A 115,343-nucleotide genomic window follows, 5' to 3' on the forward strand; every position below is an offset into this window, starting at 1 on the left:
CGATATTTTTAAGAAAAATAGAAATGCCAATGCAAGTTCGAAATGGATCCGACAAGGCTTGGTTGTTTTTCAGTTTGCGTTGACCATTATTCTGATTACAGGAATGCTCATCACTTCGAGGCAAGTCAATTTGATTCAAAACCAAAACCTCGGTTTTGATCGTCATAATGTGCTGATGTTTTCTTTTCAAGGAGACTCCACACGTACTTTTTCCGGCTTAAAAGAAAGGGCGCTACAATTGCCGGGAGTTGAAGCAATGACGATTTCCACAAATCCCCCTATCGGTTTTTCTAACGGATTTACCAATGTAGAATGGCCAGGCAAATCTGAAACGGACCCGACCGTATTCACTACCATGGCGGTAGGATCTGATTTTGTCAAAACCTGGGGAACCGAAATGCTTCAGGGCACTGATTTTTCCGATAAAAGCATCGCCGATAACTCAGGTTACATCATCAACGAAACCGCCCTCAAGGTCATGGGACTTGAAAATCCGATTGGAAAACCGATTACTTTTTGGGATGGTGAAGCCCCTATAATCGGGGTGATGAAAGACTTCCCCATAAATACGGTCAAAACAGCGATACCTCCATTGATCATAAGAAACGGCGAGGCCGAGAATTTTGGATTCGTTCTCGCAAGAATCAGTCCTGAAAACGTAGTGCAAACCGTAGAAGCCCTAGAAGAGATCCATGCCACAATACTTCCTGAAATACCATTTGATTATGGATTTTCAGATATGCGATATGATAGCATGTACCGAGGCGAAACCATATTTTTTACACTCTCACAGTACTTTTCCCTAGTAGCGATTTTCATTTCCTGTTTGGGCCTTTTTGGCCTGGTCATATTTTCGGCCCAGCAGCGAGTCAAAGAAATCGGAATACGAAAAGTACTGGGAGCTTCAACAAGTAAGATTACCGGTCTTTTGGTAAAGGACTTTTTACAGTTGGTGGTCTTGGGCATAGCTATTGGCTGTCCCGTAGCTTGGTATTTTATGGATCAATGGCTCACCAACTACGAATATCGAATTGACATGCCGTGGTGGGCCTTTGGGGTCGCAGGGGTATTGGTCATTGCGATAGCGTTACTAACGGTCAGTTTTAAATCGATCAGTGCCGCCATGACGAACCCTGTGGAAAGTTTGCGTTCGGAATGAAAGGCTCCTGCCTAAAACTGATCCTACCGGATTTTTAATCGGAATATATTCCCTTGAAATAATCGCCCTTAAGATAGTTTGATGGCTTTGGCGAAAAGTCTCCTACAACCGTGAACTACTTGGCAATTCGGTTAGGACTTTGGATGCAGCGGAATCCACGGTAATTTTAGGTGGACAGCATAGACAATCGGTTTTTCCATTCAAAAGTGCATTTTCATTCCTTCGTGCGTGGCATTAAATCCTAAATTTTTATAAAACTCGATCGCTTTCGGTCTTTTTTTATCAGTTGTTAGTTGCAGTACATGTGCATTCCGTTCTTTAGCCCTACCAATTGCCCATTCAAACATTGTTTTTCCGATTCCAAGTCCTCTTTTGTCTTTTCTGATTCTAACGGCTTCTATTTGAGCTCTAATTCCACCACGATACGTCAGGTATTGGATAAAGGACAATTGTAAAGTCCCAATGATTTCTGCACTCTCATTTTCGACCACAATCAGTTCTTGATTGGGGTCAGCGTCTATGTTTTCAAAAGCGGTAAGATATTCGGTCGGTAATGGAATTTGAAAATCTTCTCTGGTTTTTCCAAGTTCATCATCCGCAATCATTTCCACGATTTTTGAAACGTCTTTTTTTGTGGCCTTTCTAAATATCATTTTTTTAGATTCAATTTTTTTAGCTTCATGCCAATGATTTCCACCTAGGAAATCCAAAAGCAATGTACTTTAAGCTTGGTCAGTAACTGCGTTTATCTGAATATTAAACTCTTTTTTTAATATACACGCTTCTTCTTTTTTACTATTGATGGTCAATTCAGTTTTAGCTCCGTTTTCCTTGACGATATATTTGGAGTTAAAGATGGTTTTCCTGCCATTTTCAATCGGCAATGTAACGATTATGTTTTTTACAAAATAAGAAGCAGGGGCGTATTGTTTGAAAGCACATTGTGCTGAAAAGTCCTCAATTGCCTTTCTCTTCGTTTTGAACAGGTACTTCTTTTCATATTCAACACCATTTTTCGACATCGTTAGCAGGAAGGACCCTTTTTCCCAACGCTCAATTTTAAAATAATTTCTCCCATCAAATTGTTCCGCTGCGGTGTCGATATCAAGCGGTTTAGTGAACAGATCCCCAAATCCAACATCTGCCAACCAGTTTTTTTTGCCGAGTTTGATAATGAGTGCCATATGGTCAAATTCAGGTCCGACTTCTTCACCGTCGAATATCCTGGCTGAAATTAGCGTAACATCAAACCCTAAATCGAGCAGCAAACGGGAAAACAGGTAATTTAGCTCATAACAAAAACCACCTCTTACGTTTTCTACTATCTTTTTGAATAGATGTTTCTTTTCAAGTCTAATTTCTATCTTATTTTGAATATCCAAATTTTCAAATGGGATACTTAAAACGTGGTATTCGTGAAGGGTATGAAGAGTTTCTAAATCGACAGATGCACGTTGCGGAAAATTAATTCGATTTAGATATCCAGTGGTATTCAAAACGGCCTTGAGTTTAGTCATACGTAAAACATAGCAATGCAAAGTGGGTTATCCCCATAGTTGATTTTAAAATAAACTGCCGTGTTCATTACTTCCACCAGCCTTTTCTTTTCCTGATATATATTATTTGCCCAGTATGATAGGCGTTATGCGCGGCCATGTTCAAAACGTCTGAAGCCCATTCAGCCAATTGCTTTTCGTTGGCTTGTTCGGTTATTCTTTCTAATTCCGTTTGAACGCTGTCCAATTTGCTGACGGCACTATCCCATTCCTTTTCTGTATAGACCTTAAAAGTGCTGTCGTTATCCGTTTCGAAACCTGAAAAATCCTCTCCTTTAAAAGCTCTTAGTTGCATTTCATTCCAAAAAGTAAGATGAGAAACAAGCTCTCCGATGGAGTGGTTGTCCGTACTGTCTTTCCAATTTGATTGTTCGGCCGTGATACCATTAATAGCAGTTTTCACCGGAACGAACCAATTTTGATCGCTATACGAGTAGTCCAATTGTTCCGCCAAGACGGTCTTCAATTCGGAATTGTTCTTTTTTTCTGAACAGCTTAAAACTAGGAGCCCCAAAGTGACTATGGTTAAAATTGCTTTCATCGTTTTTGAGATATGTTTTGTACTTGGTTGTTAGCAGTGTCGTTTATGTGCTGTTGGCAGGCAGATTTTGTAACTATGTATGGCTGCAATTCTAAAATATTTTTATTTGTAGCCTACCCCGTTCGTTTTAGGACAATGCTAAATTCAATCTGGTTTTCTTCCCAAGTGCTCCGTCAATAATTTCCATTTGTCATCTTCTTTTACTAAAACAGAGGTCCCAATTCCATTTCCGGATACAGACTTACCTTCTATAATTCCAGTCCAATTAAAATCGAATAAATAGACCGCATAGTTTTTATCCTTTACGAGCCATTTAATATTTTCAACAGCATACTTTTCATTCTTGATTAAAGAAAAATTTTTCTCAAATGCCTTTTGAACATTTTCTTTTCCAATGTGTATCGTTCCGTTAGAAAAGGTAACACATACGTTTCGGGAAACTAAGGGCTCAACCACTTTCCAATCCTGAGTTCCTAAAGCTGTTTCATATGATTTAATAAATTCTTCTGGATTTACCATTGCACTAATTATAGGTAACGGTCTCTTATAGCCATAAGTTACGGTTTGAATTCGTGTTTATTTTCGGTTTAGCACTCACTTTAGTAATTCCGAGTAGAGTCCAACCGGTGCTGAGCGCAGTCGAAGCATAGTCGAAATACCATCATTCAATTACTTCATTTGGTACAAACTTGTGAATGGAAATTGAATTCAAACCCTTGTCAAAAACCCCCTGAATTTCTTGATTAGACTCTATTTCGAATGTGAGCTCCTGCATTTTCTCAAATGGGGTTCAACATACGCCCCTTGATTATATAATCTCTACTTCACGTCTGTGTGGAACTAATTTAACACTTATTCCAATAAGATAATACCTTGGTGAGGGGCCTTTGTAGCTATTTTAGGTCTCGAGAATGCATCAAGTACAACGATAATATGTAAAAAGGGTCCTATAGGTCAGTCCACGAAATAAACTCTTTGAATTCGTCCTCCCATTGACTTTCCATGCCATTGGCGTTCTTTTTTTGATAGCTATGATCACAACCCATACATAGGTTAAAGCTGAGGTTGTTCTTCCTCTTTTGTAGAAATTGTACTGGTAAAAGATAAGCCGTTTCTATAGGCGTGCTCTCGTCAAGCGTAGCAAACAAAGTGTAAATGGGAATATCGATTTTTAATAGGTTGTTTAGCGGCGCCTCCTCGTACGAAGACCATCTTTTATTGGTAAAGCCCCAATTATCCATTTCCGTCGAATTGGGGTTGGTAATAATACTCTGATACCAACCCAGTAAGCCCATAATATTTTCATGGGCGGTGGAGTCGTTTTGTTGCCCCTTAAGTGCAGCGATACGTTCAAATAGGGCAAATTCATAAAAATTATTCAATACATTCCCTGACCAAAACCCCAAATGGGTAATGTGTTCGTTTTTTAGAGCGAGGCTTGAGGCGATTTGTGCGCCCTCTGAATGTCCGTACACGACCACTTTTTTAGGCGAGACCATATGATTTTCTAAAATGTCATCAATCGATGCATCTATTTGGGCCACCCTGTATTCGCGATAATTTTTGTCATGGTACTTCTTGGGAACCGTAAAACCCTCTTTTTGAAAAATGCCGGAAAGTCCCGGTTTTGCAACAATGGCATAGGCGTAGGTCGAGTCTAACAAGCGGTAATCGCTGTTGAATGTTTTGGTGGGGGTTAATTCGCCATTGCTACGCTGATTGAAGAAAATGGGAAAGGGATCGGTACCCTGAATAAATACCACAAGTTTATCGGGCTTTGTGGTATAGGCTTTTAAATAATAAACGACAGTGTCGTTTTCAGAAATGATCCGTTGCTCGGTAAGACCATATTTCTCAAGAGCGGTTGCAATGTTGCTGGTCTGCGATTTCTGCGCGTTGAGGGCAAGAACCGTAAAAAACAGAAAAAAATACTTCAATCTAGGATACATGTGGGTCTTTGGTTAACTACTGATTACTTTTTTTTCTAAACTTCAATTTAAAATAAGGTCAATCTTTTTCCTTTCCTAATTTTAAAACGCACAACTCGTGCGTTTCTATAGATTCGGTCGTTTTAAACGGGGTAAAAAGATACTTTTGATGAATGTATAAAAGTTTGTATGGGAAGTTATGATTTTATGGATGTGTTACTACTACTCGGAATAGCCCAAGGCTTTTTTCTCAGTATAACCCTCCCAATAGTGCATCAAAAAAATATTGCGGCCAACAAAGTATTGGCGCTTCAATTGCTTTTAGCCTGTCTTGTGTTGCTGACGCGAATGGTCGTGTATAAGACGGATCAGCTCTGGATTGCGCAAAGATTTGCTCTTCTAGAGACCTTGGTCTTTGTGTTTGGCCCCTTAGGGTATATCTATCTTAAACGCTTGTTGCAAAAAGACCAAGAGAAATTCACGCTGTCTTGGGTTCATTGTATACCAGCGCTTTTGTATTTGTCGTATTTGATTTTTGTGAATACCTTCTCAAGCCAAGAATTTGGTCAGCGTTTAGCTACTGGATATTTTGGAAAGGTGTTCTTGATTACAGAACTGTCCGCTTTACTGTTCAATCTCTACTATTGGTATTTAAACGTACGGTTCTTTTTGCAGGTATTACGAAAAGAAAAAGAACAGCTTTCGTTTTCCCAGACCACTATTTCTTTTGTTCAGGTGATGCTGATCGTTACAGGTGTTATCCTTTTGGGATGGATTGTAAGTTTTTGCAGTACCTATATATTCCGAACCACCTTACCCATCGTCAATTATGATATGGTATGGATAGCGATTCCTATCCTGATTTATATTGTGGGGTACTTTGCGTTAAAACAACCCGTTATTTTTAGGATAGTCGTTTCCGAGGATTCCACTAAATCTGCCATAAAATCAAGAATGGATGATCGAAGTATTCAGGACTTACAACGCGGCTTGGCGCAGCTCATGAAAAAAAATGAGGTATACCTAGACAACGAACTCACCTTGGTGGAGCTGGCCAAACAACTGAATACCTCTACCAATAAACTGTCTTGGTTGTTGAACACCGTATACAAATCCAATTTTTACAACTTCATCAATGAGCACCGAGTGAAGGCCTTTTTAGCTAAAATCGAACAAGACGAACATAAGGCCAAAACGTTGTTGTCCTTATCCATGGAGGTGGGCTTTAACTCCAAATCCACATTCAATAAGGCCTTTAAGGCCCTCTTGAACGAAACCCCGAGTAGCTATATCAAAAGAGTGGCGAGCTAATATTCTGTACAAGGCTATACAGACGGTCGATTTTCAAAACAATCCACAGTAAGATTGTGTTTTAATCGTAAAAACAATCCTATGAAAATCAAGAAAATCAAAAAAAGAACCCATATGATGTATGTGCTAGTTGCAATAGGTTTCTTCATGCAATCTTCGTGTTCCGATGATCCGGAACCCACACCGGTAATCGAGCCGGAAACACCGGGAGTTGAAATGCCCGATGCCCCTGTAAAGGTGACAACATTAGTGCAAAACTTCCAAGCGTCCGATGGGCTATCGGTAGATGATGAGGGTTCGATCTATGCCAGTGATTATGGTGACTTTATGGGTACAGAAGTGTTAAAGGTCAATCCGAATACAGCAGCGATCGAGGTGGCGGTAAATAATCTTAGTGCACCTACGGGAAACACTATAGATGCCTCAGGAACTATTTTTGTCGTCAATAATGTACGGAGAGTTCGTGAAGGTTCTGATGAATTGCAGGGCGACGTGCTCAGAGTATTGGATGACGGTACGCGTACCGTTATTGCAACCTTGCCAGGCTTTCCTGCTGGAATTACACTAGACGAAGATGGCAATGCTTATGTGTCAAATTTTTTCTTTCCAGGGGTACATAAAATAACTCCAGATGGGGAAGTAACCGTTTTTGCACAAGATAACCGCTTGTTTGGAGGTGTGGGTATTGACTTTGATGACTCGGGTAATTTGTTTGTTGGTAATTTCAGCACGGGTGCCATCCTTAAAATAAGCCCCGATAGCACAATTGAAATACTGGCGACCATTCCCACGGTACGAGAAGGTGTGGTGATAGGGTACCTTACGTATTTCGATGCAACCATTTATGCTACGGCGCCAGGCGAACATGTGATCTATAGCGTTTCTATGTCTGGGGAAGTCAAAATTCTGGCGGGAACGGGAGATAAGGAGTCTAAGGATGGACCTCTTTTGGACGCGTCCTTCAATACGCCTAACGGAATTACGGCGGATCCTAACAAAAAAGTGCTCTATGTTACCGCAGGTGGCGATAATGATGGCGGGGCGCTTCGCGTCATAAGTTTAGACTAAAAGGCTCAAGGAAGTTGGACTTCCAACCTTGCAAATATTCCTTGGTTACCACCAAGTGTCATATGGTTTTTGCAAATCATCAATGACTATGGGTTCCCCGATATTGGGAGTAATCAAGGGTATGCGCAATGCTTCCGCTTTTTTGGATACCCGTTCAATAGGGTCTGTCCACGAGTGTAGCGCCAATTGAAAGGCGCCCCAATGAATCGGCATCAGGGTAGTGGCCTGCACATCGATTCCTGCTTGGGCGGTTTCCTCTGGAAACATATGAATGTCGGGCCACAATTTATCATATTGTCCGCACTCCATCATGGCAACGTTAAAAGGCCCATAGGTTTCCCCGATTTGCTCGAAATGCGACCCATAACCACTATCACCACTGAAGAACAGGCTTGAACTATCGGATTTTATCACCCAAGAGGCCCACAAAGTGCTTTGGCCATTGTTCAGTTTGCGCCCTGAAAAGTGTTGTGCGGGAGTACAGGCAAATTGTATGTTCTTAAATGTAGTTTCCTGCCACCAATCCATTTCGGTGATTTTAATGCTTTCTATTCCCCACGCTTCCAAATGAACACCGACACCTAGGGGAACAAAGTAGGCATCAACTTTGGTTTTGAGTTGTTCAATGGATTCATAGTCCAAATGATCATAGTGGTCATGTGATATCACTACGGCATCGATCTTTGGCAGTTGTTCAATGGTCAGTGGCAATTCTTTATAAAAACGTTCGCTCCCTAGCCAAGGATGAGGCGCACATACGCTACCGAACATCGGATCGATAAGAATGTTTTTTCCATCCACTTGCAAGAGGAAAGCGGAATGTCCGAACCAAATTAATCGCGTGGCCTTGCCATAGTTGGCGACAGCGGTAGCATCCATTTTCAAAACGGTTAGGTCTTTCTCAGGTCTGCCGTTTTCAACCTTTTCAAAGAAAAATTTTCTGGCTATGGAAAGCGTTTCGGAAAAACTTGCATCTTTTGGAACGTCTTTCGCATTTACGAAGCCGTCGTCCTCAAATTGTTTGGAAGATCGGTAGCGCTCCTTTCGTTCATCGGAAACATCACCTCCAAAACTGGGATAGAAGTTCACAAACGCAAAATAGGATAGGGTCAATACAACGAGGAGGAAGATCGTTGATAAGAGCAGGTACGTTCCTATTTTTTTAAGTTTTTTCAAGGGATTTTGAAATTTAGAATAAGTATGATGAACTAGGTTGATATAAAAGCCGCCGGCAAACGAATACCATCGGGGCGTCCTCTTCAAAGAAACATTGATGCAGGAACAAAGTGACCGGGAATTATCGTAGGGTTAAAAATTCAAATAACCCCGCCATAGTTTATTGCGTGGAAAGCAGCCAGGCTTCACGCGATTGGGTGCGTTTGATGGAACGAAGCGCATTTAAGGCTTCATCAGTATCAGTGTAACTGTCGTAGGTGACCATGTGAAGTCCATGAGGGTTGGTACCGATATAGGTGGAATGATACCCTCTTCGCTTCAACTGTCTCATTTTCTTTTCAGCATTCTTTTTGAAACGAAAGGCGCCTGCGACAATATGATGCACGCGACCGCTTTCTTTTTTCGGAGTCGAAAGTACGTCCAAGGACAGTGTAGGCAACTCCATAGGAGCAGTATCGAAAAAAGTCGCCTCTTGAATGCGCTTGGATACCGCGTCTTGAACTTGTTCCGTCGCCAATTGTTGTTGATTCACCTTTTCCTTATAAAAACGGAAAGCCGTTAAACCGGTAGAAACGGCCAATAAGAAAATGGCTGCATACTTCAAGTAAGGTCTGAACGAAGAAGCGGCTCTTTTCTCCGGAGTAAAGACAAAAGGTATTTTCTCTTCCAAGGTTTCTACCTCTTCTTTCAGTACTTCTCGTGTAACCGGACTCGAAACTACGGAAGATAGACCGAATGATGAGGTCAAATAATTGGTCTTGCCATAGGGCTGAAACTGCAATTTGTGATGCGCGTTGGACCATAACTCACCGATGGTGGCCAATTCGAGTTTATTTCCAGCTTCAAGGCGGGTTTTCCAGGTTTTAACGGTCTGTGAAACCTGTGCCAAAGCCTCCTCATACGTGATGTTTTCGGCTTCGGAAACGTAAGAGACCAAAAGCCCGTCATTGGACCGTACTTGGGCATTAAAGGAAATCTCTTTGGTGGGGGGATAGAAGGTATTTGACCCCTGTGCCAATACTGCGGATTTGTGTTGCGCCAAGAACGCACCGAGTTCCGGTACCATGACACAATTGTAACGATATAACAATTCCGAGATATAGTGTTCTAAAACCATATACCGCAAATATGCTAAAAAATACGAGGGTTCAAAACCGCTTGCATAACTTTTTATTAACATTATATTTTGCGTATTTTGTGGATAACTATGACCGATATACAACTGTCTGAAGACGAATTCATTGCTGTGCTGAGGCTGCAGCATATTCCCAATATCGGTGATGTCTCCGCTAAAAAATTGATTCGCCATTGTGGTAGCCCATCGGCTATTTTTTCCGACAAAAAAGAACAGCTGCTCAAAATCGATGGTATCGGCAGCTATACCCTAAATGGACTTCATGATTCCCGATACTTGAGGGCTGCTGAACTGGAATATGAGTATTTGCAGCGTGAGGGAATCGAATATTGGTATTTTCAAGAGGCCAACTACCCAAAGTATCTCAAACATTGTATCGATAGCCCTATGGTACTGTTCAAAAAAGGGAATATCCGATTGGATGGGAGAAAGATCATCAGCGTAGTGGGAACGAGAAATATCACTAGCTACGGTGCGGGCTTTTGCGAACGGTTTATTGCTGATATTGCTCCACTTGATCCGATCATCGTAAGTGGTTTTGCCTATGGGGTCGATATTACCATTCAAAAGGCCGCGATAAAACATGGTCTTCAGACTATCGGTTGTTTGGCACACGGGTTAAATCAAATTTATCCGAAAGTTCACGCAAAGTATGTGGCCGATGTAGAGCGGAACGGGGGTTTTCTTACCGAGTTTTGGAGCACGAGTAATCCCGATCGTGAGAATTTTTTAAAACGAAACCGCATCATTGCGGGTATGGCCGAGGCTACGGTGGTGGTCGAGTCAGCGCAAAAGGGCGGTAGTTTGGTGACCGCGGATATCGCCCATAGTTATCATAGGGATGTATTTGCCGTGCCGGGTAGGGCAGACGATACCTATAGTCTCGGGTGCAATAACCTGATTAAACAACAAAAGGCCCACATGCTTACCTCGGCAGCCGATTTGGTGTACTTATTGGGTTGGGATGTGGAAGAAAAGAAAGTGGAACCGATTCAAAAACAGCTTTTTGTCGAACTAGACGATACCGAGAAATCGATTTATAGGTACTTGCAGCAGCAGGGCAAGCAGTTACTAGATAGTATCGCCCTGGAATGTAAAATACCGGTTTTTAAAGTCTCTTCAACCTTGCTGAACATGGAAATGAAAGGAATTGTTCGGCCGTTGCCAGGGAAGCTTTTTGAGGCTATATAGTACGCAAGGCTTATCTGCTATTTTACCTCAAAGACTGTCGTAGCACTAATAGGTCTCCCGTCGGTAGTAATCCCTTCTACTTTTATCACATACGACCCGCGTTTGTCACCCGTATAAAAAGTGATTCCCGAATCATTAGATGACAAAGCATTGTCAATCTTTACTTCTGGCTGCCAATGTAACGTACCCCGGGTATCTCTTTTGCTATGGTCAGGTCTTGGCTCCGAGTAATCCAAAATCGGAAAATCTTGAACGGAAGAAAACCCACTTACTTCAAAACTCTTGATATTGGGTAGCGTAATCGGCGCTCTTTTTTCGGGAAGGTTTAAACTGCCTTTGGTATATACCGCAACCACGCCATTTGCAGAGTTGTTGATATATGCTCCTGCGTTGGCAGGGTACAATATATCAATGAATTCAATTTCCGAGGTGTTCATCGAAACTATGATATCCATATCTGCTTCAACTCCGTCGACCACGAATAGGGGGTTGCCCCTGAAATCCCGGCGTAATCGAAGTTCTTCGTTTGGAAATATTCCATAAGTCCTTGCGCCTAACCTGTTTAATAGGTCTACCACCCGCATCGCCTCACTACCTAATATAGAGTCAGGAAACATCCTCCGAGTAGGAGTTTTATAGAGGGGGCTCAATTTCTTAAACGCCAAATCGATGCTATCTTTACGGGTCTTTTTCTTTTCAGTGACAGTAGCTTCATCCAATTCAATAGTGTCGCTTTCGGGCTCAAAATTAAAGTTTTTTTGCAATGAGGTATACGATAACGGTTTCGAAGAAGTATGGGTTTGTAGCGTTACCGTATGTCTGTTCAGCTTTTTCGGATCGATTGCTTTAAAGGCGGAATCTTGCTCCAAAACCACTTCCATTTTATAAGACTTGCCATTTCTTCTTTTTTCGATACTTTCCACGTCGATGATGGCCTTCAAGGTATCGGTAAAAACATACGGGCCAAAACTGAAACCACCAAGGGAATCGGTTGTTTGCTCTTCTTGATACGGCCCTCCTTTCAATCCCAGTAAGTTTAGCTTGACCAGTGCTCTTTTTGGAAATGCTTTTTTAGTCCTGAAATCGATGGCTTTGCCCTTAATAAAGATTCCTTCTTCAGGATTATATTTGGGTTCCGATTCTTGGTTACCGTTAACGAGTTCGTCCCATCGAATACTTCTTGAGTCATTGGCCATCATCAATACATCCAATAAATAGTCTTTTCCAAATGAGTTATCCTTGAAAAAAATCTCAGGATTCGATATCGATGATTGAACATCTGAATTTAAAAGTAGCCAACTAGCTATGGAAGCATTCGAATAAGTCGGAAGTAATCGTTCAGCGGAAGTAACCGCCAATGATACTGATCCATCCAATAAACCACCTTCATGGTCCTTAAGCTCTAAATTGACCTGTACTTTTTGACGGGGACCATAGGCAGAAGAATCAGTTTGAACGGCAATGGCGAGAGCATTCTCTTTGTTGTCAATAAAAACCGACCGAGCACATACAGCTTGACCCTTTGCATTGAACAATGTGAATTGGGCTACCCCATCTGGGAGACTGTCGGTCAAAAATCGCAAGCGATAGGAATTGTTGTGCTGCTTTTTTAACTCCTCTTGCTTATAAATAATGTTTCCTCTTAAATGCGCAATAATGTAAGCACCTTCTAACCCTTCCTGCATATTGCTGGCAACATCTATAGTCAGGGCGTTTCGCTTCTTCTTGATATTAAGGACGTATCCCTTTTCAACCCCTTCGGGCAGTACGACTCTGGAGCTGTCAGGTAGCACTAAAAAGTACTCTTTAACTGCTTTTGGAAGTATCCTAAATTTACCTATGCCAAATTTATGGGTTTCAATGAAGGAAACGATAGTACCTTCATCATCAACAACTTTCCCAGCTGTTTCGACCCCGTTACCATGAGCATCTACGATTACAATGCCAATGTCATTTTCAAGACCGTTTACCATACGGCCTCCTTGCAAAAAGAATTGAATTTTAACAGGACTTTGATAAGGTCGATCTGGAACAGTACTTAAAGGGTTCCTGTTGGGTAAGTCAACGGTCTGAGCCGCCTTGCTATTGTTATCTAAGAGAACGATCTGTTTTTCAAAAATGGCAGGATCGGTTTGATTGAACATATAGTTGGTGAACGCCTGAAGCTTGAATAAACCCGGTTTAATTGAGGTATTTAATGGGATGGAAACACCAGTGCCAATCTGGTCTACATAGATTCTTTTTTGAATGACTACTTCGTTGCTTGCATCAAGCAGCGTTACATAAACAACACGACTTTTTGTTGATTTACCATGAGAGTTGCCGTTAAGCAGGTATAATTTCAACCAAATGGTCTCATTGGTATAGTAAATTTCCTTGTCCGTATGCAGATATGTTTTTTCAAAAGGTGTTTTGGTAACCAGATTTTCTAGAACCGTACTAGCAGTGCTCACGTCATTATATTCCTGACTGAAACCATGAGATAGGTAAAAGGCGAAGAAATAAAGTAGTAGTATCCTGAAATGGGTGAAATTAGCTTGCACACCTTTAAGATAAGTAAAAAACGCCTAAAATTCTATTGTTTTAAGGAGGCAAATGAATTCAAGCGCCTATACATTAAGAACTATAAAGTTGCTTGAAGCGATTTAAGATATGTTTGTAGAGCCTCCAGAAATCCCCTAAGGTTTAGTTTGCACTTTTTTAGTCAACTTCAGATATTCATTCGTCTTAAAAAGAAATCGAAACAATCCGGGCCCATCTCCACTGCTTAGAATAATTTTAGGATGTGAAGTAGCATCAACATCCAACTCCGGCCTATTTGAAGTACACCAATCGATTTTCGCTTGAATGAGCTGTTTCCCTGAAGAGATATCTAAAGTGATGTGCTCGCCATTCTTGATGTTACAAACCAAGGCCCCGTCTAGCTCAATTTTGATCTTTCTGGCTCGGTTCTCAAATTCGGAAGTCCTTTGAATCGAAAGTTTTGGCATTTTTTGGGAGATTTAAGTTGTAAAAGGCATTTGGAAGACTTTGCGATGACGACTGCAGATGGAATGCGGCGAATAAGCACCAGCAAAACCATTCTTTACTGCTATTGGCGGCCCCAATACAGCTACAAAACAGGGGTAAAGACTGAAAGCCTGGTCTTTGCTAACCAACCATGCGGTCTGTTCTGGCACCTTTTATCGATAACGCTCGTCAAATACGGCACTTCATCGAGTTAAAATAATCGAAAATCGATATAGTTCAAAACCACAGCCCTTTTTCACGCCTTAAAACCAACCACTTGGTCGGTTGTACCAAAAAGCATTACTTCCGATGTAATCGCGCTATTTTGACTATTTTCGCACAAAATTAGTTTAGATGAACAAGACATTTTGGATTATCATAGCGACGGTATTGACCAGTGCGTTAAGCCTTGCGCAAAAGAAGAAAGAATTACTCACCGAGGTCGCACAATTAAAGGCCAAGGCTGCCGAAATACAACTAAAGCTTGACGAAGCTCAAGCGGCAAAAGAAGTAAATTTAGATAATGAACTGCAAAAATTCAGCTACGCCTTCGGACTGACCATTGGGAATAACCTAAAAATGATCGGGTATGACTCCTTAGCCTATCAAACGATTGCCGTCGCGCTGGAAGATGTGATGAAAGGCACCGAAAAAATGGAGCAGCAAACGGCACAGGAGCACGTTCGAACCGCAATACAGCAATTGGAAGAAGAAGAGGGTAAGCGTAAGAGTGAGGAAGGAGTGGCGTTTTTGACCGAAAATGCAAAAAGGGAAGGAATTCAGACGACTGAGAGTGGTTTACAATATGAAGTTATTACGGAAGGCACGGGGCCGGTTCCAGTGGCAACCAACAAAGTAAAGGTGCATTATACCGGAATGTTGATCGATGGTACTGTTTTCGATAGTTCAGTGGAACGTGGAGAACCCATAGTTTTTGGTGTGACCGGGGTTATCAAGGGATGGCAGGAAGCCTTGCAATTGATGCCTGTGGGTTCAAAATGGAAGGTATACATTCCGCAGGAATTGGGCTACGGTCCCAGAGGTGCTGGTGGAGGTACGATACCGCCCTATGCTGCCTTGGTCTTTGATGTGGAGCTTTTGGCTATTGAAGAATAAGGGGTCAGTACCCCACTTTGGTGCGTACCCGCTCCAAAACATCATCTGCTGTTTTCTTGGCCTTTTCGGCACCGAGCGCTAGGGCATCGTCTACCTCATTGAGGTGGCTCATGTAATAGTCGAACTTTTCACGGATATCCCCGAATTTATCGAGTACCAATTCATATAGGGCCTGTTTGGCATGTCCGTATCCATAGTTTCCGCCCTGATAATTCGCTCGCATAACTTCCGTTTGTTTTGCAGAGGCCAATATCCGGTAGAGCGCAAAGGTCGTATCGGCATCCGGATTCTTGGGGTCTTCCATAGGAGTGCTATCTGAAACGATTCCCATAAGTTGCTTCCGCAGTTTTTTATCGGTTTGAAATAGATTGATCAAATTGCCTTTGCTCTTGCTCATCTTCTCTCCATCCGTTCCGGGAATGTACATGGTCGACTCTTGTACCTTGGCTTCTGGCAATACAAAGGTCTCGCCTAGTTGGGCATGAAAACGAGAGGCCACATCACGTGTCATTTCAAGGTGTTGCAGCTGATCTTTCCCCACGGGAACGATATGTGCATCATAGAGTAAAATATCCGCGGCCATCAGCATTGGGTAGGTAAAGAGCCCTGCATTGACATCGTCCAAGCGATCTGCCTTGTCTTTAAACGAATGGGCAAGGGTTAAACGTTGATAGGGGAAAAAGCAGCTCAGATACCACGCAAGTTCGGTTACTTGGGGCACATCGCTTTGACGGTAAAAAACCGTTTTGTCGATATCGAGACCACAGGCCAACCAAGTTGCGGCCGTGGCGTAGGTATTGTTGCGCAATTCAGCTCCGTTTTTTATTTGTGTTAGCGAATGCATATCCGCGATAAAAAGAAATGATTCATTTTCCGGGTTTTCGGCCATTTCGATTGCTGGAAGAATTGCCCCCAGAATGTTCCCCAAATGAGGTGTTCCAGTACTCTGAATACCTGTTAAAATTCTCGCCATTGGTTTCGTTTCAAAGAAGCACAAAGGTAAAAGAAAACGCAATAAACAGCCCTAATTTGCTATTTTTGATTCCATGCTTCGTTTTTTAAGAAATATAGGCCATGTCCTATACCGTATTTGGTTCTATATTTTGGTTGCGATACCGATTTTCATTTTTTTTCCTTTGTTGTTGCTGGCAACATTATCTGAGAAGTGGTATCCTCAATTCTTCTGGTTGGCCCGTAATCTTTGGGCCGTTCCGATCCTATACGGCATGGGTTGTCCGCCACGCATTACCTATGAGCAAAAAATGGAAAAAGGCAAGAGCTATATGCTCGTGGCGAACCATACCAGTATGCTTGATATCATGTTGATGCTGCGCGTGAGCAAGAACCCCTTTGTGTTTGTGGGGAAAAAAGAATTGGTCAAAATACCGGTATTCGGTTTTTTTTATAAACGCGTTTGTATTTTGGTCGATCGAGAAAGTACAAAAAGCCGAACGGGAGTCTACCGAAGGGCGCAACGCAGATTGAACCAGGGCTTGAGCATCTGTATTTTCCCCGAAGGCGGTGTTCCCGATGAAGAGGTGCTTTTAGATGAGTTTAAAGACGGAGCATTTAAAATGGCCATTGCCCATCAAATACCAGTGGTGCCTATGACCTTTTACGACGGCAAGCAGCGCTTTTCCTTTACGTTCCTGAGCGGTGGACCTGGTCGGCTCAGGGCCAGAGTACATCGGTTCTTTGAAACGGGAATCCTGGGCGAGGAAGATAAATCTACCTTGCGGGAGGAAATAAGGATCTTGATCTTGAATGAACTTCAACAAAAATAAGGTCACACTAAAAACGCCCTACAGGAAGACCCGTAGGGCGCAATTATGGTCATATAAGAATGACCAACCTAACCAACTTCTTTTTCATAGGGATTATTAAAATCTAAAGCTTACGCCGCTGTATACCCCAACGGTAAACGGTTGAAAGGTACCCTCGGTACGTGAAAAGGTGTTCAGTTGATACTTAAAGACCGGTTCAACGTTCAATTGTACTTTCGGACTGAACTTATAATTTACCCCGATACCCAAATTGGTGCTGAAATTAACACTGTTCACATTATTAGCCTCACCCATTTGAGTGGTCAGCTCCCCAGCACTAAGTGAAATGGAATTGTCGACCAAGAACAGGGAGCTCACCCCCCCGATCAGATTAACACCGAATCTTTTATCCAATAGAGCGTATTCCAATTCAACAGGCACTTCAAGGTAGCCGAATTGTTGGGTCATCGCCCCATTTTGCGATAATCCTTGGCCTGAAAAATCCTGTGCAACAGATACAAGGTTGTCCATCGTATTCAAACTGGCCTCAGGGGCACTACTGGCCACAACAATATTTTTAGCGGTAGCCGAATAGTTTACGTTTGTGATCTGCCCTATGGCAGAGCTCTCCAAAGAAGACGAAAATTCGACATCGTCGGTGCTATATCCGAAATCGACCCGATGTACTCCGGATCTGATTTTCAATTTATCGCTGATTTCATACGCAACGGACAACCCATAACTCAGATTCAGATCTCCTGACTTGCTATTCGGAACAAAAATGGAATGAACGGGAGAACCTTCCCCCATCGCATCAAAATAGACGGGTGCCACGCTTGGCCCGGCCGACCATTTACCGCCCTTATTTTCCGCAATGGCCTCTTTTTCTTCCTCTTGCTTGGCGATTTCGTCAAATATGGATTTTTTAGTTGTCTCATCTTCCGAAGTATCGGAAGAATCCTCTTGTGTGTCGACTTGCGCAACTGCAGTCCCTTTTTGTTGGTCCAAATTCTTACCAATCAATCCCTTGTCGCTATCCTCTTCCGTCGGCAACCCTGTTGAAGTCTGCAAATTGCCTGTTGCTGAATTCGAATCCGCTGCCGCTACTTGCTCGGTTTTCGAGACTATGGCCTCACTTTCCATCGCGGGGTTCTTCACATCGCGGTAGCTGTCCTGCTGGGTTTCCGTCGTCTTACCGTTTGCCAGCTGTGTGCTTTTCGAAGGAGCTGTAAATTTTAAGGTACCCGACTCGGCGTCATTCGCATCAGTATCTTTTTCAAGACCACTAGTTGATTCGGAGGATGAATCCCCTTCCTTTTTCAATGATTCTTGCATATTGATGTCCGTAACTTCCGTATCGGAAGCTTTAAGACTCTCCTCTACCCCGTTTTTATCGATAGTCGTATTGGTTTTGGTATCGGGAATCTTTTTATTCGTGACTGCCGGAACGGTTACATTTTCGGATGTCGAAGGATTGATGACGTAAATAACAAGGGCCAAAACCGCGGCGACACCGCCTAATTTCCACCATAGGGGAATAACCCTTTTCGATTTTTTCTTTTTATCAAGGGAGGCCTTGATCGCGTGCCAGACTTTTTCATCCGGCACATCGGAGAAATCCGAGAATTTCTCTTGAAATATTTTGTCTAAGTTCTTTTTGCCCATCTCAACGGTATTAGGTCTTAATTTTGATGTTTTTTCAGCGGTACTACTCTTCTTTGGTAAAGAAAATCAGTAGTCCGATGACGGATTTATTTTGTTCGCGCTCAATGCGTTCTTTTAGAATCATTCTAGCGCGCGCTAAATTTGATTTTGATGTGCCTTGCGAGGTGCCAAGCTGCGCACTTATTTCTTTATGTGTATACCCATCGAGCACATACATATTAAAGGTCAGCCGATATTTATTGGGCAGTTCTTGAATGTATTTCAAAAGCGTATGCAACCCAATATCGGCATATAAAGGTTCTACCTCGGTTTCTTCTTCTACGTTTTCTGAAACGACATTCAGATGCTCGCTTTTTCTATACTTCTGCATGACGGTATTGACCGTTATACGTTTCATCCATCCTTCAAAAGAGCCCTCAGACCGGTATTGACCGATTTTATCGAAAATGGTCATAAAACTATCGTGCAGGTTATCTTCGGCTTCCGTTTTATTTCGGGAGTATTTCAGACATATACCGAACAGTATATTTGAATACTTACGATAGAGTCCCTCCTGCGCCCTTCTGTCGCCTTTTTTACACTGCTTTACGAGTTCTTCTAAACTCAAATTATTGGTTAGATTAAATGGTTGTTCTTAGTTTACCGGTACGACCACTTCAAAATACTCTTGCGCTCCATCTGCCCCTTCTCCTTGCCAAAAACGAAACGTATACGGTTGATCGTACAGACATTTAAAATTAAATGTCGCTTGGGTCTCCGTTATGGCGGTCGTACACCCTTCTTGATCGGTACGAACAGTTCCGAAAACCACCACGTTTCTTATGGTGGTGTCCGCGTCTGCAACCTCAAATCCGCTAAAAGAGGTACAGCCGTCGGGCAAGATGTACGTTACGGTAATCTGATAGGTTTGATTTAGCTCAAAAGATTCCGGTACTTCCGCTTCCGTAATTTGAAGTGCCTTAAAATGAAAATTGGGTCCGTCATCATTCAAGGAACAAGAAAAAATGAAGAGCACAAAACTCACGGCAAAACATATGCGCATAAACCTTTTCATAGGCAGCTCTATTTATAGGTAAGATGTGAAAGCCCCACAAAGGTTGCGTCACCAAAGGGAATGTGATGTGATGTAGGTCTGCTGTCGGTTTATTTCACCGCATTGATGGCCTCACGTATTTTGGCATCCAACTCTTCAAAAAGCTCGGGATTATCATGTAAAAGTCCTTTAACCCCATCACGTCCTTGACCTAATTTGGTATCCCCATAACTAAACCAGGATCCACTTTTCTTAATAATCTCATATTCCACGCCCAAATCGATAATTTCACCAACTTGTGAAATTCCTTCTCCGTACATGATATCGAATTCGGTGGTCCGAAAAGGAGGGGCCACCTTGTTTTTAACGACTTTAACACGGGTTTTGTTTCCTTGAACGGCGCCGTCCGAATTTTTTATTTGGGTTGATCGGCGTATATCCAAGCGAACAGAAGCATAAAATTTAAGGGCGTTACCACCAGTGGTAGTTTCCGGATTTCCAAACATCACTCCGATTTTTTCCCGAAGTTGATTGATGAAAACCACGGTACAGTTCGTTTTGCTTATCGAACCGGTCAATTTTCGAAGCGCTTGGGACATCAATCGAGCGTGTAACCCCATTTTTGAATCTCCCATTTCCCCTTCGATCTCGCTTTTTGGGGTTAATGCTGCTACTGAATCTATAATGACGATATCAATAGCCCCGGAACGTATAAGATTGTCGGCAATTTCCAACGCCTGCTCCCCATTATCGGGTTGCGAGATGATCAAATTATCAATATCCACACCCAAGTTTTCCGCATAAAAACGATCAAAGGCATGTTCAGCGTCGATAAAAGCCGCAATTCCGCCCTGTTTTTGTGCTTCGGCTATGGCATGTAGGGTCAAAGTGGTCTTACCCGAAGACTCGGGACCATAAATTTCGATGACCCTTCCTCTAGGATATCCGCCCACGCCTAAGGCAATATCAAGACCCAGTGAGCCGGATGGGATCACCTCAACTTCTTCCACAACACTATCGCCCATCTTCATCACGGCGCCTTTGCCGTAGGTTTTATCCAATTTGTCAAGTGTAAGTTTTAAGGCTTTTAATTTTGCGTCTTTTTCCGAGCTCATTCGTTCTTTATTTAGGCCCGCTAAATTACCATTTCTTTTCTTTTGTTACAATGTCGACGCAACCTTTTTAAAATGTCTGCATCTTCATTTCGTACGCGACTAATTAACTCAAAATATTTTCTGTTATTTACTCATAGCAGGCAACGGTGGTCATCTCCTTTTTGGTGTTTCTCAAAAGATGCTATGAAGAAGAAAAAAAATGGAATGACCGTAAAGAGTCTTGATTTTCAAGACTCTTTTTTTTGTCCCTTTCCGAGCCATCCTGCAAAAATTAGTACTTTTGCATTCGACATTTTTATAACCTTCCTGCGACGAAGCGGGCTTAAACTATTGGTATAGCATGCAACTGTACAATACCTTAAGCGCAAAGGAAAGAGCTGCCCTTATTAAAGAGGCGGGCCAAGAACGGCTCACTATTTCTTTCTACAAATATGCGCACATCGGAAATCCTTCGATTTTCAGAAATCATCTTTTTATCCATTGGAATGAACTAGAGGTACTTGGCCGAATTTATGTGGCCCATGAGGGTATTAATGCCCAACTTTCGGTTCCTGCCGAAAATTTTGAGGCGTTTAAAAAACACTTGGACAGCATTTCCTTTTTGGAACATGTTCGACTGAATATCGCTATTGAGCAAGACAATCTTTCTTTTCTTAAATTGAAAGTCAAAGTGCGCACTAAAATCGTCGCCGATGGGTTGAACGACGCTACTTTTGATGTCACCGACAAAGGTATTCACGTAGATGCCGAGACCTTTAATGAATTGATAGAAGACCCAGAAACCATATTGGTCGATATGCGAAATCACTATGAAAGCGAGATCGGTCATTTTAAGAATGCAGTAACTCCGGATGTCGATACCTTTCGCGATTCGCTGGATATCATAGAACAAGACCTTAAAAATCATAAGGAAGATAAGAAACTTGTGATGTACTGCACTGGGGGCATTCGCTGTGAAAAGGCCAGTGCGTATTACAAGCACAAAGGATTCAAACAGGTCTATCAACTCGAAGGGGGTATCATTGAATATGCCCGACAAGTAGAACAAAAAAAGCTGGAGAACAAATTCAGGGGAAAGAACTTCGTTTTTGACCATAGAAGGGGCGAACGTATTTCGGAAGATATCATCGCACAGTGCCATCAGTGTGGAAAACCCTGCGACACCCATGAGAATTGTGCCAATGAGGCCTGTCATTTGCTGTTTATCCAGTGCGAGGATTGTGCTAAAAAAATGGACAATTGCTGTTCTACGGAATGTCAGGAAGTGCACAACTTGCCTTGGGAAGAACAAAAGCGATTGCGAAAGGGAAAAGTGGTCAGCAACAAGATTTTTAAGAAAGGGAGGTCCGTAGTATTGAAGTACAAGAAATGATTGCCTATTCTGCTATGGACGTTCAGCATTCTTTGGTAATAAAGGCGATTAAAGAATCCGAATAACGCAACTTAGACCCAAGTCGCTTTTCTCTAGTTTAAAGTTTGGTTCCAGTTTACGCGCAATTATAGTATCTTTACTCTTAAGTTTAGTATGAACCTTTTTTGGCCAAAACTATTTTGTCCCTGTACTGTTTCAGACGGGTTTGGTCAAACCAAGATATAAAATATGGGTTGTAGCAGTTGTTCGACCGGTAAGGACGGACAGCCTCGCGGATGCAAGAACAACGGCACTTGTGGTACCGATGGCTGTAATAAATTAACAGTTTTCGACTGGCTTTCGAATATGTCTCTACCAAATGGCGAAAAACCATTTGCGTTTGTTGAGGTGAGATTCAAGAACAGTCGAAAGGAATTCTTCAAAAATACCGATAACCTATCCCTCTCCATTGGCGATGTGGTGGCCACTCAGGCGCAGTCGGGTCATGACGTGGGCATGGTAACCCTTTGTGGCGAATTGGTCAAGGTGCAAATGAAGCGCAAGAAAGTAGACTTCAAAGACCCTGAACTTCCGAAAGTATATCGAAAAGCAGCTCAAAAAGACATCGATATCTGGCAAAAGTGCCGTGATCGTGAAGAGGAAATCAAGAAGCGCGCCCGTGAGATTGCCATTATCCTGAAACTACAGATGAAAATTTCGGATGTAGAGTTTCAAGGCGATGGTTCAAAAGCCACATTTTACTACACCGCAGAGGAACGAGTCGATTTTCGGCAGCTCATCAAAGATATGGCCAAGGCCTTCGGCATCCGAATCGAGATGCGCCAAATCGGCTACCGCCAAGAAGCGCAACGTTTGGGCGGTATCGGTTCATGTGGTAGGGAGTTATGCTGTTCTACATGGTTGACCGATTTTCGTTCGGTAAGCACCTCAGCAGCGCGGTACCAACAATTATCACTTAACCCTCAAAAGTTGGCAGGCCAATGCGGCAAACTGAAATGCTGCCTGAATTATGAACTCGATGTGTATCTAGATGCGCTAAAGGACTTTCCCTCGCAGGATACCAAATTGCATACCGAAAAGGGACTGGCCTTCTGTCAAAAGAGCGATATTTTCAAAGGAAAATTCTGGTTTTCATACAAAGAAGACCCGGCAAATTGGCATGTGCTGTCAAAAGATCAAGTGCAAGAGATACTGGAGAAAAACAAAAAGAAAGAAAAAGTCGCCAGCCTTGAGGAATATGCGTTAGAGAACGTGGTCGAATTGGAAGAGCGGGTGGTTTTTGAAAATGTGGTAGGGCAAGATAGCCTGACCCGTTTCGACAAACCCAAACGAAAAACTAGAAGCCGTAATCGCAATCGAAAAAAGAAAGCTACTGGCGGGGGCAACCAAGGAAACAACAACAGACAGGGGGGCAATTCGAATAAACGAAATTCGAGCGGAGGAGGCAACGCTAACAGCTCCAATAAAAATAGAAACCGCAACAATAACAAAAATCGCAACCGAAACAAAAGCCGTGCGAAGAATGGGTAGGTTTATAGGCGCCATAGTAATCATGGCCGTTTTGATTTCCTGTAACTCGAATATGGTCAAATCAGAATATCGAGCTACTGACAGGGGACTTTGGAACAAAGATGACGTTCTCGAATTTACGTTCTCCGAAGTCGATACCGTGCAACCTCATGATGTCTTTATCAATGTGAGAAATGACGAGACATTTCCCTACAACAATCTTTTTTTGATAGCCGAACTCAATTTTCCTGATGGGAATACCGTTACAGATACATTAGAGTATGAAATGGCTCTGCCAGATGGCACTTGGCTAGGAAAAGGGTACGGCAGTCTAAAGGAAAATAAACTGTGGTATAAAGAAAACATCGTTTTCCCCGATTCAGGCGTATATACCTTACGCGTATCCCATGCCATGCGAAAAAATGGAAATGTAAATGGCATCATAAATTTGGAAGGGATTACGGACGTGGGATTCGAAATAGTTAAAAAGTAATACGCAAGCATATGGCAAAGGCCGTAAAGAAAAGTACCTCCTCAAAAGGTAAAAAGGGAAAACCTTCTTTTTCGAAGTTTATCAAATGGTTCTGGATTTTATTCGGCGCGGCCGTATTCACCGGAGCACTTGTGTTTTTATCTGCCGCATGGGGATGGTTGGGTGAAATGCCCACCTTTGAACGCTTAGAGAATCCACAAACAAATTTAGCCACCGAAGTGCTTTCCGCTGATGGCGAAACCTTGGGCAAATTCTATTTGGATGACAACCGAACCCCGGTTCCTTTTTCAGAATTACCTGAAAATATAGTAAATGCTCTAGTTGCAACTGAAGACGCTCGATATTTTGAACATTCCGGCATTGATGCGCGCGGAACGCTCAGAGCTTTTGTCTTTCTTGGAACAAGAGGAGGGGCCAGTACCATATCACAACAGCTGTCCAAATTACTATTTACCAAAAGGGCCTCCAACAACCTTCCTGCCCGAATCATTCAAAAGGTAAAAGAATGGGTCATCGCCACGCGTTTGGAACGTCAATATACCAAACAGGAAATCATAGCCATGTATTTGAATGAGTATGACTTCGGGTATGCTGCCGACGGGATCCGTTCAGCTTCAAGAATTTATTTCGGAAAAGAGCCCAAACAGTTAAAAGTCGAAGAATCGGCAATGCTGGTAGGCATGCTAAAGAATTCATCGCTCTATAATCCTATCCGAAGAGAAGAGCTCGTATTGAATAGAAGAAATACGGTCTTAGGTCAAATGGCCAAGTACAATTACGTTACGGAGAAAGAGAAAGATTCCCTTCAAGCTTTGAAAATGGATGTGAATTTTAGCCCTGAAAACCATAGAGAGGGCATTGCAACCTATTTCAGAATGTACCTGCAACGTTTTATGAACGGTTGGATCGCCAAAAACCCAAAACCTGCATTGGAAGGGGAGCGCGATAAATACAGCTTGTACTTGGATGGTTTGAAAATCTACACCACAATCGATTCGCGAATGCAGGCCAATGCTGAAGAAGCCGTGAATATGCACATGAAGAAGTTACAGGCAGAGTTTTTTCACCAAAACACTCCTGATCGCAATAAAACAGCTCCCTTTATTGATTTGGAAAAAAGCGAAATCGATTTGATCATGGAGCGCGCCATGAAAATCTCACCGCGATGGAGGGCCATGAAAGACGACGGCAAATCGGAGGAGGAAATTCGCAAATCATTCGATGTAAAGACGGAAATGACCGTTTTTGATTGGAAAAGTGAAACCAAGGAAAAAGATACCATCATGACCCCGATGGATTCCATTCGCTACTACAAGACCTTTTTAAGAACCGCCATGATGTCCATGGAACCGCAAACAGGCCATGTGAAAGCATGGGTCGGAGGCATCAATTACAAACATTTTCAATATGACAATGTCATTCAAGGGGCACGACAGGCCGGTTCGACCTTTAAACCTTTCGTGTACGCCGCCGCGATCGATCAATTGCGATTATCGCCATGTGACACCTTGCCCGACACGCAATACTGTATCGAAGCGAATAAACATGGCAACCTTGAACCGTGGTGCCCGAAAAACTCCGAAGGAAGGTATTCAGGAAACAGTTATACCTTAAAGAACGCCTTGGCGAATTCAAAGAATACGATCACGGCGCAACTAATAGATAGGGTGGGTCCAAAATCAGTTGTGTCTATTGCCAAAAATGCTGGAATATCACGTGATATACTTGAAGTTCCCTCGATAGCATTGGGTACCATTGACATGAATGTATATGAAATGGTTGGCGCCTATGGTATGTTCGCCAATCAAGGAGTTTACGTTAAGCCCGTTATGGTGACGCGTATTGAAGATAAAAACGGTACGGTGTTATATGAATATGTACCCGAGACTAGAGATGTGTTGAGTAAAGATGTCTCTTATGCCATGGTCGACCTCATGAAAGGGGTTACCGAAGGAGGATCCGGTACGCGTTTGCGACATAGTTCCCAAAAAAATACCACGGTATATGAAGAAATTATGACCGGCTATCCATACGGCTTTACCAACCCAATTGCCGGTAAGACCGGCACGACACAGAATAATAGTGATGGCTGGTTTATGGGGATGGTACCCAATCTGGTCACTGGTGTTTGGGTGGGTGGCGAAGAAAGAGCTACTCACTTTAGAAGTATCAGATATGGCCAAGGTGCCTCTATGGCATTACCGATTTGGGGACTATACATGAAAAAGAATTATGAAAATGAGCAATTGGGCATTTCTACGGAGGATTTCATCAAACCGGAAAACATATCTATTAATGTAGATTGTACAAAACTATTGGAAGATGCTAAAAAGAACGTAGATGTTGAGGATGATTTAGATGATTTGGATTTCTAATCCGTCCTTAAACTTTACTTGAAAAGAAATAAGCATAGCATTAAAAAACGGGTCGCCTTTCGATTAAAAGGCGACCCGTTTTCGTTTTAAAATATGTAAATTGTACGGTAGTTAAGCGAGTGAAATACCCGAGAAGATATGATTCGAAAAGTAGTGAATAATGTAAAGGAAGCCCTTGCTGGAGTAGAAGATGGCATGACCTTCATGTTGGGCGGATTTGGCCTATGCGGTATCCCTGAAAATGCCATTGCAGAGTTGGTCGATATGGGCGTAGAAGAGATTACCTGCATTTCAAACAATGCCGGGGTCGATGATTTCGGGTTGGGGCTATTATTGCAAAAAAAGCAGATCAAAAAAATGATTTCTTCTTATGTGGGAGAGAATGATGAATTCGAACGGCAGATGTTAAGTGGTGAATTAGAGGTCGAATTGACGCCACAAGGTACGCTGGCCGAAAAGTGTAGGGCCGCTCAAGCGGGCTTTCCAGCCTTTTACACCCCAGCAGGTTACGGAACCGAAGTAGCCGAAGGAAAGGAAACACGCGAATTCAATGGGAAAATGTACGTTTTGGAGACCGCCTATAAGGCCGATTTTGCTTTTGTGAAGGCCTGGAAGGGAGACGAAGCAGGTAATCTCATATTCAAGGGCACTGCCCGTAATTTCAACCCGTGTATGTGTGGAGCGGCCAAAATCACGGTTGCTGAAGTAGAGGAGTTGGTCCCAGCTGGGCAACTGGACCCCAATGTAATACATGTGCCGGGAATCTTCGTAAAACGGATTTTTCAAGGAAAGAACTATGAAAAGCGTATTGAACAGCGAACGGTACGGGAGAAGAGCTAATTGATTTGAAGAATTGATAATGATTCAATTTGGCAATGATTCAATGTGAAAATGTGTTAATGTTCTAATTTGGGAATACATTAATTTGAAGATGAGAAACGATAAGAAAAACTTGATTGTTGATCTGACTTTTGATTTTTTTCGATTAAAATCATAAAATTCTCTGAATCGATTAGGGATATGAATCGGTATGAAATGGCCTCTCAAATTTTTAGAAGTGGCACATCTATCGGAGCTAATATTAGAGAGGCTCAAAATGCCGAAAGCAGGGCCGATGTCATTCATAAATTCAAGATTTCGGCCAAAGAGGCGGACGAATTGGAATATTGGTTGAGGTTATGCGAGGCTTCGATTTTTTATCCGAATCTTGATCCGGAATTATTTAAAGACTTAAAATCGATTATCCTGATTATTTCCAAAATAATCGGAACGAGCAAAAAAGGTTAATTGTGAAATTGACAAATTACTAAATTTTCAAACCCTCGGAATGTTAGATAAAAACGGAATAGCAAAGCGAATTGCAAAGGAAGTCCAAGACGGGTATTATGTGAATCTAGGGATAGGCATTCCGACCTTGGTCGCGAATTTTGTGCAAGAAGATATTAGCGTGGAGTTCCAAAGTGAAAATGGGGTATTGGGCATGGGGCCTTTTCCGTTTGAAGGGGAAGAAGATGCCGATATTATCAATGCGGGCAAACAAACGATAACGACCCTGCCAGGAGCTTCTTTTTTTGACTCGGCGACCAGCTTTGGTATGATCCGAGGCCAACATGTAGATCTCACGATTTTAGGAGCGATGGAAGTATCCGAGACCGGTGATATTGCCAACTGGAAGATTCCCGGTAAAATGGTCAAAGGAATGGGAGGGGCCATGGATTTAGTCGCTTCGGCCGAGAACATTATAGTCGCTATGATGCATACCAATCGTGCAGGGGCGTCAAAGCTTTTGAAAAAATGTTCGCTTCCATTAACTGGGGTGAGTTGCGTAAAAAAAATAGTGACAAATCTAGCCGTGCTAGAGGTTGTGCCCGAGGGTTTCCTACTTTTGGAGCGCGCTCCAGGGGTAAGTATCGATGAGATTCAAGGGGCCACTGAAGGCACATTGGTTATCGAAGGCGATGTTCCAGAAATGAAAATCGAGTAATACATCGCGCAGTTCATCGAAAAATTTAGGTCTTCATATTTTTCACAACATTTTAAGATCACTTCACAACAATAGTTTCGTCATCGTCACGTTAGATACTACATTTACATTGTAAATAACCGAACAGAATTTCATCGTTTACCTCAAACCGAATCTTGCCTGACGAAAGAACGGCTTAATTTAAAACCTACGAACTATGGAAGCCCAGATGAACCAAGCACCTACTAGAGATGAAGTACAGGTCTACAAAAACGACTACTTCAGTGGTATGATACTATTAATGAAAAGACTATTTATGCTATAAATTTTTACACAAAAGAAATTTAAGAAAAGAGCAGCTCCCCCAAAGGCTGCTCTTTTTCTTTTCTTATTTTTAGGGCAGCTATCCTATTCCAATGTCTGTTAGGTTTCAAAAATGCAGTCCCACTGATCTTGATCAATTGATCGATATATCTAGAACGACCTTTGTCGATGCTTTCGAAAAGGACAATGCCCCTGATGATTTCAAGGCTTATATCGACAAGACTTTTACCAAGGCAAATATCCAAGAACAATTGGTGCATTCTGATTCCACATTCTATTTTGCATTCAAAGACGAAATTTTAGTAGGGTATTTCAAATTGAACGAGAATACCGCCCAGACCGACGTAAAATTATCCGAATCCGTTGAACTCGAACGTATTTATGTGGTCAAGGAGTTTCAGGGGAATCAAATCGGGAAAGAGATGTTGCACGAAGCCTTAAGGCTGGCCGAAAAAGCGCAAAAGACATTCCTGTGGTTAGGGGTATGGCAAAAAAATACCAGGGCAGTCCGTTTTTACGAGAAACATGGCTTTGTCAAGTTTGGAACCCACCCGTATTATATCGGTGACGATAAACAGACCGATTGGTTAATGCGCTATGATTTGATTAACTTTCGCGAAGACTAATTCCAATGAAAATGAAACAGCTACTATGTACGCTACTCCTAGTAGGAGGGCTTCAATTGACGAACGCGCAAGCGACCTACTATTTCCCAGAACGAAATGTGGACTGGCAAGAAAAACAGCCAAAGGACGTTAGAATCGATTCCGAACGGTTGGAAGAAGCCGTTGCCTTTGCTGAAGCAAATGAATATTCAGGTTCTCGTGATTTGCGGATCGCTATTTTAAAAGGATTTGAACGGGAACCCTATCATCAAATTCTAGGGCCGACCAAAAAACGTGGAGGACCGGCCGGAATGATTTTAAAAAATGGCTATCTCGTTGCCAAATGGGGAGACACCAAACGGGTCGATATGACCTTCAGTGTTACCAAGAGTTTTTTATCTACGATGGCGGGCCTAGCGGAGGATCAGGGCCTTATTGACGATACCAAAGATAAAGTGGTCGATTATATTTGGGACGGCACCTTTGATGGCGAGCACAATTCCAAGATTACCTGGGAACATTTATTACAACAAAACTCGGCATGGTCAGGTGAGCTATGGGGAGGTAAAGACTGGGCGGACAGACCTCCCAAAGCGGGTGGCGTTGATGATTGGAAGTTTGAAGACCCCAAGGAACCTGGTACTGTGATGGAATACAATGATGTGCGCGTTAACGTACTCGCCTACTCCCTGACCCATGTATGGCGCAAACCGATGCCACTAGTGCTCAAGGAGAATATTATGGATAAGATTGGAGCATCGACCACATGGCGTTGGCATGGGTATAAACACGCATGGACGGAAATTGATGGACTTCAGATGAAGTCGGTGACCGGGGGAGGGCACTCTGGGGCAGGTATTTTCATAAGCGCCGAGGATATGGCGCGTTTCGGACTCTTATTCTTAAACAACGGCAAGTGGAAAGAAGAACAGCTTATCAGTAAAAATTGGATTCAGAAGGCTGTGGCACCATCTAAACCCAATGCGAACTACGGCTATATGTGGTGGCTGAACAAAAAAGGCGCCCGCCACTGGGAAGGCCTTTCAGAAAACATGTATTATGCGGCTGGTTTTGGTGGTAATTTTATCGTCATCGATAAAGAACATGATGTTGTGGTCGTCACCCGTTGGTTAGAGCCTAGTAAAATAGGGGAGTTCATGACGAAATTAAGTGCGGCATTGAACTAAAGTCCGCACAAGATATCGGTAGCCTTTTCCAAGGTTTCCCTTTTCTTGGCAAAACAAAAACGGAGTACTTTGTCGTCTCGATGATTCACATTGAAAGATGATATGGCAATACTTGCCAATTTGTAATCGACGATCAGACGCTTTGACAAAGCTTCATCACCTTCTTCGGTGATAGCGGTGTAATCTACTAATTGAAAATAGGTGCCTTCAGAAGGGGTGAACTTAAATCTTGAACCCTGCAATCTATTTAGAAAGAAATCACGCTTTTCTTGATAAAATCGGTTCAGACTAAGATAGTGCTCCTCGTTTTGAAGATATTTTGCCAAAGCCCTTTGAACGGGATGGTCCACACAGAAAACAGCAAATTGATGAACCTGTCTAAACTCATGCATGAGATTCGCTGGCGCCGCGCAATACCCTAGTTTCCAACCCGTGACATGAAACGTCTTGCCGAAGGAGGCGCAAATAAAACTACGTGAAGCCAAATCATCGAAGCGCGAGGAGCTCTGATGTTCCGCCCCATCAAAGATAATATGCTCGTAGACCTCATCACTGACCAAAATAATATTGGTTGGTCTGAGTATCTCCTGCAATTGAAGCATCTCTTCTTTTGTAAAAATGCGACCACTAGGGTTATGAGGGGTATTGATGATGACCATTCTGGTCTTGTTTGTGATTTTAGATTTAAACGCTTCCCAATCTACTTTATAATTTTCTGGATTTAGCTGGTAGTAAACAGGTACTCCACCATTAAGCGCAATGGCAGGTTCATAACAATCATAGGCAGGTTTGATAACGATCACTTCATCACCTGGATGAACAAAAGCTGTTACGGCCGTATAAATGGCCTGCGTAGCACCCACAGTTATGGTAATTTCCTTTTCTGGATCATAGTGGTGACTGTGCAGGTTGGCTATTTTTTCAGCAATTATTTCTCGAAGACCATAATAACCTTGCATTGCTGCATATTGATTATGGCCTGATTGCATGGCTTCCGTTACAAGGTTCATCAACTGGGAATCCGCTTCAAAATTTGGAAAGCCTTGAGATAGATCGATTGCATTGTGTTTTCTCGCGAGATTACCAACAGTAGTAAAAATTGAAGTTTCTACGTTGGGCAGTTTAGAAACCATTTCCTTAGTAAGTGCCATTTTCCTAGTATATGACCCAAAATTAAGGAATTACACTTGCTACTTCGGGAGAAACTTATTTAAATACTGTTTATCGCCTTCGGATTGAAGTTGGCGAGCCAACGAATTGTCAAAAGCAATTCGAACCAACTCAAGAATGGCCTTTGAGTTGGAGTGTGTCAAACTGTTGGTTCGATAAACGACATCGCGAATGGTCGAAAAGCTTACTGCGGTAGTGGCAGCAATATTCGCAAAGTCATTTTTGCTGGAGTTTCTTCTTAAAGTGATCGATAGTTTTTCGCTTATGGGCTTTCCATAGTCTTCTTCTTTGAACATTGGCTGAGTGATATTTATAGTTAAGGCTTAGAATTACATCGTTTGGTTGCATATTTTGCTATATTTGTCTGTAAACGAATTACAAATAGTGCAATTAAATTTCGTATACCACAAAATGTGTAAGATTATTACACAATAATACAACTTTATGCTTATATTAAAGCAATTAAGAAGAAAAAAAAGTATCACCCAGTCGCAGTTGGCTGAAACCATTGGGGTAAGCCTGCGTACGATTCAAATTTATGAGAAGGAGAATGCCAACATCCCTAGAAAGCGATTGGATAGAATAGCCGCGTATTTTGAGTTGCGGATTGATGAATTATATGCTCGTGAGGTCAACGAATCGGATGTCATATACGAAAAGGAGGATGCTAATTTGAAGAAGACACATACGATACAGAAGCTGGAACCGGGCAAGTACTTGTTGTCCGCCCCTTTGATCATGGGCAAAGGACAACTTGACTTCATGAAGCGCATAGACGATAAAACATATTTGAGCAATTTACCGCGTATGGGTTTTATGGTGGAGCAAGTCGCTGTGGGCAACTATCTTGCATTTGAGGTGACCAATAATGCTATGGATAACGGATTGGGAAATGCCCTACCTCAGAAAAGTATTGTTCTCGGAAAACTAATAAGCCAGAAACAAGTAGTCAAACAGATCGGGAGGGAGAACTCTTATTGGGTTCTTGTCTATGGCAATTCAATAATGTGCAAAGAAATTACGCACTATGACAAGGCTAGTAAAGCGATTCGATGTCACAGTTTAAACAATTCACCAGAGTATTCCGATTTTGAAGTGCCCATTGCGGATGTGGTAGCGTTTTATAAAATTATAAAGAAGCAGGTAGATTAATCAACCTGTTGCTCGAGGTGGGCGATGACTTTTCCTAAGCAGGTTTCAAGTTCTTTTTTTACTTCGTTCTCCCAAAAACGGAATACGGTATACCCCAAATCACTCAAACCTTGATTGACCTCTTTATCGCGCTGCATATTGCGTTCTATCTTAGCAATCCAGAAATCGCGGTTGGTCCTGATTTTTGGTTTTCTTTCCTGCCATTTGTGTCCGTGCCAATACTCGCCATCAATAAAAATAGCCGTTTTGTACTTCTTTAAGAGGATGTCGGGCCTTCCGATAAGCTTTTTGTAATCGACTCGGTAACGATACCCTTGGGCATAGAGTGCTTTTCTAAAGGCGAGTTCTGGCTTGGTATTCTTGCCCCGGATCCTGCTCATGATCTTCGAGCGCTTAGGCGTGGTATAAAATCCTGAGGCTTCATTGAAACGAGGAACTTTAATACGCTCTTCTGAATACTTCTTTGACATGTATAAATGTATGAAAAGCAGGCATAAAAGAACGGGCCTATACGTTTAACAAATCTTGCTACATTTTTGTTCCCATGGTTTTCAGCCATAGATTCTTCTATTTTTATGGTGCCAATGATTTCGTATGAAAACTAAAAATGAACAACAGTTGTTATATATCAACCGCATCAATAAGGTTGTAGACTACATTGATGATCACTTGAATAAAGACCTCTCATTAGATAAATTAGCTGAAATCGCCTGTTTTTCGACGTTTCATTTTCATCGTGTTTTTTCCGCTTTGCTAGACGAGACGCCTAATAATTATATCACACGAAGGAGGATAGAAAAAATTGCCGGGCGGTTGCTTTTTCTAAGGAAGGATGAATCATTGACCAACCTGGCATTGGATAGCGGTTTTAATAGCATTCACTCCTTTTCAAGGGCCTTTCGTAGGTTTTATGGAATGAGCGCATCTGAATTTAAAAAGAGAGGGCAAAAAGAGTTTAGCAAGATTGGTAAAACTGAAAGCAAGAATGGAGCAAACAATGTTTCGTTCGAGAAATACTTTTACAGCATGGATAATTTAAAAAAATGGTTAAAAATGAAAACAACTGTAGAAGTAAAAGAAATGCCCGAACTAAAAATGGTACAGGTAAGACATCAGGGCTCCTATAAGGAAATAGGGAAAGCTTTTGAGGTTTTGATGAAATGGGCGGGCCCAAGAGGATTGCTTAATTTTCCAAAAACTAAAATGGCCGGTGTGTATTATGATAGTCCACGGGTAACGGACGAATCGAAAATGCAGTCGAGTGCCTGTATTACAATAGAGTACGATGTGGAAGTCTCCGGACAGATCTCAAAAATTACGATTCCGTCAGGAAAATTCGCTGTGGGGAGATTTGAACTCAAGGTAGATGAATTTGAAAAAGCGTGGAATAGTATGTCGCTCTGGGTGCCCGAAAACAATTTCGAGATTCGCGATGGGCATTTTCATGAGATTTACCACAATGATGCAGAACAACATCCGGAAAGGAAGTGGGTTGTAGATATCTGTATTCCTGTGGAGTGAAAAATAAACCCGCAAATTCAACTCGATTGAATTTGCGGGTTCTTTACAAACTCGTTACAGCACTATCCTTTTACACTGGCGCTGTAATATTCTCGATTCATACGTGCGATGTTCTCCAATGAGATGCCTTTAGGACATTCGACTTCACATGCGCCTGTATTCGTGCAGTTTCCAAAACCTTCGAGATCCATCTGTCGTATCATATTTTGAACACGATCCGTAGCCTCTACCTGCCCCTGGGGGAGCAATGCAAATTGCGACACTTTAGCTGAGGTAAAGAGCATCGCACTTGCATTTTTACAAGCAGCGACACACGCTCCACAACCGATACAAGTGGCCGCATTGAACGAAGCATCAGCGTTTTCTTTCTCGATGGGTATGGCATTGGCATCGACCGGTCGCCCTGAGGTATTTACCGAAATGTATCCGCCGGCCTGTTGAATTCGATCGAATGAAGAACGGTCAACGATAAGGTCTTTGATTACCGGAAAAGCCTTGGCGCGCCATGGTTCGATAGTGATGGTGTCACCATCATTAAAACTGCGCATATGCAATTGGCAAACGGTAATTAGTCGGTCTGGGCCGTGCGCTCTACCATTGATCATTAGAGAACAGGTACCGCAAATTCCTTCGCGACAATCGTGATCGAACTCTACAGGTTCTTCACCCTTGTCAACCAATTTTTCATTTAGAACGTCGAGCATTTCCAAAAAGGACATATCCTCTTCGACGCCGCTAAGGTTATAATCGACCATTTTTCCCTTGGACTTCGAATCTTTCTGTCGCCAGATTTTTAAAAATATTTTCATAGCTATTTTTATTTATAAGACCTTGTCTTTACTTCGATGTTTTCGTACGTCAGTTCTTCTTTATGTAACTTGGCATCTTTTGGTTCACCGGCATACTCCCACGCGGCTACATACTTGAAATTTTCGTCATCCCTTAGTGCCTCACCCTCGGGAGTTTGATATTCTTCCCTGAAGTGCCCACCGCAAGACTCGTCTCTGTTAAGAGCATCTTTGGCGAAAAGTTCTCCTAATTCCAAGAAATCGGCAACTCTACCAGCCTTTTCAAGTTCTTGGTTCTTGGAGTCTGGGTCACCGGTCACTTTTACATTTTCCCAGAAATCGGCACGTAAGGCGGCGATATCTTCGATAGCGGATTTTAGATCTGCGGCGTTACGGGACATCCCGCACTTGTTCCACATGATTTTACCCAGTTTTTTGTGATAGTAGTCTACGGAGTGCTGTCCTTTGGCCGACATCAATTTGTGAATGCGGTCACGAACATTTTGTTCGGCAGCATCGAATTCGGGTGAATCCGTAGGAATGGCTCCTGTACGGATATCATCAGAAAGGTAGTCTCCTATCGTATAAGGCAGCACAAAATACCCATCTGCCAGTCCTTGCATTAAAGCGGAAGCCCCCAATCGGTTGGCGCCGTGGTCACTGAAATTGGCTTCTCCGGCAGCGTAGCATCCCGGTATGGTCGTCTGAAGATTGTAATCTACCCACAGGCCTCCCATGGTATAGTGTACCGCAGGATAGATCATCATGGGTGTCTCATATGGATTCTGATCTACGATTTTCTCATACATCTGAAACAAGTTTCCGTATTTGGCTTCGACCACTTCTTTTCCTAAGGTGCGTAGCGTATTCTTATCCGGGTCTTTGATTCCTGAGGTATATGCTTTTTCTTTTCCGTAGCGCATAATCGCCGACTCAAAATCAAGGTATACCGCTTCTCCGGTTTTGTTGACCCCGAAACCGGCATCACAGCGCTCTTTTGCAGCTCTAGAGGCCACATCCCGTGGCACCAAATTACCAAAGGCAGGATACCGTCTTTCCAGGTAATAATCACGGTCTTCTTCCTTTAATTGTGTCGGTTTTAGTTTACCTTCCCGTATGGCCTGTGCATCTTCCAAACGTTTGGGTACCCAGATACGCCCATCGTTTCGTAACGATTCGGACATTAAGGTCAATTTGGATTGGTGATCTCCTGAAACAGGTATACAGGTCGGGTGTATTTGTGTAAAGCACGGATTGGCAAAGAAAGCCCCTCGCTTATGTGCTTTCCATGCGGCCATAACATTGGCGCCCATACAGTAAGTGGATAAAAAGAAAAGGTTGCCGTATCCACCTGTGGCAAGTACTACGGCATGGGCCGAGTGTCGTTCGATTTCGCCGGTAACCAAATTACGGGCGATGATTCCTCTAGCTTTTCCATCGACCAATACGATGTCAAGCATTTCATGCCGGGTGTACGATTTGATTTTCCCTCTTTGAATCTGCCGATTCATCGCGGCATAGGCACCTAATAATAATTGTTGTCCAGTTTGTCCTTTGGCATAAAAGGTTCGGGAGACCAAAACACCTCCGAAAGAACGGTTATCTAAAAGACCTCCGTATTCACGTGCAAAAGGAACCCCTTGCGCTACACATTGGTCAATGATGTTCGTCGAAACCTCTGCCAAGCGATATACGTTTCCTTCTCGTGAGCGATAATCACCACCCTTTACCGTATCGTAGAAGAGTCGGTATACACTATCACCATCTCCTTGATAGTTTTTCGCTGCATTCACACCGCCTTGTGCGGCAATAGAGTGCGCCCGTCGTGGGGAGTCTTGATAACAAAACGTTTTGACGTTATACCCTAACTCTGCCATGGTCGCGGCAGCAGAACCTCCTGCCAAACCGGTGCCCACTACGATAACATCGATGTTTCGTTTGTTTGCCGGATTAACCAAGTCAATATGATTTTTATGATTAGTCCATTTATCGGCCAACGGCCCTGCAGGAACTTTTGAATCCAATATGCCCATACTTACTGTGTTATTGGGTTAAGATGATGATATATAGCGATGAGTATAAACCCTAAAGGGATGGCGATCGCATATATCTTCGTAAATGTTTTAATGCCTTCTGAATACCTATTGTTCACTCCCATAGTTTGAAAAGAGGAGGCGAATCCGTGCAGTAGGTGCAACGCCAATAACACAAAGGAAATGATGTACAACACCGTTCTCCAGATAGGTTCGAATTTGTGAACGGTCTCTTCGTGGTAGCGTGTTGCATCCTCGGGATTGCCTTCAAGGTACTTATACGCCATTTCCGGAAACCAGAAATCGTAGAAATGCAATGCTAAAAATGCCAAGACAACGGCACCGCTGATCAACATGTTTCTCGAAATCCAAGAAGCATTGGCGCTCCCCTTGTAACTTGCATAGCGCACACTACCTCTTGCGGCACGATTTTGTAGTTCTAAAACAAAGCCCATTACAAAGTGAACAATAACCCCTGCGATTAAAATAGGCTGCAACAGGTATTGCACTAGCGGGTTGTATCCCATAAAATGTGACCATGAATTGAAGGTGTCCGGCGCGATTACCGAGGTAACATTTATTACAAAATGTTGTCCGAGAAAGAAAACCAAGAAAAGACCCGATAACGCCATTACGACTTTTCGAGCCAGTGAAGATTTTATTAATGCACTCATTAGTTGATGATTTAGCCTTACAAAAATACTGTAGGGATGAGTTATTAACAAACTTTCAAGGTCTTTAGTATGTTATTTGGAAGCATTTTAATCTATTCATGAATTACGTTCAATAATAAGTCTTGGAATACGGGATATCGGGAATTATAATTAAACAAAAAGCCCCAAGTATATTCATATATACTATAGGATTCGGGGGTGTTACAAAGTTTTGCGCTCAAATATGAAATTGAGGTGATTTCAATGGCGTCTTACTTGGGAAAGGGCTTTACGAGACGTATGTCACTAATGCGTGTGCCAACTCAAAGAAAGTTGTTCGTGCGCTTGCCTGCCTGTTCAATCAACGGGCATCGAGTTGGTGAATTTGATTTCCTTGGAATGCCTTAGGAGCTTTCTTTGTTGACTGACGGTTTTTTCAGGACTTGTTTACCTTAATGACAAGCCTACAAACATATCAATTAAATTTCCAGACATCGTTTAGTTTGGTATTTGTAGCAACTTCACCTCCTGCGATCAGTAGCATATAATCGGAATTGGAAACCAGGGTAGGCGAAAAACGTGCGCCGTAACCGGCATCGATGGTTTCTCTTATCCAAGTTGCACCATCGCTACTATACCAGAAATCGGTGTATTTTATGTCTTCCATTGCCGTCTCCTTAAAGCCCCCGGTAAGCCAGATTTTATCATTAAAAATGGCACAATTAAAAAAGACACGTTTAGAGAAGCTGTTGGTGCCTTGTTGGGTCTGAGTCCAATTATAACCATCGGTAGAAGACCAGACATCCGCAGTTTCTTCATTTGTCATGGCCAAAGCACCGCCCAACACGAACATCTTTTCATTAAATACTATTGCTTTAAAACCATACTTCGCCGAATAGGGCGCAGCGTTGGTTTCTAGCACCCAATCCACACCATTGGTCGAACTCCAGATTTCTTCGGTGCTGCCGGTGGTCACATCAAAAAAGTTCTCCAGACCGCCCAAGGCATAGAGTTTATCATTGTATGCCAAAAGTTCAACCTGGGCTCTTGGACTAAAATCGGCATTGGCTGTTTCTTCCATCCAGTCTATACCATTGGCGGAACTCCATACATCGTTCAAAAGACTACCGTTGGTGAAGCCACCTAAAACAAAGATTCGGTCATTGAAAACGGTAACCCCAAATTGTGCTCGGCCACTGAACCCAGGATCTTCGGTTTCCAAAACCCATTCTTCCCCATCACTGCTCGACCATACGTCATTATTCAGGTCTTCGATATTGGCAGCACCGCCGATGACCCAAAATTTATCTTTAAAGAATACGCTGCCATGGCCTTCGCGAACATCAAAGGCAGTATTGGTTCTAAGCGCCTCTTCGCTGAAATTTAAAGGGCGCGTAAAAAAACGAAAGGTATCACTTTCAATAGTACCGCCTTGGTTGTCGCGTGCAACTACTTTCCATGTAAACCGACTGTCTAGAGATAGTGGGTCAACAATGCTAAAGGTGGTCTCGGAAAGTCCTTGTGCTAGGATAACGGTAGGTTCTGGAACTGTTGATTCCAGATTTGGGATGAGAACATTTTGAGCGCCTCCTTGAATTTCCAAATAAAGATCGTACACCACAGTATCGCCGTCGATATCGGTTGCCGCCTCCCAGGTCAAAGTAGGGGTCAATGAAACCGCTTCCGCATCATTTTCAACAGTTAGCAATGCGAATGCATTAGGCGCGGTATTTGTTCTTACCTCGGCGTCGTTATCCTTTTTACAACTCGTTAAAAGAAAGACCAACAAGAGTAGTTGAATTGTAATCCTCATTTTTTCGTTTTTAGTTAGGGCCATAAGGCGAGGAGACTCAATCGTTGTGTGCATTTTTAATCCCATTCAAAGCGGAATACACCTGTACGTTCCTCGATTTCTTGATTTTCATTGACCGCAGACCCATAATCGCCCGTAAATTTTGGGAGATACGCGGAGTTGGCCAAATATCCCCGCATATAGGTGGTTTCTCCTCCTGAGAGATTGGTGATAAAATCAACCAATATACTGCCCCCCTCGATTGTAGTCCAATTGCCCGCTGCCGAAAAGGCCGGATTGCTGTAGCGCTCCATGGCGACAGTGCCATCTTCGTTTAACCAAAGGGCGTAGTCTACTGGGATTGCCGAATAATCTATTTCTTCCACATCAGGATCGACCATTTCAAAACCACCACTGAAAAAAGCTTTGATCAAAGAGTTGGTCAATAGAATTTCCACCGTTTCCGTAGTTTCTCCGCTTTCTGCGGTAATGGTAAAATCATAAGAGCCCAGCGGAAGGTTTTTGCCCCAGGAAATTTGACCGGTAAGGCTGTCGAAGACAATATGATCTCGTCGCAATATTTCCGTGGAAGAGGTAATGGAATAGAAACCTACATCTCCATTCCATTGTATAATATTCGGTGCGATACCCCCCGCTGTCCTGAAGGTCGCATTGATTTCTGATTCGGGGTAAGACAATTGAATTTTACGAACCGGCTCAGGAGCTGCTGAATCTTTACTGCAACTGATAAAGAGATATAAAAGAGCTAGGCAGAGGATATTTTTCATAACCGGTTTATTTTAGTACGTAGGTTACTTTCACATCATAGTAAAATTCGCCAGGGGGTCTGTTGTAATACAAAGCAACAGCATACGGTTTGTCGAGGACGCCTCCATTTTCTTCTATAGCCAAAATGGCACCTACCTGTCTTTTTGCGGTCTTGGCAAGTAGGGTCGCCTGACCCAGGGCTTTGTCGAGCGCCATTTTGGTAATTTTCGCTGCTTCTTGAGGGTCGATTTCAATAGAGGAACGCATATCCAACCGATTCATAGTGGGTATTTGAAGGTTTAGAAATCGCTTCATATCTTCCACTGATTTGGTCTCATATTGGTAAATAATACCCTCCTTGTTGTAGCCCATGGTTTCAAAGCCAAAATCGCTCGGGTATTCCTTTACATCGGCCCACGACAATCCGATATCGGTTACACTTTTTTTAAAGTGTTCTACCATCTGCTCTAAGCTCAGTACATTCTTATCATAAGAAGAGAACGCAGTGCTCAAAGAAATATCGGCTTTGAATGTTGGGTCAGGGTCAATATAGATGACCCTTGCACTTACGGTTATGGTATTCGCTTGTTCTTGTGCTTTTGCATTGAAGGCCACAAGCATAACAAATACGATAAATAGTTTCATTTGTGATTTCATGTTTTCCAGTTTTAGTACATTCAGATTTAGCAGGTTCGTGCTCTTCTAATTTCCAAAAGACCATACATCAGAATAATACCCACTGGTATAAATTCCGGTTTTAGTAGGGTTAGAGATGAGAGGATACCCAGCAAGGGCCCAAAAACGTTTGTTAAATACGACCGATGTGTGTTCGGCTCGGCTTCTGAAATCGTTGCTTGTCTTTACCTTTTTCCAAGTAATACCGTCTTTACTACGCCAGATATCGTTTAAGAACTTCGCGTTACCCGCGTAACCTGCAATCACCCACATATATCCATTATAAGTAACGGCGGTATGGCTCGATCTCGGGGTAAAGTCGGCGTTTGGAGTAGCTAATATCCAGCTGCTACCGTCTTCGGTATACCAAACATCGTTTTTAAAATCACCCCCCAATTCATCTTTCACATAGCCTCCAATTACCCAAAGCTTATGGTCATAGACCAGAGCAGTATGGTCGGCACGTTTACCAAAGGGAGCGTTTTGTAAAAATGAAGTCCAATTACTGCCGTCACCACTTGCCCAAACATCGGCTTTGAAGTCTTGGTTGCCAGTCAGTGAACCCGCTCCGCCTATGACCCACATGCGTCCGTTGAAGGTGGTTAAGGTGTGTCTGCTTCTTGGTGGAAATGCAGCTTCTGTTGTGGCCGCCTCCCAAGTTTGGCCATCTTTTGAAGACCAAACATCGCTGAAGATCTCAAAATCCAATAGCGTACCGTTTCTGCCACCTGTCACCCACATTTTGCCGTCATGTGCGGTTATGGCATGATCGGATCTTGAGGAAAACGCCGCGTTCGGATTGACCAATTTCCATTCTTGCCCATCCTTCGATTGCCACACGTCGTTAGGATTTGGTCCGATGATATCCCCGGCGATCACCCACATTTTTTCGTCATGTACTACAGAGGCATGGAAAGCCCTGCCATCGAAGGGGGCTTCTTTTTCAATTAATTCGGCTTTTATCGATAGTGGTTTTGTTATAAGTCCACCCAAATTATTGGGCTCCAAAGACGCACTATCATCGGCTAGTTCTTCTTTCCCACATGCGAATATGAGCAAAAGGGCACTTAGGCGAACAAGTTTATTCGTTGTTGTCATTTGTATGGAATTTTAAGTTGTATACAAGAGGAAATTAAGCGGGTGTTATTTCAGGTGATTTCCCCCAACTGGATATTTCACCATATTATTGGGGGAAGTACTAACCATATACTTAGTCTTCGATTTCGAAGTGTGCGGTAATTTCTTCGTAAGTCATTTTTTGATAGTCTATCGAAGATTTTCCACTAGTTGAAACTGCTCCTGGAATGAGTACATAGCGGTATTGCTCCAAGAAAGTACCATCACCTGCATTCTCTCCTTCTTCATTGGCTGCTACCGTAATCCGAATTTCACCGCCTTGAGCCCTGAAGTAATACGATTGCTGACGTGCGGTTCCAAAAACTATCGGTAGCTGATATACTAAATTACCACCACCACCAATCACCACTCTACGTGCATACACCAAAATGGTTCCAAAATTCAATAGGTCACTGTCGATTTGTGGGGCGTCAATCGTAAATGAGCTAGAGGTAGTGATGATATTGTTGCTGAATTCGGTATTTACCCAATCTGAATAAATGACATTGGCTGTACCAGGTTCACCTTGCTCTCCTTGTGCACCGTCTGCACCATCCGCTCCATCTGCGCCGTCGGCCCCGGCAAGTCCCGCTGACCCTTGTTCTCCCTGTGGTCCTGCTGGTCCAACAGGACCTTGGTCTCCGTCCTTTGAACAAGACGCCATAAATAACATTGCTGCCAATATGCAGCACATCATCGTTGTAGTTTTCTTTGTTTTCATCATTTTATATATTTATTTAAACAGTATGGAACAAACCTAATATGCAATCGCACTAGGGGAGTCCCGGAATTTTAAGATTGAAAAAATCAGGACACTGTGCAGAGACTGTTCTTATACTGAACAGGGGTCAGGCCCGTATGCTTTTTAAAAGCGGAGTAAAAGGCTGATTTTGAGTTGAACCCGGCTTCCAAGCCGACGGAGACAACGGTATAATGCGCAAAGGCTTCTGAGCCCAAATTCCTTTTGACATCGGCGATGCGGTACTCGTTGACAAAGTCGATAAAACTTATCTGAAGTAGGCTGTTGACCATGCTCGATAAATAGCAGGACGAAATTCCCAAGGCCTCTGCAACTGTCGTAAGGCTCAAATACGGATTACGATACAATTTTTTGGACCGCATCAATTCTTCCAGTTTTTTGAAGTATTGATTTGCTCTGGCAAAAGGCTTTTTTGACTTTGTAGTATGCAATTCTTTGATGCGCTGGGCGCAGAGGGCAGCAATGATATTCAATAGGCAAAGATGTTTTTCGGTAAAAAAATCCTCTTCGGGATGCTCTGAATCGATTATTCCGAAAAGTCGATCATTGACAAGAATCGGAACGCATAGTTCTGAAAGTCGCGGGGCATCATCAACTATATATCTAGGGTCTCTAGTAGTATTTTTAATGATTTCGGCCTTTCCAGAAGCGGCTACACTACCCACAATGCCCTCTCCAAGATCAAGCCGGATCCGATTGTATATGAACTCATCAGAAGGATTTTTAGTGCCATAAGCAGCCCGTTGCACCAGCTCATGCTTTTCATGGTCGTAACTATAAATGACACAATCGATTAGACCTAGCCTGTGAATGACATTTTTGGTAATGTCCCACAGCACTTCATCAATAGATTCCTTTGTGCGCAGCGAGGTTGAAAAAAAGCTGATGGCCCTTATCTCCTCAAGTGTACTTAAGGTGTTACTTTCTTGCATAATTCCATAGTTTTAAATTTTAAGACCGATCGGCGATACCGTTTCGGTTAAACATGGATTTAAGCTAGTTTTTGATTTCAAGGGTAATGAGAGCCCGAGGGGATCCTTAGCCCGAAATGGTCGAAGACAAATGTATTGTGGGGCGAGTGAAGGTAGCCGGACTATGGTTCCAGATACTTGGATTATAAGACAATCAAGAATTATTTTTCTTGGAGTATTGTTGTAAACAGCAACGGTAAGAAATGCTTAAAATGCTGACTTATATGTTTTTACGTGTCTCACTTGGCGGATAGCCAAATGTTTTTGAAAATTGTCTCGAAAAATAGGCAGGATCTTCAAAGCCTACTTCGTATGCCACTTCAGAAATATTCATTTCAGTGCTTTTTAACAACTGCTTTGCCCGTTGCAATTTCACTTTCTGAATGAACAGACTGGACGACAAATTGGTCAAGGCCTTGAGCTTTCGGTGCAAATGACTTCTGCTAATGCCCAAAGCGCGACAGATCTCTAGAATTCCGAATTGTGAATTATCGATATTTTCCTCGATCAGCTTCCTAACCTTGAGAACGAATTCGTTCGGCTCATTAAGAGTCGAGTTGGCATTATTTTCCCAATACTCCTGATTTTGATATTTTTTGCGAAGCACCTCACGTTGTTCGAGAAGGTTTACTATCTGAAGTAGCAATTCCCTTTCATCAAATGGTTTTTCCAAATAGGCGTCGGCTCCAAGTTTTAACCCTTCTAATTTCGATGCGGTATCTGATTTGGCCGTCAACATAATTACGGGAATATGATCGGTGATGCGGTTTGACTTTATAGTTTGACATACCTCAAAACCATTTTTAATGGGCATCATGAGATCGGTAATCACCAAATCTGGAACCGTTTCGATAACGGTTGATAAACCACTTTCCCCGTTGTGGTCAAAACTCAACCGATAGTCTTGCTTTAAGATCAACTCCAAATACGAGCAAATGTCCAGGTTATCCTCGATAATATGGATGATCGGATATTCGTCTGCTGCCCTACCGAAATAAGTAGGCGAATCGTTGGTATGTACATCAATAGTTTCGGTACCCGTCTCAAAAGGGATTTCTTTCGTGGCTTTATGTTCAATGGGTAAGGACACTTTGAAGTTGGTGCCCTTTCCCAAGGCACTTTTTACCACGATCGTACCCTTCATGAGTTCAACCAACTCCTTGGTAAAAGACAACCCGATGCCGGTACCTTCGGTATGCCCCTTGACTTGATGGTAACGTTCGAAAATGCGCGGTAGTTCTTCCTCAGGAATACCGATACCATTGTCCTTGACATCAAAACAGCAATGGTCACCCTGACGGGTTACTTGAAAATAGATATCCCCTTTGACCGGCGTATTTTTTATGGCATTTGAAATGAGGTTCGAGAAGATGTGCTTTATCTTTTGTGCATCGAAATCCATCTTGAGTATTTCCGCATCACTTAAAAAGTGCAGTCTTATTTCTTTGGCACTTGCTAAAGATTCAAAAGAATTCACCAGGTATTTCAGGAAAACAATGATATCTCCATGTGCCATTTCAATATGTAATTTGCCTACTTCAAGTTTTGAAAGGTCTAAGAGCTGGTTCACCAGATCATTGAGCTCGTTACTACTTCTCATTATGGTCTTCACTGATTTGTCCATTTCCTTCCCCCCATTTTTCCTAAGGGTTTTGGCCATACCTGAGATGAGGGTTAATGGGGTTTTGAGTTCATGCGCTACATTGTTGAAAAAATTGGTTTTAAAGGTATTGAGTTCTTGAAGTCTTATTTTTTCCGCTCGTTCCAATTTGCCCTTAAGCACATAGTGATGAACCGCTAGCAAAATAGCAGCGAATACCAAAAAATAGACCAAATAGGCCCAATTGGTTCGCCACCATGGAGGCTTCACAATGAATTTCAATCGGATAGTATTGGCAGTAAATTCCAAATCGGGATTGGTTGCGGCTACCTGTAGTTCGTAAGCTCCGACCGGAAGACTATTGAATGTAATCGAACGCTCACTACCATTATCTTGCCAGGTATTGTTCAGGTTGGCAACCCTGTACCGATACTTGGTTTTTTCGGCTAGGTGATAGTTCAGGGTGGTATAATTGACAAGGAATGAGTTGTTGTCGTAGTCCAAGGTGATTTCCTTGTTTTCGGTATCGAATAGATTTGTCCGTTTATTGGTCGAGGGTATTGACGGTTGTACTGAAGTAAAGAAAAAATCGACCTTCGGAGGTGAGAAGGTGTCAAAAAGAACAGGGTCTATTTCTTGAATACCATTGTCGCTCCCAAAAAAGAGAATACCTTCAGTATTTTTGTATGCCGAAGAGAGCAGAAAGTTATTGCTTATCAATCCATCTTCTTTCCCTAAAAAATTGAAGTCCCCCGTTTTTTTATTGAATTGAAAAATTCCGTTACCTACAGTACTTCCCCAAATATTCCCATAATCATCCTCGAGGATGGCCATAATTTTTTCGTCTTTTAACCCATCTTTTTTAAGGTATCTTTTTACGTCGAAAGTATTCGGATCTATTGCATTCAAGCCCGCATCGGTGCCGACCCAAATGGTTCCGTCGGAAGCTTCGAGCAATGAGGTGGCCAAACGATTTGAAAGACTGTTTGCATTACCCACTTCATGATTGATATTTTCGAACACCGGAGTTCCTCCAGAGGGCACCTCATGCGGATTTTTCAATACATAGATTCCAGACCTCAAAGTACATAGCCATAAACGCCCCCTTGAATCGAACATTAGATCGATGCGGGGCGAATTATGCAGGGTTGGGGTATTGTCTGTACTGAACGTTTCGAAGGTCTGGGAGCTCTTATGATATCGAATCAGGTTCTCATTGGCGATCATCCACAAATTGTCTGTTTGGTCTTCTCCTATAGACCATGCTCCTTTGAAATAGGAGGTCGAGATCGTTTTAAAGCGAAATGAAGCGGTATCTATTTCAAAAAGGCCTACGCCTATAGCATATAAGGCACCGGAGCGAGTCTTGTGCATTCCATAGACCTTAGGTGAAAGTATTTTTTCGATTTGCTTTTTTTCATCCATACGGAAAAGACCTTCGTCAGCGGCAACCAAAAGATGGTTGTTAACTTCATGAAAGGCCCTAATATCATGTAGCTTAACATCATACACGAGTTTTTTATTAGATGGGAATCGGGTCATAAAACTTGATATGAACGCTAGGCCTTTGTTGGTGCCGATCCACATATTTTTATGTATGTCTTCATAGAAGCTCAAGGCTTGAATGCCGGGAATATCCTTTTCAAAAAAGGTCTGATATGGATAAAACGCAACTGCATTTCGACTTTTGTTTACGATTGAAATGCCTTTTTGCCCTCCAATCCAAATACGATGTTCCGAATCTTCCATAATCGCATTATCGGCAAAAAGAAGTGAAACCAATGGGCTGATTTTGAATTGTGTCGATGGAATATAAGAGCCATTTGAAAATTGCAGGACGACGATCTCACTTGAATAAAGCCCGAAAAGTTGGTCTTCTGAATCGATGAAAATATGCTGTATGGTACTATCCGAATTTTCAAAGACTTTTTTGACCTCTAGTGTATTCGTGTCATAGGTATAGATGACAGAATTGGAAAGAAAGAAAACAGTACCATTTGAATTTTGTCGTATATCTTTAATCGTGCCCTCAAATAACTGATCAAAGGCATCACCCTTTGCCCTTTCCTTAAAAAGTCCACTTTTAGTGGCGATATATAGACCTCCCTTTGTTGAGTGGAGTAATTTGTTTATCGATGTTATCGTATCTTTTTGATGAACAATGGATTTGTGATTGAATTCGTCTTTCATGGAATCATATACATCAAGACCTCCATAATCAACACCAAACCAAAGTTCATTTTTTGATTTTTTGACAATCCGTTTTACCCAATTGGCTATCGGACTATTGCTATTTTCAGGATCATGGGTGAAACTCTTGAAGGCGTATCCGTCAAAACGATTTACACCGTATTGTGTGGCAAGCCAAAGATAACCTTGATCATCTTGGGCAATATCCGAAATCCAATTGTTCGAAAGGCCATTACTGGTATCCCAGACCTTTGCTTTGTGCTGTCCTTTTAGGGTGCCCAAAGAAAGCGTAAAAAATAAAACAAAAATGGGGGTAGTGAAACGCATGGCTGCTTCGCGTCTTTTTTGTTTAATGACGGTGATTTGTCCTACCTGTATCCAGATGATGAGGTGATATGACATTTAAAGGTAAGTATATCTTCACTTAGACTAGGTCATCTTTGTATAAATTGCGATATTCAGGGTATCAAATGACACTAATCAACTTTAAATGAATATCGGGCTCCTTTCCGTGAGTATGAATGTCTATTCCACCAAAAGGATAGTGGAGGAAGCAGAAAATTTAGGCCATTATATTGAACAGATCGACCACACCAAATGTGTGGTAAAGCTGGGAAAAGGGAAACCTCAGATTTTTTATCATGGTGATAACATTACCAATGAGTTCGACGCGGTAATTCCGCGAATAGGCTCAAAGGTTACGCGACACGGTGCTGCTATTGTAAAGCAGTTTGAGATGAACGGTATCTTTAGCACAGCACGTTCACTAAGCATCACACGCGCTAGAAATAAAGTTCGGACCCTACAGATTATGTCACGAAAAGGCATCCCGATTCCCGAAACCTTGTTCGCAATCAACCCCGATAATATCAAAGAGCAAATAGAGATCTTAGGCGGTGCCCCGGTTATCATAAAGCTTCAGGAAGGCACACAAGGTTTAGGTGTCATTTTAGCCGAAACAAAAAAGTCGGCAAAGTCGATTATCGATACTTTTTACAAGATGGACACGAGTATTTTGATCCAGGAATACATTGAGGAATCCAATGGGGAAGACATCCGTATTTTTGTGGTCGGTAATAAAATTGTGGCCAGTATGAAACGAACCAGTGAGGTAGGCGAGTTTCGGTCTAATGTGCATCGAGGGGGAGGTACAGAAGTAATTAAACCTAGTGCCAAAGAGCAGTTTATTGCTCTCAATGCTACCAAATATCTGGGACTTGGGGTCGCTGGAGTAGATTTGATACGTTCGAAAAAGGGACCGTTGTTGATCGAGGTGAATGCCTCTCCAGGATTGCGGGGAATCGAGGGTGCTACTGGAGTAAACATCGCAAAAGAAATTATACTATTTGTTGAACGAAATGGACGTCGTAGAAGAAAATAAGGAAATCGTTATCGGAGGAGATACCGTTGCGCCGGGTGAAGATAAACTCTTGAGCATCAGTATTGATCGGTTACCGACCGGAACATTGATCGACATTCCTGTTTATGTGTTCAACGCCAAAAAACCGGGTCCGACCATTTTGGTTCAAGCCGGTTTACATGGCGATGAAATCAATGGTATCGAAATTGTACGGCGTATGATTGCCGAAAAACGGTTTCGTGTCAAAAAAGGGGCGATTATAGCCGTGCCTATTCTTAATATTTTCGGTTTTATCCATTTTTCCCGTGATGTGCCCGACGGTAAAGATGTGAACCGAAGTTTTCCCGGAACCAAAAATGGCTCCATGGCCAGCAGAATCGCCTACCATTATGTCACTGAAATTATGCACCAGATCGATTATGGTATCGATTTACATACCGGTGGAGGCCAGCGACACAATTTTCCACAGATACGCTATACCCAAGAAGATTCAAAAAGTGCCAAGCTAGCGGCACTGTTCAATGCGCCTATTTCTTTTTCTTCCAAGTTGATTCGGGGCTCTTTCAGAAATGCGGCGTTCAAGATGAACAAGCCCACCGTGGTTTTTGAAGCTGGTGAGAGTATGCGCTTTGATGACTATTGTATTATGGAAGGTATGCAGGGCATTTTGAACATACTCAAGCACTTTGAAATGATAACCAAAATCGAGCCCAAATATGTCGAGCGAAACGGAACCATTCATCTAGAGGGTAGGCGCTGGCTACGAGCCCCTACCGCAGGGATGTTCATTCCGGAAGTCACCAACGGCAGTGAAATCACAAAGGGGCAAGAAATGGGAATGATTACTGATACCTACGCCAAGCGGGTCAAGCGAATAAAAGCCCCATTCGATGGGTATGTCTTTTGTATCAACCATCAAGCAGTAGTCAATCAAGGAGAGGCCCTTTTTCATGTGGGACACCAGAGACCGAACTGAAGTATACCCCTCTAATTTTTAGTTCTGGTGAACAGAAGCTCACCGGTATGATTCCCATCACAGTCATTGCCGGTAAAATCGATTTTGATCGTATAAGGATCTTTTGAGGTTATCGAGCCGGTTCCGGTAAAACTACCAGTACAATTAACGATTTGGTCGTTAAAATTGAATGAACTGATGGCATCACCTTCTAAATTCATGGTTATGGTACCATCGTTGCCCTCATCTTTACAACATGACGTAAAGGTCGAAGTGGCAAAAAACTCGGCGCGCAGCCTAGTTTTATCCGAGCTCGCAAATGAAATTTTAGCGGAAATGGGAAAGTCCGTAAAAACTGCATCGGTGTCCGTAGTAGAATTCCAGAGACCTTGGTAATCTCCCTCTAAGGTAACTTCTTCCTCTTCTTTTTGTTCGACTTCCGGTTCATCGTCATTGGAACTGCAGGAAAATAGCATAAAAAATAACGCTATCACCGATAAAGTAACTATCACTTTCTTATTCATACATCAATTCTTTTAGAGATTTCATTCAGACCTAAAACTATCCGTTTCCACAATCCGATGAGATGCAATTGAAGTGTAAAGCGCTTATTTTGAAGTGAACGCCCTGTTTTTTGAAGCGAATGGTATTTTACCCACCTGCAGTAGCAGTCTAGAGTAGCGCGCCACTTTTATTTTGTATACATTGTAGGGCCATGAGATTAACTTCAATCATTGTAGATGATGAACCATTGGCGAGAAAACTAATAGCCAATCTACTGGAAACCATTTCCGAAATTGAAATTGTAGGCCAATACGGAACGGGTAAGGAAGCTCTATTGGCCATAAACAGGCAGATGCCAGACATGTTGTTTGTAGACATTCAGCTAAAGGATATGACGGGCTTTGACATTTTGCAACGGCTAAAAATCAAGATGCCCTTGGTGATTTTCGTCACAGCCTTCGATTCTTACGCTATCGAGGCCTTCAATATCTTCGCCTTTGATTATTTACTCAAACCTATTGTTGAAAAACGATTTTATCAATCGGTCTATAGGGCAGTTGAGACGTTCAGGTCACAAAATAGTCAAGATTTCGACGGTAAAATGTCCAAGTTGCTCAGCCATATACAAGAGGGTCAAATTGAAAAAGTTGAAGGCGCTCCCTCAAGGATTCCCATTCCGTCGGGAAACAAGACCGTGTTTGTAAAGCCGGCGGACATTAGTTATATACTGGCCTCGAACTATTATATAGAAGTCTATACTAAAGAAAACAAACACCTGTTGCGAACTTCGATGTACAGTATTATGAACGAGCTAGATTCAAATCTGTTTATTCGTATTCACCGTTCGAGCATCATTAATATTGGCGCGGTCGAAGAACTTCTTAATTCAGGTTTTGGTGAAATAGATGTCAAAATGCATGACGGTAAAAAATTAAGAGTTAGCAGGGGATACCGCCAGGAATTTTTGTTGAAAATGGGATTGAAGAAATGAAAAAGCGTATCGACAGAAAATTGTTTTTAATTTTATTGGGCTATGTTGGCGCATACCATGTGGTATATATTTTCCGACGTATCATTTTGAAGGCTATGGATCGACCGGAATATGCCGAGGTCAGTTGGTGGCGGGTTACTTTTGAGCCTGTTCTAGCGAACTTCCTGATTGTACCGCCGGTCATTGTTCTAATCCTGATTGTAACCAAAAAGATGATCGACAGTAAGCTGAAATGGGCCTATGTATTTCTGATTCATTTCGGACTTTCCTTTATCTATTCATTCATCATCACCGCCTTTGGGTATATCTATGAGTATTTTTTCCTGGGCACAATTTTCTTTGGCGGAACGTTTAAAGAGTTCATTGTGCGCACTATGTTCGGCTCCAATCTGAACTTTTTGGGCTATGTGGGGTTTGTCACGATTATATATTCTTACTACTACATCCAACGGGTGGGGAAAACAGAACTGCAGAAAGTGCAGTTGACCCAACAGCTGCAAAACGTTAAAATGCAGGCTTTGAAATCGCAGCTGAATCCGCATTTTTTGTTCAATACCCTAAACAGTATTTCCTCCCTTATCAAGGAGGATATAGACAGGGCCCAACAGATGTTAGGTAATCTAGGGGATCTTCTACGGGAAATTTTACTGGTCAAAGACGAAAATCTGATTCCAGTGGATAAAGAGATGGTCATATTGAACAAATACCTTGACATCATGAAAACACGTTTCTCTGAAGATTTATCCGTGAAGATCGAAGTCGAGGAAGATGTTGAAAATGTATTGATTCCTAGTATGTTGATTCAACCCATCATGGAGAATTCCATAAAATATGGGTATTCTTATGATTCAACCTACTTAGAAGTTGAGTTGCGAATTTTCAAAATCAATGAAAAAGTCTGTCTGGAAATTCGAAATAACGGACCACAAATTTCTGAAAACAATGGAAAGAATGGTTTGGGTATCGCTAACATTAAAGAGCGGCTGAAGACACTCTTCGATGATGATTTTAGTTTCTCTTTTTCCAATTTAGAAGATGGTCAAGGGGTAAAAACCACGATTGTACTTCCTTCCGTTCTTTCGAATTAGATTGCCGTAGTAATCCTCAGGAGCGCTATTGAATATGGGGTACGCTTAGGGTGTATTCTGCCCCAAAAAAGGCTCGTTTCAGCATTGGAAACATTTGAGAATCAGCTGCGGTAGGGGTTGATAACGAAGAGTTTACCCATGCACTTTATCGATGAAATTTACGCTATGCCGAAAAAAGATATCCTTTTGTCGATAGGTAATGCATAAATCTCGAATTTGTCCTTCAAACCAAACCAAACTAAATGAAAAGAAAACTACCCAACCTAAATTACAGAAAACTCCTGTTTGCCTTTTTGAGCCTCATACTGCTAGGAGCAGTGCCTTATTTTGCAGGATCGGGGCTTGACAATCCTGAGCCGTTGGGAAAATACCTGAACAATAACTTTCCTGCTACGGTTTCCATTTCTCAGGGATTACCCTATGTGCCTATATATCCGAATCTGACGTTCGATTCTCCATTGACTTTCAATGAACTTCCGAATGCACAACGGATTCTAGTGGGGCAGCGCGATGGTAAGATCTACTGGTTCAATAAAACACCAGACGTAGCTCAAAAAAATATGCTCATTGATCTCAGCAATAAAGTTGGTGTGGTCTGGGACGGTGGGTTTTTAGGATTGGCCTTACATCCTGAATTTGATACCGGCGCGGGTAAGGATTACTTCTATACCTTCTATACTACCAAAGATGTCAATGGGAACAATTTCCCAAACCGTTACACGACCCAGAATTGTACAAGTGAGGAGTACTGGGGTAATTTCTTGATTTTATCAAGATATACTATGAACCCGAATACGATGCAGGTATCCCCTAGTTCGGAGCAGATTTTGCTCAAATTGAGAATGTATGGCACCACGCATCGAGGAGGCGGCTTGCTATTTGGAGATGATGGCTTTCTGTATCTTACCACTGGCGACCAGACAGCCTTTAGAAAGTCGCAGGATATTCAAAACAATTTGGATGGTGGGGTACTTCGATTAGATGTTGATAAGGACCCCCTTAAGAGTCATCCTCCGGTTAAAAATATGCCTAATGATCATGGGTTCTTCGATGAAATTACTGGAAATGGCTACTGGATCCCGAATGATAATCCCTTTCTAAGTCCAAGTGGTCAAAACTTCGAGGAGTATTATAGCATGGGGCATCGGAACCCACACCGAATGACCAAAGATCGGGCCACCGGCGACCTCTATATTGGAGAAGTAGGCTTGGGTCGTCATGAGGAAATCAATGTGGTAAAGAAAGGCGGCAATTTTGGTTGGCCGGTATACGAAGGGCGCTATAAAGGCAATCTTTGCGGAAATACGCTGTACAATAATATGGCCCACGAAGAGCCCTTGGTGGCTTTCCCAAGATCAGTGGCCAATGCCATTATGGGCGGGTACGTCTATCGTGGTTCGGAAATACCCGAATTGCAAGGGCGATATATCTGCGCGGATTATGGAAACGGTGAAGAAATATTCTCGGTAGATATCAATACCGGAAGTTACGAACAGCTCGGTAGTTTTTCATCGACGAATATTATATCCTTTGGAGAAGATAAACAGGGTGAAATGTATATTCTAAAGCAAGGTGTTTCTACCTTGTATAAGTTGGTGACGCGGATGACGTTCGATGAAACCCTTCCCCAAGCCCTTTCACAAACCGGAGCATTTACCAATTTGAACAACCTGACACCGACCAATGGTTTAATACCATATGATTTGGTTGAATCATTCTGGTCTGATGGGGCAGCGAAAAAAAGATGGATTGGTATCCCTAATGATGGAACCCATAACACCCCAGAGGAACAAATCGACTATTCTGAAAACGGAAATTGGAATCTTCCGGTGGGGTCTGTTTTAATCAAGCATTTCGAGATGCCGCTCGATGAGAATAACCCTTCGATTACCAAACGCCTCGAAACCCGATTTTCGGTGAAGGCCGCCGATGGTAATTTCTATTTTGCGACCTATAAATGGAACAACGCACAAACCGATGCCGTGCTACTGACGAGTGGGCTTGATGAATCTTTGACCATTACAAGGGCAGACGGCACAACTGATGTTCAAAACTGGCGATACCCAAGCAGGAACGAGTGTATAACCTGCCATAATTCCAGTACAGGCGGAACAATCGGTACGCGAACGCGCTATTTGAACAAAGACCTGACCTATCCCGCAACCGGTAGAACCGCGAATCAACTGGTGACCTTAAGCCACTTAGGTATTTTGAACCAAACGATTACAGACGCGGATACACCATCATTGTTGACCTATAAATCCGCAAACGACCCCAATGCGACGATGGATGAAAAGGCGCGGTCGTATATGGACTTAAATTGTGCCTATTGTCATCAGGCCGGTTCTGATGTTCGTGCTGATTTTGACCTTAGAATGAGTCTTGATCTTGCCCAAACCAACTTGTTGGATGCAGATATTTTCAATTCGCTGGGTATTCCTGGGGAGAGAATTATTGCCGAAGGAGAACCGGACAAATCGATCCTTTATATACGGGCCAACAGTGCGAATTCAAACTTCTCCATGCCTCCACTAGCCAAAGATCGGGTCGATGAAGAAGGGGTTGCCCTTATAGAAGCTTGGATTACACAACTTGGTACAGTACCGGTGACCAATGTATCGGCATCCCCTACGGAAGTTAGTCTAGAGATTGGCGAGACCGTTTTACCAACGGCCACCATAATACCGGCAGATGCTACTGACCAAGGGGTCAGTTGGCTTTCCGATGATTCGAGTATCGCTTCGGTTGATCCGGATTCGGGCTTAATAACGGCAATAAATGAAGGAACTACGAGCGTTACCGTAACTACTGATGATGGAGGTTATACGGCCAGTGTCTCTGTTACTGTGAACACGCCCGTCGTAGAAATCGCCGTCTACAACGTGCTCGTTTCACCGAAAACGGTTGATTTGGAAGTAGGCGAAACCGTTCAGCTCATAGGGGCTGTTGAACCTTTGGATGCGACCAATCAAAATGTGAGTTGGATATCAAATGACCCGACGATTGCTACTATCGATTCAAATGGGCTGGTGACCGCAATAGGCGCTGGCGTCATTGATGTTACGGTATCCGCCGAGGATGGAGGCTATTCCGCTAGTACTATCATAACGGTTACTGGAGGAACACCACCGGATGTAGCGGTATACAACATTTTAGTAGCTCCAACCACTGTAAGTTTGGAAGCAGGGGAGACCGTGCAACTTACCGCAACTACCGAACCGGCAAATGCGACCAACCAAAATGTAAGTTGGATATCTAACAACCCGGCGATTGCGACCATAGATTCAAATGGACTCGTTACTGCTGTAGGGGAGGGCGTTATCGACGTGACGGTTTCTGCTGAGGATGGTGGATATTCCGCCAGTTCCTTGATAACCGTAACGGGCGGAACACCACCACCCGTGTCCGTCTATAATATTTTGGTGGCACCCAACGAAGTGACCCTAGGTCTTGGCGAAACCTTTCAATTAAACGCTTCTACCGAACCCTCGAACGCCACGAATCAATCCGTGACCTGGTTTTCGAACAATCCGGCCATTGCATCCGTTGACACCTCAGGTCTGGTTACTGCAACGGGATTGGGTGAAATCGATGTTACGGCGGTCGCGGATGACGGGGGCTATACAGCCAGTGCTATTATTAATGTAGTGGCATCATCTCAAAGTAGCGCTGTCAATGTATTTCCGATTCCGGCTTCTGGAAGGGTGAATGTTGACCTCGCCGAATATGAAGGTCAGGAAGTGGAGATTAAGTTGTACAATCAGAATAACAGCTTACTTGAGACCTTTCGTATTGACCAAGACCATCAAGATATCAATGAACTGATACTGGATACGTATCCATCGGGGTACTATTATCTCTTGTTTCAGACCAGTGATAGCTGGTCGACACGTCCGATAATTATCAACTAAGAATAGGGCCCTGATATCATCAGGGCTTTTTTTATGTTTCGTAAACGTTTAAATAGGCTTAAGGGTGGTATCTAGTGTTTCATGCCCTAGATGAACGGTACGTCCACTTTAGTACGAAACAGACCGAGTAGTCTAATGGGTTGTATTTCCTGCAGATTAGGGCCTAAGAACAGTAATTGAACGAAAGTATTCGACTCGAAATCGAGAGGAGTCGCTTTCTTTGTGCAGGCTGCAGCATACAGAACCGACCACTTGGTCGGTACCCGTAGTTCACCGATTCCGCTGCATCGACGGATTGGTTTTCTAGAAACAAGACTCCAATTGACACGGTTATTCCATATCCTTCAATTGAATGGAAAGCGCTTTGGTAGAAAGCTGCACTTCGATAAGGCTGAGAACCAATGAAACCATCAATGACAAAAGACTGATACCAAATATTAGATTCGCCCAAGAGGCAAACTCAAAATAGATTAAGGCCATAGTGATGACTGCAAGGAGAAAACTGAAAATGGCGGAGGCCTGCATGTTTTTGATGAGGGTCAACCGCGTATTCAATTTCTTAACTTGTAAGCCCACCGACTCTGACTCGGTTTCTTGATACTTCTGGTGCAGTTGCCGTATAAGCGCAGCAATAGCCAGGTATCGCGCATTATAGGCCAGCATCGTCAAAGATATGGCCGGAAATAGTAGGGCAGGAATACTTAAACTGAGTTCCATGGCTATTTTTCAGGGGTGCGCGAACGGGAAGTTTCCATATCGGGAAAGTTCTCGGGGAGTTCTTGGGTCACCATTCCCGTAGCGGCCCATTCCGTTCCGCGGAGCATAGTGGTTATAAAACCGATGCAATCTGCCGAATAGTCGGCATGACCCATAATATTGTGAAAAATGCGGCCTTTGCCATACGTCAAGGCCATTAAGGCTGGTTCATGCCTGCCAGTACCCTTGTTTTCGGGGTCGGCGTATGCCGTAGCTAGGATGTCCATGTTTTCTGCGGGTCCGCGCAGGCTATTGTATAGTTCATCCTTGGTATGCATCCAGAACTCTGGCATACCTTTGGTGATAGGATGCTCGGTATTCCTGATCTTGATTTGATATTCGCTTTGTGGGCCGTGCGCGCCTCCTGGCCCAGAAGTATTGTCTCGAATAAGCTCACCGGCATCGTTGTAATAGACATAAGGGCCATCTTTTTCCGTGCGATCTCCCCAACCACCAAGTCCAATCATCTTGTTATAGGCTTCCCATTGGGGAAAGGAGTTGTCTGCCGCGTGGAAAACGACCAAACCGCCACCATTTTCCATGTATTTTTCAAATTCTTGTTTCGTTTTTTCGGGCCAAGCCGCTGCATTCCAACCAAAATTGGAGATGACCACCTCATAATTCGAAAATTCGGGACTGAAATCTGGATCGCTTTTGGGTTTCTCCAAGGCAATGGTCGGAGGCACACCTTCAATAGGGAATTCGGAGATGTATTGTTCACCTTCCCAAGTATAGGCGGACCGCACTACGTCTACCTTGAAAAGTTGTGTTTCTTCAAGATAATTCTTGAGCATGGCCGTTAGTTTAGGCCACTGTTGATGATTGTTTTGACCGTCGACAATAAGCACGTTGATGGTCTCGGTTTCTTGTGCATGGAGTTTTGGGCAAAATGCGAGTAAAAAAACAAATGCAATGGAGTAGATGTGTTTCACGATTCTTAGTTTGAGTTTTAAATGTACTGTTTCCCTAATGGAATCGCAACTAGGCTTTCTTTCTAATCGGAATCCAGACCTCTTCCTCCGAGGAGGGGTCATTGTTTCTATACCGTTCCCCTAAGAGTTCAAAATGCGGTCTGTCATCTAGTTCATACCCTGATTTCGGTAGCCATTGCGAAAAAATATATTGAAAGGTCCGCGGGAAGTCCGCAGAGGTGCCTTTATGGATAAAAACTGCGTACAGCCCTGATTTTAAGGCAATAGAAGAAAAACCATTTGGTATATTTTCGATTTTCCGAACTTCTGTGGCGGCCCATTTTGTGAATTCGGTCGTTGGGCTGAAGGTCTCGAAATACTGTAGTCCATCGTACACCTGAATGGAATATAGATCAGAGCCTATTTGATCCTTTATCTGCCCTTTCTCCATCATAAAACCCCGCCAAAGCACTGGCGTACGGTTTTGCGCCAAGGACATCCGCATTGATTTTCCAATCAGGATTTTTTCTGGCAATAGTTCAATTCTTGATTCCACAAATGGGTGTGTTTTGATGAGGACGTTGCGTTTTATAGCGCAGGTTCGATTTCCAATGCTTTTTGGGGGATACACCATACATCTTTCGCAAGGTCGATTCCACCGCCCATTTCTTCCTGAACCACGCGGTCAATAATATAGATTCCAATTTTTGACATGTGCTCAAAAGTATCAAGCCCATCCTTGGGAAAATTGACCCGTGTTCGATGAATATTGAATTGGTTTGAAAATTTTTGACCGAAGGCCTTCTCAACGCCCTCTTTTCCATGCATAAACCCTAGCAGTCCACCCCAGGTGGCAGTCGGATTGTCGGAATCCCATCCACTGAGGGTGCCTATTTTTATCGTTTCTTTTAAATTACCTTCTCCATATAATAGACTGACGATACTGGCCGCAAAATTGATTCCGCCTACAAAGCAACCGTTGCAGAAAATAGCTTTCGAAGTGATGTTGTAACCATCTTCCTGTTGTACCTGATAACGCTCATAAACCGCATCACGTGCGGCTTCCCATGAAATGTTTTGTTCATATTGAGCCTTGACAAAATCATACATTTTTGCGGCATAGGAATCATTGGGGAGTCTTTTTCTGGCGTTATCGGCCATCCACAACACCTGCTCTTTCTTCGTGAGATCTTCATCCACGGCAGGAGCCAGCGCATACATAATCACATAGAATTCCGATATCCAGGCTGCATTTTCGCGTGCCGTGGTACGTATGGGCAAATGCGACATCTTTAGGGCAACATCAGGTCTGGTAGGTGCAAAAAAACCAAAGATCTCGGTCGTCAACTGGGCATCGATCATTTCATAATAGTTGTCATAAATGGTATCCTTGGTTATGGCCGGATCGCTGGTCTTGGGCGGAACGACTCCATCGAGCATAAGTTCGAGCGCCCTTTGGTTCGCTACCCAGAGATAGTTTTCCTCTTCGTGTTTCAAATGTTTTAACCAGCCTTTCCGTATCTGGTCACCCGTAAGCATACTGGTCTGATTGGTGTAGAGTAGATGCTGGTACATGTATTCGATATCGGTATCGTCGTCGGCGCCCCAAACTTCATTTTCCCCTCGAAAGACAAAATCGATTGTTTCGGATAGGTCACTGGGTTCTTCGTTCCAAATATTTGGAAGATCGAGCGTACCCCAATCTTCTCGGGTATAGAATTTTCCTGTTTTGATTTCGCCAATATTCCCCACTTTGTCCATTTCGGTCACTAAACCCGTCCAGTTGGCGATACATTGTGCCAGCCAAAAACCATACAATTTATCGGCGTAATCAGCTCTTGTTATCAATCGGTCGGTTGCCTTTACACTATAAGGTTGATAGGTCAAAGTTGTGTCCATCAACGTATTTTGCGATTTCTCCCTATTTGTTTTTTCATTTTGTTTACAAGAGAACAATAGACATATGAATACGGCGATTGTGGAGACTTTTAAGGAGTGGGCGCGGCTTTTTCTCATTGTGGTGCGGCAAGGTTTAATTATTCAACTACGAATATAAGCATGTATTTTATACGATTTTCGCGAATCTCATCAAACTAATATTATGATTTTTATAAAAAACCAACGTATATTTTGCGTATTACCTTAATATTTTGTTAATTTATTGATACATAACCAACTAAACTGTAAAATAAATGGAAGCGTATTTACCGATTATCATTCAATTGGTTGCAGGTGCCCTTGGGGGCAATGTAGCCGGAAAACTATTGAAAAATATGTCATTAGGGACGTTGGGTAACTCCATCGTCGGTATTCTAGGGGGTGGCCTTGGAGGTCAACTTCTCGGGATGTTAGGAATGGGTGCAGCCGCTGATGGCGGAATGGATATTTCTGGCATATTGGGCAGTGTCGCTGGAGGTGGCGTCGGTGGTGGTGTTTTAATGGCGATCATCGGGGTCATTAAAAATGCCATGTCGAAATAGAAAATCAATAAAAGCAAATAATCAACCCGCCCAGTTTTTATAAACGGGTGGGTTTTTTAATGCTGTAAACGAATGCTTATTTTTGATCGAACTCGTAAACATTTAGGATGAGGCTTCTCTTTTCTTTTTTCCTTTTGGGGGCAATTATGTGCTGTACCGCTCAAAAGACCTATCAAATGGGTGAAATCAAAACGCCAAAAGGGGATATTTTGGTTTGGTTGTATGATGAAACCACCAACCATAAAAAGAGTTTTATTCAGCTGGCGACCGAAGGTTATTGGGATTCCCTAACCTTCAACCGGGTGATTCCCGATTTTGTGGTACAAGGGGGATGCCCCGATACGCCAGAAGGATTCAATGACCCAGAGTACCTCTTAGCCCCTGAGTTCAATGATGCGCTCCAACATGTATACGGTGCAGTTGGTGCTGGTAGAGATGGTAACCCTAAGAAGCTATCGGCACGTTGTCAATTTTATATCGTTCAAAACAAGGAAGGCGAACATCGACTTGATGGGGATTACACTGTGTTTGGTAAAGTTATTAAGGGTATGGACGTAGTCGATGCCATTGTCTCAGTGCAACGTGACTCCATTGATCAACCCTTGACCCCGATATCCTTGGATGTCAATATCGTTACAAAAACAGCTGATGAGCTGAGAAATTTGGGTGTTCTGCCCGAATGAAAAGAATCAATCACCCCATTTCCAATCACCACCGATTATCAATTTTTCTTTTAGGTCGTTTTTGATCATGAATTCCTTAGTGGTTTCACTATCCATTTTAGTGGCCGGTAATTTTTTCGCGTTGGCCAGACCATACAACATCATCGTTCCGAATCGAGCGGTGTTCGTGATATGTTCTTTATTCACTAAATCAAAATCATCACAATCGGAGTGGTAACATCCGTAAATGGAACGGTCTAGATTACTTTGGACGGACAAAATAGGCACCCCTTCCAACATAAAAGGCTGATGGTCACTATGTAATCCTGAGCGGTTGGAGAAATTGTTCTGGTAAATCGTATCCTGCTTTTGGATAGCGGCACCAAGTGTCTTGAAAAAGTTCTCATCTTCCAATTGTCCACCGGCATTCATACCGATGGGGTTTCCTGACATGTCGAGGTTCATCATATATTTTATTTGGTCGATTTTCCCGGCATTTACGGCTTCGTCAACCATGTATCGCGATCCAAGAAGACCTTGCTCTTCCCCCATGAACATGACGAATTTGATGGTTCGCTTGGGCTGTAATCCGTTCGCCTTAAAAGCTCTTGCAATATCCAATATGGCAAAAGATCCGATACCGTTGTCAATGGCCCCAGTGGCCAAATCCCATGAATCGAGATGTCCTCCGATAACGATTTCCTCCTCAGGAATTTCACTGCCTTTTAAGGTGGCGACCACATTTCGTGCTTTAATCAGATCACTCGTATTGGTCATTTCAATATAGGCTGTGGCCTTATCGGTTTTCAAATTTCCCTTCAGGGCCATACCATCCTCTTTTCCGATACATACTGCGGGAATAGGAATCAATTCCCCGGTGACTGACGCCGTTCCCGTAAGTAGTACTCCATTGGGCACTTGATTGATAATGATGATCCCTTTGGCCCCATATTTAATCGCCAAGGCGGTCTTTTCACTACGGTGTAAGTTAGACAGTCCTTCTTCACTGCCATCAAGTAGTCCGATGTAGACCAAGGAAATCTTGTCTTTCACTGCACCAGGCTGCGCTAGATAATCGGCTTCAAGTCCGTTGCCCATATCCACGATATCCCCCGTAATCTCGGCCTGAACAGGAGAATGCCCCAAAGTGACTACCTTGACAGGGTTCTCATTGATTTTAAGGGAAACTTGATCCCTGGCCCAAGCTTCAACTTCAAACGTTTGATAGGCCACATCCTCAAAACCGTATTCCTTGAACTTGTTAAACGTATATTCTTCCGCTTTGGAGCCATTTTCTGAACCGGTTAGGCGATGTCCAATAGTTTCAGAGGCTTCTTTTAATGTCTCATAGGCTTGTGAATTTTGCTTGATTTCAGTATCGATTCGGGCAAAGAGTTCCGCTTGATTTTCTGTTTTCTGGGGCGCTTGGCAAGAAATGGCCAAGAGGGTAATACCTATAAAAAGAATGCACTGTCTCATGTGATGAATTGGTTTTAGTTAGGACTTGATTTTTTCTCCACCTTGAATTTGAAGTTCACTTTTCTTGATTTGACTATTCAATTTAGGCACTTCGATGGTCATGAATTTTTTGAATTTTGTATGCGTGTTTTCCAAGCGCTTGTTGAAGATGGCGTATACCTCCCTTTGTTGGTCGGTCGGTTTAAAGTCAACACCGAACGCACCGATATCACTAGCTAGGGCACTTAGACGGCCATAGAGTTTCATGGGCGAACGAAACGCATCTTCCCTTGCGCCGGTGAGGTGAATATCATAAAGTGCCCCGACCACCGATTGGGCCGAATTGTATAGGTCGCGTGCCCTTTTTTTATCCGACTGCTTTTTTAACTTCGGGATGATTTCCTGTAGTTCGCTTTTGATGTTCTCCACATCATTGATGAGGGTTACCGCAATATTCATCGCATCTCGAAGCTCCAATGAAAAAGCCACCTGCGCTTTGATTTCTTCGATGGCACCTTCAGTAGAAGGGTCTTTTAAGACATCCAATTCCCTGATGAATTCTTGATTCCCCACAATTAGCTTCACTTTATAGGTGTCGGGAACCACCTTGGGCCCAAATTGACCGCGCATCAAATCGAGATCCCAGGTGACCAAAGGGCGCCAACCTTCGCCATTGAGTTGTACCCATGGCCTTCCAGGCGGTGTGGTCTTGATTTTGGGTTTATAGGTAGGTTCGTAACGCAGATTCCACATAACACGATTGATACCTGCTGATGATTTGCCTTTTAGGGTGCGAATAATTTCATCCGTTCCTTTGATGATTTGAATTTCTACCTTTTGATCGGTACTATCCTTTAAATAATAATTGATTTCGGCACCATATGCAGGATTCTTTCCGGAATTCATACTCGGCCCATCGGTTTTGATGCTCTGTAGGTTCTGAAAACGATAGGCAGGCCGAAGGCTGAAAAGATGTGCTTCCTTGCCCTGGGCATCACTGTCGAATTCCCGTAAGGGAGAAATATTGTCCAAGATATAATACCCTCTTCCGTAGGTGCCTACGACCAAATCATCAAAACGCTCTTGTATTTCTAGCCAATAGACCGGAGCAGGGGGCAGGTTGTTGCGAAGTCGCATCCAGCTTTCACCGTCATTGAGGGATATATAAATACCGTTATCAACACCCAAATACAACATGCCTTCACGTTTGGGGTCTTCCTTAATAACATGGGCAAAACTGTGCACGGATTTGGGCATCGTAGCACTGATCAATTTCCAAGATTGGCCATAATCTTCCGTTTTGTACACATAGGGATCAAAATCGCCCATCTGATGCAGGTCGACGGTGAGGTATGCAGCACCTTTTTTGTAGCGGGACACCTCGATATTGGCTATGGTACCCCATTTGGGTAAATCGGGAATATTTGCGGTAACGTTCGTCCAGTTCGCCCCACCATTCTTTGTCAGCTGCACTTGCCCATCGTTGCTGCCTGTCCAAATTAATCCGGGTTCCAGATTCGACTCGACGATACTGAACAAAGTAGCCCCGTCGAAGGTCATCAGATTGTCCACCGCGATGCCGCCAGAACTTTGTTGGTGTGATTTGTCGTTCAGGGTTAAATCAGGACTGATTACCTGCCAGCTTTGACCGTCGTCATCACTTTTGTGTACAAATTGACTACCGACATATACCCGATGTTTGGTGTGGGGTGAAAAAGCCAATGGAAAATTCCAGTGCCATCGGTATTTCATATCGGCCGGGGCCCAGCCATACCCCGCTTCAGGCCATACCCGCACATCCCGCGCATGTCCTGTTTTTGCATTGTAACGCTGTAATCCGCCGTCGTAGCAACCTGACCAAACAATGTCATTGTCGTGAGGGTCAGGCTGGGCGAAACCACTTTCGCAACCCCCTACACCTTTCCATAAACCGACCGGTATATAACCCTGCAGACTATTGCTCGGGCCCTTGTACGAGTAGCCATCCTGTCGGTTGCCATAGACATTATACGGAATTTGATCGTCTACGGAAACATGGTACATCTGGGCAATAGGAAGCACGATTCGGTTAAAGGTTTTTCCATGGTTCAAACTCATACTGGCGCATCCATCATGGGCTACCATAATACGGTTCGAGTTGGTCGGATCGACCCAAATGTCGTGATTGTCACCCCCGGCCTTGTATCCCGCATCAATGGTCTTTCCGCCATCTTGTGAAATACTGAACTTTACACTGGCGAAATACAGTTCGTTCGGGTCGGAAGTCGAGACGGCCATTCGTGTGTAGTAGGGTGCGCGTTCGGCAATATCATGGTTTCGGGTCTGTAGCGACCAGGTATCCCCGAAATCCTCGGAACGGTATAAGGCCGGACTATCGATTTCAAAAAGGGCATAGACAATATTCGGCTCGGAATGGGAGATAGCGACCGCAGTCTTTCCCACAGGATTTTCCGCACCTCCGGGCAATCCCTTTTTTGAAAGCGCCTCCCAAGTAGTTCCTCCATCCACAGAGCGGTATACCCCACCTCCCGGACCCCCACTTCGCAATCCCCAGGTATTGATGTGAATCGACCACATGCCTACGAGTAACCGATCCGGGTTTTTGGGATCCAAAGCCAATTCAGCAGCGCCAGTATGTTCGTCAACGAAAAAAACGCGTTTCCAAGTCTGGCCTCCATCCTCGGTTTTGTAGACGCCGCGGTCTTGCTGCGGACCATAGGTATGGCCCAAAGCCGCGACATAAACAACATCGGGATTGGTCGGATGGACCAGAATGCGACCGATGCGTCCCGTTTTTTCCAAGCCCATTCTTTTCCATGTCTTACCCGCGTCCTCAGATTTGTAGATGCCGTCGCCCATGGCATGTGCAGGGCGAATGACAAAAGTTTCCCCGGTACCCGCCCAGACAATATCGGGCTTGGTGGGCGTTATCGCAATAGCGCCTATGGAAGAGGCTTCCTGTGCATCAAAAATCGAGTTCCAATTGAGTCCGCCATCAGTGGTTTTCCAAAGCCCTCCTGAAGCCGCCCCGATGTAATTGATCATAGGGTCGCCGGGTACGCCCGCAATGGCGATGGCGCGATTTCCCTCAGGGCCGATAAATCGAAATTTCAGGTGTTCAAAGACCGATGGGTCTTGTTGCGAAAAGGTAATGAAGGGAAGGAACAAAAAAAGAGCGATACGTTTTAGGTTGGTCCGCATAAAGTCTCGTAGTAATTAAATGAATAGCACCTAAAAGTACAAAATTGTCGCCCTATAACAGATGGTATGCCTGTCGTATTTCTTACATTTAGGACATCAAAGTAAATCAATATGAAGTACAAGCAAATTTCCAATTCCCTTTTTAAAAAAAACCGCAAAAAATTCATGGCCCAAATGAAGCCAAAGAGTATTGCTATCTTTAATTCAAATGATATCTATCCGATAAGTGCTGATAGTACCATGCCTTTCGAACAGCATCGCGATATTTTTTATTTGAGCGGCGCGGACCAGGAAGAAACGATTTTATTACTGTTTCCAGAGGCAATGGACGCAGCTCATAGGGAAGTGCTCTTTGTACGGGAGACCAATGCACATATTGCGGTTTGGGAAGGTGCTAAATTGACGAAGGAAAAAGCGACGGAGGTATCAGGAATCAAGACCATTTATTGGCTCACCGATTTTGATAAGGTCTTCTTCGATTTAATGACGGAAGCCGAAACAATTTACTTTAATACCAATGAGCATTATCGCCAGGCAGTAGAAACCCAAACCCGGGAAGATCGGTTTATCGCAAAATGTAAGAAGGAATATCCTGCGCATTCGTATGCAAAGAGCAATCCGATTTTACAGGAGATTAGAGGAGTGAAGGAGGCTGAGGAAATCGAATTGATGCAGACCGCTTGTGACATCACCGAGAAGGGATTCCGCAGATTGTTGGGTTTCATCAAACCAGGAGTCTGGGAATATGAAATTGAAGCGGAATTATCCCATGAATTTTTAAGAAATCGCTCCAAAGGCTTTGCCTATGCCCCGATTATCGCTTCAGGAGACAATGCGAACGTCTTGCATTACCTTGAGAACAATAAGCAATGTAAGGATGGGGATATGCTTCTTATGGATGTGGCCGCGGAGTATGCGAATTACTCCAGTGATTTGACACGTACCGTTCCGGTTTCCGGGAAGTTTACCCAACGCCAGCGGGATGTCTACAATGCGGTTTTACGGGTGAAAAATGAAGCGACCAAGCTATTGGTACCCGGAACTATTTGGGCGGAATACCATAAAGTATGCGGGAAGTTGATGACTTCGGAACTTTTAGGATTAGGATTGTTGGATAAGGCCGACGTGCAAAACGAGAACAAAGATTGGCCAGCATATAAAAAATACTTTATGCACGGTACCAGTCATCACATCGGGTTGAACACGCATGACTATGGGGAATTAAAAACGCCGATGAAAGCGAATATGGTCTTTACGGTAGAGCCTGGTATTTACATTCCTGATGAGCAAATGGGTGTTCGTTTAGAAGATGATGTTGTAATCCAAGAAAGCGGGGCACCCTTGAATCTAATGGCGACGATTCCGATTGAAGTGGAGGAGATCGAGGAGTTGATGAACGCATAAACTTATCTAGCATTCGGATTTAAAATAAAAAAGCGGCTCTAGGGCCGCTTTTCCAATGAAAAAAGATGGAGATTAGCTCTTTTTCATAGCTTTCTCTTTCTTCATAGCAGCCTTTTCCATTTTTTCTTTCTTCTTCATTTTGGCCATTTCCGCCTTTTTCATCTGGGTATTTTTCTCTTGCTTCATCATGGCGTCTTCCTTTTTCATGTCGCTCATTTTCTTTTCCTCGGCCATGGTCGCTTTTTCCTCCATTCGGGCCATTTTCTCTTTTTCGGCCATTTCCTTTTTCATCATTGTTTCTTTTTTCTGCATTTCTTTCTTTTCCATGCTATCTTGAGCGGTGGCGGTGAAGGAGAATCCTATAAGAAGTACAGCACTTGCTAGTAATTTTTTCATGATTTCTATTTTAGTATTATTTGAGACAAATGTATGGGCGAGGTACTACACGGAGATAACAACGACATAAACTTTTCGAATATCGCTGTGAGGTTTTGGGGAGAATTAGGATACACCTAGTTTTTATGAAGGAAAAGAATGTTCTAATCAAACTATCAAAGCGCTGATGGAACCCGTATAAAATTTAGTACATCGCTTCAGAACAATGAAGACGCATTGCTCAAGCCGTTAAGCCCTGAGCATCGGAAGTGCAACCTTTTCAGTATAGTCTAATCCTTGGTTTTCATTTTCTGTTCCTCAACCATCTCCTCCACATCCTTAAGAAGCTGCTTGGCATCATAGAGTATCCCATCTTTGATGGTGTATTTTACACCGCCGACCCGTTCTACTTCCCCGGTTTCGTCATTCAATCTTGGAAATCCTGTTCCGTACAGCACTTTTAGATTTTCAATAGGGTTTTCGTCTATGATTACCAAATCTGCCAATAGACCTGGGCGCACAATACCGAATTCAATGGGTTTGCCTTTGGGTTCAAAGAGCGCCTCAGCAGCGTGAAGCGTAGCGCCTCGAATCACTTCCAAAGGGTGAAAACCGGCCTCTTGCAACAATTCCATTTCTTCAATGACCCCAAATCCATAGAGGTTGTAAATAAAGGAAGCATCATCGCTAACGGTTACCCGGCCCCCGGCATTTTTGTAATCGTTCAAAAAGGACATCCAGACCCGATAGAAGTTTTTCCAAGCTACTTCTTCCCAGGTTGTCCAATTGTAAAAATAAGAGCCGTGATCCAATCTATTCGGATCGTAGAACTCTTGAAGAGATGGAAGTACATAGGTGTCCATCCAGTCCGCATTGCGAGCCTTCATCACATCGCGACCCCCAAGATAGGCGGTCATGGTGGGATCGAGAATGAAATCTTTTTCCAAAAAGAAATCGATGAGTTCATTCCATTCGTCACTTCCCCTTGCATGAATTTTGTCCCATTGATAGGCCACTTGGCTAAAACGCTGCTGTTCATCATTGTAGATAAGGTCTCTTGGCCAGTGTTGAATGTCTTCCTCTTTATACAATGACTCGAACAGTCCGTAAAAATGAGTTAGATTGTGCAGACCCATTTCTGCAGCGTCCCTAGCATTTACGCGCCCTACCATCATCTGAGATAGGTGGGCTACAGAGCCCATATTTCGTTTTCGCGCCTCATCCACTGCTGCTTTGAAGATTTCGGGATCTAGATTGAAGATCTTAATGCCATCGACGCCCTCGCTGTGGGCCCAAGCCACCCATTCTCTAGCTTTTTGAGGGGTCAGTAAGGGTCCGCCTTTCCAATCGACCCCAGTTCCAGGCACTTGAAAATTGATAATTCGCGGCGCCACGATTTTGTTGGCTGCACTACGCTTTTTCTCGTTTTCAACCCAGTTCAGTTCCCCCGCAGGCACACCACGAATTGTCGTGATACCATGGCCCATCCATAGTTTATAGGCATACTCCGATTCCGGTGCTTTCGGATTGCCACCAACATGGGTATGGATATTAATAAAACCGGGCAATACGTATGCGCCATGGGCATCGATTTCCTTGGTGCCTTTTTCCGGACGGTCTTCTGCATTGATCGGAACTTTTGGAGTGCCGACCAAGACTACATCGGCAATTCTATTCTTTTCGATAACAATGTCGACCGGCCCGAAAGGAGGGGCTCCGGTTCCGTCGATCAAGGTCGCACCGCGAATGACCAAACGGTCAAAAGGGCCTTCGCCTTCATCCGAACCACGGTCGGGAGCGGGTGCTACTTGGGCTTTGGTCAAAAAGGTACTGGTTAGCAAGACAAGAAGAAGTATACGTTTCATAAGGGTCGGTTTTAGGTAAGGCACACAAGATGTGCCAAGACCTTCTTCTTAAAGATAGTAAATGGCTGACAAAGGCAACTTACCTACCCTAATTTGAATCCGACTTTTTTCTAACCTTGGATCGACCTGTGATACCTAATCTTGTGTATAACGTCAATGCCTTGTATGTATTTAGAAGGGCGTAAGTGCTTGTGCATCCTTTACCAAGACCAAAAAGTCGAAATTGAAGATGAACTTTTTTAGGGCTTCCGAATACTTTTTGCCATACGCGTATTCGCGTAGGGGTTGTAAATGGACTAGGGTATACTTCTTCGTAAATGTGGGAACAAGTTCTTGCAGCTCCTTGGGTAATTGTTCGGTATTGTCGAAAGGAGCAATAGGGTTTTCCGCGAATGGATTACCGACCATCGCGTTTCCCGTAATACCGGCGACCATAAAATGCAACGACTTTTTATTATTGAAATGTGCCAGTTCAGCGGCGTAATTTGAAATGTCGTAGATATTGGTCATGCTAAGTCCGCGGGTAGCATGGGTAGCACCGAGCTTGAAGATGACCTTAGGGATTTCCACCTGCTTCAGCGCTTTTTTGTAATAGCTGTTGAAATTGTCTTTCATCAACTGGCCGCGTACCTGATTGTTCAAATAATATCTCTTGTCATTGTTGTATCCATAGATTTCCTTTGTTTTCCATAATTGCGTTAGAATCTCCTTTTCCTCTGGGTTATCGCTTAGCGCCAATAGCTCTTGATGTGTTGCTTCGTCATAGGTTTGCCAAAACATTTTATCGAAATTCTTGGTGTCGATACTTTCTTTGTAGGCTGCCATGGCACGTTGTTTCAGCGGAATGAGTTTTTCCTTGAAAGCGGTATTCTCCGTCGTCTGGATCAAATGGTCAAAATTCAGACGGAATTGCGCCATAAAGGTCTGATCGATGCCCCATAGCTCACCGCCCTTGTCGATTACGTTCTTAAATAGGGTATAGTCGTTTTTGGTATTGTAAAAGGGAATGGCAAAAGGAAAGGCGTTGCTTAGTTTTTCCGCGGCTTGCAGTGGCTCTTCCGATGAGGCGATTTGCTTCAATTTTTGGGCCAGTAGCGCGTCTGTCTCAATACAAAGTGTCGTATAGCCTTTTGGGTATGCCAAATCGAACAAGGCATTGGCGATTTCTCCCACTTCCTTGATCCCATGTTGCTCTCCCACGAAAATGAACTGGCTCTCCAGAATTTGTTTTTCCATAAGAGAGGTAAACACCGTTTCATTCAGTGTAGCTACTTGATAGGTATTTTCATCAAGGTGAAGGTCATTTTGAGCGGATACTAAATAGGTGCCGATAAATAGGAAGACGAGATATTTCATGAATCAATGTTTGTTCGGTCAAAGATAGCTGATGACCTTGTTGCCCATAAATCGATATATATAGAACGGTTAATGATGCTCGTGAAATCAAATACTTAAAACATGAAGGCCGATAAAACCTGTGTGAACCTTTTTTAAAAACCAGATTCGCTCAGAAATATAGTATTCAAATCTGTACATTTAGTTCAACAATCTCTTGATATGACGACGACCATTCATAAAATACCCTGGCTTTGGCGTTTAGTCTTGGCCTTAGTGGTTTCTTCTCTTTTATTTATTATGATTTCGATATTCTCTCGCTTTAGAGAACCTCCGAAATTCAATCTGCTCTTGAATACGCTTTTGTTGGCCATGGTATTTGTTTCGTTGGAGTTGGTTCGATGGGTACAGCGCAGCATGCTAAACCGAACAAAAGGTGATATTTCCATAAAACGACAGGCCCTGGTTTTCACCTATAGTGTGTTATTGGGAACCTTGGGATATACCTTGCTCTTCTATTTTTTCAAGTGGTTGGATCATTTGGTATTTTACAGTGAACCTCCAATGTTGCAGCATATGATTTCCGCTGCTTTGATCGGACTCATCCTCTGCGTTATTTTCGGCCTGTTTTTTCTTCTCCTTCATTGGAAGGATCGTTATTACAGTTCCTATATACGCAATGAAGGGTTCAAAAAAGAAATCACAACGGCTAATCTACACATGCTCCGAAACCAATTGGATCCGCATTTTATGTTCAACAACTTCAATACCTTATACTATTTAATAGATGAAGACAAGGTCTTGGCCAAACGCTTTCTCAATAATGTTTCGGGTATTTATCGCCACGTACTACAAAACACCAGGGATCATTTGATACCGGTGGCCGAAGAGTTTAAGGTGGTGAAACAGTATTTAGAGGTGCTCAAAGAACGATATGGTAATGGTCTTGTCATAAGCGACTCGGTAGTTGAAGAACATTTACAAGGTAAATATATTCCGCCCTTGGTACTGCAAGAGATCATTGAAAACGTGTTCAAGCATAACCAAATAAATGAACAGCACCCGATTTCGATTCAGTTTCTTTCCAAGACAGGTTCCTTAAAGATACAGAATACGGTGCGGCCGAAACCGAAGCCCACTAGTCATAATACAGGTTTACAAAACGTCATTCGGCGCTATGATTTATTAACGGACGCCATAGTAGTCGTGGATGTTTCGGACAATCGATTTTCTGTCACCATACCTTTAATCGAACAGACATATGAGCACTAAAGTCTTACTCATAGAAGATGAGCCCAAAGCACAGCAGCACCTAAAAAACCTCATCCGGAATTCGGAGTTTCCCATGGCCATTTTAGCATGCCTCACCCATGTGAAGGAGGCCGTCCGCTGGTTAAAAGAACACCCTAGGCCCGAGTTGATCATCATGGATATTCAATTATCGGACGGACTTTCCTTTGAGATTTTGGATGAGGTTCCTGTTGACGTGCCGATAATTTTTACGACGGCTTATGATGAGTATGCGATACAGGCATTTAAAACCACGGGGATTGACTATCTGCTGAAGCCTGTAACCCAAGACAGTATGGATGTAGCCTTAAAAAAGTATGATCGCCTTTATCCAAATTCGAAAATCGATTGGTCCTTTAAGAATTTAGAGGCCTTGCAACAGTATCGCGTAAACCAAGCTCCGGCCTACAGGAATCGTTTTTTATTGAAAGCCGGAAATGCCTTAGTTCCCGTCTTGACCAACCAGATCGCCTATTTTTTTCGTCAGGAAATCGTTTTTGCCAAAACCGTGGATGGCAAGGTATTTCCTGTTGATTTTTCGTTGGGGCAGCTACAGTCGCAGTTAGACCCCAAGCAATTTGTACGGTTAAATCGACAGCTTTTGGCCAATTTCTCCTCCATTGTCAAGTTGAGAAGTTCAAAACCCGGGCAATTCAGTATTGACTTGCAGCCGGCATATCATGAACAGGTACAAATCAGCCAAGAACGATCCAGTTGGCTCAAGCGATTTTTAAGTGGGGAAAGTTAGTGTTTTACAGTGCTCCCTTTTGGTAGGGTATTCGAAAGCACAAATACGATGAAGGCCGGCAATACCCAACCCAAACTGAATTTACTAAAAGGTATGTAAGGTTGGAGGCCACTCGTCAATTCTCCAAGACCGATACTCCCTAGAAAATCAGGGATGCTAAAAATCATTGTGGTGACGACCACCGTTTTGAAGACCATGGGCGAAGCGTACTTCTCGGGTACCACATTCAAAAGGATAAGGATAATGGTAATCGGATAAATAAACATCAGCGCGGGAATGGCGATAATGACAATAGAGTGAAAGTCGAGCTGCCCGATTAAAACCCCGATACAACAGGCCAAGATTCCAGTGATGACATAGGCTTTTTGTGACTCTTTAAACAGCCCTTTAAAGTAGTCGGCCGTTCCGGTAACAATGCCCACCGCGGTTGTAAAACAGGCCAGGGCTATTAAAATACTGAGCACTTTGTTTCCGAATGCACCTAGGGATGTGATACTGATTCCGTGTAAAAGATTGGCACGTTGCATATCACCACTTAGGGTTTGATCGACTTCGATATCCGTCCCGAAAAATGAACCTACGGAAATCAAACCCGCGTAGATCAGTAGTAGGCCCAAACCGGCAATAAAACCTGATTTCCGAAGGATATCCTTTTTTGCTTCGAACGAATGGTGCCCTCTTAAATTCAATGAAATAATGACTACGGCACCAACTACTACGGCCCCAATGGCATCAAAAGTTTGGTACCCTTCCAATAAACCACTGACGACTGGAGCTTCAAATGTGGAGGGATTCATCACCCCGTCCGAGGAAAAGAGTCCTATACCAATGACCCCTAAGAGCATAATAACAATCAATGGCGTCAAGAACTTCCCTATAAAACTCAATATTTTTGAACGATTTAAAACGAAGAGCAAAACTAGGGCAAAATATACGCTGCTGGTCAATAAGGGACTGGTACCAAAATTGGGATGAATAGCGATTTCATGTGTAGCGGATGCCGTTCTCGGTGAGGGAATGGTCATCGAAATCAGGTAAACGATAATGCAGTAAATGGTACTAAAGGTCGGAGAGACCTTCTTTCCAAAGTCGAACATCGTACCCTGTAAACGCGCATGCGCCAATATACCTAAAAGCGGAATGAGCACGGCGGTAATCATAAAGCCCAAGGTTACCCACAACCAATCTTCTCCGGCATTGTACCCTAAGAGTGGTGGTAAGAGCAGATTGCCCGCTCCAAAGAACAAAGAGAATAGCGCAAAAGCGCTAACGAGGGTTTCCTTAGTGGTATTCATTCATGGGTTGTTGTTTCGGTTGGAAAGATAACCGAAAAATAAGCCATGGACAATAGTGTATTTCATCGTATAAATGATACCGTTCATCGAATAAAATGCAGTTCATCGAAAATCCAGATGGAAACGACCATGACGCTCAATAAAAGAGAAGAGGAAGGCGTTCTAAGATGGTATTAGCAATCACTACGTGATGAACAATTGACCCAAATTTTCCAAAATGTGTTTTTGGTCCCCAAATACCGGAAGCCATTTCAATACCTACAAACATGAAAAAAGTTTTTTGCAGCATTTTTGGACACCACTATTCGGTTTCAAAAAAAGTTACCCAACACATCAAAGAATACAAGTGCATTCACTGCGGTAAGGAAGTTACCACCGACGTGAGTGGAAACCTTTCCATTTTGACTCCTGAATTACAGGATATCAATAAAACCTTGGAAAATATATATCAAAAAAGACATAGGGCCGCTGAACAGGCGGCATAACCCTGAATCAAGTTCAGGACTTACTATGCTTTGGCACCTGAATTCGGAATTCGTAAGATTTTGAATTCGCAACGTATTCCCGGAAATCAAGTTAGCTCCGCTACTCTTATCTGTCGTTCGCCCCACAACAGTTAGAAAGGATTGCGCTTGACCTTCCGGGAATTTTTTTAAAGAAAACCGACCAATAAGGTCGGTTTTCTTTTTGATGATGATTTCGCACGTATCATATGAACAGAATCACTTCGATCCCGGATATTCGAGCTCGGTTGATATGAAATTGAACAAACACTTTTTTAGGGCTATTCGCTGCGCAAGCTTTTGACCGGATCTACAAAAGCGGCTTTGAGCGCTTGAAAGCTAACGGTCAATAAGGCAACCACCAAAGCGCCTACTACTGCCAAGCCAAAAACCCACCAAGAGATTTCTATTCGGTACTCATAGTTCTGCAACCATCGGTTCATAAAATGGTAGGCAACGGGTACCGCGATAAGGCAAGAAATCAATACGAGTACCACAAAATCTTTGGAGAGCAATTTCCATACACTGAGCACAGAAGCTCCAAGCACCTTTCGGACTCCTATTTCTTTGGTGCGTTGTTCCGCAACAAACGATGCAAGTCCGAATAGCCCCAAACAACAAATAAAAATAGCCAGAAAAGCGAATATTCCCGAAAGGTGTCTTATTCGTTCTTCAGCCTTGAATTTTCCGGCGAAGGCCTCATCGACAAATTGGTATTGAAACGGAACATTCGGTACGTACTTCTGAAAAACCGTCTCAATTTGTGCGAGCGATTGGGTGATGCTTTTTGACGGCGATAGCCGAAGCTCGATCCAATTCGTATTGGTGTAGTCAATCAAGTAAATCGCTTGTCTTACGGGTTCAAAAGGAGACTCGGTCACCATATTTTTAACGACGCCTATGACCTCATGTTCTTGACCCGCCCATCGAATCGTCTTGCCGACAGGATTTTCCAACCCCATATACGCCACGGCCGCTTCGTTCAACACAAAGGCCGTTGAATCGGTAGCAAATTCCCTTGAAAAGCCCCGGCCTTTTATAAGCTCCCAGCCCACGGTCTTACCATAGTCATGAGAGACAAAGAACGTAATCATATTGGTGTCGAACTCAGGATCTTTGCCTTCCCAGTCAAATCCTCCCGTGCTGTTCCAGACTTCGGTCAACGGACTCGAGGATTCCGACATTTCGTCAACCACCCGCTCTTGAATTAGTGCCTCGCGAAGCAAGTTGTATTTGCCCTCATAATCTTCAGTAGTTTTTTCGATCATGACCAATTGGCTTTTCTCATAGCCGACCGGACGGTCTTTTGAATGTTCGATTTGGTCTCGTATCACCAATGTTCCAATGATAAGAACCAAAGAAATCGTGAATTGCCCTATCACTAAGACTTTGCGAAAAGAGAGGGCCGACCTGCCGGATTTGATGGTTCCCTTCAATACTTTTACGGGTTTAAAGGAAGAGAGGTACAGTGCCGGATAACTTCCTGCCAAGACCGCTGTAATAAAGATTAAACCTAAACATATCAGCCAAAAGGCCAGGTTTGCTATGGGAAAGACAATCGCTTTGTCAGCCAATACATTGAAGTAAGGAATCAATGTTAAAACCAAACTTACCGCTACTAAGAAGGCAAAAAACGTTACCAATACCGATTCAATAAAAAATTGGACTATCAATTGATGCTTGCTTGAACCGACTGTTTTTCGGACACCTACTTCCTTTGCACGTTTCTCCGATTGGGCGGTCGACAGGTTCATGAAGTTGATACAGGCCAATAGCAATACAAAAAGCCCTATGATTCCGAAAAGCCAAACATATTGCATGAGCCCGTCAGTCTGTACCCCGTTCTTCCAACTTGATTTTAGATGCCAGTCTTTCATGGGGTGTAGAAATAGCTCAGGGTTACTTCGTTTGCCAACTTCCGACAGATTATTGTAAATAATGGATTTGATTTTATCGCTGACGACGCCCATCTCCGATTTTTCCGAAACCTGCACATAGAGTTGGTAAGAGTTATTGTCCCATAAGGTTCTATCACGAGCTTCTCGCACCCAATCCGTAGAAGAAACGTATAGTTTCCAAGGCGCAATGAATTGTAGCCCCCTAAATTCGGAATTGTAGGGAAGGTCATCAAATACCCCCGTGACCAAAACGTTCAATGCGTTGTTGATCTGCATATGTTGCCCCACAGGTTCTGCATCACCAAAATATGCGTTGGCCGTAGCTTTCGAAATGACAATGGAATTGGGTTCGGCCAATCCATTTTCGGTTCCCCTTAGCATCTGTAACGAGAGCATTCGTAGAACATCAGCTTCCATATAAGCTCCATGTCGTGTACTGTTTTTTTCCCCGACCGAAAGAATATGATCTCCACGACCCGAACTCATCACGATATATTTGAAATCACTACCGTAGGTATTCCTCAGTTCGTCACCAATGGGATATGGTAGTATGGAACGCGTCCGCATATCTCCATTCGAGGTTTTGTGCACCATGACCTGGGCGATATCCTTATAGTTGTCGTGATCAGTATTAAAAGTGACTTCGTCGTAAATCCATAACCCTATCATCATCACCACTGCGATTCCAACGGCAAGTCCTCCGATATTGATAATCGAATAGCCTTTGTTCTTTTTGAGGTTTCGCCAAGCGATTTTTAGATGGTTTTTCAACATGGATACAACATTATGATTTACTCGTGGTTTGAGCGCTTCTTTAACTATTTCAGGTAAAGAAATTGAGACACCTCCCACATGGACAAGATGAGCCCTAAAATTATGCCAAGTATGTAAGCTGTTTTAAATCAATGTGTTAGTGTTATTTGGGATGAATTTCAGCGATGTAGTGTAAAGAAAATTTACAATTGATGTCCATTAATTATACACTGCCACCCTGGTTGAGATTACTTTTACTTGGATAATGAGTAGATCAACTACTTTCACATGCTACACAAGAAAATGGATAGCGGCGAAATTCAATACGTAAAACTTACTTTTTTTGGTGGTTACATGAGTCGTCCGCAAATATGAATATCTTTAAAGTGATTTTAAGGTGAACCGAATAACCCTATTAAATAATTCTATTGAAGTTAGTAGTCGATTTTATGCTGATATTCGGAATCGTACTGAACGCGTTGGCATTATTCGGGCTACTAAGAGTCAAGAACAAAAAGCTGCCGCAATTGATCTTGATCGTCTTTTGGGCGTTTACCGTATTTGTTTTCCTTTACTTTTACGCAAGTTTACATCAGCTTTATATCCTCAAGACCATCAGTTTTTGCCTTGAAAACGGAGTGCGCTTGTTTATTCCTCCGTTGGTGTATCTCTATATACAATCCATTTTTTACCCGAGAAAGAACCTGGTCCAGAAGAATTTCGGGCATTTTGTACCCTTTCTACTGTTCTTGATTCTCTACAACCTCCCTAAAGTCCTTGGTTTGAAGCTTTCGTATCTCAATTTTTCGGATCACTATCTCAACTGGGGACTCTTACAAGATCTCTTCGGAATCGTTTACTTTGGTCTAGCACTGAAAATCTATTATTCCCTGAAAAAAACAGTAGTCGACCATCATCAAGTGAACCTCACTACTCAAGACTTCTTCTGGTTAGAAAAATTTCTTTTTAGTTTTCTCATGGTGCTTCTAGTGGATTTGATGATAACCCTTAATGAACTGATTTTTGGGTACAGCGTGTTTTGGGACGCCTATATCACTGTCTTTTTCTTGTTATGCGCTATGCTGTATATTGGATATTACGGACTCACACAATCTACCGTGTTCCTGCCTTCGTTTTTAGCCCATGATACCGGCGTAGTATCGATAAAAAGAACGAAATCGGTCTACCTCAACAAAAATGAAATTACCTACTTCAAGAATAAGTACAATGACCTGATGGAAACGGATCGTCTCTATTTGGAAAAGGACTTGAGTTTGACCGCACTGGCGCATAAGATGGAGATCTCGACGCGAAAGCTCTCGGCATTTTTCAACGAGGTTCTGGGGAGTTCCTTTAATGAGTCCATAAATCGTTATCGGGTTGAAGAGGCCAAAAGAAAACTAAGTGCGAATGCCCTTCAACAGTATACCATTGCCGGAATAGGGTTCTCTTGTGGGTTCAAATCAAAAAGTAGTTTTTACAGAATCTTCAAGAAGTTTACCGGTATTTCGCCTTTAGCCTATATTGAGAAGACATTGAAAGAGTCCCAAGACGAGCGATAGGACAAAAAAACGGACCAAAACGTGTCTTTCGATCTTTTTAAACGCATCTTTAGCCTTCTAAAGCAATCGGAGATGCCCTTAAGTAAAATACTCCGGTACTCATGAACCGAACGAGATCCAAATAGTGACGTATTGAGCATTGAATCAAAAATAGCTAAGCGAAATATAGGGATAGATATTTTCAGGGGAATCTGTATCCTCGCAGTCATTCTTCTGCATTTGAATATCCATTTTGCCTTCACCAAGACCTTTTTGAAAGATGCCTTGCCCAAAAAATTGTTTACGCTTCTTTTCTGGAACGGATACAACGGTGTCGTGGTATTTTTTACCATCTCGGGCTTCCTGATTACCTCTTCTATCATCAAGAAATGGGGCGGCTTATCACAACTAAGCCTCAAAGGATTCTATTGGTTGCGTTTCTCTAGAATCATGCCGCTACTTGTATTCCTCCTGCTTGTATTATCCGTATTACACCTTGTGGGGATAGAAGGATTTGTGATCGATGTCTCAAAAACCTCATTGCCTAGGGCCATCTTCGCCGTATTGACCTTTCATTTAAACTGGCTGGAAATACAGGTCGGTTATCTTCCGGCCAATTGGGACGTACTTTGGTCCATCTCGATTGAGGAAAGTTTCTATTTTGTATTTCCCTTGGTATGTCTCTTTTTAAAAAAGGAGTGGCAATTCGTTGGTGTTCTGATACTCTTACTCATTGTTTCGCCCTGGGCAAGAACAGCATTGTACCCTGATTCAGAATTGGGTTCCAAAAACCATTTCGCCTTTCTTGATGCCATCGCACTAGGCTGTATGACCGCTATTGTTGCCTATAGGGTTGTCATTCCGAAACTTTGGAACACCTATTTTCTATGTATGGGCTGGTCCCTGATCATATTGACCTTTGTCTTTAAAAGTTTCGTCTATAAATCCGGATTAGTAGGATTGGGACTCGACATGACCCTGCAGTCGATTGGAGTTTCCCTAGTATTGCTATGGATGTTTGCATCCCATCGTTCAGGGAAACAAAGAAACAGAAACTTCTTGAAATGGCTAAGGCATATGGGTATCTATAGCTACGAGATTTATTTGACCCACATGTTCGTCATCATTTTCGGAGCGCAACTTTTCAAGCATTTGAACTTGGGAGAACACTGGCTTGTGCCTTATTCGGTGCTCTTGATCGCGTTGTCTTATTGGATAGGAAAGGTAACCTTTACCTTTTTCTCGGAACCCGTGAACCAACGGTTACGAAAGTCATTTAACAGATTGAAACATGAAAAAAAGTAGTAACGGTTTGGGTCACCCTGCCGTATACGGCAGATTAAACTTAACAATTGGCAAATTAGAATGGCCGCATTCCAAATTACGGTCTTCCTTCGCGATGCTAGTCACCATCTTGATTTCGACCTTGCTTTTTAGCTCGTGCACAAGCTCTCAACGTTCGCAAACAGCGGTTAATAGGATCAAGCTGTCAGAATACACCCGCTCTTTTGTCAAGATCGACACTTCCAAAATTGCTTTGATCGGTGCCAAGGTCTTTGACGGTAGGGGAACTCAACCGAAATCAGCCCAGACAGTTTTAATTCAAAACGGGGTAATTCTGGAGGTCGGAGACTCCGAAGCTATTTCTGTTCCAAAAGGATTTCAAAAGCTCGCAATGAACGGGAAGACCATTATTCCTGGTATTGTTGGTACACACAACCATATGCGTTTTCCCAGAGGAGCGCTTTTTTTCTCCTCACCAAGGCTTTACCTCGCCAGCGGTGTAACTACCATCCAGACCTGTGGAACGGGGCATCCGAAAGAAGAAATAGCCATCGATAGTGCCATTAAAAGTGGGAAGCTCCCCGGTCCGGAAATCATAGGATCAAGTCCCTATTTTACAGGTCCCGAGGGAAAAGCGAACTTTATTAGAAACACGGATGAACAACTGGTTCGTGATACTATAAGTGCCTTGGCTAAAATCGGGGTGAAATGGATCAAGGTGTATCAACGTACACGTCCGGAAGACTTAAGAATTATCGTTGATGAAGCACATAAGAACGGATTGAAGGTGACAGGGCACCTTTGTGCCACAACCTATACAGAAGCGGCCCACCTAGGCATTGATGCCATTGAACACGGGTTTATCCATAGTTTTGACCATGCTGAGGAGCACGTCAAAGGGACTTGTTCCGGTAATAGGAATTTCAGATCCCAGCTCAATATCGATAGTGAGGAAGTCAGGCAAGTTCAAAGTGCCTTGATCCATAACAATGTGGCCCTTTCTTCAACGCCATCGATTTTTGAAACACAGGCCGGAGGCGCAGCGGATCCTCGGGATTTGGAAGCGTTAGCACCATTTTATGTCGAGGCTTATAGCGAACGAAGGGTAAGAAAAGAAAAACAAGGGGCTGATTGGTATTTTAAGGAGATATGGTTGACCAAATCGCTTGCGTATGACTTGGCCTTTTACACCGCCGGAGGTATTCTGACAGCAGGACCGGACCCTGGATTGCATAATTTGCCTGGATATGGAGATCAAAAGAACTACGAACTGTTCATTGAAGGCGGGTTTACACCAGCGCAAGCCATTCAAGTGATGACATTCAATGGAGCCAAATCATTAGGGCTTGCCGATGAGATTGGGAGTATTGAAAAGGGAAAGAAGGCCAATTTGGTTCTACTTGACGGTGATTTGGAAAAAATGCCGTCGGTTATTCGCAAGGTCGATATCGTATTTAAAGAAGGGATAGGTTTTGACCCTCAAAAGATGATAAGGTCCGTTCGTGGATTAGTCGGGTCGGAAATGGACGAGCAATTGTTTTTGGGAAAATGAAAAAGAGCACATACTACCTTCTTTTTTGCCTTTTGGGCCTGCTTCATATGAAGATTTCGGCCCAAAGTATTCAAAGAACCGTTTGCGATGGTAATGTGGTACGGCTCGATAGCTTGCTTCAACATACCGACATCAACATCACCGATGATAGCGGTCGTTCGCTCTTGCATTGGGCCGTGGCCTGCAAACAAAAAGAAACATTCGATTTCTTGGTTCAAAAAGGAATCCGGATAAACGTAGCGGATAATCAAGAACAAACCCCGATGCACGTTGCCGTACGGTTTGGTAATTTGCAGTATTTTGAATTACTACTACGGCTTCAGCCCAGTAACCAATGGATCTCTAATTATGGGGCTTCCCTCATGGAAAAAGCCGTTTTGAACAAGGATACCGTATTTGTAAAGAAATTGATCCAAAGCGGTATCGCAATAAACGGCGCCAATGAGCGAGGCAGTACGGCCTTGGAAATTTCCGAACGGATTGGAGCCAAAAAAGTAGCTTCGATCTTGCGCTCTTTGGGTGCGGACGATGGCTTGGTACGTATGATAGAAAAGAAAGGAAACTATATGGGAGAATCAGCACCTGATACCATTCCAAAAATGTTCGCGCCAAATTTCATTTCTACCGAGGAACAGGAATTCAGCTCCATTTTTAACTCCACGGGTACTGAGTTCTATTTCGGGGTAGATAGAGGTGGCACGAATGAAATTCGCTATTCCAAAATGGTGGATGGTCTTTGGAGCAAACCGGAAACCCTTCTATCACACGAACTTTACAGTTATAACGACCCCTTTCTTTCGAATGACCAGAAGCGACTTTACTTTATTTCCAAAAGACCATTCGATGGTGTAGGGAAACCCAAAGATGTCGATATCTGGTACATCCAAAAAAGTAAAACGGGTTGGTCCGACCCCATCAATGCCGGACCGGAAATAAACACGACCGGCGACGAATACTATATTTCATTTACCGATACAGGCACCTTATACTTTGCGTCAAATGGCCATAATCCTGATAAATCGGATCATGATATCTACTCCGCCGCGTTGGTCGATGGGGTGTATCAAAAACCTGTAGCGCTTAGTGACGCTATCAACACCGAAAACTATGAAGCTGATGTTTTCATTGCTCCTGATGCCTCCTATATGATTTTTTGTTCTACACGAGAGGAAGGTTTGGGAAGGGGAGATTTATATATCAGCTTTAAAACCAATGACGGCCAATGGTCAGAAGCGGTCAACATGGGCGATACGATCAACACTCCTTATTACGAATATTGCCCGTTTGTGACCAAAGATGGAAAGTATTTGTTCTATACTAGTAATCAAGATATATACTGGGTCAGTACAGCGGTTATCAATAGATTGAAGGGTGACCAGCGGTGAAGCCCAAGGATCTAGGGAATCCTTTTAGCGCGAATAATTCATTCCAAATTGCGAAGTGCTTTGAGGGCATTTGTGTTTTCTGGATTTAAGGTTACGGCTTGTCTATAGTTCTCTATAGCTTTATCCTTGTTTCCAAGGAGTGCATGTACCTCTCCCAGACTGTCATAGGCATTTGAAGATTCGGGAAACAAGTCGGTGTTCATCTTGAAAATTTCAAGGGCGATATGGAGCTTTTCCGCTTCAAGGAAGTCATATCCCAGACTGTTCATTTCCCGCTCCTTTACCTCAAACTGGTCGGAGGTTTTCTGATTTCGATAAAAAACGATTCCAGCATCAAGCCCCTGTTGAGATATGATGTTTGACAAACCGTCGGCAAATGACCTTTTAGGAAGATCATAGGATTTTTCTTTAAGAATACCGTTAATGGCGTAGGTCATTGGTCTGGTTTCGGTGCCTTGAACATTGCTAAGTATGATAATGAGGTTCTTATCGGATGGAACTCTGGTAATTCGCGCACTATATCCTTGAATTCCCCCACTGTGTTCAAGCACTTTGATACTATCTTTGGTATTGCCGATAGGGTATTTTGAATTGAACCAACCATAGCCATAGAATCTGCCTAAACCAGCAATATGTGACTCAAACAAGAGGGCTGTGTATTTTGGCGATAGTATTTTATTTGAGTAAAGGGCCTGATCCCAGCGGTACATATCCTCCACCGTTGAATACATCGCTCCCGCCGAATAAGAAACCGTCATATCTGTATACCCAGCATTTTCATAGCCAATTCCTTTTTTAACATAACCGGAGGATCGATTTTTAAGTAAAGTGTTGTGACGGTCATATCCGCTATTTTTCATGCCTAAAGGACCTAAAATCCGCTCTTGTAGAACTTGCTCGTAAGATTTTTTGGTTACTCTTTCAATAATCACACCTAGCAAAAAGTAACCAGGGTTACTGTAGGTAAATTGACTGCCGGGCCGAAAATCAAGACCTGAATCGTCCCAGAGGGCTAAAAGTTCCTGCGGAGTATAAGGGTCTCTGTAGTTCTTTAATCGGAACCTTGGTATTCCTGAGGAATGGGTCAATAAATGGTGAATCGTAATTTCATTCCCTCCCGCTCTTGGATAATCAGAAATGTACGTATTGATGGTCGCATCAAGTTCGATTACTTTTTGCTCCACCAATTGCAGAATCATCATTGCGGTAAACTGTTTGGTCAAAGAACCGATCCTGTGTTTCGTGTTAGGCATATTGAGAACTTCAAGCTCTTTATTGGCATAACCAATGCCCTTTTTATAGATCACTTTTCCATTTTCAGCGACCAGAACAGAACCGCTAAAGCCAAGGCGCTCCTCGTACGTTTCTAGGAGCCTATCAATTTTGGTAGACTTGTTCTGATCTATTTGAGAGTTGGCTTTTTCGGAATCACTTGACTGAATCTCATAGTTACAAGACAAGAGCAGCAACATGGCCAAAAGCGCTAGGGTTATTTCTTTTTTCATTTCTGATCTTATGTGTGGCATTAGAGTGGTTTTGATTTTAGTTCGGACAGATTCATATCCTAATCCCCATGTTGTTTTAGGTAGTCATTAATGGAAATGTATTTGACCAACGGACTGTTCTTATAGAAATCTTCTAGAATAGCCTTGTGCCCTGCTCCCATGATCAGAATGACTCTCTCATGTTTGGTTAGCAAAGCGTCTAGATTCTTTTTGATGTGTAAATTCCTTTTCAACCAATTGGTAACTATTTCTACTTCTAACCCTTCCGGATTATCGGAGATATTCAAAATCTGATCGGTATATAGCCCTTTATTGAATGCATTGGATCGACTTTCATTTAAATCGATCAATACCGGCAAAAGGGCACTGTGTTTTAGTAATCGTGTTCTACGTTCCGTAAAATTTTGGGCTTTCTTAATGATGTGCTCAAACTTTTCCAAGAGCTGATTATCCGATAAATACTTCGAAAATGCGACGTCATCAAATTCCATTTGGTAGTCCGCACCGTAGACAGCGTCCAAACCCGATGCAGCAGCCAACTTGAAGCCCAACTGATACAATTCATTTTTAGGCAGTTGGTGAGGGGTTTCTAAGTAAGCATTCAGCATTTTTGTCAATGAATCATTCAAAGACGGTTCTCGCTCCACGACTATTTTTGTGGGATGAAACTGTTTTAACCGGAGTATGACTTCATCAATTTCTCTTTGTCTTTTTTCGGAATAAATACTATCCATAACAATAGCACTGAAGTCACTAGAGCCGGCAAAATGAAACGTGCCTAAAATGGCAAATACAGGCACTTCCGTCGATATGGGTATAGCAATGGGTGGTGCCGCTTTTCGTTGCTCTCGAAAATCACAGGAGACCAAAACAAAGAGCAATAGGAGTATTGGAAAAAATCTCACTGATAAGTTGGTTCCCATGATCTTATAACCCAAATTCTTTTTCCATTTCAACAGCACACCGGTTGATAAGGGTGCTGGTGTTGTTGTCGGTAACTACCCAGTGTTCTTCAAGTAGTGATGAATAGCATATCCGTATTTTTAGCGTATCCAAGAATTCTTCAAACAATCGGGTCTCGTCGGTCCATCTTAAAAAAATCAGATTGAGCTTTTCTTCGGGGGTAATCATTTCATTTTGAATACTACCTACCGTATTGATCATACTATAATTTATCTTGGATTCAGGAGACAAGGTTTGCAGTACATCAAACCAATCCTTAAAGTGTATACTGTCAGTATATACTTGGTACGAATTGATTTTGGCCAGACCATTGCCACTGTTCTTTATGATGATGCCATAACCATCGGAATTGTATGTTTTTGTAATTGTCAGATACGGAAACATGGTGGCCTTTTGCTGTGTTCTCATTATTCTAACTTCTTGAATTGAAATATAGAGCGCGCAGGCACTGAGTAAAAGGGCATTTGAGGCAACTATGGTATTCAGGCTTGGAAACTTGACTTTACGGAAAAGGAGTTGTATCCTTTTTATAGCACGATCGGGTCTTATGTTGTACCACATATTTGAACTCATGAACTAAACTATTTTATCATATCAAAATACTCGGCGGTACTAAAAATTACTATTGATATAATCAGTAAGACCTAGTCTTTTCTTCATAGACGTTCGCGAAAGATTCTTTCAAACGACCTTTTAGGTGTAATCAGATTACTGTGCTAAATTTAATGCTAGTTCTTACTGATTTAAGGGGATTTTCGAATTTGTGACGAACGGTCACGTTTTTGTTTTGAACGGTAAGTCTTTTAGTGCTTTTGTTTTCATGTTTCGTGCTACCGGAATCTTGATGCCATAACTTAAATCAACAAACAGGTTTGTTTTCTGTTTGATAAAGCCCTTAAAGAAAAGCGTATTGATCAAATACGACCGGTGTGTTCTATAGAGTTGGGGAAACTGCGCGGCGATATCCGCCAACCGCGCCCTCAAAATCTTCTTTTTTAAATGCGAAGAATCGAGATAATGCACTTCAACATAGTTGCCCGATGCTTTTAGATAGATGAGTTGGTCAGGCTTCAACTCAATGACCAGATTGTCGGTACTGGTTTTGATGACGTACATAGGGTTCTTCAACAGGTTCTTCTCCTTTGGGGGATTGAATTTTCCGAGTAGCAATCGACCTCCAATTAAATAGGGTAGAATGATAATCAAAGATGGTAAGTAGACATCGGTTAGGTAGTTCATAAAATAAAGCGATACCGGATTCTCGTTGCCGAAAAAAAGAAAAATGCCATACACTGAAAAGGAAGAGAACGTACATGCAACCAACAGCAACACGGTCTCATTTAGAAAAACCCATTGTTTTTTAAACCTTGTACGTTGGTATTGGTAACTTAGGGATATAGTGTAGCTGAGCGAGCCGACACAGGCATAGGCCAAAAGTCTTTTGAACTTCTCGGCACTCGAAAGTTGATAGAGTTCAAAAGCATCGGAAAGCCACAAAAATGAGAATATCCATAGGCCGAAACCCACACCCAATAAAAAATGATGTCCAAAGTTTTTATCAAGAGGATATTCTCTTTTGCATATTTGAACACTGCTAGACCACTTCATGTTTGTCTTTCTTAACGATTTTTATGACGAGCGCTCTCCTTCTATTTTAGTACCCCAAAACACCTTACTTCCGCTAGTCGAACAGTTGGATTTTTGTGGTTGGGACCGTCTTTAGTTTTTATGTATTAGGTCTAAGACTGCGTTTAATTCGGTGTCTATTCCATTGGCGAAATCCACCGTGTTTTTTTCTACAAGAATATGCGGTTGTACACCGCCATCAAAGATTTCTTTGGCGTTGGACTGCACTTGTTGCCCCATAACCGGAATGTCCAATTCAACTCTGGTATTCGGTAACCTTAAAAAGAACATGTAGTTTCCGTTGGTGCCTTGTTGATTTCCTCCGGTTTCTTGCCCTACTTGGGTTATATTTTCAATTTGCTTGGCGTACATGGCCATTAGGTGGGTAGCTGAACTATTGGAGGCATCGGTAATCAGATAGGCTTGCCCTTTAAAGCCATCTTTTCTGGGTTTGTACACTTTCTTCACTATCCTATCTTTACTATCCAAGTAAAAACGACCCTCCTTTTCTTGTCTTATTTGACCGGTAAAATCGTAAGGCGCTTTGGCCCAAGTACTGATATGCTTTTTAAATCTTGCAGGAATTTTTTTGTATCTCACGGACAAAATCATTTCAGGTAACTCAAGAGGGGTTTGAATAAGTCTTTGCAGAATATATTTGCCGACTTCACCTTGACCTCCTTCATTTCCGCGGATGTCGATTATAAAATCCGTAACTCCCTTGTCATTGATTTCATCAAAGGCATTGTCGAGAAAGGCTTTCCAGTCAAACTCGTTGCGCTGTACCGCAAAGGATTTTATGGATAATCGGGCGATTTTATCACTTAGGAGTTCAAAACTCCATCCATCTTTTACAGAACTTTCCAATTTTCCGTAACGTTCTTCCAGGATTTTGGTTCGGTTGGTTTTTGATATTGCCTTGACCGAAACTTTGATGATCTCTTGAGCATTCGGGGGAGCAAGCTCCAGTTCAAATTTTTCGGTACTTCCAAATTCCAACGGATAGAAGATATCGAACATCGAGAATTTCTCCGTGCCATCAGTGAGTAGGCGCTCTAATTTCTTTTCGTAGTTGTTACCGTCGGAAGTGGTGTACTGTGCTAAGCGGGTCATGAGTTCCTCCGAAGCGACCCCATTGATGCGTACGATTTCCAGGCCTTTTTTAAGCGCTTCGTTTTCAGAGGCATTTTTGTCGATGAACAACCTTTTTCCTAACCTATTAAAAGTAAAAGGAATTTTATCGGGCTGATTGAAAATCGCCTTCTCTACACTGCTTGATTGGTTCCATGGGTTGGTAAATGTATGACTGCACTTCACTTTTGCAGCAAATTTTGAAACGAGCTTATAGGTGTCGGTCAATGTGGGATTCGCCAGTATTTGGCTTTCCAATTCTTGAAAATCATCCTGCAGGCTTAAAGAATCTCTGTATTTATAAATGTTAGGGTGTATGTATTGTAGTACTTCCTTCAAGACCGCAATATCTTCTTTGATTTGAGACTTTGTATACACCAGTTTCTCAAGTTGTTCAGGGGTGTAGTATTCAAACTCGTTAAACGTGGCGTTAATGATTACGGGTTCATCCTTGAACCATACCACTCTATTGTCAGCACCTTGTAATTCTTCTTTACCATCATTTGTGAATTTGAATTTGACATTCTTTTTTGCCGTTTTAAAATTAATAGTGGCCTCGTAGATACCATCATTGTCGGTATCGGTTAGTATAAAGTTTTCATCCCAGGAGAGCGGACGCTCGCTTCCCCTTATTCCGACATTTGTAGCCGTGGCGACACCCTTCATGTCCACTTTAAAAATAACCTGTTGGTTTTGGGCGGTTAGATGAATTGTGGTCAATAATAGAATTAGAACTGCAATGGTCTTGGACGGGGCCTTACTATTGGACGATTTTTGAAGCTGATCTAACTGTATTAAAGGGGTGGTAAGAATTCTATTTTCTTCAAGACTTTTGCCGATGAGATAATCCAATCCAAATCGACCTGATCCAAGAACGATGCCGTAAAGGGATACCCATAAGAAACCCATGGCTGGAAGCATTCCCCATACGCCTTGATCCCATTGTTGGAAAAAAATTGCGACCATCATGGTACAAGAGATACAAAGAGATACTACTCTGGTCTTGAGCCCCAAGGCAAGAAACAAACCTCCGATTGCTTCACTTGCGGCCCCAAGCCAGGCAAAGAAAACAGGACTCAAGGCAAAGAGACCTCCGTATTGGGCGATGTCTTCTACAAACCAATTCGATACCTCAAATAATGACAAATCACGTTCAGGAGAGGTCCAAGGCATTCCGAATTTTGAAGCTCCGAAATCAAAAGCTAAAAGAAGTCCGCAAAGAATACGCGGTAAGGCAATAACACTGTCGGCTATTCTTGAAGGTTGAGTGACTGGGGTGATTAGTTTTTCAAATAAACGTTTCATATGATATCTTTTTTTGTTCGACAGGTCAAAATTGCAAAACAAAGGAAAGACAGGCGTTTCAATTCGTGGCAATAGGGCCTCACCCACGAATTGAGACGTCTTAAATTATGTAACTAACTTATTTTAAAGTGTTTATAAAATCGGAAGGTGATAATCGAGTCATTTTTTTGAACACCCTATTAAAGGTCGCTTTACTATTGAAACCACACTCATAGGCAATTCCGGTCAAAGAGAGCTCGGCCTGTTTGTTTTCAGATAACATCTGTTTTATCGCTTCTATGCGATACCCGTTGATGAAGTCGTTGAATTTTGAACGAAAGCCTTTATTGATGACCTCCGAGAGCTCTTCACGAGATACATCCAATTGCTTTGCAAGGGTAACCAACGTCATATCAGGATCTAGATATGGTTTTTCATTTTGCATATAGGAAGACAGAAATTCCTTGGTCTTTACAAGTTTGGGAGAGAGTTCTTCCTTTTTGTTGACCGCTATAGTATGCTTCGTAGTATCCTCTTTTTTTTGACTAAAGCCAAAGTCAAGATATTCAAAGCCTAGGGCTTTTAAATTACCTACTGGCGTAAAATAGCCCTTGACGCCGATATAAATGATCAGAATAGCCGAAAAGAAGTGGTACCACCACTCCTGTGTCCACTTCAGATCAACGATGAGCTCATTCACAATAGTCTGAACACTATTAAAAAGAAACAGGAAAGCATAGATATAAAGAAAATTTCTCAACCAATTGAGTTCAACGCTATAGGTATTTGAAAAAAAGTCCTTGATTTTCTGTCTGTAGGCATAGAACAATTGAAAGGTCAGTGCCAAATAAACAATCATCTGCAGCATCGAAAATAAGTAGACAATGGGATCAAGGTATTTCCACTGAAAATTAATGACCATTTCCCCATTTTGAACGGAATCAAAATCAGGCGAGGAAGCATCGCTAAAAAGGATTAGGATTTTGATGAAAAGGAAGATCAACCACGGAATGAAATGTACACTATGCTTTCGGGAAATCTTGAATGCTGAACAGGTGACGGACCGTACGTAAAAATAGAGTAAGGGAGCTAAAATCATAGATAGGTCCACCACGTAGTAATTGATCTTGGTATTTTGATAGGTATCGTACCAATCCATGAAGCCAATAGTATAGGTTGTTCTATGGTAGCATGTAATTAATATAATCAGGCTTAGTAAAATGTCTGATAAGGCCTTCTTATCAAGATATCTTTTGAACAGTAAAAAGGCAAAAATGAGTCCTTGAACGGAAAGTATGAGTAATGGCGAACTATAAATATTGAAATTTGGGAAGCTTTGAAAAATCATTTTTGGTATGAATCGTCGGTCAAAACATAAATGTAGAAGAAAAAAATGATTTTAGATGAACTCATATCCCTTGACATGTTTATACTTTAGAATGGTTTTCGCCTAATTTTTAGCACAATTAAGGGAACCTCCATATTTCACCGATAAAATAAACATACTGGTTTGTGTGCTACAAACCTCGGATCGCACAAAGGATAGCCCTGACTTAAGGGACTACTCGAAATTCGAAATCATTGTTCTGACAATTTGAGGCAACGCAGCTTCAGGAAAATCATGACCCATATTCGCTATCCAAAGTGTATCAGCTTGAGGCATCAATGTCGCAAGTTTCTTATCATGCGATATCGGAATGACTGGATCTTGTACTCCATGAATCAGTAAAGTCGGGATTTCCAGTTCAGAAAGGGCCTCATATCTTGAACTAGCATTCAGGATGGCCTCATAGTGGTGCCGTGCCGATAGTAATTTATATCCCTCCCTTTTCCTTAGGTTGTATAGTGATGCTTCGGCCATGGGTTTTATGGCGATGGCTCCGGTCGCCTTGCCCATTAAGATTTTTTTCTGAACGATTTGGCGTTTGATCTGTCCTTTTTTATTTCCGAAAAAGCCATATTTGAGAATCGCGCCCACCATTTTAGGAACTACCTTATTTGACATGGGTGGTAGTTCTGGGTCCAGTACATCGCCCGATGACATGATAGAGGTCAGGCTTGCAGTTCTATTGGGATGTTCGATGGCCACTATTTGGGCGATCATACCGCCCATGGATGCTCCTACAATATGTGCTTTTTGGACGTTCAAGGTATCCAAAATAGCAATGACATCGTCGGCCATATCATCTAATGAATAGGGGTCTTTCTTTTTCCATTTTTTAGTTGAGGTGGATAAACCTGTCCCGCGATGGTCAAAACGAACGACCTCATAGTTTTCCGCTATCAAGGCAGAAACGAAACTTGCTGGCCAACTTAAGGCATCATTTCCATTGCCCATAATAAGCATGATAACCCCTTTGCTAGGTGGGTCAGGTCGAATTCGCTCGTACCAAATGGAATGGTCTTTTGAGATGGCCAAACCGGTCTCTCCCCGAACTATTTCCGGTACCGGTGCGCGTACAACATCCCGTATAATCCGTTTTTCGGCTTTAGACAGTTTCGGTAGGGGTCCGCAAGCAAAAAAGCATCCCATTCCGAACACTAGCGTTGCTACCTTGATTCTTTTGTAAAGCCGTTTCATTTTCGGGACAACCTATTTTTTCTGTAAAAATACAGTATAAATGATAGTGCCATTAACATACCGAAAGCTGAGGGTAGGTATTGACTATGAGGTTGGAATTCATCGTATATCGTACCTGTTGCAGCGGACAAGAGCGCAGTAAAGGCCGCGACCATTTTATATATATGTTCATAAAGCCACAGCTTTCCATACTTTTTTTGTGGGATCAAATACCGAAGTAGGTCATACGAGATAATGAAGAATAGAGCACCTAGCGTACTATACACGACAATGGGCGACCAAAAAAAACCGATTTTCTTGATATAGTACAAAAAATAGATTCCCGTAGATACGGTCATGATAGCCACCAGAATATCCTGTTTGTTGATCTTGTTGGTTTTGTTTTGTAGTACCCGTATACCTGAATAGGCGTTATACCCACTGAGTACGGTAACCACAATTAGAAACTGGTTTACCTTAAAGACAAAAACCCCAAATAGACCCGTAACAATAACGACCGACAGAAAGTATAGAAAAAGCCTGCCGCTGATTCGATGTGCTTTTCCTCCTTTCGGAGTAGTTAGAGCGATAATCGCGATACATAATGCAATGAGACCACAAGTGACATGAATGAGGATGTTTACCTTATGCCAGAAATCGAAATTTTCCATGAGAGTTGTTTTTTGGTCAAAACTCTAGAAAATGTGATAGACAGGCGACCCAACCCATAGGCTGAAACCGATTACTGAGGTTGATTTTTGAATTCGGAGGGGGAAACACCGGAGTATTTTTTAAAATAGCGATTGAATGACGATTTTGACTTGAATCCACAATCAAAGGCGATGCCCAAAACGGATAGATGCTTATGGTCTTCCGAAATCAAACGCTCTTTGGCCTCCTCGACACGATACCGATTGACAAAATCATAAAAATTCATCTGATACTCTTGGTTGATAATTTGGGAAAGATAAGGCCTTGAGATTTCACTTTGTTCGGCCAATAAGGGCAGGCTGAGGTCTTCGTTTAGAAAGGGCTTTTCAGTTTCCATATAAGTCTTTAATCTGTGAGCCAAGCTTTTGACTTTTTCCGGTGTTAGTCCCGATTTGGAATACGAGGCTTTCCGGGCTGTCGTATCTACTGAGTTTGAACTTGTCAGTTGTTGGAATTCCCTGTTGGAAAAAACCGCTGTCTGCCGAAATCCATAAAACCCAAAGGCGATCATCATGAAGCTAAGGCAAATGGCAACGAAGGCGAATGCTTTTTCAATGGGAAACAGTTGAAATTGAACAGCTCCGAACACTAGAAATGAGGTAGACAGAAATAACATGAAATAGGAATTCACAATATAGCTTACCCATTTCAGATTGATCCTTTCTTCAAATGAAAAGAAATCGCGAATGCGTTTTCGGTGCGTATTCAAGAGCACCAAATCCCATGTGCAGTAGACCAATCCTGAAATAGCTAGGGGAACGGCATAATGATACATCCACCAAGGAGACTGTGCGGTAGGTTCAAAAAAGCCGTTGATAGCGATGAGCGTGATGTCATCTTTCTGTTGTAATGCAAAAAAGAGCAGTACATAGGCCACATAGACCCCCAAGTGTGTGATGAGTAGTTTTGGGGTAATCGGATGTCCGGTCAGTGATTGGATGTAAAGAAACAACATCGGTGCACCCAGCAAGGGCAATCCAAAAACCACAATCGCCAAAAAGCCTTCGATTGCAAAACGGTAGATGGTCACCTCATAAAAGGCAATTTGACCCAAAGTAACCAAAATCCATCCTAAAAAGTAAAGGTCGCCCTGCTTCTTGTTTCGCTTGAAAAGCAGTAACAAGAACATTAGGGTGCCTACGCCCAAACCTGCATTTAGAATAAATTCCAACGAATAGAATATATATTTCTGCCGTAAGATACAGCATTACTCGCTTTCCGAAAACGAACTCCATCCTTGGGCCGTTAGCGGAATTTTGGTAGCGCTACGCGTAATGAGATGCGCCCCCTCGGAAGCATCCGTCATATGGCCGATTACCGTAAGATTAGGGTTCCCTTTAATCTTGTCAAAATCTTTTTGACCGATGGTAAAGAGCAATTCATAATCTTCCCCTCCGCTCAAGGCCACGGTGGTACTATCGATTTTGAATTCTTCGGTAGCTGAAATTACGGTGGGATCCAAAGGAATTTTGTCTTCGTATAGATTACAACCTACCTTACTTTGTTTACAGAGGTGCAAAACTTCCGAGGAGAGTCCGTCACTAATGTCGATCATCGCTGTCGGCCTTACCTCCAATTGTTTCAAAAGTTCTACGATATCTTTTCGGGCCTCTGGTTTTAGCTGTCGCTCTACAATGTAGGAGTAGGGTTCTAGATCAGGCTGGTTGTTCGGGTTCACTTTGAACACCTCTTTTTCGCGTTCCAGTACTTGAAGTCCCATATAAGCTGCTCCAAGATCTCCGGAAACCACCAACAGGTCATTCGGTTGGGCCCCACTTCTATAAGTGATTTCCTCTTCTAGATGTTCGCCCAGGGCGGTAATACTGATCAGCAATCCTTTGGTTGATGAGGTGGTATCACCTCCGATGAGATCAACCCCGTATTTTTTACAGGCGAGGGCAATACCTTCGTACAGTTCTTCAAGGGCTTCCAATGGAAAACGATTGGAGGCGGCAATGGAAACCGTGATTTGCGTGGCTAGGGCATTCATCGCGTAGATGTCCGACAAATTGACCATGACGGCCTTATAGCCCAAATGCTTCAAGGGCATATAGCTCAAATCAAAATGAACCCCTTCTATCAATAGATCCGTGGAAATTACGGTCTGGTTTTTGTGGTTGATGACGGCAGCATCATCCCCTATACCTTTAAGAGTGGATTCTTGAGCGGTAGGGAACTTTTGGGTCAAGTGGTCGATCAAACCGAATTCACCTAATTGTTCAAGTGATGTACGTTCTTGGTGTTTGTCAGCTAACATAATGCAAAAATAGGGCGAATCACCAAAATGGTTTCCAATTTGGGAAAAAATCACATCGAGTGAAATATTTCGTATTAATTTTCGTCATATAGTATAGGGTCATTGCGATGTTAGCTGTTATAAACAAAATGGGACCTTCTTTGAAAACACAATAACTTAGTCCTACTTTAACGATCAATATGCGAAAAATTCCAATTCTCTTAGTAACGTCCTTTTTGATTTTTGCTTGTAGCAATGACGATAACGCATCGGACAGCGAACCTCAGCTTATGGATCAATCTGCCAATACGGATACCGGAGAACCATTTCCTTGTGAAAATGGTATGGCAGGAATTTATCCTTGTAATGGCCTAGACCTTGTTGGCCGGGTAAATCTAGCGGACATGGATGCCGGCAGGGGAAATGACATCTGGGGGTGGACCGATAGTGCCTCTGGAAAAGAATACGCGATTATGGGGCTGGACAATGGCACGGCTTTTATCGATATTTCCGACCCAAACAATATGCGCTATTTGGGCAAGCTACCCACGGCAACCGTTTCCAGTGGCTGGCGTGACATCAAGGTATATCAAGATCATGCATTTGTGGTGTCCGAGGCCTCTGGGCATGGTATGCAGATCTTTGACCTGACCCGCTTGAGAACTATTTCAAACCCTCCGCAGACTTTTGATGCGGACGCCAGTTATGACGGATTTGGCAATGCGCATAATATCGTGATCAATGAGGATACCGGTTTCGCGTACGTGGTCGGTACCGATCGGGGCGACGCTTTTAATGGGGGAGCCCATTTCATCAACATCCAAGACCCGAAAAATCCGGTTGGGGCGGGAGGTTATGGTGATAATGGCTATTCGCATGATGCTCAAGTGGTTACTTATAACGGTCCCGATGCCGATTATACCGGAAGGGAAATCTATATAGGTTCAAACGAAAATGTGGTCATTATAGCAGACGTCACTGATAAAGAAAACCCTACGAACATTTCATCGGTATCGTATCCAAATCGAGCGTATACACACCAAGGATGGTTTTCGGAAGATCAACAGTATTTTATTTTAGGGGATGAGGTCGATGAAATCGATTTCGGTTTCAACACGAGAACTTTGTTATTCGATTTTACCGATTTAGACAATCCCGTACTTCACGACTCTTATGCGGGGCCGACAACGGCCATTGACCACAATGGCTATGTCAAGGGGAATGAATACTTTTTATCGAACTATACGGCTGGAGTACGTATTCTGGATATTTCCGGTATAGCCGATAAGTCGATTTCCGAAACACACTTCTTCGATACGTTCACCAGTTCAAACGGCCCACAATTCAGTGGGGTGTGGAGTGTTTATCCCTATTTTGAAAGTGGTAACATTATCGTAAGTGATATTAATTCCGGTTTGTTCGTGATCAAAAAATCAAATTGATGAAACCCCTTCTTTTTTTCGGTCTTTTCTTGTTTTTGATTTCCTGTTCAAAGGATTTTGAGGTGGTATCCACCGAGCAAGAACCCCAAACCGCTTTTTTAGGGGAATTGGAATTTGTGAGATCTTATGGAGGTTCGGGCGAGGATACGGCACGGGCCATCATTGAAACCTCGGACGGAGGCTATGCAATTTTGGGCTACTCCAACAGTACCGACGGGGATTTGCAAGGCAAAACTTTGGCGGTGAACGACTATTGGCTTTCAAAACTCGATGCCCAAGGTGAACTGCAATGGAGCAAAACATATGGTGGTAGCAAGGATGATCGTGGGCAAGGCCTGGTGCAGACGCAAGACGGAGGCTATGCCCTAACGGGCTATGCGATGAGTGATGATGGCGATGGTAGTGTCAATAACGGGTTTCATGACAATTGGATTTTAAAAGTAGATGCTCAAGGAGTAATCGAATGGGAAAAAAGTTATGGTTTTTCCGGTCATGACCATTCCTATGATATTTTGGATACCGGTGATGGTGGATTCTTTTTTACTGGCTTTTTGGATATTACTTCGGCCCGAGCGGATGGAAATACCGAGAAAAGAAACACTATTGCCAGCCACGGTGTTGGTGAATTCTGGGGTACAAAAATCGATAGTAAGGCAAAGGTACAATGGCGTGGCTATTATGGCGGCACCAATAATGACCGGGCCCATGCCGCAGTTAGGGCCGATGATGGTGGCTATGTGATGGCAGGTTTTACAGAGAGTGATGACTTTGACATCAATAATTCCCGAGGCAGTTATGACTTTTGGGTGGTCAAAATAGATGAGGGTGGAGAATTGGTATGGCAACAAACGTTTGGGGGTACTGGTATCGAACGGGCACAAGATATTGCCAAGACAACCGATGGAGGCTATGTCATTATAGGAAATACGTTCAGTGCCGATGTAGATATTTCAGAGAATCACGGTGAATCGGACATCTGGCTGATTAAGGTCGATGGAGACGGAAATCTCCTTTGGAACCGTTCTTTCGGCGGTACACAATTCGACGATGCCCAAAGCGTAACCACAAGTAAGGACGGCGGGTTTATCATCTCCGGAAATTCAAAAAGCAGTGATGGAGATGCCAACTTGAACGCCGGTGAAAATGACATTTGGCTCCTTAAGACTGATGCCCAGGGTGAGATGGTCTGGCAGAAGTCTTTTGGCGGTAGCGGACTCGACTTTGGGTTCGATGCTTTGGAAACTTCCTCTGGGGCTATAGTTCTCGTAGGTGAAATGGCAAGTGCCGATTTCATGGAAATATCAAATAAAGGAGCATCCGATATAGTAGTCATAAAGATGAAGTAATGCGGATACCTGGGCAATTGAAGCCCTAATTTTATAGCTTAAGCGTATCTCTTTCTTTCCAAAATATGCTATAGAAAACCCCTATTCCCACATTTGTTATATTAATGTTAGTAAGTGTGTTAAAAAGCGACGAATGGCGTATATTTGCTAACTATTTAGATTAAATCCAATTAAGAATGATTCAGGTATCTGAAACGGCGAAAACCAAGGTCATCAGCCTAATGACGGAAGAAGGCTTTGATGCGAACAAGGACTTTGTGCGTGTCGGGGTCAAAAGTGGAGGATGTAGCGGACTATCATATGAGCTGAATTTTGACAATCAGGTAGGGGAAACCGATAAACTTTTTGAAGACAATGATGTGCGTATCATCGTAGATAAAAAGAGCTTTTTATATTTGGTCGGGACTATCTTGGAATATTCGGGTGGACTCAACGGAAAGGGTTTTGTGTTCAACAACCCCAATGCCCAACGTACCTGCGGCTGCGGGGAGAGCTTTTCGTTGTAAGTAAAATAATTTGAAAATGAATCAATGTAACAATTCATATTGCTGCATTAAACCATTGATACACTAGGAAGATGGCGTATACTGAAGAAGAATTAAAGAAGGAGCTCGAGACCAAGGAATATGAATATGGGTTCTATACGGATATTGAGTCGGATACCTTTCCGAAAGGTTTGAACGAAGAGATCGTCCGTGCGATTTCCAAAAAGAAGAATGAGCCCGAATGGATGACTGAATGGCGTTTGGAAGCCTTCCGTATTTGGGAAGGTATGGAAGAACCTGAATGGGCCAATGTGCGTTACGAGAAACCCGATTTTCAAGCAATAAGCTACTATTCCGCTCCTAAGGCCGCCGATCCGAACAAATCTATAGATGATGTGGATCCAGAGTTATTGGCCATGTACAAAAAATTGGGTATTTCCGTCGATGAACAAAAGCGATTGCAAAATGTGGCAGTCGATATCGTAGTAGATTCCGTTTCCGTGGCAACGACCTTCAAAAAGACCTTGGCGGAAAAGGGAATCATCTTTATGCCTATTTCTGAAGCAATTCAAGAGCATCCCGAGTTGGTGAAAAAATACATGGGTACGGTAGTTCCTAAAACCGATAACTTTTATGCGGCCTTGAATTCGGCCGTGTTTACTGATGGCTCATTTTGTTACATACCCAAAGGAGTTAGATGTCCCATGGAACTCTCCACATATTTTAGGATCAATGAAGGGGGCACAGGTCAGTTTGAGCGAACTTTGGTCATCGCTGACGACAGCAGTTATGTCAGTTACCTAGAGGGTTGTACAGCACCTTCACGAGATGAGAACCAATTGCATGCCGCTGTGGTAGAGCTGATCGCCCTAGACGACGCGGAAATAAAATACTCAACGGTACAAAACTGGTATCCCGGGGATAGTGAAGGAAAAGGGGGTGTATACAACTTCGTAACAAAAAGGGGGTTGTGCGAGAAGAATTCAAAAATCTCATGGACTCAAGTGGAAACTGGTTCCGCTGTTACATGGAAATACCCTAGTTGCGTGCTAAAGGGGGACAATTCGGTCGGTGAGTTTTACAGCATTGCCGTAACGAACAATTTCCAACAGGCGGATACGGGTACCAAAATGGTGCATTTGGGCAAAAACACAAAGAGTACCATTATCTCTAAAGGAATCTCGGCAGGAAAATCCCAGAATAGTTACCGCGGATTGGTACAGGTCAATAGCCGTGCCGAAAATGCACGTAATTTTTCACAATGCGATTCCTTGCTGATGGGTAATGAATGTGGCGCTCATACCTTTCCGTATATCGAAGCAAAAAACAAAACCGCTCAAATAGAGCATGAGGCGACCACAAGTAAAATTGGTGAAGATCAGATTTTCTATTGCAATCAGCGCGGAATAGATACCGAAAAAGCCATTGCCTTGATCGTAAACGGATTTAGTAAAGAAGTACTGAACAAACTCCCGATGGAGTTCGCCGTAGAGGCACAGAAACTTTTGGAAATTAGTTTGGAAGGATCCGTAGGATAAACGAAATATGAAAAAACTAGTATACCTTTTCTTGATAATTACCATTGTCGCCTGCAAGGAAACCAAAAAAGAAAATACCGAGTCCCCAGAACAAGTGGCGGTAGAAAAAACCGATGTGAAGCTCTACACCTTTGACGGGGGCACGGTGATGGTAAATAACCTAGAGTTATTTTCCCAAGACACCACCTATCAAGGGCAGACCAAAGAGTTCTCCGACGCCTTTTATGTGGTGAGCCATCCTGATGGAAATTTAATGTGGGATGCAGGGCTACCAGAAGGCTTGGTAGGTTTGCCAGAACCTTTTACCGACCCTAGCGGGGCATTTACCGTTTCTCGAAAAGACTCCTTGGTCAACCAATTGAAATCGATTGGGATGACTCCTGAAGATTTTAAATACATCGCCCTTTCCCATACACATTTTGACCATAGCGGGCACGCCAACACCTTAAAAAATGCAACTTGGCTAGTGCAGGAAGCGGAACATGATTTCATTACAAGCGAAGAATCACAACAAAACAATGCCGATAATTATAACGCCATAAAAGAACTGACTTCAGTGAAAAAGTTAAGCGGTGACTTTGATGTTTTTGGTGATGGAACGGTGGTCATCAAATCAATGCCAGGACACACGCCAGGACATCAGGTACTTTACCTTGACCTACCACAGACTGGACCAACATTGTTATCAGGAGATCTATATCATCTCTATGAAAATAGGGAGCACAAACGCATACCCATTTTCAACTTTGATGTGGACCAAACGTTAAAAAGTATGGAGGCATTTGAAGCATTTGCCGCAGAAAAAGAAGCAAAAGTGTATTTACAACACCAAAAAGAAGATTTTAATAAGATGCCTAAGGCACCTGAATATTTAAATTAAGACACCATGTTGAAAATTACGGACTTGCACGCGAGTGTAGAGGATAAAGAGATTTTAAGAGGAATTAACCTCGAAGTAAACGCCGGGGAAGTACATGCGATTATGGGCCCGAACGGTTCGGGCAAGAGCACCTTGGCCTCTGTAATAGCAGGTAAGGAAGAATTCGAGGTCACCCAGGGCACAGTAGCACTTGATGGTGAGGATTTAGAAGATGCTGCTCCCGAGGAACGGGCACACAAAGGTGTATTTCTTTCATTTCAGTACCCCGTGGAGATACCAGGTGTTTCCGTGACGAATTTCATGAAAACAGCCATCAATGAATCTCGAAAGGCAAGAGGGTTGGAAGACATGCCTGCCAATAAAATGCTGAAATTGATCCGTGAGAAATCCGAATTGTTGGAAATCGACCGCAAATTTTTATCCAGATCCTTGAACGAAGGATTTTCAGGAGGTGAAAAAAAGCGAAACGAGATTTTTCAAATGGCGATGTTGGAACCCAAGTTGGCTATTTTGGATGAAACAGATTCCGGTTTGGATATCGATGCGTTGCGTATTGTAGCCAATGGTGTGAACAAATTGAAGAGCAGTGACAATGCGGTCATCGTCATTACGCATTATCAGCGGTTATTGGAATACATCGTGCCAGATTATGTACACGTTTTGCACAATGGAAAAATCGTTAAATCAGGAGGTAAAGAACTGGCCCTTGAACTAGAAGAGAAAGGCTACGATTGGATCAAGCAAGAAGCAACAGTTTAAAAGTATGAAGTTGAAAAGTAAATAGGTCGTAAGAACTATTTACTTAATATTCATTACGAAATACCACTAAGACATGGACTTAAAAGAAAAATTGATTTCATCCTTTATGATGTTCGAAAACAATATCGACATCGAGCATCCCGTACATGATGTACGTACGGAGGCGATGAAGAATTTTGAACAGAAAGGTTTTCCTTCACGTAAAGATGAGGCGTGGAAATATACTTCCTTGAACAAAATACAAAAAGTCGATTTCAGTATTTTTCCAAAAGAAGTCAATGCGATAGAGTACAAAGACGTCAAGAAGTATTTCATTAATGAAATAGATACCTATAAAATCGTTTTTGTAGATGGTATTTATAGTTCTTTCCTTTCCGAGACGACCCATGATGGCGTAGATATTTGCTTGATGAGTTCGGCTTTGACGAAAGACATGTACAAACCGATTATCGATGTGTATTTCAATAAGGTCGCTTCAAAAGACGAGTCATTGACCTCTTTGAATACGGCATTCAGTAGAGAGGGCGCCTATATCTATATTCCCAAGAATAAGATGCCTAAAAAGCCAGTGGAAATCATTCACTTTGCCACGGGTAATGAGTCTACCCTAATGTTGCAGCCGAGAAACCTGATCATTGTAGAGGAAAATGCGGAGTTACAGGTTATTGAAAGGCACCAAAGCTTGACTTCCAATGAGGTATTGACCAATTGCGTTACTGAGATTTTCGCAGCTAAGAATGCTATCATCGATTATTACAAGGTTCAGAACGACACTGAAAACTCCTCGTTGATCGATAATACCTATATCGACCAAAAAGATAAAAGCGTGGTCAAAGTCCATACTTTTTCGTTTGGCGGGAAAATGACCCGTAACAACCTTAACTTCTATCAAAACGGAGAGTACATCGATTCCACCATGAAGGGCGTGACCATTTTAGGGGAAAAACAACATGTCGATCATCATACGCTCGTACATCATATCGAACCCAATTGTGAGAGTCATCAAGACTACAAGGGAATTTATGGAGAGCGTTCAACAGGTGTTTTTAATGGAAAGATCATTGTCGACAAAATTGCCCAGAAGACCAATGCATTTCAGCAGAACAACAATATCTTGATTAGTGATCAAGCGACTATCAATACAAAACCGCAGCTTGAGATTTTTGCCGATGATGTCAAGTGCTCACATGGTTGTACGATAGGTCAGTTAGATGAAGATGCCCTCTTCTATTTACAATCACGAGGAATTCCTAAAAAAGAGGCGCGAGCCCTTTTGATGTATGCTTTTGCCAACAATGTATTGGAAAGTGTGCGCATACCGGAACTCAAAACCCGGATCAATAAGCTTATCGCCAAAAAACTCGGAGTAAACTTAGGGTTTGACCTCTAAGACGTTACAGAAAAAAAAGAAGGGGCGGCGGATAGTATTGCTCTTTTCGAGCTGCCTGTTCTTTAGTGCAATAGTGATGGCTCAAGAGACCCGATTTGGACTACAGGCCGGACTCAATTATTCATCGATTGTAGGGGATTTGACCGAAGGAATAAAATTCCGTTTTTCCGGACATGGGGGTATCGTCATGGAATCGGAGTTCAGTCGTAAATTTACCTTGCAAGCGGCAGTGCTGTATTCTTCACAGGGCTTTCAGTTTAGTTCCGATTTGCAAGTCCTGCAAAGCGGTCCTTCAGACCCCTTTGACGAAAATGACTTTAGAACCAATGTGCAGTTAAACTATCTTACTGTTCCGGTGCTGGGAAAGTTCGCCTTGAACGACCGCCTCGATGTAGCATTTGGTCCACAGTTCGGTTTTTTGTTGAACCAGGTGTCCAAAATTAAGAACCTAGATCAACGCGATGATACCATACCCGAAAACCGTCTGGTAACAAACGGTAATTTTCAATTGGATTATGGTCTGGTTGCAGGCTTAGGCGTGAACATTACTGATGCCATTAGTGTAGAGCCGCGGTTTTATGTCGGTCTTCGAAATCGCTTGAACGGTCTGACCGGTAACCTACAGAATTACAATGTGGCCCTACAGGTATCAGCGAGGTATCTCTTTTTATGAACTCCTTGTAAAACATAACGTGTTAGATCGATTATAGCTTTGATTTAAAGCTGATTTTAAAGCATAGTCGGTATCTTTGTTGCTTAATTGATTCGCTATGATCGATGTACAGAAAATACGTGAAGATTTCCCCATACTGACACGAGAAGTCAATGGAAAACCCCTGGTATATCTTGACAATGCCGCGACCTCACAAACACCGCAACAGGTCATTGATGTTATTGTGGACTATTATCAGCACTACAATGCGAACATTCACAGAGGCGTGCATGCGTTATCGCAAGAAGCAACGGATAAGTACGAACAGGCAAGAGTTACCATTCAAAAACACTTTAATGCAGCGAAGGCCCACGAAATCATATTTACATCGGGTACTACACATAGCATCAATATGGTCGCCAATGGGTTTTCATCCCTGTTGGATAGAGGAGATGAGGTTTTGGTCTCGGCCATGGAACACCACTCCAATATCGTTCCCTGGCAGATGTTGTGCGAGCGAACCGGGGCAAGCTTAAAAGTAATTCCCATGAATCAAAAAGGCGAACTAGTGATGGACGCCTATGAAGAACTGCTCAACGAGCATACGAAACTGGTTTTCTGCAACCATATTTCCAATGCCTTGGGTACGATCAATCCCATAGAAGCGATTATCGAAAAAGCACATCAGGTCGGCGCTGCTGTACTCATTGACGGGGCGCAGGCAGCACCACATCTAGTTGCCGATGTACAGGCTCTTGATGTCGATTTTTATACCATATCGGCACATAAGGTGTGTGGTCCTACGGGTCAAGGGATGCTCTATGGCAAGGAGGAGTGGCTCAATAAACTACCGCCCTATCAAGGGGGAGGCGAAATGATTGCGGAGGTGACCTTTGAAAAAACCACCTATGCCGATCTGCCACACAAATTTGAGGCCGGCACACCCAATATTTGCGGAGGTATTGCCTTTGGAGCAGCGATTGATTATATGAATTCCATCGGTTTTGAGGCCATTGCCACCTATGAACAAGAATTGTTAGACTACGCGACGGAGCAACTGTTGGCTATCGAAGGATTGAAGATTTACGGTACGGCGAAACATAAGACCTCGGTATTATCGTTCAATATTGAAGGCATACATCCCTATGATATCGGTTCTATATTGGATAAGTTGGGTATTGCCGTGAGAACAGGCCACCATTGCGCGCAACCCATCATGGATTTCTATCAAATTCCCGGTACCGTTCGCGCCAGCTTTTGTTTCTATAATACCAAGGAAGAAGTCGATGTATTGGTCGCGGGTGTTATACGTGCAAAGAATATGCTACGTTGACCAAGGTGTTATCCTTCTCTTAAACAATTGAAAACCACCGTAACTTGTCGTATTTTTGTTCGGTCTTTATCTTCGTAGAAGTGAGACCAAATAAATAGGACGTACAGCATATGCAGATACAAAACATACAGGAAGAAATTGTTGATGAGTTTTCAATGTTCGACGATTGGATGCAACGGTATGAATATATGATTGAATTGGGGAAATCACTTCCCCTTATCGATGCGCAATACAAAACGGACGACAACATCATCAAAGGCTGTCAGAGCAAGGTATGGGTCCATGCTGAGCTAGAGACGGACAAACTCGTTTTTACCGCTGATAGTGATGCCATTATTACCAAAGGAATCATTGCGATATTGATACGCGTGTTCAGTAATCAGAAGCCTGCAGACATTATTGAAGCGAATACTGATTTTATAGATGAAATCGGATTAAAAGAACATTTGTCCCCAACCCGGGCCAATGGTCTGGTCAGTATGATCAAACAACTGAAGTTGTATGCTGTGGCCTATCAAACACAGTTAAATTAAGAACGATATGAGTGAAGAAACTACAATAGATACCCAAGAACTCGGTGAAAAGATAGTAAACGTTCTAAAGACGATTTATGACCCGGAAATACCGGTTGACATTTATGAGCTGGGTTTAATATATGATGTATTGGTCAATGAAGCCAACGACGTTAAGATATTAATGACCCTAACCTCTCCGAATTGTCCGGTGGCTGAAACCCTTCCGGTAGAAGTAGAAGAAAAAGTAAAGTCCTTAGATCTGGTCAAAGATGCCGAGGTCGAAATTACGTTCGACCCTCCTTGGACCCAAGATTTGATGAGCGAAGAGGCTAAATTGGAACTGGGTCTACTATAGTCTAGTCTTACCGCGTCAATCACCTGATACCCCACTGACGGCGATAGTTCCCAGAGGGGAAATTGACTATGACTGATTAGAAAAATGGGAAACACATAGCTGCGAAAACATGTCCGAAATCATAAACAGAGTTGCCAAAAGCCCCTTGATCACCTTTAACCTTGAGGACTACTATCCCGAGGGAAAGAGAGTTGTAATCGACATCAAGGATTGGCTCTATGAGGGATTGATTTTACGAGAGAAAGAATTCAGAAATCACGTCGCGGAACATGATTGGGCGCAATACCAAGATGCCTATGTTGCGTTGAGCTGTACGTCAGACGCTATTATTCCCGGCTGGGCCTATATGCTGTTGAGTTCAAGATTGCAGCCCTTTGCCAAAAAGACGCTTGTGGGCGATTTGGAACAATTGGAGACGATGCTCTTTCAAACCGTTATCGAAAACATCGATATGACCCCATTTACTGACAAACCCGTCATCATTAAAGGGTGTAGTAATAAACCCATTCCTGCCAATGCTTATATATGGATAACCGCTAAAGTTCAGACGGTTGCCAAAAGCATTATGTACGGAGAGGCATGCTCTTCAGTGCCGCTGTACAAAAGAAAATGACCCATTTTTTCTAAAGGGTATATGCACAATTTGTATTTTTGTGCCACTTACAAAAACAAACACTAAACACATTATCATGAAAAAAATCGTACTTACGATTGCGGCGACCCTCGCATTCGTTACCACTTATGGTCAGACCATCGATGAATTAAAAGGAGCACAAGCTGCTAAAAAAGACTCTATCGCCGTAATACAGGCAAGAGTAGATGCCCTACAGGGCCAAATAGATGCATTCCCGGGTTGGAAGAAAGGTATTTTCGGCACGTTAGGTGCAAATCTATCCGGTTCCAAAAATTGGTACCAACAAGGTACTCCGAACAACTCCGCCGGAAATATAGGGATAACACTCAATGGATTTGCCAACTTGGATAAGGACAAATTTTTCTGGAGGAATTCTGGAAATATCAATGCACAATGGGTGAAAATCGATAACAAGGATATCGACACCGATGACGACAGCTTCAATAGTACTACCGACGTATTTAATATCACTTCGCTTTATGGATACAAGCTAAGTGATAAGTTCGCCATTTCTGGCCTTGGGGAATACCGGACATCGATCATTAATAATTTCAATGACCCAGGTTATCTAGATTTAGGTATCGGAGCCACTTGGACGCCGATTACCGATATGGTCGTTGTAATTCACCCGTTGAACTACAACTTCGTTTTTGCAGAAGATGATGTGGCCTATGAATCGTCAACAGGTGCAAAAATCTTGGTCGATTATACCAGAAAGATTGGAGCAATCAACTTCAAGACGAACTTTTCTACCTTTCAGAGTTATAAAAGTGGAGACTTGAGCAATTGGACATGGATTAACTCATTTGGCTATACCTTCTGGAAAGGAATCGGATTAGGTTTCGAATTTGGACTGAGAGGAAATAGGCAAGAGGCCTTTGCCAATGCCCTAGCGCAACCTGGCGTTGATCCAGCGCTTACAATAGGAGAAGTCGACAGCCCAACACAGAGTTATTGGCTTTTTGGATTGAACTATTCGCTTTAATCGAACAAGCTTAGAAATGGAATACTATGAGAACGTCCCGCGATTGCGGGACGTTTGTCTTAAGTAGGATTCGTAAATTTGGTTGTTAGTCAAAATTCGAACTCTTGATTCAAGTTCGAGTAAAAATCCAAATACTAGATTTTCGGTTAAGACTACGGTTTCTTTGGGACAAACACTAAATCTCAAATACACTAACGAATGTAACGGAGTCGATGAAGACGGCTAAACTTTTGTTGTGAAGCTGGTAAAAACTGTTGTGAAACGCGTTAAAAGGTGTGGTCTCTTCGATGAAATGCATTCGTTGTACCAGTGAAATAAAAAATCCCCGTCACGTTGACGGGGATTTTTTTAAGTTAAGTAGGTATCGTAAGATTTAGGTTCCGGTGTTACTCGGTATTTCTTAGGTCAAGTTTCTTTTTTGGGGAAAAGAAAACTTTTTTCGGTTAAGTTCAAGAGTCGATTTGGGGTCAATACTTTCACTTAATTACACTGTAAATATAGGTTCGATTTGAAAGGTCTCTAAATTATTGTTGTGAACTGGGTGGATATTGTGGTGTGTCCGACGAACGACAATCTCGATTCGATGAACAGCATAACCATTTATGCTTATTTTCCATTCCCTCCTTTAATTTTAAGGACAGCATTCTTTGAATGTCCGTATTCCGAATTTATGGACAACGATTTTTCAAAGCATTCCAGTGCTTTTGATTCATTGCCTGACAAAAGATGGGCATCTCCTAACATGGACCATGAATACTCATCTGGAAATGTATCAGCATACAATTCAAAAATTTTGACCGCGGCATCGAGGTCACCTGCGTTCATTAACTCCGTTCCGATTTCCTCAAAATCATAGTCTACAAAAGGAACATAGGCCGTATCATTTTTATACTTCTGGTAGGTGCTAACCGCCACCGCAATGCCGTTGGAGATGTATTCGTTAGAGAATAATCGGGGTAGGGAAATCCGATCGAGCTGATAAGGGGCTCGGTTTAGAATACGCATCGGAGTTGTAAAAGTATAGCGGTCGGTTTCTACATTATTCGTAAGCAGAATGACACATTGGTCCTTTTTGAGGTTTCGTATCAAAAAACTGCGTCCCCCTTGAAATCCTCCGGAATGGTAAACTATTTTTCCAACGGTGCTATCCTTAGCTACTTGCCAACCAGTACCTACAACTGCGGGATAATTTGATTTTTCATTGATCGTTAACTCCTTTTTACCATTTAATGTAATTGGGTCATACATTTTGGTAAGAGAGGCTATAGATAGTAGTACATTGTTTTGAAGTGCCGTATGAAACTTGAGCAAATCCCCAGCTGTGGTGTGAATCGAGCTTGCACCATAAATGTTATCGAAAGTTGCGCTATCTTCAATATTTGCGGCCAATGTATCGACCAGATGAAATCGCTTTGACAGCCATTTTGGTTTCCGATAATACGACACCACATTTTTTTGGAGGTGGAGAGGTACATTTCTCTCAAACAAAAATGTCCGGTGCATGCCGGAAGGCTCGAAAATATGTTGCTGTAAAAATTGCTCAAATGACAATTTCGAAATTTTTTCGATGATGAGCGCAAGAAAAATATAATTGGTATTCGCGTAGTTGTAGTTGGATCCAGGAGAAAAGTATAATTCTGGAGCCACTCGGGTATAGACCTCCAATAGTTCCTCATTGGTATACCCTTTGCCTGAAATCTCTTTTCTAAAGGGGTGTATTTGAACCTTGGGCAAGCCCGACGTATGCGAGAGCAAGTGTTGTATGCGAATCCCTTGGTAAGGCAGACCGCTGAGATGTTTTGTCAGATCATCGTTCAAATTAAGAAGGCCCCGTTCTACCAATTGCATAGTAGCAACTGCTGTAATCGTTTTGGAAACAGAAGCGACGTTGAACATATGCTGTGGCCTTAATGGGGTGCGATCATCGTAATTTGAAAACCCGAAGGACCTTTCATAGATGATCTTGCCTTTTTCTGCAATGAGAATGTTTCCGTTAAAACCGCGCTGCTGATTCAAAACGGTGAATACCGAATCGATTTCTGCTAACTGTTGTGCTTGAAGTGCCGTGTTCGAGACGGCCATGAGTACTAATAAAAAGGACAGTCTTTTCATGATGTATTGTTTTTGATTCCCTCAAATATGGGGCAACCCCTTCAATAAGGCGGTTAAGCAGGGGTTAAAGACGGGTTAATGTCATTTGTCAGCATGTTCACTTGTCATTAACATAAGAAGATCAGCTTTGAGCCCACCGCAGCTCAGGGCTTTATTAACGTTAATGCAGGGTTAACAGGCGCCATTTGGCCTATAGTGCAAGAGGTTTGCCCTATTTTTGGGTCATGCAACGGAAAATAAACACTCTTATAATAACCGCGGTTTTGACGCTATTGGCCATGACAAGCATACAGGCGTATTTGATTTACAATACGTACGAGTTGAAAAAAGATGCCTTTATCAATGAGACCAAAAAAGCCATCAGTCGAATAGATGACGAAACCGAAATGGTCGTGGAAACAAGTGAGTTATGGGGGCAGGTTTTTTCAGAGCTGCTATGGGAGTATAGATTTAAGGATTTGAGCAAAAACCAGTTCATAGAAGAATTGAAAAAAGAGAAAGATTCCTTTTCCAGGGCCTTCAACAAGTTGTATCAAGAAGAATTAAAGAAATCGGATCTGGGCTATGAAATCAAGTTCAAGAAGAACATTTATTCCATTATGGTCATGGATTCTATGCAGATTGATACCGTTGCGATATTTTCAAAAGAGCGACCGCTATTCGTTCTTGGTGACGATTTTGAAGAAAGCCAGGGCTACACCATCAGTCAGGCCAGATGGCAAACCGACTATACCGCCCTTGATGCAGATGGCATCGAAAAAACTGTAGAATTCCGGGTCCATACCAGAGACCGAATGAATATTTCAGAATGGCAACGCATAGTACTGGGGCGAATGGCGGCCTTGTTGGCAGGATCTGTGCTTTTGCTTCTATTTGTGGTCGGTCTGTTTTACTATTCCATCAAAAATCTTATTAAGCAAAAGAAAGTCGCTGATGTAAAAACCGATTTCATCAATAATATCACACATGAACTTAAGACACCCCTCGCCACTTTGGGCATTGCTACGAAAAGTCTGAAAAAGCCCGAAATAAAACAATCACCGGAGGCATTTGAAAACACCTTGAATATCTTGGATAGGCAGAATACCAGACTTCAAAAGCTGATTGATCAAGTATTGACCAATAGCTTGGGTTCTGAAGAATTGACCCTGAAAAAAGAACAAGTAGTCGATGAGGAGTATATCATGAACAGTATTGCTGATTTTTCACTTTCGGTACAGGATAAAAACGTGTCTTTTACCACAAGTATTGAACCAAAGGAGGTGCTACTGACAATCGACACTTTTCTATTCACTACAGCGCTGTTCAATATTCTTGAAAATGCGATTAAATACGGCAAGGAATCCGTCGCCATAGCAATAGAGACAAAGCTTAGCAACGATAGGTATGAAATTCGAATATCGGATAATGGGGTCGGTATTCCACGAGAACATCTGCCCTCGATTTTCGACAAGTTCTATCGAGTGACCTCTGGAAATGTCCATGATGTTAAGGGGCTGGGGCTAGGGCTCTATTATACGAAACAAGTCATAGACGCACATCAAGGCACCATCGATGTTGAAAGTGAACCCGATCGAGGAACAACATTTAGTATAACCATTCCAACAAATTAGTAGTTATGACGCATGTATTATTAGCAGAAGACGATTTTGATTTTGGGAGTATTCTCAAGCAGTATCTTGAAATACACCAATTTCAGGTGACTTGGGCAAAAGATGGTAAGGAGGCCTTGGGTCTTTTCACCACCGCTGATTTTGACATCTGCGTTTTCGATGTGATGATGCCTAAAATGGATGGCTTTACCCTAGCTGAAAAGGTCATCGAAATCAATCCTGAGGTCCCATTCGTGTTTCTGACCGCAAAAAAAATGAAGGAAGATAGGGTTACAGGGTTGAAGTTAGGGGCCGATGACTATATCGTAAAACCGTTCGAAGCCGACATTCTTGTACTTCGCCTCAAGAATATCTTAAAAAGAACAGGAAGGGTGCAGCCCAGAAAATCAGAAGTACATCGTATAGGAAACTATGATTTCGATGCAATCAATCACCAGTTGGTTTTTGACGGCACTGCCCAACGACTTACTGAAAAAGAGACCCTATTGATACAGTATTTGTATCAACATAAAAATACAATGATCAAGCGCGAAGACCTCCTCAAAGACGTTTGGGGTAACGACGACTTTTTCTCAGGAAGAAGTATGGACGTATTCATTAGCCGCCTCAGAAAATACTTTAAGCAAGACCCATCAATTGCAATTGAAAGTGTACGAGGTGTCGGATTAACATTTAAAATCAATTTGACTTAAGGAGTTTATTCATCAACCGATACCTGTCAAAAACAAGGAAAACAAGGAAAACATGAAACAACTATTCATACTGGCATTACTCTTCATCACAGTAGGCCATACTTCCAGAGCACAGAGCGCTGAAGAAAAATTAGATCAAAAGTTAGACAGTATAAGCAAGCTAGATGGTCTTGCCGGATTTGGGGTTTCCGTATTCACCTTGGATACCGTATTGTTTCAAGGAGGATTCGGCTACGCCGATCTGAAAAACAAAAAACCGTATACGGTTGCGACTGTTCAGAATATCGGGTCGATATCCAAAACCTTTACCGGAATTGCCCTCATGAAAGCAGTAGAAATGGGCAAGCTATCTATGGACACCCGAGTAAACGAGATATTGCCTTTTAAAGTAGTACATCCGAAACACCCGGAACAACAGATTACCATCAGGCATTTGGCGACCCATACCTCAGGGATTATAGACCTTGAGCAGACCTATGATATGAGTTATGTACTCGAGAACCCAAATGAAGTAGATGCGGATGAATACAACAAGGAAATTACCAAATACATGCATCAACTCAAACAAAACACCGCTATGCCTTTAGGAGCCTATCTAAAAGCATATTTGACCAAAGGTGGCGCACTGTACAATAGAAAAAACTTTTTGAAAACAGCACCCGGAGCACGTTATGAATATTCGAATATTGCCACGGCATTGGCCGCCTATTGTGTGGAAATAGTGATGGAAGAGCCATTTCATAAGGTCACCCAGAAGTACATTTTCGATGAAATCGGAATGAGCGAAACAGGCTGGTTTTTAGATTCGGTTTCAAAAGAAAACCATGCGCAAATCTATTCGGATAACCTGAAAGTATTACCGAGGTATCAGTTGATTACCTATCCTGACGGCGGTTTGCGAACCAATGTGGCTTCACTTACAAAATATATGCAAGTCATGATGGGGTGCTATGAAGGCCGCGAATCAATTCTCCCTACGGCCTTATGTCAACAAATGATGAAAGCTCAACTGACCCAAAGCCAATTGGGCACAGAAGACATCGATGACAATTATGGCTTTTATTGGGAAAACAAAGGAGGCGCTACCATTGGTCATAATGGAGGAGATCCAGGCATTCTCACCTTGATGTACTACAATACTGAGATGAAGGTGGGCGCTATCTTCTTTACCAATACCAATGTTATAGACAACCCGAAAGCAGCAAGGCTGGTACAACAAAGTTGGAACGCAATTCGGGCGTACCGAAATAAAAAAGCAAAATAAGTAACCTAACAAGAAGGATCATTCAAAAAAGTAAAACATGAGAACGATTAAAATTACAGTTTGCATACTGTGTATGGGGCTAACGGCTCTAACGGCACAAGAAAAAGAACCGAAATTCAATTTAAGCCCTGAAGAAGTAGTCGTGTATGACTATACGGTATCAACCAAGGGAGTACAATTCGACTATCAGTTTGAAGATGACTATACGCTTAAGCTGACCAACAAGACATACAAAATCAAACTGTTCTTCGATGAAAAGAAAAAAGAGGCCGTTCAACTTGCCCTATCTAAAATCATGGATGACGATGTGGCAACTACCGGATTTGAAAGGACGGTATGGAAGAAAACATTGGACAACGGAAAACCCGTCTATGAAGTAGAACTGAAAGAAAATCAGTTGCTCATTCACATTAAACGAAAGCAAATGGATGATGAAGCCTACGAAAGGCTTACCAACTTAGGGCAGCGGTTTTTAGAAGCGATCAACAGTTGATAACAAGCACTATGAGAGTACTAGTATACATTCTAATCAGTATGGCACTAAGCCTTGCAACAGGTTATGCCCAAGAAGATTCGACGGTGACTTCCGATAAACAGGAGGAGGGATCAGGTCTTTCAATTTCATTTGACGGAGATCTTTCCTTTTCGGGAAATGAAAACACTTATTTTTCAACAAGTGATTCCGATGACACTTATAAGGTTCGCGCAAAATTCAATGCCGAGAAAACGGCAAAGATCAGAGCATATCTGCTTGAAGAGTTCGGTAAAAAACAGCTAAAGGTTTCTGGAACAAAACAACAATGGCGGGTAGCTGTAGACGGCATCACCAGTTATGAAATCAAGATAGATGAGGGAAACTTGAGAATTTTTGTGGATAAGGAACTGGCTTCTTCGAGTACGTTGAGCAAGATGAAGGCCATCACCAAAAACATCAAGGCCCATACTTCCGGAAAATCACGGGAACAACGCGAAGCGGAAAAAGCGAAGCGTGATAAAAGTCGTCTTGATCGAGAAGCGGCCCAAAAGATACGGGAAGCTGAACGTTTAAAAAGAGAAGCCGAACGCTTAGAGCGAGAGGCCGCCCGTTTAGAAAAAGAAGCGAATGCAAAGCGCAACAAGTAAATAAAAAACCCTCCGTTACGGAGGGTTTTTTATCAAAGTAGGTTTGGGTTAATTTGGTTTGGTGTTTTTAAGTTTACTAAATCAAGTTCTGATCTGGGGAGAAAAAAACTTTTTTCGGTTAAGTTCGTGCCCTGCTTTTCAGCAGGTAGATTTGGGTCAACACATTCACTTAAATACAATGTAAATATAGAGACGATTTGGATAGTAGCTAAATTATTGTTGTGAAGTGGTCGCTAGCTGTTGTGAAAAATATGAACGGTTCATTTTGATCGATGAACGGTACGGCCAACGACCAAAAAAGGACTTTGTACAGGGGTCTTATTGGAGTATGTGGGCTGGTCAAGTGCAAACACAAATAGGGAATGAGATGTCAGGTTGAGCTTTACGAAACGTTTATGGTTCATCAAAACACTCTCGAATTGATCAAACATCCTCCACGGTCTTGTTGCAGACGGACGGGCTCGAACTGATATATTCGATTTGACTGTGTAAACGAGACCTTAGGCTTAGGTTAGTACTGATCCAAGTGCTCAGGATAAAGAAAGTTGTTATACGGAAAGCGCGTCACATGAATCTCACGTACTTCGTTATAGACCCTTTTTCGAAACTCGTCCAAATTCTCCTTGTTCAAGGCCGAAATAAAGAGTACACGATCTCCAAGCTTATCCATCCAAGTTCTTTTCCACTCTTCTATAGTGAAATGTCGCCCGGTTTTCTCGGTCATTAAATCGTCTTCCTCAATGGTTTCGTGCTGGTATTGGTCGATTTTATTGAAGACCATGATCGTCTTTTTGTTCGAACTGTTGATTTCTCCCAAGATTTTGTCCACAGACTCGATTTGCTCTTCGAATTGCGGATGCGAGATGTCGACCACATGCAACAAGAGGTCCGCCTCACGAACCTCATCCAGCGTACTTTTAAA

The 115,343-nt window shown here is 42.7% G+C and carries 100 protein-coding genes and 1 pseudogene (2 of these 101 running past the window's edge); 50 read left to right on the plus strand and 51 right to left on the minus strand.

Annotation, left to right across the window (positions count from 1 at the left end; translation table 11 throughout):
* Window positions 1-1,159 carry the final stretch of an ABC transporter permease gene (locus tag ACKWCA_RS05815; RefSeq protein ID WP_413977222.1) on the plus strand. Its footprint begins 1,211 nt before the window's first position, so 1,159 of the gene's 2,370 nt are visible here — the last part of the coding sequence; the start codon falls outside the window, past its left edge; its stop codon occupies window positions 1,157-1,159.
* Window positions 1,160-1,359: 200 nt separating this feature from the next.
* On the opposite strand, the gene ACKWCA_RS05820 is transcribed toward ACKWCA_RS05815, so the two are convergent.
* The 5 genes from ACKWCA_RS05820 to ACKWCA_RS05840 form a co-directional block, all read right to left on the minus strand.
* Complete coding sequence (locus tag ACKWCA_RS05820) at window positions 1,360-1,869, minus strand: GNAT family N-acetyltransferase (RefSeq protein ID WP_413977223.1); 510 nt, start codon at window positions 1,867-1,869, stop codon at window positions 1,360-1,362.
* A 12-nt stretch (window positions 1,870-1,881) separates the two neighbouring features.
* Window positions 1,882-2,676: an arylamine N-acetyltransferase family protein gene (locus ACKWCA_RS05825; protein WP_413977224.1), complete on the minus strand. Its 795-nt coding sequence runs from the start codon at window positions 2,674-2,676 to the stop codon at window positions 1,882-1,884.
* 67 nt (window positions 2,677-2,743) lie between these two features.
* On the minus strand, window positions 2,744-3,256 hold the full coding sequence (locus ACKWCA_RS05830; RefSeq protein WP_413977225.1) for a DinB family protein: 513 nt from the start codon (window positions 3,254-3,256) through the stop codon (window positions 2,744-2,746).
* Window positions 3,257-3,400: 144 nt separating this feature from the next.
* Window positions 3,401-3,775 (minus strand): nuclear transport factor 2 family protein, encoded by a 375-nt coding sequence (locus ACKWCA_RS05835; protein ID WP_413977226.1) that lies wholly within the window; start codon window positions 3,773-3,775, stop codon window positions 3,401-3,403.
* Between the two features lie 428 nt (window positions 3,776-4,203).
* On the minus strand, window positions 4,204-5,205 hold the full coding sequence (locus tag ACKWCA_RS05840) for an alpha/beta hydrolase family protein (RefSeq protein WP_413977227.1): 1,002 nt from the start codon (window positions 5,203-5,205) through the stop codon (window positions 4,204-4,206).
* Window positions 5,206-5,373: 168 nt separating this feature from the next.
* Here ACKWCA_RS05840 and ACKWCA_RS05845 point away from each other — a divergent pair, with 168 nt between their 5' ends.
* Window positions 5,374-6,495 carry a helix-turn-helix domain-containing protein gene (locus ACKWCA_RS05845; protein ID WP_413977228.1) on the plus strand — a complete coding sequence of 374 codons (1,122 nt, stop codon included), beginning with the start codon at window positions 5,374-5,376 and terminating at the stop codon, window positions 6,493-6,495.
* An 81-nt stretch (window positions 6,496-6,576) separates the two neighbouring features.
* Window positions 6,577-7,563, plus strand: coding sequence for a hypothetical protein (locus tag ACKWCA_RS05850; RefSeq protein WP_413977229.1), 987 nt, complete (start codon window positions 6,577-6,579; stop codon window positions 7,561-7,563).
* Between the two features lie 45 nt (window positions 7,564-7,608).
* Here ACKWCA_RS05850 and ACKWCA_RS05855 read toward each other — a convergent pair whose 3' ends face one another.
* Both ACKWCA_RS05855 and ACKWCA_RS05860 read right to left on the minus strand, forming a co-directional pair.
* Window positions 7,609-8,739: an MBL fold metallo-hydrolase gene (locus tag ACKWCA_RS05855; RefSeq protein WP_413977230.1), complete on the minus strand. Its 1,131-nt coding sequence runs from the start codon at window positions 8,737-8,739 to the stop codon at window positions 7,609-7,611.
* 160 nt (window positions 8,740-8,899) lie between these two features.
* A complete protein-coding gene (locus ACKWCA_RS05860; protein WP_413977231.1) occupies window positions 8,900-9,919 on the minus strand; it encodes an HU domain-containing protein in 1,020 nt (339 codons plus the stop codon).
* Between the two features lie 42 nt (window positions 9,920-9,961).
* Between ACKWCA_RS05860 and dprA the strand changes: the two genes are divergently transcribed.
* Complete coding sequence (gene dprA / locus ACKWCA_RS05865) at window positions 9,962-11,065, plus strand: DNA-processing protein DprA (RefSeq protein WP_413978026.1); 1,104 nt, start codon at window positions 9,962-9,964, stop codon at window positions 11,063-11,065.
* A 17-nt stretch (window positions 11,066-11,082) separates the two neighbouring features.
* Here dprA and ACKWCA_RS05870 read toward each other — a convergent pair whose 3' ends face one another.
* Both ACKWCA_RS05870 and ACKWCA_RS05875 read right to left on the minus strand, forming a co-directional pair.
* Window positions 11,083-13,608 carry a hypothetical protein gene (locus ACKWCA_RS05870; protein ID WP_413977232.1) on the minus strand — a complete coding sequence of 842 codons (2,526 nt, stop codon included), beginning with the start codon at window positions 13,606-13,608 and terminating at the stop codon, window positions 11,083-11,085.
* Window positions 13,609-13,743: 135 nt separating this feature from the next.
* A complete protein-coding gene (locus ACKWCA_RS05875; protein WP_413977233.1) occupies window positions 13,744-14,055 on the minus strand; it encodes a hypothetical protein in 312 nt (103 codons plus the stop codon).
* 373 nt (window positions 14,056-14,428) lie between these two features.
* Between ACKWCA_RS05875 and ACKWCA_RS05880 the strand changes: the two genes are divergently transcribed.
* Complete coding sequence (locus ACKWCA_RS05880) at window positions 14,429-15,190, plus strand: FKBP-type peptidyl-prolyl cis-trans isomerase (protein ID WP_413977234.1); 762 nt, start codon at window positions 14,429-14,431, stop codon at window positions 15,188-15,190.
* Between the two features lie 4 nt (window positions 15,191-15,194).
* On the opposite strand, the gene trpS is transcribed toward ACKWCA_RS05880, so the two are convergent.
* Window positions 15,195-16,163: a tryptophan--tRNA ligase gene (gene trpS, locus ACKWCA_RS05885; RefSeq protein ID WP_413977235.1), complete on the minus strand. Its 969-nt coding sequence runs from the start codon at window positions 16,161-16,163 to the stop codon at window positions 15,195-15,197.
* Window positions 16,164-16,236: 73 nt separating this feature from the next.
* Here trpS and ACKWCA_RS05890 point away from each other — a divergent pair, with 73 nt between their 5' ends.
* On the plus strand, window positions 16,237-16,974 hold the full coding sequence (locus tag ACKWCA_RS05890; protein ID WP_413977236.1) for a lysophospholipid acyltransferase family protein: 738 nt from the start codon (window positions 16,237-16,239) through the stop codon (window positions 16,972-16,974).
* Window positions 16,975-17,070: 96 nt separating this feature from the next.
* On the opposite strand, the gene ACKWCA_RS05895 is transcribed toward ACKWCA_RS05890, so the two are convergent.
* From ACKWCA_RS05895 to recA, 4 genes are all read right to left on the minus strand, one after another.
* Window positions 17,071-18,618 carry an outer membrane beta-barrel protein gene (locus tag ACKWCA_RS05895; protein WP_413977237.1) on the minus strand — a complete coding sequence of 516 codons (1,548 nt, stop codon included), beginning with the start codon at window positions 18,616-18,618 and terminating at the stop codon, window positions 17,071-17,073.
* Window positions 18,619-18,661: 43 nt separating this feature from the next.
* Window positions 18,662-19,225 (minus strand): RNA polymerase sigma factor, encoded by a 564-nt coding sequence (locus ACKWCA_RS05900; protein ID WP_413977238.1) that lies wholly within the window; start codon window positions 19,223-19,225, stop codon window positions 18,662-18,664.
* Between the two features lie 27 nt (window positions 19,226-19,252).
* A complete protein-coding gene (locus tag ACKWCA_RS05905; RefSeq protein WP_413977239.1) occupies window positions 19,253-19,672 on the minus strand; it encodes a hypothetical protein in 420 nt (139 codons plus the stop codon).
* Between the two features lie 89 nt (window positions 19,673-19,761).
* Window positions 19,762-20,766, minus strand: a complete 1,005-nt coding sequence (gene recA / locus ACKWCA_RS05910; RefSeq protein WP_413977240.1) for a recombinase RecA — start codon at window positions 20,764-20,766, stop codon at window positions 19,762-19,764.
* 340 nt (window positions 20,767-21,106) lie between these two features.
* Here recA and trhO point away from each other — a divergent pair, with 340 nt between their 5' ends.
* The 9 genes and pseudogenes from trhO (at window position 21,107) to ACKWCA_RS05955 (ending at window position 30,594) form a co-directional block, all read left to right on the plus strand.
* Window positions 21,107-22,138: an oxygen-dependent tRNA uridine(34) hydroxylase TrhO gene (gene trhO / locus ACKWCA_RS05915; protein ID WP_413977241.1), complete on the plus strand. Its 1,032-nt coding sequence runs from the start codon at window positions 21,107-21,109 to the stop codon at window positions 22,136-22,138.
* Between the two features lie 228 nt (window positions 22,139-22,366).
* The gene (locus tag ACKWCA_RS05920) at window positions 22,367-23,668 is read left to right on the plus strand and encodes a PSP1 domain-containing protein (RefSeq protein ID WP_413977242.1); all 1,302 of its coding nucleotides are present in this window, start codon (window positions 22,367-22,369) and stop codon (window positions 23,666-23,668) included.
* Window positions 23,661-24,140 (plus strand): gliding motility lipoprotein GldH, encoded by a 480-nt coding sequence (locus ACKWCA_RS05925; protein WP_413977243.1) that lies wholly within the window; start codon window positions 23,661-23,663, stop codon window positions 24,138-24,140. The genes ACKWCA_RS05920 and ACKWCA_RS05925 overlap by 8 nt, the downstream gene beginning before the upstream one ends.
* A gap of 11 nt (window positions 24,141-24,151) precedes the next feature.
* Complete coding sequence (locus ACKWCA_RS05930; RefSeq protein WP_413977244.1) at window positions 24,152-26,515, plus strand: penicillin-binding protein 1A; 2,364 nt, start codon at window positions 24,152-24,154, stop codon at window positions 26,513-26,515.
* A 138-nt stretch (window positions 26,516-26,653) separates the two neighbouring features.
* Complete coding sequence (locus ACKWCA_RS05935) at window positions 26,654-27,355, plus strand: CoA transferase subunit A (protein WP_413977245.1); 702 nt, start codon at window positions 26,654-26,656, stop codon at window positions 27,353-27,355.
* Between the two features lie 91 nt (window positions 27,356-27,446).
* Window positions 27,447-27,802, plus strand: a pseudogene (locus ACKWCA_RS05940) (four helix bundle protein).
* Window positions 27,803-27,842: 40 nt separating this feature from the next.
* Window positions 27,843-28,499 carry a CoA transferase subunit B gene (locus tag ACKWCA_RS05945; RefSeq protein ID WP_413977246.1) on the plus strand — a complete coding sequence of 219 codons (657 nt, stop codon included), beginning with the start codon at window positions 27,843-27,845 and terminating at the stop codon, window positions 28,497-28,499.
* A 395-nt stretch (window positions 28,500-28,894) separates the two neighbouring features.
* Entirely contained in the window at window positions 28,895-29,428 is a 534-nt protein-coding gene (locus tag ACKWCA_RS05950; protein ID WP_413977247.1) for a GNAT family N-acetyltransferase, read from the plus strand.
* A gap of 11 nt (window positions 29,429-29,439) precedes the next feature.
* The gene (locus ACKWCA_RS05955) at window positions 29,440-30,594 is read left to right on the plus strand and encodes a serine hydrolase domain-containing protein (RefSeq protein WP_413977248.1); all 1,155 of its coding nucleotides are present in this window, start codon (window positions 29,440-29,442) and stop codon (window positions 30,592-30,594) included.
* Here ACKWCA_RS05955 and ACKWCA_RS05960 read toward each other — a convergent pair.
* Both ACKWCA_RS05960 and ACKWCA_RS05965 read right to left on the minus strand, forming a co-directional pair.
* On the minus strand, window positions 30,591-31,745 hold the full coding sequence (locus ACKWCA_RS05960; RefSeq protein WP_413977249.1) for a methionine aminotransferase: 1,155 nt from the start codon (window positions 31,743-31,745) through the stop codon (window positions 30,591-30,593). The genes ACKWCA_RS05955 and ACKWCA_RS05960 overlap by 4 nt on opposite strands.
* Window positions 31,746-31,784: 39 nt before the next feature.
* Window positions 31,785-32,060 carry a hypothetical protein gene (locus ACKWCA_RS05965; RefSeq protein ID WP_413977250.1) on the minus strand — a complete coding sequence of 92 codons (276 nt, stop codon included), beginning with the start codon at window positions 32,058-32,060 and terminating at the stop codon, window positions 31,785-31,787.
* A gap of 148 nt (window positions 32,061-32,208) precedes the next feature.
* Between ACKWCA_RS05965 and ACKWCA_RS05970 the strand changes: the two genes are divergently transcribed.
* Window positions 32,209-32,916 (plus strand): helix-turn-helix domain-containing protein, encoded by a 708-nt coding sequence (locus tag ACKWCA_RS05970; RefSeq protein ID WP_413977251.1) that lies wholly within the window; start codon window positions 32,209-32,211, stop codon window positions 32,914-32,916.
* On the opposite strand, the gene ACKWCA_RS05975 is transcribed toward ACKWCA_RS05970, so the two are convergent.
* Window positions 32,913-33,386, minus strand: coding sequence for a very short patch repair endonuclease (locus ACKWCA_RS05975; protein ID WP_413977252.1), 474 nt, complete (start codon window positions 33,384-33,386; stop codon window positions 32,913-32,915). The genes ACKWCA_RS05970 and ACKWCA_RS05975 overlap by 4 nt on opposite strands.
* A 124-nt stretch (window positions 33,387-33,510) precedes the next feature.
* Between ACKWCA_RS05975 and ACKWCA_RS05980 the strand changes: the two genes are divergently transcribed.
* Complete coding sequence (locus ACKWCA_RS05980) at window positions 33,511-34,437, plus strand: AraC family transcriptional regulator (RefSeq protein ID WP_413977253.1); 927 nt, start codon at window positions 33,511-33,513, stop codon at window positions 34,435-34,437.
* Window positions 34,438-34,499: 62 nt separating this feature from the next.
* On the opposite strand, the gene ACKWCA_RS05985 is transcribed toward ACKWCA_RS05980, so the two are convergent.
* The 10 genes from ACKWCA_RS05985 to ACKWCA_RS06030 form a co-directional block, all read right to left on the minus strand.
* The gene (locus ACKWCA_RS05985; RefSeq protein ID WP_413977254.1) at window positions 34,500-35,246 is read right to left on the minus strand and encodes a succinate dehydrogenase/fumarate reductase iron-sulfur subunit; all 747 of its coding nucleotides are present in this window, start codon (window positions 35,244-35,246) and stop codon (window positions 34,500-34,502) included.
* Between the two features lie 8 nt (window positions 35,247-35,254).
* Window positions 35,255-37,258: a fumarate reductase/succinate dehydrogenase flavoprotein subunit gene (locus tag ACKWCA_RS05990; protein WP_413977255.1), complete on the minus strand. Its 2,004-nt coding sequence runs from the start codon at window positions 37,256-37,258 to the stop codon at window positions 35,255-35,257.
* Window positions 37,259-37,260: 2 nt separating this feature from the next.
* Entirely contained in the window at window positions 37,261-37,932 is a 672-nt protein-coding gene (locus ACKWCA_RS05995) for a succinate dehydrogenase cytochrome b subunit (RefSeq protein WP_413977256.1), read from the minus strand.
* Window positions 37,933-38,386: 454 nt separating this feature from the next.
* Window positions 38,387-39,724: a kelch repeat domain-containing protein gene (locus tag ACKWCA_RS06000; protein WP_413977257.1), complete on the minus strand. Its 1,338-nt coding sequence runs from the start codon at window positions 39,722-39,724 to the stop codon at window positions 38,387-38,389.
* A gap of 56 nt (window positions 39,725-39,780) precedes the next feature.
* Window positions 39,781-40,491 (minus strand): hypothetical protein, encoded by a 711-nt coding sequence (locus ACKWCA_RS06005; RefSeq protein WP_413977258.1) that lies wholly within the window; start codon window positions 40,489-40,491, stop codon window positions 39,781-39,783.
* 7 nt (window positions 40,492-40,498) lie between these two features.
* Window positions 40,499-41,128 (minus strand): hypothetical protein, encoded by a 630-nt coding sequence (locus tag ACKWCA_RS06010; protein ID WP_413977259.1) that lies wholly within the window; start codon window positions 41,126-41,128, stop codon window positions 40,499-40,501.
* A gap of 45 nt (window positions 41,129-41,173) precedes the next feature.
* Window positions 41,174-42,244: a Kelch repeat-containing protein gene (locus ACKWCA_RS06015; RefSeq protein ID WP_413977260.1), complete on the minus strand. Its 1,071-nt coding sequence runs from the start codon at window positions 42,242-42,244 to the stop codon at window positions 41,174-41,176.
* Window positions 42,245-42,356: 112 nt separating this feature from the next.
* Window positions 42,357-42,986 (minus strand): hypothetical protein, encoded by a 630-nt coding sequence (locus tag ACKWCA_RS06020; protein WP_413977261.1) that lies wholly within the window; start codon window positions 42,984-42,986, stop codon window positions 42,357-42,359.
* A gap of 83 nt (window positions 42,987-43,069) precedes the next feature.
* Window positions 43,070-43,954 (minus strand): helix-turn-helix domain-containing protein, encoded by an 885-nt coding sequence (locus tag ACKWCA_RS06025; protein WP_413977262.1) that lies wholly within the window; start codon window positions 43,952-43,954, stop codon window positions 43,070-43,072.
* Between the two features lie 259 nt (window positions 43,955-44,213).
* Window positions 44,214-48,185: a hybrid sensor histidine kinase/response regulator transcription factor gene (locus ACKWCA_RS06030; protein WP_413977263.1), complete on the minus strand. Its 3,972-nt coding sequence runs from the start codon at window positions 48,183-48,185 to the stop codon at window positions 44,214-44,216.
* A gap of 88 nt (window positions 48,186-48,273) precedes the next feature.
* On the opposite strand from ACKWCA_RS06030, the gene ACKWCA_RS06035 reads away from it, so the two are divergent.
* Together ACKWCA_RS06035 and ACKWCA_RS06040 are read left to right on the plus strand one after the other, a co-directional pair.
* Window positions 48,274-49,164, plus strand: a complete 891-nt coding sequence (locus ACKWCA_RS06035) for a RimK family alpha-L-glutamate ligase (RefSeq protein ID WP_413977264.1) — start codon at window positions 48,274-48,276, stop codon at window positions 49,162-49,164.
* A complete protein-coding gene (locus ACKWCA_RS06040; protein WP_413977265.1) occupies window positions 49,142-50,119 on the plus strand; it encodes a succinylglutamate desuccinylase/aspartoacylase family protein in 978 nt (325 codons plus the stop codon). The genes ACKWCA_RS06035 and ACKWCA_RS06040 overlap by 23 nt, the downstream gene beginning before the upstream one ends.
* Before the next feature lie 11 nt (window positions 50,120-50,130).
* Here the strand turns inward: ACKWCA_RS06040 and ACKWCA_RS06045 are convergent, their stop codons facing one another.
* On the minus strand, window positions 50,131-50,622 hold the full coding sequence (locus tag ACKWCA_RS06045) for a hypothetical protein (RefSeq protein WP_413977266.1): 492 nt from the start codon (window positions 50,620-50,622) through the stop codon (window positions 50,131-50,133).
* A gap of 191 nt (window positions 50,623-50,813) precedes the next feature.
* On the opposite strand from ACKWCA_RS06045, the gene ACKWCA_RS06050 reads away from it, so the two are divergent.
* The 3 genes from ACKWCA_RS06050 to ACKWCA_RS06060 all read left to right on the plus strand — a co-directional run bounded on the left by ACKWCA_RS06050 (window position 50,814) and on the right by ACKWCA_RS06060 (window position 56,592).
* Window positions 50,814-51,593 carry a LytR/AlgR family response regulator transcription factor gene (locus ACKWCA_RS06050; RefSeq protein ID WP_413977267.1) on the plus strand — a complete coding sequence of 260 codons (780 nt, stop codon included), beginning with the start codon at window positions 50,814-50,816 and terminating at the stop codon, window positions 51,591-51,593.
* A complete protein-coding gene (locus tag ACKWCA_RS06055; protein WP_413977268.1) occupies window positions 51,590-52,681 on the plus strand; it encodes a sensor histidine kinase in 1,092 nt (363 codons plus the stop codon). Before ACKWCA_RS06050 ends, ACKWCA_RS06055 begins: the two co-directional genes overlap by 4 nt.
* A 242-nt stretch (window positions 52,682-52,923) precedes the next feature.
* Window positions 52,924-56,592 (plus strand): Ig-like domain-containing protein, encoded by a 3,669-nt coding sequence (locus ACKWCA_RS06060; protein WP_413977269.1) that lies wholly within the window; start codon window positions 52,924-52,926, stop codon window positions 56,590-56,592.
* 330 nt (window positions 56,593-56,922) lie between these two features.
* Here the strand turns inward: ACKWCA_RS06060 and ACKWCA_RS06065 are convergent, their stop codons facing one another.
* From ACKWCA_RS06065 to ACKWCA_RS06080, 4 genes are read right to left on the minus strand one after another with little or no spacing between them, the layout of a single operon-like run.
* Window positions 56,923-57,309 carry a DUF2721 domain-containing protein gene (locus ACKWCA_RS06065; RefSeq protein WP_413977270.1) on the minus strand — a complete coding sequence of 129 codons (387 nt, stop codon included), beginning with the start codon at window positions 57,307-57,309 and terminating at the stop codon, window positions 56,923-56,925.
* Window positions 57,310-57,311: 2 nt separating this feature from the next.
* The gene (locus tag ACKWCA_RS06070) at window positions 57,312-58,280 is read right to left on the minus strand and encodes a ThuA domain-containing protein (protein ID WP_413977271.1); all 969 of its coding nucleotides are present in this window, start codon (window positions 58,278-58,280) and stop codon (window positions 57,312-57,314) included.
* Between the two features lie 49 nt (window positions 58,281-58,329).
* Complete coding sequence (locus ACKWCA_RS06075; protein WP_413977272.1) at window positions 58,330-58,815, minus strand: GyrI-like domain-containing protein; 486 nt, start codon at window positions 58,813-58,815, stop codon at window positions 58,330-58,332.
* Window positions 58,816-58,847: 32 nt separating this feature from the next.
* Entirely contained in the window at window positions 58,848-60,158 is a 1,311-nt protein-coding gene (locus ACKWCA_RS06080; protein WP_413977273.1) for an ADP-ribosylglycohydrolase family protein, read from the minus strand.
* Window positions 60,159-60,451: 293 nt separating this feature from the next.
* Between ACKWCA_RS06080 and ACKWCA_RS06085 the strand changes: the two genes are divergently transcribed.
* Together ACKWCA_RS06085 and ACKWCA_RS06090 are read left to right on the plus strand one after the other, a co-directional pair.
* A complete protein-coding gene (locus ACKWCA_RS06085) occupies window positions 60,452-60,739 on the plus strand; it encodes a hypothetical protein (RefSeq protein WP_413977274.1) in 288 nt (95 codons plus the stop codon).
* Between the two features lie 107 nt (window positions 60,740-60,846).
* The gene (locus ACKWCA_RS06090) at window positions 60,847-61,422 is read left to right on the plus strand and encodes a peptidylprolyl isomerase (RefSeq protein ID WP_413977275.1); all 576 of its coding nucleotides are present in this window, start codon (window positions 60,847-60,849) and stop codon (window positions 61,420-61,422) included.
* A 6-nt stretch (window positions 61,423-61,428) separates the two neighbouring features.
* Here the strand turns inward: ACKWCA_RS06090 and ACKWCA_RS06095 are convergent, their stop codons facing one another.
* Entirely contained in the window at window positions 61,429-62,880 is a 1,452-nt protein-coding gene (locus ACKWCA_RS06095) for a M20/M25/M40 family metallo-hydrolase (protein WP_413977276.1), read from the minus strand.
* An 18-nt stretch (window positions 62,881-62,898) separates the two neighbouring features.
* Window positions 62,899-66,060, minus strand: coding sequence for a WD40/YVTN/BNR-like repeat-containing protein (locus tag ACKWCA_RS06100; protein ID WP_413977277.1), 3,162 nt, complete (start codon window positions 66,058-66,060; stop codon window positions 62,899-62,901).
* Window positions 66,061-66,171: 111 nt separating this feature from the next.
* Between ACKWCA_RS06100 and ACKWCA_RS06105 the strand changes: the two genes are divergently transcribed.
* Entirely contained in the window at window positions 66,172-67,464 is a 1,293-nt protein-coding gene (locus tag ACKWCA_RS06105) for an aminopeptidase P family protein (RefSeq protein WP_413977278.1), read from the plus strand.
* Between the two features lie 72 nt (window positions 67,465-67,536).
* On the opposite strand, the gene ACKWCA_RS06110 is transcribed toward ACKWCA_RS06105, so the two are convergent.
* The 3 genes from ACKWCA_RS06110 to ACKWCA_RS06120 all read right to left on the minus strand — a co-directional run bounded on the left by ACKWCA_RS06110 (window position 67,537) and on the right by ACKWCA_RS06120 (window position 71,060).
* Window positions 67,537-67,860, minus strand: a complete 324-nt coding sequence (locus ACKWCA_RS06110; RefSeq protein WP_413977279.1) for a hypothetical protein — start codon at window positions 67,858-67,860, stop codon at window positions 67,537-67,539.
* A gap of 269 nt (window positions 67,861-68,129) precedes the next feature.
* The gene (locus ACKWCA_RS06115; protein ID WP_413977280.1) at window positions 68,130-69,704 is read right to left on the minus strand and encodes an amidohydrolase family protein; all 1,575 of its coding nucleotides are present in this window, start codon (window positions 69,702-69,704) and stop codon (window positions 68,130-68,132) included.
* Window positions 69,705-69,875: 171 nt separating this feature from the next.
* Complete coding sequence (locus tag ACKWCA_RS06120; RefSeq protein ID WP_413977281.1) at window positions 69,876-71,060, minus strand: hypothetical protein; 1,185 nt, start codon at window positions 71,058-71,060, stop codon at window positions 69,876-69,878.
* A 201-nt stretch (window positions 71,061-71,261) separates the two neighbouring features.
* On the opposite strand from ACKWCA_RS06120, the gene ACKWCA_RS06125 reads away from it, so the two are divergent.
* Window positions 71,262-72,311, plus strand: coding sequence for a sensor histidine kinase (locus ACKWCA_RS06125; RefSeq protein WP_413977282.1), 1,050 nt, complete (start codon window positions 71,262-71,264; stop codon window positions 72,309-72,311).
* On the plus strand, window positions 72,301-73,077 hold the full coding sequence (locus ACKWCA_RS06130) for a LytR/AlgR family response regulator transcription factor (protein ID WP_413977283.1): 777 nt from the start codon (window positions 72,301-72,303) through the stop codon (window positions 73,075-73,077). Before ACKWCA_RS06125 ends, ACKWCA_RS06130 begins: the two co-directional genes overlap by 11 nt.
* On the opposite strand, the gene brnQ is transcribed toward ACKWCA_RS06130, so the two are convergent.
* On the minus strand, window positions 73,074-74,372 hold the full coding sequence (gene brnQ, locus ACKWCA_RS06135; protein WP_413977284.1) for a branched-chain amino acid transport system II carrier protein: 1,299 nt from the start codon (window positions 74,370-74,372) through the stop codon (window positions 73,074-73,076). The two genes, ACKWCA_RS06130 and brnQ, sit on opposite strands and share 4 nt — an antisense overlap.
* Window positions 74,373-74,638: 266 nt before the next feature.
* Between brnQ and ACKWCA_RS06140 the strand changes: the two genes are divergently transcribed.
* A complete protein-coding gene (locus tag ACKWCA_RS06140; protein WP_413977285.1) occupies window positions 74,639-74,857 on the plus strand; it encodes a hypothetical protein in 219 nt (72 codons plus the stop codon).
* Between the two features lie 299 nt (window positions 74,858-75,156).
* Here ACKWCA_RS06140 and ACKWCA_RS06145 read toward each other — a convergent pair whose 3' ends face one another.
* The gene (locus tag ACKWCA_RS06145; protein WP_413977286.1) at window positions 75,157-77,547 is read right to left on the minus strand and encodes an ABC transporter permease; all 2,391 of its coding nucleotides are present in this window, start codon (window positions 77,545-77,547) and stop codon (window positions 75,157-75,159) included.
* 407 nt (window positions 77,548-77,954) lie between these two features.
* Here ACKWCA_RS06145 and ACKWCA_RS06150 point away from each other — a divergent pair, with 407 nt between their 5' ends.
* The 4 genes from ACKWCA_RS06150 to ACKWCA_RS06165 all read left to right on the plus strand — a co-directional run bounded on the left by ACKWCA_RS06150 (window position 77,955) and on the right by ACKWCA_RS06165 (window position 83,288).
* Entirely contained in the window at window positions 77,955-79,088 is a 1,134-nt protein-coding gene (locus ACKWCA_RS06150) for a helix-turn-helix domain-containing protein (RefSeq protein WP_413977287.1), read from the plus strand.
* A gap of 132 nt (window positions 79,089-79,220) precedes the next feature.
* Entirely contained in the window at window positions 79,221-80,372 is a 1,152-nt protein-coding gene (locus ACKWCA_RS06155; RefSeq protein WP_413977288.1) for an acyltransferase family protein, read from the plus strand.
* Window positions 80,359-81,903 (plus strand): amidohydrolase family protein, encoded by a 1,545-nt coding sequence (locus tag ACKWCA_RS06160; protein ID WP_413977289.1) that lies wholly within the window; start codon window positions 80,359-80,361, stop codon window positions 81,901-81,903. The genes ACKWCA_RS06155 and ACKWCA_RS06160 overlap by 14 nt, the downstream gene beginning before the upstream one ends.
* The gene (locus ACKWCA_RS06165; protein ID WP_413977290.1) at window positions 81,900-83,288 is read left to right on the plus strand and encodes an ankyrin repeat domain-containing protein; all 1,389 of its coding nucleotides are present in this window, start codon (window positions 81,900-81,902) and stop codon (window positions 83,286-83,288) included. Before ACKWCA_RS06160 ends, ACKWCA_RS06165 begins: the two co-directional genes overlap by 4 nt.
* A gap of 38 nt (window positions 83,289-83,326) precedes the next feature.
* Here the strand turns inward: ACKWCA_RS06165 and ACKWCA_RS06170 are convergent, their stop codons facing one another.
* The 10 genes from ACKWCA_RS06170 to thiL form a co-directional block, all read right to left on the minus strand.
* Window positions 83,327-84,793 carry a serine hydrolase gene (locus ACKWCA_RS06170; RefSeq protein WP_413977291.1) on the minus strand — a complete coding sequence of 489 codons (1,467 nt, stop codon included), beginning with the start codon at window positions 84,791-84,793 and terminating at the stop codon, window positions 83,327-83,329.
* 59 nt (window positions 84,794-84,852) lie between these two features.
* A complete protein-coding gene (locus ACKWCA_RS06175) occupies window positions 84,853-85,698 on the minus strand; it encodes a DUF5694 domain-containing protein (protein WP_413977292.1) in 846 nt (281 codons plus the stop codon).
* 22 nt (window positions 85,699-85,720) lie between these two features.
* Entirely contained in the window at window positions 85,721-86,329 is a 609-nt protein-coding gene (locus ACKWCA_RS06180) for a hypothetical protein (protein ID WP_413977293.1), read from the minus strand.
* 201 nt (window positions 86,330-86,530) lie between these two features.
* Window positions 86,531-87,364, minus strand: coding sequence for a LytTR family DNA-binding domain-containing protein (locus tag ACKWCA_RS06185; RefSeq protein WP_413977294.1), 834 nt, complete (start codon window positions 87,362-87,364; stop codon window positions 86,531-86,533).
* Window positions 87,365-87,475: 111 nt separating this feature from the next.
* Window positions 87,476-89,818, minus strand: a complete 2,343-nt coding sequence (locus tag ACKWCA_RS06190) for a S41 family peptidase (RefSeq protein WP_413977295.1) — start codon at window positions 89,816-89,818, stop codon at window positions 87,476-87,478.
* Window positions 89,819-89,936: 118 nt separating this feature from the next.
* Window positions 89,937-91,145, minus strand: a complete 1,209-nt coding sequence (locus ACKWCA_RS06195) for a helix-turn-helix domain-containing protein (RefSeq protein WP_413977296.1) — start codon at window positions 91,143-91,145, stop codon at window positions 89,937-89,939.
* Window positions 91,146-91,358: 213 nt separating this feature from the next.
* Window positions 91,359-92,378, minus strand: a complete 1,020-nt coding sequence (locus ACKWCA_RS06200; protein ID WP_413977297.1) for an alpha/beta fold hydrolase — start codon at window positions 92,376-92,378, stop codon at window positions 91,359-91,361.
* Window positions 92,375-93,028, minus strand: a complete 654-nt coding sequence (locus ACKWCA_RS06205; RefSeq protein ID WP_413977298.1) for a DUF2306 domain-containing protein — start codon at window positions 93,026-93,028, stop codon at window positions 92,375-92,377. Before ACKWCA_RS06205 ends, ACKWCA_RS06200 begins: the two co-directional genes overlap by 4 nt.
* A gap of 71 nt (window positions 93,029-93,099) precedes the next feature.
* Window positions 93,100-94,239: a helix-turn-helix domain-containing protein gene (locus tag ACKWCA_RS06210; RefSeq protein WP_413977299.1), complete on the minus strand. Its 1,140-nt coding sequence runs from the start codon at window positions 94,237-94,239 to the stop codon at window positions 93,100-93,102.
* 36 nt (window positions 94,240-94,275) lie between these two features.
* Complete coding sequence (thiL, locus tag ACKWCA_RS06215) at window positions 94,276-95,325, minus strand: thiamine-phosphate kinase (protein ID WP_413977300.1); 1,050 nt, start codon at window positions 95,323-95,325, stop codon at window positions 94,276-94,278.
* A 179-nt stretch (window positions 95,326-95,504) separates the two neighbouring features.
* On the opposite strand from thiL, the gene ACKWCA_RS06220 reads away from it, so the two are divergent.
* The 13 genes from ACKWCA_RS06220 (at window position 95,505) to ACKWCA_RS06280 (ending at window position 107,618) form a co-directional block, all read left to right on the plus strand.
* Window positions 95,505-96,746 carry a choice-of-anchor B family protein gene (locus ACKWCA_RS06220; protein WP_413977301.1) on the plus strand — a complete coding sequence of 414 codons (1,242 nt, stop codon included), beginning with the start codon at window positions 95,505-95,507 and terminating at the stop codon, window positions 96,744-96,746.
* A complete protein-coding gene (locus ACKWCA_RS06225; RefSeq protein WP_413977302.1) occupies window positions 96,746-98,092 on the plus strand; it encodes a hypothetical protein in 1,347 nt (448 codons plus the stop codon). Before ACKWCA_RS06220 ends, ACKWCA_RS06225 begins: the two co-directional genes overlap by 1 nt.
* Before the next feature lie 176 nt (window positions 98,093-98,268).
* Window positions 98,269-98,598 carry a HesB/IscA family protein gene (locus ACKWCA_RS06230; protein WP_413977303.1) on the plus strand — a complete coding sequence of 110 codons (330 nt, stop codon included), beginning with the start codon at window positions 98,269-98,271 and terminating at the stop codon, window positions 98,596-98,598.
* 71 nt (window positions 98,599-98,669) lie between these two features.
* Complete coding sequence (sufB, locus tag ACKWCA_RS06235) at window positions 98,670-100,115, plus strand: Fe-S cluster assembly protein SufB (protein ID WP_413977304.1); 1,446 nt, start codon at window positions 98,670-98,672, stop codon at window positions 100,113-100,115.
* 7 nt (window positions 100,116-100,122) lie between these two features.
* Complete coding sequence (locus tag ACKWCA_RS06240) at window positions 100,123-100,995, plus strand: N-acyl homoserine lactonase family protein (protein WP_413977305.1); 873 nt, start codon at window positions 100,123-100,125, stop codon at window positions 100,993-100,995.
* A 6-nt stretch (window positions 100,996-101,001) separates the two neighbouring features.
* Window positions 101,002-101,754: a Fe-S cluster assembly ATPase SufC gene (gene sufC, locus ACKWCA_RS06245; protein ID WP_413977306.1), complete on the plus strand. Its 753-nt coding sequence runs from the start codon at window positions 101,002-101,004 to the stop codon at window positions 101,752-101,754.
* Window positions 101,755-101,827: 73 nt separating this feature from the next.
* A complete protein-coding gene (gene sufD / locus ACKWCA_RS06250; protein ID WP_413977307.1) occupies window positions 101,828-103,144 on the plus strand; it encodes a Fe-S cluster assembly protein SufD in 1,317 nt (438 codons plus the stop codon).
* Window positions 103,134-103,817 carry a porin family protein gene (locus tag ACKWCA_RS06255; RefSeq protein WP_413977308.1) on the plus strand — a complete coding sequence of 228 codons (684 nt, stop codon included), beginning with the start codon at window positions 103,134-103,136 and terminating at the stop codon, window positions 103,815-103,817. The genes sufD and ACKWCA_RS06255 overlap by 11 nt, the downstream gene beginning before the upstream one ends.
* Window positions 103,818-103,914: 97 nt before the next feature.
* Window positions 103,915-105,129 carry an aminotransferase class V-fold PLP-dependent enzyme gene (locus ACKWCA_RS06260; RefSeq protein ID WP_413977309.1) on the plus strand — a complete coding sequence of 405 codons (1,215 nt, stop codon included), beginning with the start codon at window positions 103,915-103,917 and terminating at the stop codon, window positions 105,127-105,129.
* Between the two features lie 110 nt (window positions 105,130-105,239).
* Window positions 105,240-105,662 carry a SufE family protein gene (locus ACKWCA_RS06265; RefSeq protein ID WP_413977310.1) on the plus strand — a complete coding sequence of 141 codons (423 nt, stop codon included), beginning with the start codon at window positions 105,240-105,242 and terminating at the stop codon, window positions 105,660-105,662.
* 7 nt (window positions 105,663-105,669) lie between these two features.
* Window positions 105,670-105,999 (plus strand): DUF59 domain-containing protein, encoded by a 330-nt coding sequence (locus ACKWCA_RS06270; RefSeq protein ID WP_413977311.1) that lies wholly within the window; start codon window positions 105,670-105,672, stop codon window positions 105,997-105,999.
* Window positions 106,000-106,108: 109 nt separating this feature from the next.
* Window positions 106,109-106,612, plus strand: a complete 504-nt coding sequence (locus ACKWCA_RS06275) for a DUF2480 family protein (protein ID WP_413977312.1) — start codon at window positions 106,109-106,111, stop codon at window positions 106,610-106,612.
* A 76-nt stretch (window positions 106,613-106,688) separates the two neighbouring features.
* Window positions 106,689-107,618, plus strand: a complete 930-nt coding sequence (locus tag ACKWCA_RS06280) for a DUF3078 domain-containing protein (RefSeq protein ID WP_413977313.1) — start codon at window positions 106,689-106,691, stop codon at window positions 107,616-107,618.
* A 606-nt stretch (window positions 107,619-108,224) separates the two neighbouring features.
* Here the strand turns inward: ACKWCA_RS06280 and ACKWCA_RS06285 are convergent.
* Window positions 108,225-109,730, minus strand: coding sequence for a serine hydrolase (locus ACKWCA_RS06285; RefSeq protein WP_413977314.1), 1,506 nt, complete (start codon window positions 109,728-109,730; stop codon window positions 108,225-108,227).
* A 224-nt stretch (window positions 109,731-109,954) separates the two neighbouring features.
* Here ACKWCA_RS06285 and ACKWCA_RS06290 point away from each other — a divergent pair, with 224 nt between their 5' ends.
* The 5 genes from ACKWCA_RS06290 to ACKWCA_RS06310 are packed head-to-tail and all read left to right on the plus strand — an operon-like array spanning window position 109,955 to window position 114,421.
* Window positions 109,955-111,343 (plus strand): sensor histidine kinase, encoded by a 1,389-nt coding sequence (locus ACKWCA_RS06290; RefSeq protein ID WP_413977315.1) that lies wholly within the window; start codon window positions 109,955-109,957, stop codon window positions 111,341-111,343.
* Window positions 111,344-111,348: 5 nt separating this feature from the next.
* On the plus strand, window positions 111,349-112,035 hold the full coding sequence (locus ACKWCA_RS06295) for a response regulator transcription factor (protein ID WP_413977316.1): 687 nt from the start codon (window positions 111,349-111,351) through the stop codon (window positions 112,033-112,035).
* Window positions 112,036-112,087: 52 nt separating this feature from the next.
* Window positions 112,088-113,299 carry a serine hydrolase domain-containing protein gene (locus tag ACKWCA_RS06300; RefSeq protein ID WP_413977317.1) on the plus strand — a complete coding sequence of 404 codons (1,212 nt, stop codon included), beginning with the start codon at window positions 112,088-112,090 and terminating at the stop codon, window positions 113,297-113,299.
* A gap of 37 nt (window positions 113,300-113,336) precedes the next feature.
* Window positions 113,337-113,792 carry a hypothetical protein gene (locus tag ACKWCA_RS06305; RefSeq protein WP_413977318.1) on the plus strand — a complete coding sequence of 152 codons (456 nt, stop codon included), beginning with the start codon at window positions 113,337-113,339 and terminating at the stop codon, window positions 113,790-113,792.
* An 11-nt stretch (window positions 113,793-113,803) separates the two neighbouring features.
* The gene (locus ACKWCA_RS06310) at window positions 113,804-114,421 is read left to right on the plus strand and encodes a hypothetical protein (RefSeq protein WP_413977319.1); all 618 of its coding nucleotides are present in this window, start codon (window positions 113,804-113,806) and stop codon (window positions 114,419-114,421) included.
* A 511-nt stretch (window positions 114,422-114,932) separates the two neighbouring features.
* On the opposite strand, the gene hflX is transcribed toward ACKWCA_RS06310, so the two are convergent.
* On the minus strand, window positions 114,933-115,343 hold the 3' portion of the coding sequence (gene hflX / locus ACKWCA_RS06315; RefSeq protein ID WP_413977320.1) for a GTPase HflX. 801 nt of this gene lie beyond the right edge of the window; only the last 411 of its 1,212 coding nucleotides appear in the window; the start codon falls outside the window, past its right edge — the gene reads right to left on this strand; its stop codon occupies window positions 114,933-114,935.

The sequence above is a fragment of the Maribacter corallii genome, from assembly GCF_047345415.1.
GTDB lineage: Bacteria > Bacteroidota > Bacteroidia > Flavobacteriales > Flavobacteriaceae > Maribacter_C.

What these genes read in the sequence shown, in the direction of transcription:
- ACKWCA_RS05825 (WP_413977224.1), bottom strand. Translation starts at nt 2,676, where the DNA reads ATGACTAAACTCAAGGCCGTTTTGAATACCACTGGATATCTAAATCGA.
- ACKWCA_RS05830 (WP_413977225.1), bottom strand. Translation starts at nt 3,256, where the DNA reads ATGAAAGCAATTTTAACCATAGTCACTTTGGGGCTCCTAGTTTTAAGC.
- ACKWCA_RS05835 (WP_413977226.1), bottom strand. Translation starts at nt 3,775, where the DNA reads ATGGTAAATCCAGAAGAATTTATTAAATCATATGAAACAGCTTTAGGA.
- ACKWCA_RS05840 (WP_413977227.1), bottom strand. Translation starts at nt 5,205, where the DNA reads ATGTATCCTAGATTGAAGTATTTTTTTCTGTTTTTTACGGTTCTTGCC.
- ACKWCA_RS05845 (WP_413977228.1), top strand. Translation starts at nt 5,374, where the DNA reads ATGGGAAGTTATGATTTTATGGATGTGTTACTACTACTCGGAATAGCC.
- ACKWCA_RS05850 (WP_413977229.1), top strand. Translation starts at nt 6,577, where the DNA reads ATGAAAATCAAGAAAATCAAAAAAAGAACCCATATGATGTATGTGCTA.
- ACKWCA_RS05860 (WP_413977231.1), bottom strand. Translation starts at nt 9,919, where the DNA reads ATGTTAATAAAAAGTTATGCAAGCGGTTTTGAACCCTCGTATTTTTTA.
- ACKWCA_RS05875 (WP_413977233.1), bottom strand. Translation starts at nt 14,055, where the DNA reads ATGCCAAAACTTTCGATTCAAAGGACTTCCGAATTTGAGAACCGAGCC.
- ACKWCA_RS05880 (WP_413977234.1), top strand. Translation starts at nt 14,429, where the DNA reads ATGAACAAGACATTTTGGATTATCATAGCGACGGTATTGACCAGTGCG.
- trpS (WP_413977235.1), bottom strand. Translation starts at nt 16,163, where the DNA reads ATGGCGAGAATTTTAACAGGTATTCAGAGTACTGGAACACCTCATTTG.
- ACKWCA_RS05890 (WP_413977236.1), top strand. Translation starts at nt 16,237, where the DNA reads ATGCTTCGTTTTTTAAGAAATATAGGCCATGTCCTATACCGTATTTGG.
- ACKWCA_RS05895 (WP_413977237.1), bottom strand. Translation starts at nt 18,618, where the DNA reads ATGGGCAAAAAGAACTTAGACAAAATATTTCAAGAGAAATTCTCGGAT.
- ACKWCA_RS05905 (WP_413977239.1), bottom strand. Translation starts at nt 19,672, where the DNA reads ATGAAAAGGTTTATGCGCATATGTTTTGCCGTGAGTTTTGTGCTCTTC.
- recA (WP_413977240.1), bottom strand. Translation starts at nt 20,766, where the DNA reads ATGAGCTCGGAAAAAGACGCAAAATTAAAAGCCTTAAAACTTACACTT.
- trhO (WP_413977241.1), top strand. Translation starts at nt 21,107, where the DNA reads ATGCAACTGTACAATACCTTAAGCGCAAAGGAAAGAGCTGCCCTTATT.
- ACKWCA_RS05920 (WP_413977242.1), top strand. Translation starts at nt 22,367, where the DNA reads ATGGGTTGTAGCAGTTGTTCGACCGGTAAGGACGGACAGCCTCGCGGA.
- ACKWCA_RS05925 (WP_413977243.1), top strand. Translation starts at nt 23,661, where the DNA reads ATGGGTAGGTTTATAGGCGCCATAGTAATCATGGCCGTTTTGATTTCC.
- ACKWCA_RS05930 (WP_413977244.1), top strand. Translation starts at nt 24,152, where the DNA reads ATGGCAAAGGCCGTAAAGAAAAGTACCTCCTCAAAAGGTAAAAAGGGA.
- ACKWCA_RS05935 (WP_413977245.1), top strand. Translation starts at nt 26,654, where the DNA reads ATGATTCGAAAAGTAGTGAATAATGTAAAGGAAGCCCTTGCTGGAGTA.
- ACKWCA_RS05945 (WP_413977246.1), top strand. Translation starts at nt 27,843, where the DNA reads ATGTTAGATAAAAACGGAATAGCAAAGCGAATTGCAAAGGAAGTCCAA.
- ACKWCA_RS05950 (WP_413977247.1), top strand. Translation starts at nt 28,895, where the DNA reads ATGTCTGTTAGGTTTCAAAAATGCAGTCCCACTGATCTTGATCAATTG.
- ACKWCA_RS05955 (WP_413977248.1), top strand. Translation starts at nt 29,440, where the DNA reads ATGAAACAGCTACTATGTACGCTACTCCTAGTAGGAGGGCTTCAATTG.
- ACKWCA_RS05960 (WP_413977249.1), bottom strand. Translation starts at nt 31,745, where the DNA reads ATGGCACTTACTAAGGAAATGGTTTCTAAACTGCCCAACGTAGAAACT.
- ACKWCA_RS05965 (WP_413977250.1), bottom strand. Translation starts at nt 32,060, where the DNA reads ATGTTCAAAGAAGAAGACTATGGAAAGCCCATAAGCGAAAAACTATCG.
- ACKWCA_RS05970 (WP_413977251.1), top strand. Translation starts at nt 32,209, where the DNA reads ATGCTTATATTAAAGCAATTAAGAAGAAAAAAAAGTATCACCCAGTCG.
- ACKWCA_RS05975 (WP_413977252.1), bottom strand. Translation starts at nt 33,386, where the DNA reads ATGTCAAAGAAGTATTCAGAAGAGCGTATTAAAGTTCCTCGTTTCAAT.
- ACKWCA_RS05980 (WP_413977253.1), top strand. Translation starts at nt 33,511, where the DNA reads ATGAAAACTAAAAATGAACAACAGTTGTTATATATCAACCGCATCAAT.
- ACKWCA_RS05985 (WP_413977254.1), bottom strand. Translation starts at nt 35,246, where the DNA reads ATGAAAATATTTTTAAAAATCTGGCGACAGAAAGATTCGAAGTCCAAG.
- ACKWCA_RS05990 (WP_413977255.1), bottom strand. Translation starts at nt 37,258, where the DNA reads ATGGGCATATTGGATTCAAAAGTTCCTGCAGGGCCGTTGGCCGATAAA.
- ACKWCA_RS05995 (WP_413977256.1), bottom strand. Translation starts at nt 37,932, where the DNA reads ATGAGTGCATTAATAAAATCTTCACTGGCTCGAAAAGTCGTAATGGCG.
- ACKWCA_RS06000 (WP_413977257.1), bottom strand. Translation starts at nt 39,724, where the DNA reads ATGAGGATTACAATTCAACTACTCTTGTTGGTCTTTCTTTTAACGAGT.
- ACKWCA_RS06005 (WP_413977258.1), bottom strand. Translation starts at nt 40,491, where the DNA reads ATGAAAAATATCCTCTGCCTAGCTCTTTTATATCTCTTTATCAGTTGC.
- ACKWCA_RS06010 (WP_413977259.1), bottom strand. Translation starts at nt 41,128, where the DNA reads ATGAAATCACAAATGAAACTATTTATCGTATTTGTTATGCTTGTGGCC.
- ACKWCA_RS06015 (WP_413977260.1), bottom strand. Translation starts at nt 42,244, where the DNA reads ATGACAACAACGAATAAACTTGTTCGCCTAAGTGCCCTTTTGCTCATA.
- ACKWCA_RS06020 (WP_413977261.1), bottom strand. Translation starts at nt 42,986, where the DNA reads ATGATGAAAACAAAGAAAACTACAACGATGATGTGCTGCATATTGGCA.
- ACKWCA_RS06025 (WP_413977262.1), bottom strand. Translation starts at nt 43,954, where the DNA reads ATGCAAGAAAGTAACACCTTAAGTACACTTGAGGAGATAAGGGCCATC.
- ACKWCA_RS06030 (WP_413977263.1), bottom strand. Translation starts at nt 48,185, where the DNA reads ATGTCATATCACCTCATCATCTGGATACAGGTAGGACAAATCACCGTC.
- ACKWCA_RS06035 (WP_413977264.1), top strand. Translation starts at nt 48,274, where the DNA reads ATGAATATCGGGCTCCTTTCCGTGAGTATGAATGTCTATTCCACCAAA.
- ACKWCA_RS06040 (WP_413977265.1), top strand. Translation starts at nt 49,142, where the DNA reads ATGGACGTCGTAGAAGAAAATAAGGAAATCGTTATCGGAGGAGATACC.
- ACKWCA_RS06045 (WP_413977266.1), bottom strand. Translation starts at nt 50,622, where the DNA reads ATGAATAAGAAAGTGATAGTTACTTTATCGGTGATAGCGTTATTTTTT.
- ACKWCA_RS06050 (WP_413977267.1), top strand. Translation starts at nt 50,814, where the DNA reads ATGAGATTAACTTCAATCATTGTAGATGATGAACCATTGGCGAGAAAA.
- ACKWCA_RS06055 (WP_413977268.1), top strand. Translation starts at nt 51,590, where the DNA reads ATGAAAAAGCGTATCGACAGAAAATTGTTTTTAATTTTATTGGGCTAT.
- ACKWCA_RS06060 (WP_413977269.1), top strand. Translation starts at nt 52,924, where the DNA reads ATGAAAAGAAAACTACCCAACCTAAATTACAGAAAACTCCTGTTTGCC.
- ACKWCA_RS06065 (WP_413977270.1), bottom strand. Translation starts at nt 57,309, where the DNA reads ATGGAACTCAGTTTAAGTATTCCTGCCCTACTATTTCCGGCCATATCT.
- ACKWCA_RS06080 (WP_413977273.1), bottom strand. Translation starts at nt 60,158, where the DNA reads ATGGACACAACTTTGACCTATCAACCTTATAGTGTAAAGGCAACCGAC.
- ACKWCA_RS06085 (WP_413977274.1), top strand. Translation starts at nt 60,452, where the DNA reads ATGGAAGCGTATTTACCGATTATCATTCAATTGGTTGCAGGTGCCCTT.
- ACKWCA_RS06090 (WP_413977275.1), top strand. Translation starts at nt 60,847, where the DNA reads ATGAGGCTTCTCTTTTCTTTTTTCCTTTTGGGGGCAATTATGTGCTGT.
- ACKWCA_RS06095 (WP_413977276.1), bottom strand. Translation starts at nt 62,880, where the DNA reads ATGAGACAGTGCATTCTTTTTATAGGTATTACCCTCTTGGCCATTTCT.
- ACKWCA_RS06100 (WP_413977277.1), bottom strand. Translation starts at nt 66,060, where the DNA reads ATGCGGACCAACCTAAAACGTATCGCTCTTTTTTTGTTCCTTCCCTTC.
- ACKWCA_RS06105 (WP_413977278.1), top strand. Translation starts at nt 66,172, where the DNA reads ATGAAGTACAAGCAAATTTCCAATTCCCTTTTTAAAAAAAACCGCAAA.
- ACKWCA_RS06110 (WP_413977279.1), bottom strand. Translation starts at nt 67,860, where the DNA reads ATGAAAAAATTACTAGCAAGTGCTGTACTTCTTATAGGATTCTCCTTC.
- ACKWCA_RS06115 (WP_413977280.1), bottom strand. Translation starts at nt 69,704, where the DNA reads ATGAAACGTATACTTCTTCTTGTCTTGCTAACCAGTACCTTTTTGACC.
- ACKWCA_RS06120 (WP_413977281.1), bottom strand. Translation starts at nt 71,060, where the DNA reads ATGAAATATCTCGTCTTCCTATTTATCGGCACCTATTTAGTATCCGCT.
- ACKWCA_RS06125 (WP_413977282.1), top strand. Translation starts at nt 71,262, where the DNA reads ATGACGACGACCATTCATAAAATACCCTGGCTTTGGCGTTTAGTCTTG.
- ACKWCA_RS06130 (WP_413977283.1), top strand. Translation starts at nt 72,301, where the DNA reads ATGAGCACTAAAGTCTTACTCATAGAAGATGAGCCCAAAGCACAGCAG.
- brnQ (WP_413977284.1), bottom strand. Translation starts at nt 74,372, where the DNA reads ATGAATACCACTAAGGAAACCCTCGTTAGCGCTTTTGCGCTATTCTCT.
- ACKWCA_RS06140 (WP_413977285.1), top strand. Translation starts at nt 74,639, where the DNA reads ATGAAAAAAGTTTTTTGCAGCATTTTTGGACACCACTATTCGGTTTCA.
- ACKWCA_RS06145 (WP_413977286.1), bottom strand. Translation starts at nt 77,547, where the DNA reads ATGTTGAAAAACCATCTAAAAATCGCTTGGCGAAACCTCAAAAAGAAC.
- ACKWCA_RS06160 (WP_413977289.1), top strand. Translation starts at nt 80,359, where the DNA reads ATGAAAAAAAGTAGTAACGGTTTGGGTCACCCTGCCGTATACGGCAGA.
- ACKWCA_RS06165 (WP_413977290.1), top strand. Translation starts at nt 81,900, where the DNA reads ATGAAAAAGAGCACATACTACCTTCTTTTTTGCCTTTTGGGCCTGCTT.
- ACKWCA_RS06170 (WP_413977291.1), bottom strand. Translation starts at nt 84,793, where the DNA reads ATGAAAAAAGAAATAACCCTAGCGCTTTTGGCCATGTTGCTGCTCTTG.
- ACKWCA_RS06180 (WP_413977293.1), bottom strand. Translation starts at nt 86,329, where the DNA reads ATGAGTTCAAATATGTGGTACAACATAAGACCCGATCGTGCTATAAAA.
- ACKWCA_RS06185 (WP_413977294.1), bottom strand. Translation starts at nt 87,364, where the DNA reads ATGAAGTGGTCTAGCAGTGTTCAAATATGCAAAAGAGAATATCCTCTT.
- ACKWCA_RS06190 (WP_413977295.1), bottom strand. Translation starts at nt 89,818, where the DNA reads ATGAAACGTTTATTTGAAAAACTAATCACCCCAGTCACTCAACCTTCA.
- ACKWCA_RS06195 (WP_413977296.1), bottom strand. Translation starts at nt 91,145, where the DNA reads ATGATTTTTCAAAGCTTCCCAAATTTCAATATTTATAGTTCGCCATTA.
- ACKWCA_RS06200 (WP_413977297.1), bottom strand. Translation starts at nt 92,378, where the DNA reads ATGAAACGGCTTTACAAAAGAATCAAGGTAGCAACGCTAGTGTTCGGA.
- ACKWCA_RS06205 (WP_413977298.1), bottom strand. Translation starts at nt 93,028, where the DNA reads ATGGAAAATTTCGATTTCTGGCATAAGGTAAACATCCTCATTCATGTC.
- thiL (WP_413977300.1), bottom strand. Translation starts at nt 95,325, where the DNA reads ATGTTAGCTGACAAACACCAAGAACGTACATCACTTGAACAATTAGGT.
- ACKWCA_RS06220 (WP_413977301.1), top strand. Translation starts at nt 95,505, where the DNA reads ATGCGAAAAATTCCAATTCTCTTAGTAACGTCCTTTTTGATTTTTGCT.
- ACKWCA_RS06225 (WP_413977302.1), top strand. Translation starts at nt 96,746, where the DNA reads ATGAAACCCCTTCTTTTTTTCGGTCTTTTCTTGTTTTTGATTTCCTGT.
- ACKWCA_RS06230 (WP_413977303.1), top strand. Translation starts at nt 98,269, where the DNA reads ATGATTCAGGTATCTGAAACGGCGAAAACCAAGGTCATCAGCCTAATG.
- sufB (WP_413977304.1), top strand. Translation starts at nt 98,670, where the DNA reads ATGGCGTATACTGAAGAAGAATTAAAGAAGGAGCTCGAGACCAAGGAA.
- ACKWCA_RS06240 (WP_413977305.1), top strand. Translation starts at nt 100,123, where the DNA reads ATGAAAAAACTAGTATACCTTTTCTTGATAATTACCATTGTCGCCTGC.
- sufC (WP_413977306.1), top strand. Translation starts at nt 101,002, where the DNA reads ATGTTGAAAATTACGGACTTGCACGCGAGTGTAGAGGATAAAGAGATT.
- sufD (WP_413977307.1), top strand. Translation starts at nt 101,828, where the DNA reads ATGGACTTAAAAGAAAAATTGATTTCATCCTTTATGATGTTCGAAAAC.
- ACKWCA_RS06260 (WP_413977309.1), top strand. Translation starts at nt 103,915, where the DNA reads ATGATCGATGTACAGAAAATACGTGAAGATTTCCCCATACTGACACGA.
- ACKWCA_RS06265 (WP_413977310.1), top strand. Translation starts at nt 105,240, where the DNA reads ATGCAGATACAAAACATACAGGAAGAAATTGTTGATGAGTTTTCAATG.
- ACKWCA_RS06270 (WP_413977311.1), top strand. Translation starts at nt 105,670, where the DNA reads ATGAGTGAAGAAACTACAATAGATACCCAAGAACTCGGTGAAAAGATA.
- ACKWCA_RS06275 (WP_413977312.1), top strand. Translation starts at nt 106,109, where the DNA reads ATGTCCGAAATCATAAACAGAGTTGCCAAAAGCCCCTTGATCACCTTT.
- ACKWCA_RS06280 (WP_413977313.1), top strand. Translation starts at nt 106,689, where the DNA reads ATGAAAAAAATCGTACTTACGATTGCGGCGACCCTCGCATTCGTTACC.
- ACKWCA_RS06285 (WP_413977314.1), bottom strand. Translation starts at nt 109,730, where the DNA reads ATGAAAAGACTGTCCTTTTTATTAGTACTCATGGCCGTCTCGAACACG.
- ACKWCA_RS06290 (WP_413977315.1), top strand. Translation starts at nt 109,955, where the DNA reads ATGCAACGGAAAATAAACACTCTTATAATAACCGCGGTTTTGACGCTA.
- ACKWCA_RS06295 (WP_413977316.1), top strand. Translation starts at nt 111,349, where the DNA reads ATGACGCATGTATTATTAGCAGAAGACGATTTTGATTTTGGGAGTATT.
- ACKWCA_RS06300 (WP_413977317.1), top strand. Translation starts at nt 112,088, where the DNA reads ATGAAACAACTATTCATACTGGCATTACTCTTCATCACAGTAGGCCAT.
- ACKWCA_RS06305 (WP_413977318.1), top strand. Translation starts at nt 113,337, where the DNA reads ATGAGAACGATTAAAATTACAGTTTGCATACTGTGTATGGGGCTAACG.
- ACKWCA_RS06310 (WP_413977319.1), top strand. Translation starts at nt 113,804, where the DNA reads ATGAGAGTACTAGTATACATTCTAATCAGTATGGCACTAAGCCTTGCA.